A 109000-nucleotide genomic window follows, 5' to 3' on the forward strand; every position below is an offset into this window, starting at 1 on the left:
CGACGTCGACAACGAGTTCTTCCGGCTCTGGCTGGACGAGCGGATGAACTACACGTGTGCCGTCTTCGACGACACCGACGACCTCGAGGCCGCCCAGGTCGCCAAGCTCAAACTGCTGCACCGGTACGGCCGGGTCACGCCCGACTCGCGGGTGCTGGACATCGGCTGCGGCTGGGGCGCCAACCTCGAATACCTGGCCGTCGACCGGGGCGTCCGCGACGTCCACGGCATCACCTTGTCGGAGGCCCAGTACGCCGAGATCCGCCGCCGCGACCTGCCCGGCGTCACCGCGTCCTGCGTGGACTACCACGACTACACGCCGCCGGTCCGCTTCGACACGATCATGTCCATCTGCATGATCGAGCACGTCTGCACCCCAGAGCAGGCCCGCGCGGGGGAGTCGGTCGCCCGCTACCGGGACTACTTCCGGCGGGCTTGGGAGTGGAGCCGTCCGGGCGCCCACTTCGCGCTGCAGTCGATCCTGCGCAACCGCGCGCCGCGCATCCCCGCCGACATCCGCGAGGTCGGCTGGGTCACGTACCAGATCTTCCCCGGCGGCATAACCCCGCGCATGGAGGACATCGTGGCCGCGGTCAACCCGTACTGGGAGATCGCGGAGGTGCGCACCCGGCGGGAGGACTACCGGCGCACCTGTGCGCACTGGCGCGACCGGCTGCGCACCCACGAGCAGCAGATCCGCGACCGCTGGGGCGGGCAAATCTTCGCCGACTACGACCGCTACCTGACTGCGTGCATCCGCGCCTTCGAGATGCACTACCAGTCACTCGCGCAGTGGTCGCTGCGCCGCATCGACGAGATCTAGGAGTACCCGTGTCCACCGATGAGCTGCTGGCCCTGATCGCCGCCGGGATCGCCGACGTGACCGGCCGTCCCGCCCCCGCGCTGACGGTCGACGCCGACCTCGCCACGCTGGGGCTGGACAGCCTGCAGGCCCTGGAACTGGTCGCCTGGGCGGAGGAGCGGCTACGGGTCCGCGTACCGGACGAGGAACTGGCCACCGTCCGCAGCATCGGCGACCTGTCCGGCGTGCTCGCCGCCCGACTGCCGGCCGGTACGCCATGACCGACCGGGCGCTGCGGGAGGCGTTCCACCGCGAGTTCATGACCTTCTTCGAGCAGGCCGAACGGACCCGCCGCTGGAACGTGTTCACCGACATCGACTGGGACCGCCTCGCCGGCCACGACCCCGACCCGCGGCTGACGCTCTCCGCGGAGACGTTCTGCGGCGTGGAGATGTACCTGCCGGACTACCTGCGCGCCCACCTCGACCTGATGCGCAGCGACTACGGCCGCGCCTGGTTCGCGGCGAACTGGGGCTACGAGGAGGCCAGACACTCCCTGGTGCTCCGCGAGTACCTGCGCCGCAGCGGCGCCCGCACCGACGCGCAGCTACACGACTACGCCGACACCGTACTGGCCCGCCGCTGGGAGCCGCCCTACGACGACGGCCGCCGGATGACCATCTACGGCGCCCTGCAGGAGCTGACCACGTTCGTCATCTACCGAAAGCAGCGCCAGTGGGCGACCCGGCACGGCGACCCGGTGCTGCCGGAGATCTACCGCCTGGTGGGGCGCGACGAGATGGCCCACTCCCGCTTCTACCTGAAGATGATCCGCCTACATCTGGCCGACGACCGGTCGGGCACCCTCGCCGACCTCGCGTACGTGCTGCGCACCTTCCGGATGCCCGCCGAGGACCTGCTGCCCGACTACGCCAGCCGCATCGAGGTGATGCGCGCCGCCGGCATCGACCGCGGCGTCTTCCTCGCCGAGGTGGTGCTGCCGCTGCTGCGCGCCCTTCAGCTGACCCGGCACGACCTGCCCCGGGTGCCCGCCCAAGCGGTCACCGAGATCCCCGGGCCACCCGGGCTGCTCACCGCCGCCGGATCCGCCGGATGACCACCGCCGCCCCGATCGCCGTCGTCGGCGCCGCCTGCCGCTTCCCCGGCGCCGCGAACCTCGACGCCTACTGGGACCTGATCCGCACCGGCCGGGTCGCCACCGGCCGGGTGTCGCCGCACCGCTGGCGGCACGGCTGGATGCACGACCCCGACGACGCCCGGGCGGCGGACTTCGCGTACACCGACGTCGTGGCCCACCTGCCCCAGGTGGACACCTTCCCGGCCGCCCGGTACGCCCTCGCGCCCCGCCGCGTCGAGGTGACCGACCCGCAGCACCGGCTGCTGGTCCAGGTCACCGAGGACGCACTGCGCCATGCCGACGTCGACCTGCCCCGCGACCGCACCGGCGTCTACGTGGGCGCATCGGTCAGCGAGTACAAGGACCTGCTGACCAGCCGGATCCGCGCCCGGCAGATGGCCGCCGGCGAATTCGGCACGCCACTGGACCCGCAGGCCGCACAAGCCGCGGTGGCCGGGGTGGCGCCGCCCCGCGCGTACACCATTCCCGGGACCCTGCTGAACATGGCCGCCGCCACCGTCAGCGCGGTGTTCGACCTCGGCGGACCCAGCTTCGTCGTCGACGCCGCCTGCGCGTCGGCGCTCGTCGCGGTGCACGAGGCCGTCGTCCACCTGCGCGCCGGCCAGTGCGACCTCGCCGTCGCCGGCGGCGTCTACCTGAACCTCGTACCCGACAACCTGATCGGCTTCTCCCGCATCGGCGCGGTCTCCCGCACCGGCGTGTGCCGCCCGTTCGACCGGCGCGCCGACGGCTTCGTGCTCGGCGAGGGCGTCGGCGTCGTCGTCCTCAAGCGCCTCGACGACGCCCTCGCCGCCGGTGACCAGGTGTACGCGGTCATCCGCGGCACCGGCTGCGCCAACGACGGCCGCGCCGAGGGACCCATGACCCCGCGCCTGGACGGCCAGGTGACCAGCCTGCGCCGGGCGTACGCCGACGCCGCCGTGGACCCGGCCACCGTGGGATTCGTCGAGTGCCACGGCACCGCCACCCCGGCCGGCGACGCCGTCGAACTGGCCGCCCTGCGCACCGTGCTCGGCGACGGCACTCCAGTGCACGTGTCCTCGGTCAAGGCGAACATCGGCCACACCATGTCCCCCGCGGGCATCGCCGGCCTGCTCAAGGCGGTCCTGGTGCTCCGGCACGCGACCGTGCCACCACAGGTCAACTGCGAGGACCCCGAACCCGCCCTCGGCGCGCTGCGCATCGCCCCCACCGCGCAGCCCTTGCCCACCTGCGGCGACGGTGTGCCACACCGGGCCGCGGTCAGCTCGTTCGGCTTCGGCGGCACGAACGTGCACGTCGTTCTTGAGCAGGCCGCCGGCCTGCCGCGACCGGCGACCATCCCGGCCCCGGCCGGCGACGCGGTGCGCTACTGGGCCGTCCGGCGGGGCCCCACACCGGAACCGCCCACCCGCGCAGCCGCGCCCGTCGCCGTCGACCCCGCTCCGGCCGCCGCGCCGCCGGTACGGTCGGCCCTGCTCGCCGCCGTCGCGAAGGCGGGGTCCTACCCGCCGGACTCGCTGCGTGCCGACCAGGCCCTCGTGGACGACCTCGGCTTCGACTCGCTGATGCTGATCGAGCTGGAGGAACAGCTGATCTCGGCACATCCGGAGCTGGACCAGCTTCCAGAGGATCTGCTGCGGCGCACCACGACGATCGCCGACATCGACGCCTGGCTGACCGCGACCTTCGACCCGGCAACCGACCCGGCCGGAGCGCCCACCGACGCGACCGACCCGGCCGCTGGTCCCGACGTTGCCGCCGCCCGCCAGGCCTCCTCTGCCGTCCGGGGCCCGGTGCCGCCCGAACTCGCCGCATTCCAGGAGCGGCTCTCCCTCCCGGAACGCATCGGCGTGGCCAACCCGTACTTCGTGCCGCACGACGGCGCGCTCGGCGCCACGACCCGCATCCGCGGGACCGAGTTGGTCGATTTCTCCGGCTACGACTACCTCGGCCTCGCCACGCATCCCGCCGTGGTCGCCGCCGCCACCGACGCCCTCGCCCGCTACGGCACCTCCGTCTCGGCCAGCCGGGTCGCCTCCGGGGAACGGCCGCTGCACCGCGACCTGGAGGAGGCCGTGGCGGCCTTTCTCGGTACGGAGGCCGCCCTGGCCATGGTGAGCGGACACGCCACGAACGTGAGCGTGCTCGGACACCTGCTGCGACGCGACGACCTGGCACTGCACGACGCGCTGGCGCACGACAGCATCCTGCAGGGCATCCGGCTGTCCCGGGCGCACCGCCGATCCTTCCCGCACAACGACCTCGACGCGCTCGACCGGCTGCTCACCGAGCTCGCACCGCGCCACCGCCGGGTGCTGGTGGCAGTCGAGGGCGTCTACAGCATGGACGGCGACCTTGCCGACCTGCCCGCCCTCGTGGAGCTGCGCCGCCGGCACGGGTTCCTGCTCTACGTTGACGAGGCGCACAGCCTCGGGGTGCTCGGCGCGACAGGCCGCGGCGCCGGGGAGCACTGGGGGGTGCGCCCGTGCGACGTCGACGTCTGGATGGGGACGCTGTCCAAGGCGCTGGCCAGCTGCGGCGGCTACGTCGCCGGCGATGCGCAGCTCATCGAGTACCTGCGCTACACCTGTCCGGGATTCCTCTACAGCGTCGGTCTTCCGCCGGCGTCCGCGGCGGCGGCGCTGGCCGCACTGCGCCAACTCGGCGACGAACCCGAGCGGGTGGTGCGGTTGCGCGACAACGCCCAACTGTTCCGGCGGCTGACCGTCCGCGCGGGCATCGAGGTAGGCGCCGGGTCGGCGCCGGTCGTACCGGTCATCACCGGCGGGTCGGAGGTCGCATTGGTGCTGGCGGACCGGATGCGGCAGCGCGGCGTCAACGTCCAGCCCATCCTGTATCCCGCGGTCGAGGAGACCGCCGCGCGGCTGCGCTTCTTCATCAACGCGACCCACACCCAGGCGCAGATCGAGTCGACGGTCGAGGCGCTGGCGCAGGAGCACGGGCGGCGGTGACGCCACCCGCAGAACCGAGCTCAGCTGGCACCGGTGAGATAGCCGGTCACGACAGGGCCGACCCGGGCGGCGAGCTCGTCCGACGTCATCGCCGCGACGGGCGGTAGCTGCACGACGTACCGGCACAGGGCGAGGCCGAGGATCTGGCTGGCGATGAGGCCGGCCCGCCGTGCGGCCTCGGCCGGGTCGGGGCAGCCGGCAGCGACGGCCGGGGCGACCTGGGTGGCGAAGATCTGCCGCATCCGCTCCGCGGCGGCGTTGTTCGTCACGGCCGCCCGCAGCAGCGCGGCCAGTGACTCGTCCACCTCCCACCGCTGCAGGAAGTGGCGGACCAGCGCCTCGCCCAGCCGCTCTTGCGGGAGTTGGCGGGCGTCCGGCAGGTGCAGGTCGAACTCGGCCGCCGCAGCGAAGAGCTTCTCCTTGTTGCCTTGACATCCACTCCTGCCTAGGGGCGGGAGATTCCCGCTTCCAGCGCCGGTTGCTTGCAACGCTGGGTGGGTGGGTGGTCGACAGGACGCCTTTCGGTTCCTGTCCCGGACTGCCCGCCCGGTGAGTGGGGGCGTCGCCTCGGCGGCGTCCCTGATGTTGATCGCGGCGTTCACGTCAGCGTTGGCCTGGTGTCCGCAGGATCCGCACCGGAACGTCGCTTGGCTTTCGCGGTTGTTCGGGTGTGTGTTCCCGCAGCGGCTGCACCGCTGGGAGGTGAACGCAGCTGGCACCTTCACGATCCGGGTGCCGGTGGTGCGTCCCTGGTTGGCCAGGGCTGTCTCGAACATGCCCCAGCCTTTGTCGAGGATTGCCCGGTTCAGTCCGGCCTTCTGCCGGACGTTCGTGCCGGGTTCCTCGATGGTGCCTTTCGCGGTGGCGGTCATGGCCTTGGTGTTGAGGTTTTCGAGCTTGACGATCGCATGCTGGGCGCAAATCCGGTTGGCGGCCCACATCACGAAGTCACGGCGGCGGTTGCGGATCTTCGCCTCGGTCCGGCCGATCTCCGCACGGACCTTACGGGCACGGTTCGAGGTCTTCAGGCCGCGCTTACGGCGGGCGGTTTCCTGCCGGCCGGCCTTCGACTTGAGTCGGGCCAGGTCGCGTTCCTGGCCAGCGGTCGTGAAGGCTCTGTTCCACATGCGGCCATCGGACATCGCTAGGGCGACCTTCACTCCACGGTCGACGCCCACGACGGTGCCGGGCTGGGCGTGGGCCTCGGGCGCCTTGACGCCGGCGTGGACGCCGAAACCGATGTGCCAGGCAACGCCGTCGAAGGACACCACCGCGTTGCGGACCGCGCCGCCCAAGGGGCGGGACCAACGGAAGCGGACCTCGCCGACCTTCGGGAGGGTGACGGCGCTCCAGCGGCGGTTGAGGCGGCGGACGTGGACCGCCTGACCGGGGAAGGGAATCGACAGCCGGACAGAGCGACGTTTACGGGTCGGCGCCCCGGCGGGATGCTGCGGATTCCACCAGTTCTGGTACGCCTGGTTTAGTTGGCGCAGTACCTGCTGGCCGGACTGTGCCGGCAGGTCGGCGACCCAGTCGAAGTCCCTACGCGCCTGCGTCAAGGAGGCGCACTGCGCGGCGAGCCCGAGGGTGACCTTGCGCTGCCGCCAGGCGAACTGGCGCTGCTCCCAGGCGGTGTTATACAGCCAGCGGCACGTGTGCCCCCACGAGGCCAGACGCACGGCCTGCTCGTCGCTGGGGTACAGCCGGTACCTGCGGCCCGTATCCGCCTTCACACTGCCAATCCTACACTTGGTGTCATGGTCGACGGGTACCCGATTCGCACTGGCAGGCACTGCACTTTCCTGCTTCACGCTCACTTGGTTTTCGTCACGAAGTACCGGGCGTGCGTCTTCACGGACGAACATCTGCGCTACCTCGAACAGGCGATGCGGCAGGTGTGCGAACAGTTCGAGTGCGAGCTGGTCGAGTTCAACGGCGGAGACAACCACGTCCACCTGCTGGTCAACTTCCCGCCCAAGGTGGCACTGACCCGGCTGGTCAACTCCCTCAAGGGCGTGTCCTCGCGTTACCTACGCCGCGACTTCCCTGACATCCGCCGCTACTATTGGCGCGGCACCCGACTGTGGGCCGGCTCCTACTTCGCTGGCTCCCTCGACGGCGCACCGCTGTCAGTGCTGCAACAGTACATCGACCAGCAGAACCACCCCAACTAGCCGGGGCGCCCCAAGAGCTTTCGCGGCCTTCGGCCGCACGAAATCGGAAAGCCGCTGCACCACCGACCTGAAGTGCGGTGGTGCAGCGGCTTGTCTTGGTAGGCCGCGGAGGTGTCCCCGCCCCGCCATGCGGAGCGGGGGCACCTCAAGCGATCAGCTCAGGCGTACGGAGGCGGTGTCCAGACCGCCACGAACGCTGACCGCCTTCACCGTGATGGAGTCGGTGCCGGTCCTGACCACCCGAAGCCGGACCTTCTGCTTGTCGTCACCGTCCAGGTAGAACTGCGGCGCGGCGCCCACGGCGCGGGCGCCGTCGACCTTGACCGTGTCCGGAGCGACGATCTTGATCTCCTTCGCCTGCTCGAGAGCCGTCGGAATGCGGCCGGTGTTCCTGACCGTCGCCGTGATCTCGTGCGTCGCGCCGTCGCTCTGGGTGCCCGTGAGCTTCTTGGCGGTGACCTCGGTCAGGTCGACCTGCGGCAGTGACTCGAGCAGATAGAGGTTGAACCGGGCCTGGTTGGCAGCCCAGGTGCCGATCAGATCCGCCGACGGGTTCTGCGACCAGAACTTGGGGTTGATCCCGCCGATCTCGACCTTCCCCAGCTTGGGATGTTGCACCTGGGTCCACGGCAGGAAGCAGTTCGTGCGGCCGTTCTCGGCGCACCACCGCGACCGCTCCCAGTCGGCATACCTGCCATCCTTGTCGAAGTCGACGTAGTCCCCACCGTTCCAGATCTCGTCGCCGTACCAGACCGCGCCGTACTGGAAGTAGCCGAAGTCAGGGCCGTGCCCGAACAGCGGCGTCGGCTGGCCACCATTGCGCGTGGCGTAGTCGATGTAGACGCTTCCCGTGTTCCGGTAGCCGGTGAACGAGGCACCCGCCTTGTCGAAGTGCTCGTAGAGCTTGCGGTCGCTCGCGTACATGCACTCGACGGGGTCGCAGGTCGACGGTCCCCGCAGATGCATGGGCACCCGCGTGTCCATGCTGTTCACCGCACCGATGTTGGTATGCGACATCAGCCAGGTGTACACGTGCCGGGTCTCCGGCTCCGACAACGGGTACGCGCCGGCACCACCCTGGGTCAGGTTCCGGCCGGTCGCGTCGTCCGCCGGCATGACATGCCAGTTGTACGGGTAGTTGCGGTGCAGGTCGAGACCGCCGACGCCGTCCTCGTTGTAGCGGCCGTCGCCGTCGTTGTCGACGCCCTCGGAGAACATCAGGTAGTCGCCCTTGCCCGCGCCGACGCTGAGCATGGCGTTCCCGGCCGGATCCCGCTCGTCGACGACGTGGGTTCCCTTGCCCGCGCCGACGTACTGACGCATCTGGCTCAGGTACCCGTCGCCATTGAGGTCCTCACCCGGGTCCTCGTCGCGCTTGCCGTCCCCGTCGTTGTCGTCCGGCCGCACCGTCGACCGGTTCGTCTGGGCCGTGTACAGGTACATGTCGTGGCCGTCGGGATTGTTGACCGGTCGGATGTACACGGTCTTTTCGTCGAGCAGTTTGTCGACTGTCTCGTCCTTGCCGGCCTGGGTGATGAGATGGTGCGCCAGCCACAGCGAACTCTCGGCCGACGAGATCTCGCCCGAGTGGCGATTCCCCTCGAAGTAGGCGGCCGGCTTGTCGGTGTCCGCGCCGGTGGACTTGTTCGTGATGGTCAACTGGTAGATCGGCTGACCGCTGTAGCTCTCGCCGACGATGTGCAGGTCGACGAGGTCGGGACGCTCGTGGGCCCACTTCTTCAGCCACCACTGGATCTCGATGCCCGTGTGGAAGTGCGCGAAGTCCATCTGGCCCGGGGTCTTCGGCTGCACCTGGTCGTATTTGACGACCTCGAACGTGCTGTCTCCGTCCCGCTGGCCGGCGATCGTGATGGTGGCGGAGGTGGGTGTCACGCTGCCCGGGAACGGACCCGGATCCTGCGGCGGCTGTAGACCGACGGTGTAGGCGGGGGCCGCGGACATGGCGGCGCCGTCAAGTCGATGCGCAGCGCCTGGCCCCCACAGGTGGGTGGCGCCCAGGACGAGGGCGCCCGCTGCCAGGGGCACCAATACGGAGGCGGGGCGGATGCGCCGGAGGAAATGCTTCTTCGCCGGCGGGTGCTGGATTGGTACGTCGTGCGAGGAGGCTTGTCGCTGACCGGATGAACTCTGTGCGGGGTCGGAACCCAAGGCAATCTCCCACTGTCACTTTTGGTGCTCTCCCATACGCAACAGGCGCGGGAGTCACACGGTGTAAGGGGGCCGCCACCCAACGGGTACTCGAGTTCCGATCACCGTAGTCGATCATTGCATGGATGTAAATGCCTAAGCGGAACTGACTCCTTACCGCGGGCCAGTGCCGGCGCGGGTGGGTGGTCAGGCGGTTCTGCGGGTGAGCGATGCGACGAAATCGTCGACCAGCCGGGTCTGCGCCGGGGCCGGCAGCCGCTCGGGGTCGAACAGCGCCTGGACCACCAGGCCGTGGGTGAACGCCAGCACGATCGTCGCGAGCCGGCCTGAGTCCCCGTCGGGAAGCTCGCCCAGCCGTTGTGCTTCCTCGATGGAGGTACGCAGGCCTGCGCGGATGCGTTCGTAGCGAAGGCTCTGGGCGGCGAACAGGTCGGGGTCGGACAGGGCGACGTCCCAGGAGCCGACCCAGATCCGGTTCATCGCCGCTGCGTCGGGGGTCAGCGGGAGGATGTTGAGCATCTGGGTGCGCAGCGCCGCCAGTCCGGGTGCGGGCGCGGCCTGCCGGGGGCGCTGCGCGGTGCGTACCTCGAGGATGTCGAGGGCGTGGGCGATCAGTTCGCGCTTGCCCGCGAAGTAGTGGGTGACCAGTCCGGTCGAGGAGCCCAGGGCCGCAGCTACGGCGCGCATGGTGAGGCCGCCGAAGCCGTGCTCGGCCAGGACCTGCCACACCGCCTCCGAGACGTCCTGGCGTCGGGAGTCATGGTCGGTGCGTGCGGGGCTCATGGCCTGCTAGCATACATGCCAAACGTTTGTTATGTACGGAGGTTGTGATGTTCGCGCTGCCGCTCGCCGACTCGGCCGTGCTGCGCCCACTGGAACCGTGGCAGGCCGAGGAGTTCCTCGCCCACCTGGACCGGGCGCGCGAGCACATCACGCCGTGGGTCTCGCCCGCCTTCGTCGCCCGCGATCTCGGCGAGGCCCGCGCCGTACTGCAGCGTTACGCGGACAAGCGGGCTCAGGACGGCGGCGGCATCTGGGGCATCTGGCTGGACGGCCGCCTGGTCGGCGGCGTCATGTTCGTCTCCTTCGACACCGCGCTGGGCGTCTGCGAAGCGGGCTGCTGGCTGGAGCCCGGCGCACAGGGCCGCGGGCTGATCACCCGCGCCGCGGAGCGGATCATCGACTGGGCCGTCGAAGAACGCGGCATTGCTCGCGTCGAATGGCGCACCAACGCCCGCAACGAGCGCAGCGTCGCGGTCGCGCAGAGGCTGGGAATGAGCCGCGACGGAACGCTGCGCCAGCTCTACCCGGACGGCGCGGGCGGACGGATCGACCTCGAGATCTGGTCCGTGCTAGCCGACGAGTGGCGGGCCCGACGCGCCGGCCGACCGGCCCCTCCCACCGACCGGGGCATCATGTCCGCCGAGGTGAAGGCCGAACTCGACGGCCTGATGGCCACCTTCCTGGGTGCCTTCGCCAGTCCCGGCGGCACCAGGCCGAACGTCGAGGCGATCTACGAGGTGTTCATCCCCGAAGGGATGATCATCAGCAACGCCGGCGCGACCCCGGTGGTCTACGACCTGCGCCAGTTCGTCGATCCTCGCGAGAAGATCCTCACCGACGGGACGCTGACCGAGTTCCGGGAATGGGAGACGTCGGAGACCACCGAAATCCATGGCTCGATCGCCCACCGGATCAGCGAGTACCGCAAGTCCGGCTACCTCCACGGCGAGTGGTTCGAGGGCCGGGGCGTGAAGACCACCCAGTTCGTCAAAACCCCATCGGGCTGGAAAATGAGCTCACTGGCCTGGGACGACGAGCCCGCCCTCCGGCCTGCCACAACCGCAGCCGACACAGGCCGGACACGATGAGCACAGACGCCCCGCTCAGGAGCGCGGCGGGGCGATGATGTCGAAGGTCCGGCCCATGATCCGATCCTATTCACGGCCGCCGGACGACACGATCCCGTTTCGCGGGCGCAAGCCTGCCGGCGCTCCTGGGCTCACCTGGACATCACGTCCTATCTATGGCGTGTGCCAGCTTGTGCCGTGTAGTACGGGGATGCTGTCGAGCTGGTCGCGACGGAGGCTTTTCCCGATGATGCCGGGCGGTCGTTCCCGGCTGGGTCGGTACGCGAGTACCTCGATGGGGGTGATTGCGAGATCGACGGTGAAGTCGTGGCTTGCGTGGGGTAGCTCCTCGTCGAGGAGTTGGGTCTGGTGGATGGTGGTGGCGATGGCGGTGTTCGTGGTGACGAGTCCGGCCTCGGTGAGGAGTGCGATCTCCAGGTCGGAGTAGCCGGCGCCCTTGCCGACCCGTACGCCGTCCCGCCGGCTGATCGCGACGCTGCCGCAGACGATCAGGTCCACTGGGCGCATGTCGTCGGGGCCGACTGTGGGGGCGATCTCCGGTGCCCTGGTGCTGGTGGCAGCAGTCTCGAATGGGACCGTAAGCACGGCCGGGTCGAGCAGGTAGAAGGGCTTCGGTGTGGCGAGCCGCGGGACCGCCATGTAGAGCAGCTTGCCCTCTTTCAGGGCGCGTACGCGGACGGGCAGTTGGGCTCGGTCGGGGTTGCACTTGATGACGCGTGCCTGCTTCCAGACATCCAGCTCTGCTAGTCGGGCGGCGGCGTCTTCCTTGCCGGTGAAGTCGGGGATGTGACCGTGGACGCCGGTTGGTGCGGCGCCTTCGCGTTCGAGGAGGTCCCAGACGCGTCGCCGGACGGACTGCTTGGCGTGGTCGATGCTGGTCACGCTGTTGCTCCTATGGGGTCATGAGAGTGAGCAGTCGGTCGTTGACGTCCTGGACTGAGGACTGGTTGCGCCAGGGGCGCAGCTGGCGGGCCGCGGCGAAAGCGAGGTTGAGCCCACCCCCGGCGCGGGTTCGCTCGATGACATCGATGGCCTGGTGCAGGTTGGACGTGGCGGCATCGACGTCACCGTGAAGGATGCTGGCAAGGGCGAGATTCCCGAGGACGACGGCGGTCGACTTGCGGCGTGCGGCGATGAGTTGTCGGGCCTTTTCCAAAGCAGCTATGGCGTCGGCGGGCTTGCTCAGAGACAGCCAGCAAGAGCCCGCGAGCCGCGCGTGGTGGCTGGGACAGAAGAGGGCAGAGGCCGGATCCCGAGGATCTACCGAGGCGAAGTGATCTTCAGCGGCTCCGAGGGCGATGAAGCAGTCCCGGGTCTGGCCGAGCATCGCGTGCGCTTCGGCACGGTGCAGTTGGGCGAGGCCCGCGATCACGTGGCTGTGGGTGCGGCTTACGGCGGCGGCGCGTACGGTCAAGGCAATGCCAGCCGTCGGCTGCTTGGTGCCGTAGAGGGCAAGATAGCTCTTGCGGAGCAGCGCGTTAGCCTCGGTGACCACGTCGCGGGTTTCCTGCGCGGCGCGGATCGCCTGATCGAAGTATGCGGCGCTGGCGGGGTGGTCATGCCGCTGAGAGGCGTCCCACACGAGCTGGCCCATCAGCGTGGCGGACTCGGCGACAGCTGCGGCCAACTCGCGCTGAACCAAGCCGTCGCTGGCGTGCTGACGAAGGAAGGCCGTCTGACCGTGCAGCTGGCCCGCCTCGGCGAGCAGGAGCGTCGACGGTGTCCGGTCGTAGCGCTCATCAAGGTGCTGCACACGCTCCCGCAGGTACGCGACGGTGACCAGGTCGACGCGGCGGGGGTGCCGCAGCACATAGTTGAGACGCTCGTTGGGCGGTGACGGCGGCTGGCCGACATCGGCCAACAGGTCGGCCAGTTCCTCGACCGACAGTTTGAGAGCCGTCGCCAAACGCGGTCGATGCCACGGCTGTGGATCAGTTTCTGCTCGTTCCCACCGCACGACGGTGGAGCGGTCGACGCCAAGAACTTCGGCGAGGCGTTCCTGGCTCAAGCCGACCGCCTTGCGGCGCTCGGCCAGCCGATATCGGCGTTTGCCGGCGCGCCGTCCTCCTCTGCCGCTGACCATCACGGATCAATTCATCCAGCTCACGCGGCGTAGCGCAATGAGGATGCGCCAGTTCTGCGTCATTGCCGCCCTGGGAGCCGCATGCCCTCGGCGGTTGGGTGAAGACACGGGCGGCGATCAAGCCCGACCTACCGAGCGGGGGTGCGAGGAGTTGAGCTCCGAGGAGCTAGATCGAACTGAGGCAGTTGCCGAGCAGGCCAACCTCTGGCATCGGTCGCTGCCGCCGCAGCGCATTCCCGCTCGTGTGTGGGTGATGCCTCGCCTGCGTGCTGCCGTGCGGGCTGCGTGGGTGGGTGACCGGCGGGCTGCTCCCAGCCGCCGTGGTGTGGCGGTGGGCTCGCCTTTCCCCCGACGAGCCCACCGCTCACTAGCCCGGATGGGGGTGCCGGAATGACGGTGTATGTCTCGCGTAACGCGAGGGCCGACCAGTCCGGGCGACCTGAATCCCTTGCGCGCGTTCCTGCGTGGCAGCAGGCGCGGCCCGCTGATCCGCCGCTGCTCACCCACGTGTGGCGTCGGTTGTTCGAGCAGCAGGCCCGAGAAGGCGATCGCCGATGACCGAGGACCAGCGCCGCATCGTGGGGCATCCGATCGCGGGGGAGCCCGTGGAGCATCTGCCGTTGCGCCCGCTGTGGCTGTGCCGCCGGTGCGGGCAGCCGTGGCCCTGCGGGGCGGCGAAACTCGCTCTCCTCGCCGAGTACCAGGGCAGCCCGGTGAGCCTGTTCCTCTACCTGGCCGGCTGCTTGCATGATGCGATCGACGATCTGCACCGGCTCAACCGGAGTGAAACGGGCGACGCCGGTGACATGTTCGATCGGTTCCTCGGCTGGCCCGCCCGGCACACCCGCTCCTACCGGGTCAACGCGATCGGGGCCACGCAGGGCGAGGAGACGGCACGGTGAGCCGCCGTCTTCACAGCCAATCGCGAACAGGATGACACCGCTGGCCGCCCTGCTCCGTCGAATTGTTGAGCCGATCAGAAGCGCACCGCACTATTCCGTGCCGGTGCGGCAACCACGGGCGACCGTGCGCCGTCCAACCACTGGGACCGGCTGTTGGCCGGCGCGGCGGAAGGACGGCGAACGAGATGGGCCAGCGAAGCTGTCTCTTGACGATGGTCGCGGTCGGGGTCCTGATAGCAGGCTGCGGCGGCGGGGCAGGGCTGGACGAGTCTCCGCCGCATGCCCTGCCGCCGGTCACCGCAGGCCTGGGATCAGCGGATCCAGTGGCACTGCTGGGCAACTGGACCCTGGCCGGGGTGGCCGAGGAGCCGCGCGGCATCCTGCGCCTCGCACCTGACCAGATCCAGCTCTTCGGCCGCTGCGGGATCCTGGTCGGTTCCTGGCGGGCCGACGCTGGTGGTTTCTTCGTCGCCGGCATGTTCGGCTCAACCGGGGCGGAGGGCGGTCGCGGCTGCGACAGCGCCCCCGGACAGAACCCGCAATGGCTGAACCGGGTCACGTCGTACCAACTGGAGGGCGAAACGCCGTTGCTCCTCGACGCCGACGGCGCGGTCGTTGCCCGGCTCCTACCGGGGGCGACACCGACGCCCGGGCCGTACCTGGCTGCGTCCGAGGTGGGGCCGCCGGAGATCACCGACGAGGTCCGGCGGCGGTTCGCGCCCGCAGCCGCGCTGCCGGCGACCCTGACTCCCGCCACCCGAGACCGGCTCGTCGGAAAATGGGTGCCCGTGAGCGGGCCGAGGAGGGCGTACGTTGAGTTCAAGGCCGACGGCGAGTGGCGCGGCTCCGACGGCTGCAACGGCCAGGCCGGGCGCTGGGTGGTCGACCCCGCAGGCGCGTTCCTTGCCACCACCGGGCCCAGCACCCTGATCGGCTGCGACGGGGTGCCGGTCGGGGCCTGGCTCTCCTCGTCCTGGCGGGCCGGACTGGACGGCAAGACCCTGGTGCTCCTCGACGCCCAAGCCAAGGAGGCAGGCCGGCTACGCCGCGCCGGCTGACCGTGCCCGGGCGTGCGGCTCCCTGTGACGGGACCACTGCATGGAGGGCTGCCGGTCGCGCGCTGGCCGCGCCCCGGGAAAGTCGCGTGTGAGGAGTCCGCCTCGGTCGGGATCCGCTGCCGGTCTGTCAGGATGTGCGAGGCGATGCCCTCATCTGACGGTGGCTGCAGTTGCCGGAGGTGCCGGCGGTCGCCGAGCAGCGCAGCATCAGCGAGAGCAGCGTCCGGCGATCCCCGAGCACGGCGGCGTTGATGGGACATCCAGAGCGCGGCCGGTCGTGGCACTTCTCAACATGAACGGCAAGCATCTTGGCGAGAGGAACGAACAGGCATGTCGCGGAACATCGAGACCGTCAACACCTACCTGGACGGTTTCCGCAAGAACGATCACGAACAGATCCTGTCCTGCCTTACCGATGACATCGAGTGGACCGTCTTCGGCGCCTTCCGCCTGACCGGCAAGGAGGCCTACGACAAGGCCATCGACGGCGCACCCGCCTTCATCGACCCTCCCGAGTTGGAGGTCGTGCGCATGGTCGAGCAGGGCGACGTCGTCATGGCTGAGCTCACCGGCACGGCGAAGCGTGCCGCGGGCGGGGTGATGCGCATGTCCATGGCGGAGGTGTTCGTCATGCGCGACGGCAAGATCGCTGAGCGCCGCGCCTGGGTGATCGAGCTCAAGGAGAACGAGTACCGCTGAGTCGACATCCCGCTCTGCTGGCGCCCCCGCCTTGTTCGAAGTCCATGACGGCGCCGTGCGGGACATACGGGCAGCGGTCCTGATCAACGCGGGTGCGGCGCCCGTGGGCGAAACGCCTCCGGGTTCGGGTGGGAGACGTTTTTCCGGGTGGCCGTGAATCTGGTCAGGCGCGTGGCGTAGATCGTCGAGCGGCGGGTACTCGGCGGAGCGCCTCTGGTCGCCAGCACGGATCCCGGCAGGCGATGCGGACGAGCAGCCTGATCTGGCTCTGCGGTCCCGATCGAGTGGGAGACGGCGAGAGCCGCGAACAGGTGTGCCTCGATCCCTGACCCTGAACGAGGCGCGCTCCGCAGGCGCCCTTGCCGGCTCACACGGCAGGAAGGGGCACATGTCATTGCCTTCGGGATAGGGGAGGGCCGGATGACCGACGCCCGTGCCGCACTTCGGATCGCCAACCGGCTCGGCCGGCTCCTCGGATTGACCGCCGCCGCGCTGGCGCTGGTGCTGTTCGCCCTGTTGCACGTGCTGGTGAGCCGGCTCAGCCCGGTCACCGACACGATCAGCGACTATGCCCTCTCCTCGGGCGGCTGGATCTTCGACACGGCGGTGCTGGTGCTGGCCGCCAGTTCGGTGTGCCTGCTCGGTCCGTTGCTGTGGCGGCGGCAAACCGCCGTACCCCTGGCCACCGCCTGCTACGCCTGCTGGTGCCTCGGACTGGTGGTGTTGACGGTCTTTCCGCGCGACCCGGTCGACGCGCCGGTCACCGCGACTGGCGAGATCCACAAGTGGGCATCCGTGGCCGCCCTGCTCAGCCTGCCGCTCGGCGCGCTGCTGACGGCCCGTCGGCGGCGCGGGCCGGGGGCCCGGGTGGTGGCGGTGACGGCGGCCGTCTGCCTGGTCGCCCTCGTTCCGTTCGTCACCGCCTACCTGGCGAGTTCGCCGCTGAAGCCGTACCTCGGGCTGGTCGAGCGGGCCGTCGCGTTGGGCGAGGTCATCCTGCTGTTGTTGCTCGGCACGATCCGCCTGGGCCTGCAGGCAACCACGCAGCTGACGGCGGCAGGATCGACCCCGGGCGTGATTCAACCCGGCAGCCGATCACGTCAGCGTGCCGTGGATGGGCGGGGTGGCGGGGCGTACCGGGTGGGAGGTGTCGCGGGAGCGCGGCCACGCGCTCCCGGCCGATGATCTTGACGGCGGACAGGTCGGCGCTGCCCCTTCGACCGCCGGCCGAAGGGACAGCGACCGCCCGGCTCACTCCGTCCCGACGTCGTGCGCGGTGCCATCGGCGACCGCCCGGAGCTTGTCCGGGTTGGCCACGTTGTGGATGGCGGTGATGCGGCCTTCGGCGTCGAAGTCGAAGGTGACGGTCGCGATCACGCGGCCCGGACCGCGGAACACGATGCCCGGGCCGCCGTTGAGCTCAACGACTTCGACCTTCATGTCGGCCGGCTCGACGCCCTGGTAGGTGACGGTGCCGATGGCGGCGAACCAGGAGGCCACCGTGGCTGCGCCGACGACCGGGCGGAGGGCCTGGCGGACCTTGCCGCCGCCGTCGGTCCACAGGGTGACGTCCGGGGACAGCAACTCCATCAGCGCATTGATGTCACCGCCGGTCGCGGCGGCGAAGAACCGCTCGGTGACCTCCCGCTGCCGTGACCGGTCCGCGGTGAAGCGCGGCCGCCGGGCACGCACATGGTTACGGGCACGGTGCGCGGCCTGCCGTACCGCGCTCTCGGAGCGCTCCAGGGCCTCCGCGATCTCGGCATGGCTGAAGTCGAAGACCTCCTTCAGCACGAACACCGCGCGCTCGAGCGGGCTCAGCGTTTCCAGCACCACCAGCATCGCCGTCGACACCGACTCGGCGTCGGTGACGGCGTCGGCGGTGTCGCCGGTGGTGAGGATGGGTTCCGGAAGCCACGGTCCGACATAGGTTTCTCGTTTGTGCCGGGTGGAGCGCAGTCGTTCCAGCGCCAGGTTCGACACGATCCGGGCCAGGTACGCCTTGGGATCGGCCACCTGCGCGCGGTCGGCGGCGGACCATTTGATCCAGGCGTCCTGGACCGCGTCCTCGGCGTCGGCCGCGGTGCCGAGGATGCGGTAGGCCACCGAGAAGAGCAGGTTGCGATGCTGGTGGAAAACCTGCTGGTCGAGGTCGGAAGGCAGGTGGGTCACTGCGCCTCCCTGGTGAAGCGGCCGCCGTGGGGCCAGAACGCGCCCGAGGCGGGCATCTTCTTCATGCGGCCGTAGGTCGGCCAGGGCGAGGCGGTCACCGTCTCCTTGTACCGCGCCGCCACGGGACCGGTCAGGTACATCCGTCGGGGGCTGTCGTCGGGGTGGGTGAACTGTACGACCGCGTCGTGCCGGCCCAGGCTCACCGGTGTGTGGTAGTAGCCGAAGCGGAAGGGCTTGGGCTGCTTACCGGCCAGCGTACGGATGATCGAGATCGCGGCGTGCACCCCGGTCGGCATACCGCCCTGGCAGGTGCCGTGCATGACGCCGTAGCCCTGGCGGATCGCTGCCGCGTCGCCCACGGCGTACACGTGCGGGTGCGACACCGACCGCAGCGCGGCGTCGGTGACGACGCGGCCGCGCTCGTCGACGGTCAGCCCGGCGGCGGCCGCCAGCGGTGACACCCGCGTGCCGCTGGTCCACAGGACCGCATCGGCGGCGATGCTCTCCCCGACGGCCAGCTCGACCGAATCGGGCAGCACCTTCACCACGTCGACCCCGCTGCGCACCTGCACACCCAGCCGCTGGAGCGCGGACTGCAGATACGCCCTGGCCTTCGAGTTCATGGCCGCACCGGGCTCCCCCCGGCCCAGCAGCACGACGTTCAGTTCCGGATGCTGCTCGGCGATCTCCGCGGCCGACTCGATGCCGGTGAGCCCGCTGCCGCCGACCACCACCGTGCCGCTGCCCAGCTGCGCGAGCCGGGCGGCCAGCTGCTCGGCGTCCTGGGCGCTGCTCAAGGTGTACGCGTAGTCGTCGACGCCCGGCACCGCCGCCGTGTCGGCCACGCTGCCCAACCCGTACACGAGCGTGTCGTAGTGCAGGACCCGGTCGTCGTCGATCCGGACGGTCTTCGCGTCCGCGTCCACCGCCGTCACCCAGCCGCGCACGAACCGTGCGCCCGTACCGTCCAGCAGCTCCGGGATGCTCAGCTCGGCGAGCCGCTGCCCGGTCGCCGTCATGTGCAGCCGCAGTCGCTCGGTGAACCGCTCCTGCGCGTTCACCAGAGTCACCTGCACGCCGTTGCGCCGCTTGACCCGGGCCGCGAGCTGGACTGCCGCGGACATGCCCGCGTAACCCGCGCCCAGGATGAGGACGCGGTGGGGGGTCGTGCCGGCTTCGTGCTGAGTGCTCATCGTCGCGCCTTTCTCCAGGTGTTGCTGACGACCAGCAGATGGAAGCTGCCCGCCCGTCCGTGACATGAGGCCCATGTGACGCACAGCACAGCGTTCGCCGCCGCGACGTCCTGCGCTGGCCGCGGGTGACCTGCTCAGGCGCCGCGGGCGAACAGGGCCAGGCGTACCCGGTTGTCGCTGCCGGTCTTCGTCATCAGGCTGGTGATGTGGGTCTTGACCGTGGTGATCCCGATGTGCAGCCGCTCGGCGATCTCGTTGTTCGACAGGCCCTCGGCGACCAGGTTCAGCACGTCCTGCTCGCGGGCGGTCAGCCCCTCGACCGGCCGGGGCGTCTCGGCGCGGGCGTGTACGGCGCGCTGGACCAGGCGCCGCAGCACCTCCTGGCTGAACGGGCTGTCACCGGCGGCGGCCTTGCGGACGCCGTCCAGCAGGTCGGCGGGGGGTGCGTCCTTGAGCAGGAATCCGCAGGCGCCGGCAGTCAGCGCCGGATAGAGGTGGTCGTCGTCGCCGAACGTGGTCAGCACCAGGATGCGGGTGCCGGGACGGTCGGCGAGGATGCGGCTGGTCGCGGTGATCCCGTCCACGCCCGGCATGCGCAGGTCCATGACGACGACGTCGGGGACGAGCCGGGCGGCGAGGGAGACCGCGTCGCGGCCGTTGTCGGCCTCGCCGACTACCTCGATGTCGGGCTGGGCGTCGCAGAGCATGCGCAGGCCCGCGCGGATGAGGTGCTGGTCATCGACCAGCAGGACGCGGATCATGCCGGCTCCGCCGCGTGCGGCCCCATCGGGGCCTGGCGTTCCTGCGCGGACTGGGCCGGCGGGACGGCGGGGGAGGAGAGGGGGGAAGGCGCTGAGGCGGTGGCCGGGAGGACCGTACGCACCCGCCAACCCGCGCCCGCCGGACCGGCCTCCAGGTGCCCGCCGAGGACCTCGACGCGCTCGCGCATGCCGATGATGCCGTGGCCGCCGCCGGACGGCACCGCCGCCGGCACCCAGCCGCCCCCGTCGTCGGACACCGCCCAGTGCACCGCCCCGTCGACCACGCTGACCGACAGGCGAGCGAGGGCGGACGTGCCGGCATGCTTGGCCACGTTGGTCAGCGCCTCCTGGGTGAGCCGCAGCACCGCCATTCCGCGTACCGCGTCGAGCGAACCGATCGCCGGGTCGATCTCGGCCTCGACGGTGACGCCGGCCTGGCGGGCCCGGTCGACCGCGGCGCCGAGAGCCGCCGGGAGCGCGGAGGGCTCGATGGCGGTCAGCGCCGCGTCGCCGCGTACCCCGTCGGGGTTGCGCAGGACCGCGACCAGCCGGCGCAGGTCGGCCAGGGCTGCCGTGCCCGTGCCGTGCACGTCGTCGAACACCTCACCCACCCGCGGGTCCAGATCCGTCAGTACGTGCCGGGCCACGCCGACCCGCAGCACCATCGACGCCACGTGGTGCGCGACCACGTCATGCAACTCCCGCGCGATGGCGCTGCGTTCGTCGGCGCGGGCGGCGCGGCTCTCCGACTCGAGTCTGCGCTGCTCCTCCGCCGCCCGCTCCTGCGCCTGATGGGCCAGTTCCCGGGTGGTTCGGATGACCAGGCCGAGCAGTAGCGGGACGCCGACCTCCACGAGCAGCCCGACGATGCCGGAGAGGAACCGGGGGAACGGGTCGCCGATCGAATCGGTCAGGTCGACCGCGGCCAGCAGCCCGGCGGCCAGCCAGATGGTCCGTGGCCGCCGCGCCCGCATGGCCAGCTCGAGCAACGCCCAGCTGGCCCCCACCTGGTTGATCGTGATGTCGTCGACCAGCCAGATCGCGACCGCCAGCAGCGCGACCTGCGCCAGCAGGTTGACCAGTGGCCGGCGGTGGAACACCAGCGCGACGCCGAACGCGATGCCCGCGAGGACCAGCTGCGTGGCCGTCGGCCCATGACCTTGCATCGGCGCGCCGAAGACCAGGTAGCCGACGCCGCTCAGGTCGAGCAGCACCGTCCGCGCGAGGCCGTCGCGCGCGTCGAACAGTCGTCCTGGCCAGCCCACGCGTTCAGCCTATGCGCTGCGGTTCGGCGGCCGGAATCGCAGCCGGCTGCGGCCACCTGGCCCGGACGGCGAGGTAGGCGCCCAGGCCGAGCGGCCCGAGCAGGATCGTCAGCACCAGCACCGGAGCCATCACCAGCGCCGACACCCCCCGCTCCCGGCTGTCGAGCCACGCCCACCGCCCGACGAACAGATCGAACGCGATCATGTGCGCCCAGGCGGCTGCCGCGCCGTCGGCGGTGCCGAGCAGGTCGCGTACGCCGTCCAGGGTGGGGGACGCCACGGCTGGCAGCACGTCGGCGAGCGCCGGGATCACCAGGATCGCGTAGATCACCAGGACCGGTGTCACGATCAGCGGCGACCTGATGATCCGGGCGGTCCACGACCAGCGCGGCAGCAGGATCATCAGCGCCCAGAACGGTGCGGCCAGCGCGAACGTCAGCGAGAACAGGGTGCCGGTCATGCGGCCAGCACCACCTGCGGGCGACGCCGGCCGGCCACGACCGCGCCGGCGGCGGTCGCGGTGGCGAGCACCAGGGCCGCCACGGCGGCCAGAGTGAGCGCGTCCGGCCGCAGCAGCGGCTGCCCGCGCAGGGCCTGCCAGGTGAACAGCATCGTGAGTGCACCGTACGCGGCGCCTGCGACGACCACCAGCCGCGCCTGGGTGTGCTCGTCCAGCCGCCCGAGGAACCGGCGCAGCAGGATCGCCAGGATCGGCAGGGCCTGCAACGCGTGCATACCCACGAAGTGCCCGATCCGCAGATCCCCGCCGGTGGTGCTCCAGCCGACCAGCGGCAGCCCGGGCCCGCCGTCCGGTACGCCGACGCTGTGCGCCCCGGAGATCCCCTCGAGGCCCGGCTCCTGGCTGGGCAGCACCATCGGGATCGCCACCAGCATGCCGAGCAGGGTCAGGCCGAGGCCCAGCCCGACCGCGTACTTGGCGGCCCGGTCGGCGATCGGCTGACGCACCACCACGATCCCGATGACGAGGTGCGCCATGGACAGCACCATGATCGCCGCACCCATCAGCGCGAACAGGGCGGCGTTCAGCGGGCTGGTCCCGTTGAAGTGGCTGGTGGTACCGCGCAGCACCTGCCCGACGATCACCGTCATCTCCACCACTCCCATGGCGACGATGACGGTGGCCGCCCACTCCGCGACCCGGCTACGCCTCGGCAGCAGGGAGAGCATCCAGGCCAGCGTGGTGCCGTACAGCACGAACGACACGGAGAACTTGAACGGCTTGAGCCAGATCGGCACGCCGGTGAGGACCCGCGAGTCGGCGACGATGCCGACCGCGGAGACGAGGGCGAGCACCGCCATCGCCGCGACGAAGAGCATTAATGGGCGGTGCCAGTGAGCCGCCCGGCGCATCGTGGTTGTCATACCTGCAGATGCTGGTGCGCCGGCATGCGGACTTCGCCCGACCTGAAGCCCCGGCTGCGGCCGGCGGTCGGACCCGCTTCCTCCTACCTGGGTAGGAGACGGATCAGTGAGCCCTGGTCCCCGGCGTGCCTGGCTTCTCGGCGCCGGGATTGTCCGGCCGCTGCATCACCTTGCTGGCGACCGCGCGTCGCCTGACAAGGTCAACAGCGACCGCTGGGCGCACCGATCACCGTTCGTGGTCGATGCCGGCATCGGTGTCGTTGCCCAGTGCGACTGGTCCGGCTGGACGCGTGTGTCTGCTCGGCTGGCTGGTCCGCAGTTCTGGCTTACGGCGACAGCGAGTCCCGTGAGTTCCGCGCTCACCTCGGCGTGGTGTCTGCTACACCAGCAGCCAATCCTCACGCACAAGTCGGGGAGCGCGGAAGTTCGCGCGGCAGCGCAGGCGAGCGCGGCGTTTCTCGATGGGCCTCGTCGGGAGTGGCCGTCTCGCCCATGGCGCACGGGCTGGGCAAGGAGGAAGGCCGGAGACGCCCGCTTCTGCGGCACAAGCTACCCCACACGTTGACCACGTCGGTGTGCGCCCGTCGTCGCGACGGTCTTGTCTGAAGAACATGGCATCGCCGCCCACATGCCCGAGATGCGCGCTTGCGACAGCGGAGGGTCCCGGCGCGTGCCCGCTCATGCCTTTCCTGAACACCAGCTTCTGACGCCCCGTTGGTGCGTTGCCATCTGGAGTTCGCGGACGGATAGGCCACTTGGAGGTTGTGTGAGCTGTTTGGGGTGGGGCAGGGTGTGACGACGCGGTAACGGTCGGCGTCTTGTGGGGTGGGTGCGTTGTTGCGGCTTGAGGTGTTGGATTTTGCCGGGCCGGCGCGATGGCGATGGCGATTGACCGACGCCGACGGGCGGTTCGTAGCCGATCATGAAGTGAATCTGAACGCTGATGAATGGCAGTATGAGGCATTCATCGACCTGAGCGGATATTTGCTGTGGCATGCCGCGCCCGACCGCCGGTTGACGAGTGAGGCGGAGTTAGTCGGCCGGGTCGGCGAGTGGATCGGTCAGCAGGTGCTGGGCCCGATAGGGGAGGCGTTGCTCCGGGCACGTCAGCCAGTCTGTTTGGAGGTGCCCGCCGGAGCCGAGGTGTTGGCGTACCGGCCATGGGAGCTAGCGCACGTCGGGGGCCGAGCTCTGGCACTGCAGCGCGTGAGTTTCGTTGTAAACCGGGCTGGCCGGGCGCCGTGGGAAAAGACGCCCGTGGGGCAGCGGTTGCGGATGCTGGCGGTGTTCAGCCTGCCGGAGGACGCATCGGCGTTGAACCTTCGCCGGGAACGCTACGCGCTGGCTCAGCTGGTGCAGGAGATCGCTGCCGCGAATGGCAAGGCGGTGGAGTTGCGGGTGTTGCAGTACGGGGCCACTCGCGCCCGACTGGAGGATGCGTTGCTGGAGGAAGCCGGCTGGGATGTGGTGCACATCTCCGGGCATGGGCTGCCGGCGGGGCTGCTGTTGGAAGACGAGACTGGTCAGCGGGATCTGGTCTCCAGCCGAGAGTTGGTGGGCCTGCTGGACCTGGCTGGCGAGCAGATCAAGCTGGTGACTCTTTCGACGTGTGAATCGGCTGCGGTTACCGCTGCAGAGCATTTGCGGCTGCTGGGGCTGCGCCCGCCCAACCCGGCTGGCAGTCCATCGGCCAGCGGCGAAACGGCGGACGCTGGCGGGGCGGAGCCAGCCAGCGGCGGCGCCGGGGGCGCCGGTGGCTCGGCGGCTACCGGAGAGAGTTCCTTGCCGGCCGTGGCGAGCGAGTTAGTGGACCGGTTGGATTGTGCGGTTCTGGCGATGCGGTTTGCGGTGGTGGATGATTTCGCGATCGCGTTGGCCGGCTCGTTCTACCAGTTGGTGGTGGGCAAGGGGCAGCCGGTGGCCCGGGCGCTGGCGTTGACGATGCCGCGAGTGGTGGCCGATCCGCCGACGCCGGGAGCACCTGCGTTGTCGGTGGCCACCCCGGCTCTGTTCGGAGCTCGGGCTGGGGAGTTGCGGTTGGAGCCGCCGCCAGGTGCGCCGGTGGTGTTCCAGGCAGAGCAGCAAAAGCTGGCCGCGTTTCCGCCACAGCCGGAGAGGTTTGTCGGGAGGGTGGGTCCGATGACCCGGGCAACCGCCGTACTGGCGCCGCGCAGCGGCCAGGCCGGGGTGGTTTTTCATGGGATGGCCGGAGCCGGCAAAACTGCGTCTGCGTTAGAGCTGGCCTACACCCACGAGGCCAGCTTCGCCCGGTTGGTGTGGCATGCCGCCCCTCCAGAGGGATACGACATCGCTGGCGCGTTGACGAATCTGGCGTTGGATCTGGAGCGCCAGTTGCCTGGGGTGAAGCTTGCCCACCTGGTTGATGACGCCACTGCGTTCCGAGGGTTCTTGCCGGCGTTCGCCGAATTTCTCCGGCGAAACCGCGTGCTGCTGGTGCTAGACAATGTGGAGTCGCTGATTACGGAGGCTGGGCATTGGCGGGACCAGCGCTGGGAGTGGCTGATCACCGCTCTGTGTGGGCATGGGGGGTTGTCGCGGCTGGTGCTGACCTCCCGCCGCCGCCCGGCCCGGCTCCCTTCCACGATGCTGGTGGAGTCGGTGCACGCTCTGTCGTTGTCCGAGGCGGTCCTGCTGGCACGGGAGTGGCGGCACCTGCGGGCCCTGATCGACGCCGCCGTTCCTGGCCTGACCGCCGACCAGGCTCGCGGATTGGCCGCCCGCACCCTGGCCGTGGTGCAAGGGCATCCGAAACTCATCGAACTCGCCGACGGGCAGGCCGCTGATCCCGCCGCCCTGACCAGGCGGCTGGACGAGGCGGACTCAACCTGGCTGGCCACCGGCACCCGGCTGGACACGTTCTTGCGCGAGGGGGAGGCCGCCGCGACGGACGGCGACTATCTGCAGGTGCTCGATGGCTGGACTCGGGGCGCAACCGGCGCACTGCCCGATGATGCCCGCACCTTCTTCGCAGTACTGTGCTGTCTAGAACCAGACGACCGCATTGGTCCCATCCTGGACGCGAACTGGGTGGACGTATGGCGGAGGCTGGGCAAACCCGATCCTGCACCTAGCATGGAAGCCGCGCTGGCCTCGCTGGTCGAGCAGGCCCTAGTCTCGACCGACCGCAACCGGCATACCGGCCGGCTGACCAGGCTGCATCTTCACCCCGGCGTGGCTGAATCCGGCCGGGCTGCCGCCGCCCCCGACTTGGCCACCGCCGTAGACGCGCAAATGGCCGCCTACTGGCTCGACGGCCTGCGGCTCGGCTTGGTCAATGAGCATGAAGAGATGGGTTGGCTCGTCCTGCGCGCCGCCCGTGCAGCCGCCCCCTATCTGCTCCGCCAACAGGACTGGGCGGCTCTGCTAGACGCTCTCGGTACGTTGCTGTACCGGGACCAGTCCCCCGACACCACCGCGGCGCTGCAACCTCTGCTGCGCACCGCCGCCGAGGCCACCGACGGCACCGACCTCGAACTCAAAGCCCGCTCGCTATACGCTCGAGCCTTGGCCGCCACCCGACCCGACCAGGCGGAACCCCTTCTACAGCACGTGCTAACCACCACCGACACCCAACAGAAGCATGAATGGGCGTCGGCTGTCGCTGGCGACCTCGTAAATCTCTACATGAAATCCGGGCGGCTGGACGAGGCCCTCTCCCTCATTGACGTCATGAAGGAGCACACCCGCCAGGCTGGTCACGGGCCATGGACCCAACTCGGCGATGAGGGCCAGCGGGTACAGATCCTCGTCATGCAGGGCCACTACGAGGAGGCGCTCGATGTCATCGAGCAGCTCCGGGCCTCGATGGCCGCCCTCCCCGAGACCCCCGAGCGGCACGAGAGGTCCACGCCGTGGAACGTCCGCGAAGGGATCCTCGACACCGGCGCACAGGCCGCGCGCAGCCTGAACCGGTGGCAAGAGGCGCTGGACTTAAACGCCGAGTTGCTAGATTCCCTGCGCCGGCGCGGTGCCACCGAGTCTGACCAGGCGAGGTCGGAGTTCAACGATTACGCGCCCCTGTTGCGGCTGGGCAGAACCAGCGAAGCTCGGGCCCTGCTGCTGCGGTGCCGCGCGGTCTTCGAAGCCGCACATGATATCGAGCCGCTTGGCAAGGTGCTGGGCGCGTTGGCGGACTTAGAGGACGACCTGGGTCACGGCGACCGGGCCATCGATCTCGAAAAGGATGCCCTCCGACTGGCATACGCGATGGGTCACCCAGACGCCGTTTTGAGTAGTCACCACAACCTGGCCTACTACATGGCCCGCTATAACGGCGACCCGCGTGAAGAGATTGCCAACCGTCTCGCCGCCGCCATGATTGCCTACCAAACCGGCAGCCTGGTACTCCCCGAGATCAAAGCCCTTGCACGACGTCTCGCTCACTACGGGGACGCTGCCGTGCCGGAATCGTTCGATGAGGTGTGCCGGATCGTCGACCAGATGGACGGTGCCCACCTCGCCGGGTTCATCAAACGCCTCCCACTCCGCGCCCCCGACGGTCCGGCCGCCTTGGCCGAGGTCCTCCGCCGCGCCCGCGCCCTCCCCCCGGAAGAGTCCTTCGACCTGGCCCGATACCTAGCCTGGTGGGAGCCGATAATTGCCGGAATGTCCGCCGCCGCCCTTGGCGAAACCACCGCCAGCCACGCCGTCGATCAAGCCCTCACCTACCGTAGCGGGCACCCCGACTGGACGCACCTCGTCACCGTGCTACGCCGAATCCACGCTGGCGATCGCGACCCCGACCTCTCCAACGGACTCGACCCCATCGACACCGCCATCGCCCAACACACCCTCGACGTGCTGGCCGGCACAGCCACCGTCGACCCCGACGCCTGGCACACGCTCACCGCTGTTGACAACGGAAAGGACGGCTTCGCCGTCCTTTCCGTTGTCACAATCGCCGCCGCCAGCGGCGACGCCGGCGCCGCCGATACCCTGCGCGCTGCCCTCGACCAGTTGACCACTCAGCCGGGCGGCGCCGGCCTCGCCACCGCGCTGCGCCGCATCCTCGAAGGCGACCGGGACCTCAGCGTTGCGGACGGTCTCAATCCAAGCGCCGCATCACTGGTCATGGAAATCCTTGCCCAGCTCAACCCGCCCGAGAGCAAGGCTCCACCCACTACCTCCACGACTGTCAGCGGAGAGTCCCCATGACAATCACCGCCGTCCTTAGCCACCAGATTGCCGACCTTCCCGACGACCGGGCTGTGGCCATCCTCGCCCTGGTCCTCAGGCGTCAGGGCCTCACCGTCGACCCGTTCACCTGGCCCGACACCGAATCGCACCTTCGGGAGGCCTTGGCCCAGCCCGAGATCACCCACCTGGCAGCCCCGGCCCCGAACGCGACCGCCGGCAGTCTGGCACGTATGGCGCTGACTCACATCGCCATGACCGATGACAACAACCGTGACCTTGTCGAACACGCCCTGACAATTGCCCCCCGGCCCGACCGGTTCGACCCCGCCACGCTGGTCATCGGCGGACTGGTCCTTCTCGCCTTCCGCGCAGACTTCGACCTCGCCCACAAACCCGGCAAGGGCTGGACCTTCCGCTTCCGCACCAGAGCGTTGCCCGAGTCCACCATCGGCGAACTCCTTCGCCAACTCCTAGGCAACTACCTCAACCCGAAAGGATGATTTCGGTTCTGCTTACTGTCCGCGGCTTACCCGCAAGTTGCATGGCGTGGAGCGGCCGGGCGGCACGGCTGCGGATACGGCTTGAGCGGCCTGCACCGTGCCGGCCCGGCCGGGTGTGCTGGTCAGGACAGTTGCAGCCGGGGCTCCAGGGTCACCTCGAAGAGCCGGTCCCACGGCAGCTCCACCCGCACCGACTCGACTCCCGCCAGCATCGCCGTGAACGTCTTCGCACCCCGCCGGCCCAGCACGATGCGGTGCCCGGCGAAATGGTCGGCGAAGTACCGCTCGGTCAGCGGCACCAGCCGCTCGCGTACCCAGCCGTCGAAGTAGGTCTTTTGCGCAGGCGTGAGCGCGAGCGGGTCCCAGCCCTGCGCCCGGGCATGCGCGTACGCCTCGACCTGCACCACGTTCTTCCACGGGTCGTCCTTGACGAACCGGTAGAGCAGGTACTCGGCGTGCGCCAGGCCCGGCTCGCGCAGGTCCGGCACGCCGTACCCGCTGCCGGAGGAGCGGAGGTGGGCCCAGCGGGCGGTGCCGTGACCGAGCGCCAGCCCGAGCGCGTTGCCGCCGGTGTTCCACCCCGAGTACGACAGCAGCGCGGCGAGGTCCAGCCGGTTCTCCATCCGCGCGACCAGGTCGTGGTCGGCCTTGTTCACGATCAGCGGGTCCACCACGATCACCGGGGTGCCGGCGGCCAGCAGCTCGCCGATCCGCCCGACGAAGGCGTCCAGGTCGGCGGCCCGCTGCCCGGCCGCAGCCGAGGGGGTGTTCACGGCGAGCACGATGTCCGCGTCGCCGTCCACCACCCGGCCACCGACGGCGGCCACGTGCCGGCGGATGTTCTCCGCGAACGGGATGCCCTCCAGCTGGGCGGTCCAGTCCTCGCCCGAGACGCCGGCGTACTCCAACCGGTAGGTGGGCGTCGTGCCGGCGGCGACCACCCGGGCGACCAGCAGCGCGTCGACCTCGTCCGCGCCCGGGAAGATCTCCACCCGGTCGCCGACACCGAGCTGCGCCACCAGCGCCTCCAGCTCGACCCGCTCCGCCCGGGCCAGGCCGACCGGCGCGGTGTCGTCCTCGGAGAGCACCAGGTGGCTGATGGTGCCGTCGGCGACCCATTCGACCATCAGTCGGTTGACCTGGTGGTTGCGGGCCCGCGCGGCGAGGTAGTCCTCGACGACCTGGTCCGGGATCTGCGCCCGGACGGCGTCGAGCCGGGCCCGCAGCTCCTCCTGCCCGAGGTTGACCACCTGGTCGTAGAGCTTCGCCCACTCGACCAGCCGGTCGCGGTACTTGTCCAGATCGGTGCCGGTGCTGGTGATCGCGAGCCGCTGGATCGTGTCGTGCACCTCGATCACCGCCCCCGGCCGGGTCGCCCGCAGCTGTCGGATCGCGGCCAGGTTCGCCAGGGCGGCGGCCAGGGTCGGCGCGGCGGTGCGGGAGGCGATCAGACCGCCGTAGGCGAGCATGCTCACCGAGATCACATACCCGTCGACGCCGTCGGTGGCGCCGAGCCAGCGGGCGATGCCGGCACCGTCGCCGGGGGTGAAGAAGCGGCCCAGCAGATCCCGGGGCGGCAGCAACACCTGCGCGCCCGCGCTCGCCGCGGTCATCTGCGGGCAGTAGGTGTTGACCGGCCGGTCGTCCAACGGCACCAGCGCCACGGTCAGCTGCCGGTCGGCGGCCCCGGCGAACGCCGGCCGGCCGATGGCCACGGTGGCCAACCCGGCCACGCCGGTGGCCAGGAGGGTACGTCTTCTCATCTGTTCTCCCTGTTATCTGAGGGCGCCCGCCGCGCGGGGGGTGGCCGGCACGAGCCGGCGGGTGATCCACAGCGGTGAGGTGACGGCGTTGCCCATCACCACCGCGTGCGCGCCGGCCTGGAAGGCCGCGCCGATCTGCTCCGTGGTGCGGTACCGCCCTTCGGCGATCACCGGCACCGGTAGCTGTGCGACGAGTCGCGCCACGAGCCCGAGGTCGGGCCCGTCGGTCTGCGGGCTGGCCGGGGTGTAGCCGGACAGCGTGGTGGCCACGGCGTCCGCGCCCGCCTCGACGGCGGCGACGCCCTCGGCCGCGGTGGACACGTCGGCCAGGACCAGCGCGTCCGTCTGCTCGCGGATCGCGCGGACCGTGTCGGCGAAGGTGCGCCCGTCCGGTCGGGGGCGGTCGGTGGCGTCGACCGCGACGATGTCCGCCCCGGCCCGCGCCACCTCGAGCGCGTGCGCCGACGTCGGGGTGATGAACACATCCGCCGTGCCGTGCTTGTACAGCCCGATCACCGGCACGTCGACCGCCGCGCGCACCGCCCGGACGTCGTCCGGTCCGTTGACCCGCACCGCCACCGCGCCGCCGCGTACCACCGCGGCGGCCACCCGGGCCTGGACGTACGGGTCCCGCATCGGGTCGTCCGGCTCGTCGGGCAGCGGCTGGCAGGACACCACCAGCCCGCCGGCCAGGTCGTCGAGCACGCTCACTTCTCTGGTCCTTCCACTTATCCGGGTACGGCTCGCGCCGCCACCGTTCACTCCGGTGTGTCCATGGCCAGTCGGGCCGCGCCGACCACCACGGCGTCGGCGCCCAGCGCGGCCGGTAGCAGCGGCACGTCGGCCCAGCCCGCGGGCAGTTCGGCCGGGTAGGCGAGCGACGCGGCGGGCAGCAGCGCGCCGGCCGCGCCGCCGGCCACCAGGACGGCCGCCGGGTCGAGCAGGGCCACCAGACCCGCCAGGGCCGCGCCGAGGACGCGGCCGGCCCGGTCCACGACCTGCCGGGCGGCGCCGTCTCCGGCCGCCGCGCGGTCCGCCACGGCGCGCCCGGTGAGGCGTTCGCCGGTCTCGATGGCGTACGCGGCGGCCAGCCCGGTGCCTGACGCGATCGCCTCCAGGTGCCCGTACCGGCCGCACCCGCACCGCAGCCGGTCGGCGCCCGGGGCCGGCAGATGCGCCACCGCACCGGCGGCGCCGCGGGCACCGGACTCGACGCGGCCGTTGCGGACGATCGCCCCGCCCAGCCCGGTGCCGACGGCCACCAGCAGTACATGAGCCTGGTCCCGGCCGGCGCCGGCCCAGCATTCGCCCAGCGCCGCGGCGTTCACGTCGTTGGTGACCCGCACCTGTCGACCCAGCCGCGCGGCCAGCGCCTCGGCGACGGGGGTGCCGGCCCAGCCGGGCAGGCTGTCGGTGGCGTACCGGATGCTGCCGGTCGTCGGGTCGACCGTGCCGGCGGTGCCCACCCCCACCGGCCCGGGCCCGGCCGCGCCGAGCAGGTCGGCGGCCAACCCCGCGGCGGCGTCCAGCACCGCCTCGGGCCCGCAGCGGGCGGGGGTGGGCACCTCCCGGCGTTCCAGCACCTCCCCGCCCGGGCCGACCAGCGCGGCGACCGTCTTGGTGCCGCCGATGTCGACCCCGACCACCGAGGCCGTCATCCCTTCAGGCCGGTGTGCGCGAGGCCCTCGACGAACTGCTTCTGCGCGATGACGAACACCACCAGCACCGGCAGTGCCGTCATCGACGCCGCGGCGAGCTGGACGTCCCACATCGGACCGCCGTAGGCGTCGGCGAACTGGGTGAGCGCCTGGGGCAGGGTGAACTTCTCCGGCGAGGAGAGGAACACGATCGGCTCCAGGTACAGGTTCCAGCTGTGCAGGAAGGTGAAGATCGCCACCGCGCCCAGCGCGGGCCGGGACAGCGGCAGGGCGATCCGCCAGAACGTGGCGAAGCGGCCCAGCCCGTCGACCCGGGCCGCCTCTTCCAGCTCGCCGGGGAGGCTGATGAAGAACTGCCGCATGATGAACGTCGCCAGCACGCTTGGCGCGCCGAAGATCGGCACCAGGATCAGCGGCCAGTGCGTGTTGATCAGCCCGAGCTTGAAGAACATCTGGAACAGCGGCACGATCGTCACCTCGCTGGGGATCAGCAGACCCGCGAGGACGATCAGGAACAACACGTTCTGGCCGCGGAACCGGATCCGCGCGAAGGCGTACCCGGCCAGCGCCGACACGGCCAGGGTGCCGACGGTGACCACCAGCGCGATGTAGAGGCTGTTGAGGTACTGCTGCCCGAACGGTTGCAACTCGAACACCCGCTGGTAGGCGTCGAGCCGCGGGTTGACCGGCAGCAGTTGCGGCGGGAAGGCGAAGATGTCCGCGACCGGCTTCAGCGACGAGGTGACCATCCACCAGGTCGGGAAGACGAACGGGATCGCCAGGACCAGCAGCACCCCGTAGAGCACGAGCTTGGTCCGCCGGGACAGGTCACGACTCATGGAAGACCCACCTCTTGCGCATCTGCCACTGCAGCACGGTCAGCGCGAGCACGATGGCGAACAGCACGATCGACAGCGTGGCGCCGTAGCCGAAGTGGTGGAACTGGAACGCCTGCTGGTAGAGGTAGTAGACGAGCACGGTCGTCGAGGTGCCGGGACCGCCCTGGGTCAGCACCGCGATCTGCGCGAAGACCTGCAGCGACCCGACCACCGTGATGATCGAGGTGAGCAGGATGGTCGGGCTGATCAGCGGTACGGTGATCCGCCAGAACTGGCGCATCCGGCTCGCCCCGTCCACCTCCGCGGCCTCGTACAGCTCCGCCGGCACGCCCTGCAGGGCGGCCAGGAACAGCACCATGTTCAGGCCGACGTTCTTGAACACCTGCACGACGATGACCGACAGCATCGCGGTGCCCTCACCGCGCAGCCAGTTTGGCCCGTCCACACCCAACGTGTCGAGCAGGCCGTTGATCCCGCCGTTGTCCTGCAACAGGAAGCCCCACACGATGGTCCAGGCCACCAGCGAGACCACCACGGGGGAGAAGAACAGCGTGCGGAACAGGATCGTGCCCCGCAGCTTCTGGTTGAGCAGGACGGCCAGCAGCAACGCCAGCCCGAGGTTCAACACCACCAGCCCGACGGAGAACAGCCCGGTGGCCCGCAGCACCGCGCCGAGGTTGGGATCGTCGGCGAGGGCCGCGTAGTTGTCGGTGCCGACGAAGTCGAACGTCCCGGCCAGCACGTTCCACTCGTGCAGGCTGTACCAGACCACGAGGACCAGCGGCAGGATCACGAAGACGGCGCTGCCGAGCAGTTGCGGGGCGACGAAGAGGTAACCGGTGAGCTGGTCCCGGCGGCGGCTGGTCCAGAACGGCCGGGCCGGGCCCGGGGCGGGCCCGGCAGCGGCCGGGCCCACCCTGGTGTCCGTCTGGGTCATGATCGTTGGCCTTACTTCGCCAGCAGCGGCTGGATCTTGGCGCAGACGCCGTCGAGTACGGCCTTGACGTCCGCGTCCGGCTTCCACAGCGGGTCCAGGCCGGCGCGGACCTGCTGGCTCAGCTCGGCCTGGCCCGCGTGGCTGGGCTTGACCACGCCGTTGGTGATGCCGTCGATGACGACCTTCTGCAGCTGCTCCGGCTTGAGCTTCGGGTTCGTCTTCGCGAGGGTCTCCGCGGTCAGCTGCGACTGCCGCGGCGGCGGGAAGAACTGGGCGAGCTTGGCCGAGTTGGTGGGGTTGGTGAGGAACGCGAGGAAGTCGGCCGCCTGCTTGGCGTGGGGGCTCTTCTTCATCACCCCGATGCCGGCCTGGCCGACCACCGCGTACGGCCCCTTCGGGCCCGCCGGCAGCGGAACCAGGTCCCAGCCGAAGCCGCCGTCCTTCAGCAGCGAGGCGCGGGAGATCTGGGTGACCGTCATGGCCGCGTCACCGGCGAAGAAGTCGGCGGTGGTGCCCGGACCGGGCAGCGCCTTCGTGGTGAAGATGGCCTTGTGCAGGGTGGTCATCGCATCGACCATCTCCGGGCTGGCGAAACCGCAGGTCTTGCCGTCCTCGCTCCACGCCTGGGCGCCCCACCCGGTCCAGAAGGTGGACAGGTTGTCCCAGCCCTTGTAGTCGAAGTCCCGGATCACCAGGCCGGCCTTGCCGGTGGCCTGCTGCGTGGCGCCGGCGGCGGCCAGCGCGTTGTCCCAGGTCCACTGCCCGGCCGAGATCAGCTCGGCCGGCGTCTTCTGGCCGGCCTTCTTGAGCAGGTCGGTGTTGACGAACACGCCGAACGGCGAGGTGGAGAAGGGGTACGCGTAGAGCTTGCCCCCGTTCTGCCAGAGCTTCAGCGTGGCGGGGGAGAGGTCGTCGTACTGGTAACCGTCGGCCTTCTTGAGCGTGTCGTCCAGCGGCAGCAGCGCGCCGGAGGCCACGAAGTCGGGGGCGGAGTTCTCGAACACCCACGCCAGGTCGGGCGCGTTCCCGCCGGCGATCTGGGTGGTCAGGGTGGTGGTGTAGTTCTCGAACGGCAGCGGGTCGAACTTGATCTCGGCGACGTCCTTGTGGCTCTTGCGGTACTCGTCGGCGATCTCGTTGAACAGCTTCAGGTGCGCCTCGTTGGCCGACCAGACGGTCATCCGCAGACTGGCCGGGCCCTCCTCCTTCGCCTCGCCGCCACCGCAGGCGGACAGGGCGAGGACGCCGGCCAGCGCGGCGGCGACAACAGCCAGACCCTTTCCTGGTTTCACTATCTTCTCCTCACCGGGGGTTTCAGTAGCCCGCGATCTGCGGCCAGCGGCGCTCCACGCCGGCAGCCGAGACGCGGTCGGTGAACTCGGCCAGCAGGCGGGGGGTGCCGCGGACCGCACGCGGGGACTCGCCCCGCGTCAGACAGAAGTCGGCGAGCAGGCCGGCGACCTCGCCGACGTTCCACTCGACGGGGTGCAGCCGGTAGCTGCCGTTGGTGATGTGCGTGGTGCCGATGTTCTTGCCGGCCGGCAGCAGGTTCTCCATCCGCTGCGGGATCAGTGCGCCGAGCGGGATCTCGAACGGGCAGGAGCCGACGTCGATGTAGTTGTCGCCGCCGGTCGACGGGTGCAGGTCGATCCGGTACATCCCCACGCCGACCGAGTCGGGGTAGTGCACCACGCCGTGCTCACCCCGCACCGCGAGGGAGAGGTCCTGCTCCACCACCGTGTATTCGGCCCGGATGCGGCGCGACTCCCGGATGTAGGGGGCCTGTGCCAGCCCGTCCGGGCTGCCGGTGACGTCACCGCGCAGCCGCAGGCCGGGAAACCCGGTGCCGCCGTCCGGCCGGGGCGCCTCCGTCTGCAGCCAGTAGAGCACCGCGTACGACAGCTCGCGGGCCTTGGCCAGGTGCCACGACGCGTTCGGCACGTCGATCACCGGGCCCTCGAAGTAGTCGATCATCGGCCAGTTGACCAGCGTGATGTCGCTGCCGTACGCCCCGTCGGTGAAGTTGCGCCGGGCGGCGATCCGCCGGAACGTCCACAGGTTGCCGTCACCGGGGTTGACCCGCTGGTCGGCGTTGACGCTCAACGGGTCGTCGTCCGGGTTCGGGGTGAAACTGCGCTCGACGATCTCCAGCGTGCGCGGGTGCGGCGACCGCCACGACAGCAGCCGGTCACCCCAGAAGTCGGGCTTGTAGTCGCGCCAGAAGTCGTACCCCGCGGGGCGGTCGATGGTGTGATCGCCGTCGACGTGGTCGAGGGCGAAGCACACCGACACGGCCTGCATGTTCATCGGCTGCGCCTCGGCCGGGGCGCTCGGCTCCCCGGTCTCGGCCTGCGACTCGAACCCGGTGACGTACTCGGTGCCGGTCAGCGGCAGCAGCTCACCGGTCTCGGTGGCGTCCAGGACGTACGGTGCGACCACGTCGATCCGCTCGTCCCGGTCCCGGTGCGCCAGGGTGACGCCGGTGACCCGGTCCCCGTCGGTCGCCGCGGCGACCGGCCGGTACGGCTGCAGCACCGTCAGCCGCCCCGACCCCCGGTACGGCGCGAGCATCTCCTCGAGGACGGCGACGGCCACCCGGGGCTCGTGGCAGAGCCGGCTCACCCACCCGGCCCCCGGGTTGAGGTCGGTCCAGGCCCGGGTCCGCTCCGTCAATGGGTAGTGCCGCCGGTAGTAGTCGCGGATGCCGTTGCGCAGCGCCCGGTAGCTGGCGGTCGCGCCGAACTGCTCGATCCAGGAGTGCTCGTCCGGCGGCACGGCCTGGCTGGTGAGCTGCCCGCCGAGCCAGTCGAACTCCTCGGTCAGGATGACGGACCGGCCGGCCCGGGCCGCGGCGAGCGCCGCGGCGACCCCGCCCAGTCCGCCCCCGACGACGAGGACGTCCGCACGCATCTGTACCACTTGCTTCCTTCCAGTTGCGCGGTCGACCGCTCAGCGGCGGTCGACCGCCGGATCAGGGGTGCCGAGGGTGTTGCCCTCGACGAGTTCGCAGGGGAGAAGTCGCTGCTGGAGACCGGCCGCGCTGCCGTCGATGACGCCGGTCAGCACCTCGACCGACTGCCGGCCCATCTCCTCGCGCGGGATGAGGAACCCGGTGAACGCGATGTCGGTGGGGACCGGGACGGTCGGATCGCCGAGGGTCACGATCGACAGGTCGCCGGGCACGGTCAGCCCGCGCCGACGGGCGGCCGACTCCAGCGCCACCGCCGTGGCGAAGTCCTCCACGAACGCCACGGTGGTCCCGTCGGCCAGCAGGTCGTCGAGGCACGCGTCGGCGTCCTCGGCCACCGCGGACACCTGGCGCGCGCTCTCCGCGGTCGTCGCGGCGGCCTGATACCCGCGCCGTCGGTCCTCAGACGACTCGGCGGTGCTGCCCATGCCCACGTACGTCAGGCGCCGGTGGCCGTGCCGTAGCGCCAGCTCGGCGAGCCGGTTCACCGCCGTGGCGTAGTCGGCGCCGACGTAGGGCACCGGTCCGCCGGCGTCGTCGCGGCGCCCCACGGCGACGTACGGGTACCCGTCGCGGTTGAGCCGGTGCAGTTCCGCGCCGTCGACCTCGCGTCCGAGCAGGATGCACCCGTCGGCCAGGCGCAGCCGATTGTCCTGGTGGAAGATGCGTCGCCGGCCGTCGACCACCGGTGCGCTCGTGAACAGCAGCAGATCGCAGCCCACCCGCTCGGCGTACTCCTCGATGCCGAGTAGGAACGGGTGGAAGAAGTCCCGGCTGCCGCTGGGGAAGGCGGGCTCGTACGTGAAGACGCCGATGATCCGGTTGAACCGTGAGGCGAGGCGGCGAGCCACGGGGTCCGCGGCGTACCCGGTCTCGGCGATGACCCGCAACACCCGGTCCCGGGTCTCCGGGGCGATGCGGATCTCGGCGTCTGCCCGGTTGTTCAGCACCAGCGACACGGTCGCCTGACTGACACCAGCCAACCGCGCGATGTCACGTTGGGTGACGCGTCTGGGGGGAGCGGTCACGGCGGGTCCTTCCGGTGCGGCTAATGCGTATTAGCGCTCGGCGTTGGGAAGGAGCCTGGCGGGCCGGCCGGCCCGTGTCAAGAGGGCGAACGGAGATTTCGACGGGATGAACTCCCTGAAGTAATGCGCATTAGCGAGAACCGGTCCCGACGATGCGCCGCCCCGGGCACGGGGGATGCGCTCGGTGCCCGGGGGAGTTGCGGCAACCTCTTGACAGGAGCCCTCCTCGGCGAGCAACATTCGAGAAACATAGATGCTAATACGTATTAGCGCGGTGGCCCCGGGTAGGGCCACCGACCTTCGATGATCCATGTGTTCTTACTGAGAGTTACGCACGCCGCCCGGCATCCTGCCTGGCCGGCGCGGAACGCCACGCCCGCGACAGCGGCCCTCGTGCTCTCGTCGCGGTGCAGCGTGCCCGGCGCGCCCAACGCCCGAACAACCGACAGAAGGGGAAGACGCATGACGAGACCACCCGCCCCATCATCCCGACGTGCTGTCCTGGCGACCGCCAGTGCCGGCCTGCTCGTCGCCGCCATGACCGGCGCCGCGCCGGCCGCCGCCGACCCCGGCCTCGACTTCCCCCAGTTCACCTACGTGGGCACCGCGTTCGACAAGAGCACCCTCGCCTACAACCCGACGAACGAGTTCATCTTCCCGAGCGTCATCCGGGCCGCCGACTACTTCCCGAACCCGCTCGGCACCTACTACCTGTACTACGCGCCGCACGAGCGTCCCGGTGGGATCGCCCTCGCCTACGCCGACTCGATCAACGGCCCGTGGACCGAATACGACGCCAACCCGCTGATCAGCAACACCTGGCTGCCGTACTACTCCACCGTCAGCCACATCTCCTCACCGCACGCGGTCTGGATCGAGGGCGAGCGCAAGCTGTTCCTCTACTTCCACGGCGAGAACTCCATCACCCGGTACGCGACCTCCGACGACGGCATCCACTTCAGCTACGGCGGCACCGCGGTCAGCCGGAACGACACCACCGGCGGGGAAACCTCCTACGCCCGGGTGTTCGAGCAGTCCGTGCCGCGCCTGGGCACCCGGTACCTGATGCTCTTCATGGACAACCCCACCGCGGCGCCGCCCGGACCGACCGGGCCGGTGTCCCGGCGGATCCGCTGGGCGGTCTCCAACGACGCGCGGACCTGGACCATGCAACCCGAACCGATCGTGACCCCGCAGGGCATCGAAGGCCCGAACGCCTCCGGGCCGTTCTTCCTCCGCTGGAACGACCGCAACCTGGTGATCTACCACGCCGCCGACGGCGACATGCACGCGGTGGACGTCGGCGAGAACTTCGACCAGGAGATCCACCTCGGCATCGTGCACGACTCGATGTCCGCCGCGCCCGACCTCGGCCGCTCCGCCGCGCCGACGTTCTACTTCGATGGGCGCACCGCGCACATGTACTACGAGGCCGGCGCCCGGCTCACCGCGACCATCGCACACGCCACCGCCACCCTGGCGCACCCGTTGCCGGTACGGCAGCTGGACTGCACGGTGGACCGACCAGTCCTGTGGCCACCGAACCACGAACTGGTCGACGTCAATGTGACCGTGGACCTGCACGACGGGGTGCTCGGCCCGAACGCGTTCGCCCTGACCGGCGTGACCGGCGGTGACGCCGCCGACATCAGCGGCTTCGCCGTCGGCGCGCCGGACACCAGCGGCCAGCTGCGGGCCGAACGGGCCGGGAACGGCGGGGACCGGGTGTACCACCTGACGTACACCGGCCACGACGAGATCGGACGCCCGGTCGGATGCACCGTCACCGTCACCGTCCCACACGACGAGGGTGTCGAATAGCCCGCGACCGCGGCCGATCGGCACGGTTCGACTTTCTTGACCTCCAACCCGGCCTCGGGTCGACGCGACAACGCGCCGACCCGGGGCCGGGTCGCGGCGGAGCGACTCAGGCCGTGGCATGGGGAAAACTGGCCACATGAGTTCCAGCTCGCCACTTCCCGCGTACGCGGTGCCCGGCGTTCGGCCTTCTCGTACGTCGCAGGACGGTCGCCAGATCTCCTGGCGCGGCGACCAACTCGCCCGCGAGGCGCCGGTCGCCGCGGTGCTCGACCGCGCCCCTCAGGTGCTGCTCCCCATCGCTCGTCCCGACCTCGGTGAGGAGCCGCTGAGCCATAAGGCGCTCTGCGAGGTTCTCTACCTCGGCACGAGCGACGGCCTGCGGTGGGATCTGAGCCTCGGCGACGAGGTGAAGCTCATCGTTGACACGGGCTGCGACCTGGTCGACGAGGACCTGATCGAGGAGGCGCTCGCCGCGCAGCCGGACGTGGCGGAGGCCTACCACGCCGATCGGGAACTCTTCGACGTGAGCCTGACGCGCGTTCTGCGGGCCGACGACGTGTTCGCCAGGTGGCTCGACGCGATCATCACCGCGCACCGGGAACTCGCCCAGCGGCGCGGCGTCGAACTCCCCGACTGACCGCGCGGGACGGGGAGGGGCGGACGAACCAGATCGCGACGCGGCGCCGGTCACCGCCATACCCGCAGACGGCGCAGCCGCGGAGACATGATGCCCCGCGGCTGCTGCCGATCCGTCGGCCGTCAGTCGTTCGTCGTGTCCCAGCCGTAGTCGGGCAGGTCGAAGAAGTCGTCGCCGTCGACCCGGTCGACGGTGCCGTCGGCCAGGCCGCCGATCAGCGACTCCACACCGGTCTGCACGCTCTTCACCAGCATGCCGTGCTGCTTCTGGCCCAGGTCGTCCTGCTGGCCGCGGACCTCGAACAGCACCGTGCCGGTGCCGTTGAGGGCGAGCGCCGAGCGGCCCTGACCCGCGTACTCCCGCGCGTCCGGGTGGAAGTACCGGCCGACGGCCGCGAGCTTGGACTGGCTGCCGTACTGCGCCTGCATGCCGTTGGCAACGGTGAGCGCGTAGCGGCGGGACTTGTCCTGGTCCAGCGCCGGCCACGCCGCCTTGTATTTGGCGCCGTCCTGCACCCCGAGCGGCGGGTAGTCGAGCGAGACGGAGATGAGCTTGCCGTCCTGCTCACCCCCGGTGAGCCGGTCGCACGGTCCCATGTGGTGCAGGTCGACGTACGCGTCGACCGCGCCCTTCTCCGCCCGCAGCCCCACATAGACGTCGCGGATGGCGCGTGACTCGGGGGAGAGGAAGAACCCGGCGTCGGTGTCGCGGCCCGGCAGATCGGCGGCGCGCGGCATGTAGTTGAGGTCGGGGTTGAAGTCCCGGTTCAGGTCGTAGCCGGGCAGGTCGATGCCGTCACCCCTGAGCCCGTGGTACCAGGCGCGCGGCGCCCCGGCCAGCTGCGGGAACTCGGCCACCGTCTCGTCCCAGGACCGCACGTTCATCCGCCGGTTGAGCTCGCCGCCGTCCGGGTTGACCATGGGCATCGCGACGAACGTGATTTCGCTGAGGATCTTCTGGGTCTGGGCGTCGCCGCTGCTGCCCAGGCGCTTGAGGATCGCGAGCAGCGCCTCGGTGCCGGTCCGCTCGTTGCCGTGGATCGCGCTGGTGACCAGCAGCACCTTGTCGCCGGTGCCCACCCGGGCCGCCCACAGCTCCCGGCCCTGCTGGGTGCGCCCGACCACGTCGACGTCCACCCGGCCGCCGCTGGTGCGCTCGATCTGCGCCAACTGCTCGCCCACCTGCTGGTGGTTGCTCCAGCCCGACCAGGACGGGTCATCGGCGATCTTGCAGCTGCCCTGCCCCGGTCCCTTTGGCGCGGCGGCGGAGACGGGTGGGGCGGTGAGGATCGAACCGGCCAGCGCGGCCGTCACGGCGGCGGCCAGCACGCCTCGGGATCGGAGGATCGTCGACATCTTGTGTACCTGCACGCGTGCTCCTCTCGTGGATCCACCCACCGAGCGAGGCGTACGTGAGCACCGGTGATGCTCGGGGGGCGGACCACCTCTGCCTTTTGGCGATCTTGACGTGCCGGCGAAGGAAGAAGCAACAAAAAGCTGCAGCTTTATCAATGAAACTGCCGATTTCCTACAGATGTGGCGGACCCGCCCATCCCTCTTCCTACAGAAGGTGGTAGAAGCCCAGCGCTGGACTCGTCTGGCCTTCGGCATCGGTCATCGACGGGGCAGCGCCGCGGCGTCGCCTGCCTCATCCTGATCCGATGACAGTCGGCATCAGTTCTGACGGGACGCAGGGGCGGGCCCTACGCGTCGCTGCCCTCGGCGGTCTGGGATTCGATGCGCTCTACGTCGCCCACCGCCTGCTGCAGGGCTTCGGGCCCGAGGCATCGACCGCGGACGCCATCGCCGCGTACCAGACCGATCATCGTGGCGCTTTGCTCGGCAGCGAGGTCGCTGTCGGGATCGCGCTACTGGCCGTCGTCGTCTTCCTGGCTCCGCTGGTGCCGGCCATCTGGCGAGCTGGGCAGGAGGCACTGGCCACCGCGGTGCTGATCTCCGGCGTCGCGTTCATCGCGATGGGCTTCCTGTCCCTGGCCGCTGAGACCGCCCTCGTCGGCGTGGCCGACAGCGACCAGCCCGCGGCCGTACTTGTCTTGAATGAGCTGCAGGGACGCACACCGGTGGTGTGGACGATCACCGCGCTCACCGCGACGATCTCGCTGGCCGTGTTGCGCACCCATCTGCTGCCGAAGTGGCTGGGCATAGCCGGTGTGGTCGCGGCCGCCGTGTTCCTGCTCGGATCCATCTTCAGCGTCCTGGGCCGCACGGCCGAAGGGAACTCCTCGCTGTTCGGCATCGGCCTGTTCGTCGTGTGGATGCTCGCGCTGAGCATCGCGCTGTGGCGAGCAGCCTCCTATCGCGACAGGCCACTGTCGTAGACGACGGCGCCGCCGGCGATCGTGTGGGTGACGCGGGCGTCGGCGGGTAGTCCCGCCCCGGTGGCGAACAGGTTACGGTCGAGCACGGCCAGGTCCGCGCGCTTGCCGACGGCGATCGTGCCGCCGTCCGCGTCATGGTTGACATACGCCGAGCCGGCGGTGAACGCGGCGAGGGCGACCGACAGCGGCAGCGCCTGCTCCGGCAGGAACGGCGCGTTGTCGCGGTGCTCCGGGTCGATCCGGGTCACGGCGACCTCGATCTCCTCCAGCGGGTTCGCGGTCGTCACCGACCAATCGCTGCCCATGGCCAGGGTGGCCCCGGAGCGCAGCAGATCCCCGAAGGGGTACTGCAACTGCGCCCGCTCCCGCCCGAGGAACGGTACCGTGAGCTCCTCCATCTGCGGTTCCATCTGCGCCCAGTACGCCTGGCAGTTCGCGGTCACCCCCAACTGCCGGAAGCGCGGCACGTCCTGCGGGTGGACGAGTTGCAGATGGGCGATGTGATGCCGGTTGTCGCGACGCCCGTTCGCCGCACGAGCGGCCGCGACCGCGTCGAGGGCGTTGCGCACGGCGCGGTCACCGATCGCGTGCAGGTGCACCTGGAAGTCGAGCCGGTCCAGTTCGGTCACCGCGGCGGCGAGCAGTTCGGCGTCGACGTAGGTCAGGCCGTGGTTGTCGGTGTGGCCGCCGCAGCCGTCGCAGTACGGTTCGAGCAGCGCGCCGGTGTAGTTCTCCAGCACCCCGTCGGTCATGATCTTGACAGTGGTGGGGTGGAAGCTGCCACCGGCCGCGGACTCCCGCTGGGTGCGGAACTCGGGGATCTGGTCGAGGCCGCGGTGCCGGTCCCACCACAGGGCGCCGACGACCCGGGCCGTGAGCCGGCCGGACGCGGCGAGTGACCGGTACGCCTCCAGGGTGCCCGGGGTCACCCAGGCGTCCTGCCAGCCGGTGATGCCCAACGAGTGCAGATGCGCCTGGGCGTTGAGGATGGCCTCCTCCCACTCGGCGCGCCCCGGCAGGGGCACGTGCCGGTCGTTGAAGCTGTAGGCCGCGCCCTCGTGCAGGGTGCCGGTCGGCTCGCCGGTGTCCGGGTCGCGTTCGATGCGCCCGTCAGCGGGGTCCGGGGTTTCCCTGGTGATGCCCGCGATCTCGAGCGCCCGGGAGTTGACCCACGCGCCGTGGACGTCCCGGTTGAACAGGAAGACGGGGCGGTCCGGCGCGATCGCGTCCAGGTCCTCCTTGCGCGGGGTGCCGCCGGGGAAGTGCTCCATCGCCCAGCCGCCGCCGATGATCCAGGGCTGGTCGGGGTTGTCGGCCGCGTAGCGGGCGATCCGGTCCAGGTACGCCGGCCGGCCGGCGAGGTCGTTGAGCCACACCCGGAGCCGGTTGCGCCCGGCGAAGGGGGCGTGGATGTGCGCGTCCTGGAAGCCCGGCAGCACCATGCCGCCCGCGGCCTCGATCACCCTGGTCCGCGGGCCGATCAGCTCGGACACGGGCTCGGAACCGACCGCGACGATCCGGTCCCCGCGTACGGCGACCGCGTCTGACCAGCTGCGGGCGGCGTCGACGGGGTAGACGTCGGCGCCGGTGATGACCAGGTCGGCGTACTCGGTCAACCTCGCACCCTCTTCCGGCTCAACCGCACGGAGGCCGCCCGCCTCAGCGCGTTGGCTCAGGATCGAAGCACAGACGGAAACGCTTCGGCAATGGTCGGCGCAGCGGCGGCGCGGCCGAGGAGGCCCTCGACCGGCGAGCATCGAATAAGACGATGCTCACCCTGCAAAGCGTTCGGGCTGTTCACGCTGGCTGATCCCGGATAGGGTCCCCGCCAGTCGTCTCAGCCAGGAGGTTTCCGGTGGTCAGCAAGCGTGCGCTTCGCATCGTCGTCGGTCTCGCCACACTCTCGCTCGCCGTCACCGGCTGCGGACGCTCAACCAGCGGGCAGACCCCACAGGGCGCCGGCGCCGCTTCGGTCGCCGCCGACGCCAAGGCCGCCGACCTGGTCCCGGCCGCCGTCAAGGACAAGGGCGTCCTGCGGGTCGCCACCGCCGAGGGCTACCCGCCGATGGAGATGTACAAGGACGGAACCCAGGAGCTCACCGGCGTCGACCCGGATCTGGCGGCGGCGATCGCCGAGCGGCTCGGCCTCAAGCTGGAGATGACCAACGCCAGCTTCCCCGGCCTGATCCCCGGCCTGCAGGCCGACCGCTGGGACCTGGCGATGTCCTCGATGAGCGACACCGAGGAACGCCGCAAGGCCGTCGACTTCGTGGACTACTTCCAGGCCGGCGGCTCGATCATGGTGGCCAAGGGCAACCCTGCCGGCGTGAAGGACCTGGCGGACCTGTGCGGCCGGGCCGTGGTGCTCGCCAAGGGCAGCTCCAACCTCGCCATCGGCGAGAAGCAGAACGCCTCGTGCGCCAAGAAGATGACCATCTCGCAGAGCGAGGACGCCCCGACCGGCCTGCTGCAGATCGACGCCGGGCGCGCGGTGGCCACCATCGTCGACTACCCGGTGGCCAAGATGCTGGCCCAGCAGAGCGGCAAGTACGACGTGCTGGAGGCCCAGTACGAGGCCGGCCCGTGGGGCATCGCGATCGACAAGAAGGACAGCCAACTGCGCGACGCCGTGCGCAAGGCGCTGCAGGAGCTGATCGACTCCGGCGACTACTCCAAGATCATGGAGAAGTGGGGCGTACAGGGCAGCGCCGTAAAGACCGCCACGGTCAACGACCAGAAGTGAGCACACCCGTGGAGGAGACCGTCGCGGGCCCGGGCGAGGCCGGGCCCGCCGGCCCGGAGACGCCCGAGGCGAACCGGATCAGCCACCCGCTGCGACCGGGGCGCTGGCTGGCCGCCGGGGCGACCGCCCTGATCCTGGCCTGGCTGGCCTGGACCATCGCGATCAACCCGAACCTGCACTGGGACATCGTCGTCAAGTACCAGCTCGACCGGGTCATCCTGGACGGACTCTGGGTCACCATCCAGCTCACCGTCGCCTCCATGGCGATCGGCGTGACGCTCGGCGTCATCGTGGCGCTGATGCAGGTCTCCGACAGCCGCATCCTGCGCGCGGGCGCCATGGCCTACGTCTGGTTCTTCCGCGGCACGCCGCTGCTGGTGCAGCTGATCTTCTGGTTCAACATCGCGCTGATCTTCCCGGAGGTCGGCCTGGGCGTGCCGTTCGGCGGTCCGAAGCTGGTGACCTGGGAGACCAACACCCTGGTCACCGGCTTTGTCGCCGCGCTGCTCGGGCTCAGCATCAACGAGGGCGCCTACATGAGCGAGATCGTCCGGGCCGGCCTGCGCGCCGTCGACCCCGGCCAGCAGGAGGCCGCGGCGGCGTTGGGCATGTCCCGTATGAAGATCATGAAGCGGGTGGTGCTGCCCCAGGCGATGCGGATCATCGTCCCGCCGACCGGCAACCAGTTCATCTCCATGCTGAAGACGACCTCGCTCGTCTCGGTCATCGCCGGCGCCGACCTGCTCACCGTCGCCCAGCGGCTCTACCTGACCAACTTCGAGGTGATCGCCCTGCTGATCGTCGCGTCCATCTGGTACCTGGTGCTGACCACCGTCGCCAGCATCGGCCAGTACTTCCTGGAACGCCGGTTCAGCCGCGGCTTCGGCGCCACCACACCCGGCACCCTGCGGGGGCGGATCGCCCGCAACCTGCGGCTCACCGGGAGCGCGCGATGACCCCGCCGATGGTGCAGTGCCGGTCCCTGCGCAAGAGCTTCGGCCGCCTCGAGGTGCTGCGCGGCATCGACCTGACCATCGAACGCGGCCGGGTCGTCTGCGTGGTCGGCCCGTCCGGCTCCGGCAAGTCCACGCTGCTGCGCTGCCTCAACCACCTGGAGGAACCGCAGGCGGGCCGGGTCTACGTCGACGGCGAACTGATCGGCTACTCCGAGCGCGGCGGCCGGCTGCGGCCGCTGCCGGACGCGCGCCTGCGCCGGCAGCGCGAGTCGATCGGCATGGTCTTCCAGCGCTTCCACCTCTTCCCGCACCGCACCGCCCTGGAGAACGTGATGGAGGGCCTGATCGCGGTGAAAGGCGTCCCGACGGGCGACGCGCGACAGCGGGCCGCCGACCTGCTCGACCGGGTCGGGCTGGCCGACCGCGCCCACCACTACCCGGCCCAGCTCTCCGGCGGCCAACAGCAGCGGGTGGCCATCGCCCGGTCCCTGGCCATGTCGCCGAAGCTGATGCTCTTCGACGAGCCGACCTCGGCGCTCGACCCGGAACTGGTCGGCGAGGTGCTGGACGTGATGAAGGACCTCGCCGCCAGCGGCATGACCATGATCGTGGTGACCCACGAGATGGGCTTCGCCCGCGAGGTCGGCGACCACCTCGTCTTCATGGACGAGGGCGTGATCGTCGAACAGGGGCCACCCCGCGAGATCCTCGCCGCGCCGCAGCACGACCGTACCCGCGCCTTCCTGTCGAAGGTGCTGTGATGGCGCGCCTCGACTTGCTGATCACCGACGGGGAGATCATCGACGGCACCGGCTCCCCGGCCCGTCCGGCCGACGTGGGGGTGCGGGACGGGCGGTTGGTCCTGCTGCCGTCCGGCAGCCGCACCCCCGACGTCGAGGTGGTCGACGCGACCGGGCTGGTCGTCACGCCGGGCTTCATCGACGTGCATACCCACTCCGACCTGCTCGCCGGCGACGACGCCCAGCGCGAGGCGTTGCGCCGGGCGCCGCTGCTCCAGGGCGTCACCACGGAGATCTGCGGCAACTGCGGGATCAGCCCCTTCCCGATCCCGCCCGACCGCGACGGGCCGGTGCGGGAGCTGATCGCCGCGACCTTCGGCCCGCCCGCGTCGGCGTACGCGTCGTTCGCCGAGTTCGCCGACGCGCAGGGCGTGGCCCGGCGCAACCACCTCGCCGCCCTCGTCGGGCACGGCACGCTGCGCGCCGCGGTGGTCGGCTTCGCCCAGCGGCGGGCCACGCCAGCGGAGATCCGGCGGATGTGCCAGCTCCTCGACGAGGCGCTCGCCGCGGGCGCCGCCGGCCTGTCCACCGGCCTGATCTACGCACCGGGCGTGAACGCCAGCACCGACGAGGTCATCGCGCTGGCCCGGGTGGCGGCCGCGCACGGCAAGCCCTACGTGACACACCTGCGCGACGAGATGTCCCAGGTCGAGTCGGCCCTGGAGGAGGCGATCGAGATCGCCACCGCGGCCGGGTCGGCGCTACAGGTCTCCCACCACAAGACGGCGGGGCGGCGGGCCTGGGGCAGCACCATCCGCACCCTCGCCCGGCTCGAGCAGGCGCGCGCCGACGGGCTCGACGTCACCTGCGACGTCTACCCGTACACGGCGGGCAGCACGGCCCTGCACGCGATGCTGCCGCCGTGGCTGATCGCCGACGGGGTACCGGCCATGCTCGCCGCCACCGCCGAGCCGGCGGTCCGCGACCGGATCCGCCACGACCTGGTCGCCGGGGTGCCCGGCTGGGAGAACACCGTCGGCAACGGCGGCTGGGACCTGATCCGCGTCGCGTCCGCCCCGAACAACCCGGACACCCAGGGGCACACCATCGCCGACCTGGCCGCCGCGCACGGCGTCGACCCGGTCGACTACGCCTGCAACCTGCTCGCCGCCGAACGCGGCGACGTCACCATCCTCAGCCACTCCATGCACGAGGACGACGTACGCCGGGTGCTGGCCAGCCCGCTGACCATGCTCTGCTCGGACGGCGTACCCAAGGGCGGCCGCCCCCACCCGCGGTGGGCGGGTAGCTTCGCCCGAGTGCTGGGCCACTACGTGCGCGACGTGGGACTGCTGGACCTGGCGGCGGCGGTGCACAAGATGACGTCGATGCCCGCCCGCCGCTTCGGCCTACCGGAACGAGGGCTGCTCGCCGACGGGTACCTCGCCGACCTGGTGGTCCTCGACCCGCAGCGGGTCGCCGACGGCGCCACCTACGACGACCCGCTGGCACCGCCGCGCGGTGTGCGGTGCGTGGTGGTCGGCGGCCAGGTCGTCGTGGACGACGGCGCGGTCACCGACGCCCGGCCCGGGCGGGTGCTCGCCGTACCGGATCGGGCGCCGACCGGGGCGGGACGGCCGTGAGCGCGGCTCGCGGCGGTCGAGGCATGCGGGTCGGGGCGATGGTGCGGCGGCTGGAGGACGGCCACTGCCTCTCGGTGGAACCCGACCTCGTTCTGCCGCTGGCCAGCGTCGGCAAGGTCCTGCTCCTCGGCGAGGTGGCCCAGCGGCTCGCCGACGGCACGCTCGCCGCGGACCAGCCGGTGCAGCTGCGCGACGACGACCGGGACGTCGGCGGCACCGGCCTGCTCGGCCGGCTGTCGCCGCCGTGCTGGACGGTCGCCGACCTGGCCACGGCGGTCGCCGCCGTCAGCGACAACGCCGCCACCAACGCCCTGCTGCGGCTGGTGACGCTGGACGCCGTGCAGCAGGCGGCCCGCCGCGCCGGGCTGCGGGACACCACCGTGCACGACCGCATCCGCGCCGAGCGCGGCCCCGGCGTACCGGAAACCTTCGCCACCGGCACCGCCCGCGAGCTCTGCGCCTTCCTCGCCCAGGTAGCGACGGGGACGTGGCGGAGCCCGCAGGCGTGCCGGCTGCTGCGCGGCTGGCTCGCCGGGAACACCGACCGCGCGATGGTCGCCGACTCGGTCGGCCACGACCAGTGGTCGAGCGACGGCGTCCGGGTGGAGAACAAGACCGGCACCGACACCGGGGTACGGGCCGACGTCGGGATCGTCTCCGGCCGGCACACCGTCGTCTACGCCGTGATCGCCGCGTTCGAACCCGGGGCCGAGCGGGCCGCCGTGGCCGAGTTGCGGCGCTGGGGCACCGTGGTCGACCGGCTCGCCGGCCCCCACCGCCCGGACAACTCCTGACTGAGCTCCACCGCCGCGTCGGTCAGCCGCTCGACGAACCTCCCGACCACCGGATTGGGGTTGCCGGGGCGCAACGCCACGCCGATCTCCCGGTGCAGGCTGGCGTGGGCGAGCTGCCGCACCGCCACCCCGCCAGGGTTGCGCAGACCGAGCGACGGCACCAACGCCACCCCGACACCGGCCCGCACCAGGCCCAGCACCACCTCGTAGTGGTCGCTGCGGCACCGGACCCGCGGCGCGAAGCCCTCGGCCCGCGCCGCCAGCTCCAGCACCGACACCTCGCCCTGCACGCCGAGGGTGGTGATCCACGGCTCGGCGGCAAGGTCACCGAGCTGCAGCCGCCGCCGGCGGGCGAGCGGATGGTCGGCCGGGAGCACCACCAACTGCGGGTCCACCATCAGCGGCTCGACCTTCGCGTACGGCAACTCCTGCGCCGGACTCAGCGGATGGTCGAACACCACCACCAGGTCCAGCTCGCCCTGCTGGAGGCGGGGCAGCAGCTCGTGCGGCTGCCCCAGGATCAGCGCCAGCTCGACCTGCGGATGGTCCCGGGTGAAGCTGGACAGCGCGCGCGGCAGCAGCTCCGTGCCGGCGGTGGCGAAGAACCCGATCCGCAGCAGTCCCCGGCGGCCTGCGCCGTGCGCGGACAGCTCGTCCCGGGCCGCCGACATCAGATCGGCGATCTGCTGCGCGTAGTCCGCCAGGCGCTGGCCCGCGACCGTGAGCCGCAGGCTGCGCGGCCCCCGGTCCACCAGCGCCACCCCGGCCTCCTGCTCCAGGGTGGCGAGCTGGTGGGAGACCGCGGACGGGCTCAGCCCCAGCTGCTCGGCCGCGGCGACGATCGTGCCGTGCCGGGCGATCTCCAGGACGACCTGCAGGCGTGCGGTGTTGAACATCGGCGGGCTGCCTTCCCTGCTCACCGGCGGTGCGGTCAATCGTCGACCGCCGCCGGTCCCACACTCTCGCATGCCGGCCGCGCCCGCTCCAGGCCGAGGACGCGTCGCACGGCCTACGCATAGTCCGCCGTCGGTGCGGGTAGAAGGACGTCACTGCACCGCAGTGGGTATGGGGCGCCGCTGCCTCACCCCGCACGAGTCGATCCGCGCCGGCTGGAAGCCCGGCCCCCGGGTGGTTACCCGCTGGCGAGGCGAGGCGACCCGATCACCGCATTCGAAGGAGGGCGGCCGATCATGATTTTCCAGGGTGGATCCGTTCGTCGACGGCGGGCGCCGGCTGCGTTGCACAGCCGCCGCGCCCAGCACTGGCGGCCGTTCGCGCCGGCCTGTTCCCAGGCGTGGCACGGGCGTGTCGTCCGTCGGGTCGGGTGACCGACATGTCCGCTGTGTCCCCGCGCCGAACGGCGCTCACCGTCCCGTCGATACCTCGCGGGTACGTGCAGTACCTGCAGACCAAGCTGCTGGAGGCCGAAGCCGGCCTGACCGCGATGACCGACAGGTACGAGCGGACGAAGGCGCGTTTCGATCGCTGCTACGCCCGCCGCGGCATCACCCCCGAGGCCGACATCGTCAACTACAGCAACGCCAAGGGGATGAACCCGGAGCTGAAGTTCTGGTACGCCAAGGTCGAGCACTTCCAGCGGGAGGTGGCCGCGTACGGGGCGGCGCTGACCGGGCTCGACGCCGCGCGCCGGATGCTCACCGACGACGGCTACCGCGTCCCCGAGTACGGGCGCTCGCGCAACAACAGACGCGCCCTGAACCGCGTCAGCTGACGTCCGCGAGGCCGCCTCTTCCGGCTGCTGCTGCCTCCCGCGCTCGGGGTGAACTGGCACGTTCCAGCTCGCTCCGCGAGCGTCCCTGCCGTCGAGGGCCGGTAGCCCGAGCCGGCAGGGGAGGAGGCGGGTGTGTGGGCACCCGCCACCTCACCGGCACGCCGAGCACGAGGGTTACCCCAGCGACTCTGTCAGGGGCAGGTCGCCGTACGGCCGTTGGCGACGGACCTGATCCCGGCGGCGTCCCGGACCGTGCGGAAGTTGGTCCGGAACGCGTTGAACACCGTGGTGTCCTCCAGTTGCAGCAGCGTCTCGTCGGACTGGCGCAGCGAGTTGTAGCTGAAGTTGTGACTGCCGACCCAGGTGATCGTCCGATCCGCGCCGCCGTAGTAGTTGCCCTCCACCTGCAGGTACTTGCTGTGCGTCCAGACGCTGTCGCCGACGCAGTAGTACTTGACGACCGGCCCGCCGTAGGCGCTGTTCGTGGCGGCCAGGAGGTTCTTCATCGCGGTGACCTCGGAGCCGCTGCCCGGGTCGTACCGCTCCACCACCTCGACGTAGCAGCCCGCGTTGTCCAGCGCCCACAGCTTCGAGGCGAGGTAGGTGCGGCTGAAGATGGCCTGGTTGACCCGGATGATGGTGCGGTGGGTGCCGTCCTGGGTGCCCACCACCGAGTTGCCGAAGCACGCGACGTTGTCGAGCACGGTCATGATCGTGTCTTCGTTCGGGTCGTTGTACGGCTGTCCGTTGCTCTCCTGCCGCGGGTAGAAGTGGATCTTCGCGTTGCCGGAGGTCACCGCCGGTCGGCCGGTGTCGTAGTAGTTGTTGTTGGCCACGCGAGCCCGGAGGTCGTCGAAGTAGCCGCTGTAGGCGTTGTAGATGGCGGTGTTCCCGACCAGGACGAGCGCGGCGTTCCACCCGCCGAGCCCGTCCCGCCCGGTGTGCAGGTTGGCCGTCGACTGAACCACCACGTTCGAGGCGCCCTGGGTGCTGGAGAAGAGGAAGAACTTGTTGTGGTTGATCGACTCGACGGTGCTCAACACCCGGTTGCCGATGCAACCGCGGCCCGCCGGGCAGAACAGGATCCACGACGCCGCGCTGAGGTTGGTGCCGAGCGCCGTCACGAGGGCGGCGTACGGCGCCTTGGCGGAGTCGTTGTCGTTGAAGATGACCTGGACGTTCACCCCCCGGTTCTTCGCCGCGATCAAGGCGTTGGGCACGGTGGCGTCGGTCGCGTAGAACATCGCCATCCGGATGCGGGAGCCGGCCGGCGCGCCGTCGATCAGTTCCACGAGGCGGGTCTGGATCGCCGCCTTCTCGGCGGCCGTACCGAGCGGGTTGTTGAAGACGGCGGTGGTGGTCGGCACGGCGACCGCGGGCGCCACGTCGACGGACAGTCCCGCGGCCAGGAGGCACGCGGACGCGACGATCGACGCTATGGCTCTGCGTAGGGACATGGACCCTCCCGGAGGACAGACAGGCGGCGCTTGTCGATTAATCGATGCTAAGAAAATCATCGATCCGCCGCTGCCCTCCTGCCGGCCGGCAGCTTGAGAGCGGCAGGCGGGGAGGCGGGTGCGGGGCACCCGCCTCCCCGACATCGGAGATGCCTGGCGGATCAGCGGCTGAGCCGCTGGTAGCGGCGGACCGCCAGCGGCGCGACCAGCACGATGAGCAGCACCGGCCAGCCGACCGCCAGCACCAGCGGATGCTGCGCCGCCCACGACTCGCCGCCGATGCCCGGGTTGCCGAACAGCTCCCGCGCGGCCGCCACGGTGGCGGACAGCGGATTCCACGCGGCTACCGCGCCCAGCCACCGCGGCAGCAGGTCCGGGGCGACGAAGACGTTGGACAGGGCGGTGAGCGGGAAGGCGAGCGGGAACACGATCACCGCGACCGTGTCCGGGTTGGGCACGAGCAGGCCGAACAGGATGCCCACCCAGGTCAGCGCCAGCCGCAGCAGCAGGACCAGGCTCATCGCCGTCAGGGCGTCGCCCAGTCCGTTGCGCCACCGCCAGCCGACGAGCAGGCCGCAGACCACCAGGGTGGCCAGCTCCAGCACAGCCCGGGCGAGGTCCGCGCCAGCCCGCCCGGTCAGCAGCGCGGACCGGGCCATCGGCATGGAACGGAACCGGTCGACCACGCCTCGGCTGGCGTCGACGGCGACCGCCGAGGCGGTGGCGCCGAGGCCGTAGAGCATCGTCATCACGAACACGCCGGGCAGCAGGAACTCCCGGTAGTTGCCGTTGCCGGGCACCGCCATGCCGCTGCCGAACACGTAACCGAAGACGAGCACGAACATGATCGGCAGGGTGAAATAGAGGACGATCTCCTCCGGCGAGCGGACCACGTGCCGCATGTTCCGCCCGGCCATCACCCAACCGTCGGCCACCGCCCAGCCGAGCCGGCCCAACAGGCCGGCCGTCCGGGCCTCTGCCGTGGTTGCGGCCGCGCCGCGCCGGGAGTCGACCGCCGTGCTCACACCGCCACCTCCTCACGGGGACCGGCCGACCGCTGCCCGGTGAGCCGCAGGAACGCCTCGTCCAGCGTCGGCCGGCGCAGCACGACATCCTCGACCGCGATGTCGTGATCCTGCAGCGCCCGCATGACGTCGGCGAGCGCGCCGATCCGGTCCACGACCGGCGCGCTGAGCTGCCGGATCTCCGCATCCGAGGTCACCGGCCCGCCGGTGACCCGCTCGACGATGCCGGCGGCGGCCGGCAGCTGCGCGCCGTGCCGGACCACCAACTCGATCCGGTCCTCGCCGATGCGGGCCTTCAGCTCGGCCGAGGTGCCCTCGGCCACCACCCGGCCGGAGTCCACCACCGAGATCCGGTCGGCCAGCTGGTCCGCCTCCTCCAGGTACTGGGTGGTCAGCAGCACCGTGGTGCCGTCGGCGACCAGCGACCGGACCGCCTCCCACAGGCCGTTGCGGCTACGCGGGTCCAGTCCGGTGGTGGGCTCGTCCAGGAACAGCACCCGCGGCGTGGTGATCAGGCTGGCGGCGAGGTCGAGCCGGCGGCGCATCCCGCCGGAGTACGCCCCGGCCGAGCGGTCCGCCACGTCGGCGAGCCCGAACTGGTCGAGCAGCTCGTCGGCCCGCCGCCGGGCCACCCGCGCCGGCAGGTGCCGCAGCCGGCCGAACAGGATCAGGTTCTGCCGTCCGCTGAGGATCTCGTCGACCGCGGCGTACTGCCCGGTCAGCCCGACCAGCGCGCGGACCCGGTCGGGATGCCGGGTCACGTCGTGCCCGGCCACCCGCGCGTGGCCGGCGTCGAAGCGCAGCAGGGTGGCCAGGATCCGCACCGCGGTGGTCTTGCCCGCGCCGTTCGGGCCGAGCAGCCCGCACACGGTGCCGGTAGGCACGGTCAGGTCGAACCCACCGAGAGCGGGCGTCCCGCCGTACGACTTGCGCAGCCCCTCGGCGACGACGGCCGATGTTTCGTAGGTCATGCCGGCAGCGTCGCCGGGCCCGCTGACCGGCCGCGCACCGTCCGCTGACGGCCGGCCGCGCCGCCGTCAGCGCTCGTCCAGCAGCGCGAGCGCCTGCTCCCGGCCCAGCCCGGCACCCCGGGCGAAGGCCCGCTCGAACGTCGCGTCCCCGATCTCGGCCCGGGCGGCCGCCGCCACCGGCGCGGCCCGCGCCGCTTCGCCGGCACCGGTGCCGTGCAGCAGCGCCGACACCGCCCCGAGCAGCAGCGCCGCCCGCTCGGCCGCACCCCGCCGCAGCACCGGCCCGACCAGACCCTCCACAGCGGCGCCGACCGTCGGCACGTCCCAGACCCCGAGGGTCGCACCCAGCACCTGCCGGTAGTGGGCCCGGGCTGTCGGCGCGTCCCCGACCGCGTCGGCGAGCTGCCCGAGCGAGACCAGCGCCGCGAGCCGCACCACCTCGGCGCCGAACCAGCCGGCCGGGCACTCGGCCACCGCCTGCTCGCACAGCCGCCGCGCCCGGTCCAGGTCACCCCGCCGGCGGGCGATCTCGCCGAGCCCGTAGTGGGCCGCGGCGACCAGCTCCGGCGCCCCCGCCGGCCGGGCCACCTCCACCACCCGCCGGTAGTCGGCGTCCGCCCCGTCCAGGTCACCGGCCCCGAGCCGCCCGTCCGCCCGGGTCCGCAGCAGCTCGGCCATGTCGAGCGCGGAGCCGAGCTCGTGCGCCAGCCGCAGGGCCTCCGCCATCGGTTCGGCGGCCGCCGCCGGGTCGCCGACCCGGTAGGCCCCCTCGGCGAGCGTGCTGAGGACCAGGATCATGCCCCACCGTTCGCCGATGGCGCGGAAGCCGTCGAGGGCGGCCGCCAGCTCCGCGCGGGCCTCGTCGTACCGGCCGTGGAGCAGCCGCACCATCGCCAGCCCGAGCAACCCCAACGCCTGGCTCCACGGGTCGGCGCCGATCAGCCCGTCCCGCCGCTGCAGGAGCAGCGACATCCGCTCCCGCTGCGGGGGACCGGCGGTCATCCCGGACAGGTAGAGCAGGAACGGGTACTCGGGCGGCCGGCCCAGGCTCCAGAGGAGGTCGCTGGCCGGGCCGACGTGCGGCGGGCGGTCTCCGCCGCCCACCGCAGCGAGCAGCAGGCAGAGCGCGTACTCCTCGGTGAGCCCGGACGGCGGGCCGCCGAGCCGGTCGACGAGCCGCTCGGCCAGCGCGGCCCCCTCGCCCCGCAGGCCGCGCAGCCACCAGTAGAACGACAGGGCGGCGACCAGCCGCAACGCGACGACGGTGTCGTCGCCCGCCACCGCCCGGCGCAGCGCGGCGAGCAGGTCGTCGCGGTCGGCGTCCAGCCGCCGCAGCCACTCCAGCTGCGCCGCGCCGCGCAGCCCGACGTCGCCCGCCCGCGCGAGGTCGAGGAAGTACGCCGCGTGCGCCCGGCGCAGCTCGTCGACCTCGCCCGCCTCAACGAGCCGCTCGGCGGCGAACGCGCGCACCGTCTCCAGCATCCGGAAACGCCCGTCTGCGGCGTCCACCAGCGACTTCTCCACCAGGCCGGTCAGCACGTCGAGTACGTCCGCGCCCACCGGCGCGCAGACCCCCTCGACGGCCGCCAGGTCGGCGTGACCGGCGAAGACGCTCAGCCGGCGCGCCAGCCGCCGTTCCGGCTCGTCCAGCAGGTCCCAGCTCCACCGCACCACCGCGCGCAGGGTCTGGTGCCGCGGCTCCGCGACCCGGCTGCCCCGGTTCAGCAGCCGGAACCGGTCGTCCAGCCGGGCCGCCACCTCCGCCACCGGCAGCGCCCGCAACCGGGCGGCGGCCAGCTCGATGGCCAGCGGCAGGCCGTCGAGGGTACGGCAGATCCGCAGCACCGCAGCCGTCGTGGTCTCGTCCACCGTGAACCCCGGCGCCACGTCGGCGCTGCGGTCCGCGAACAGCCGTACCGCGGCGTACTCCCGGGCCAACTCGGGCGCGACGCTGCCGGACGGCATCGGCAGGCCGGCCACCGGGCAGAGCGCCTCCCCGGTCACGCCGAGCGGTTCCCGGCTGGTGGCCAGGACCCGCACCAGCGGGGCGGCCCGGAGCAGCCGGGCGGTGAGCCGGGCCGCGTCGGCCACGACGTGCTCACAGTTGTCGAGCAGGAGCAGCAACCCGCGGTCGGCGAGCGCCGCGACCAGCCGGTCGGTGACGTCACGGGGGCCGCCCGGCACGCGCAGCGCGGCGTCACGCAGGTCGAGCGCGGCCAGCACCGCCGGCGCCACCTCCCCGCCGGCCGGCACCGCCGCCAGCTCGACCAGGCACACCTCGCCGCCGTGCCGGGCGGCGGCCTCGACGGCCAACCGGGTCTTCCCGACGCCGCCCGGGCCGTGCAGCGTGACCAGCCGGGCCTCGCCGAGCAACTTGCCGAGGCGGCGCAACTCCTCCTCCCGGCCCACGAAGCTGCTCAACTGCCCGGGCAGCGGGGGCAGCCGGGACGGCGCCGCCCCGGCGCGCGGCTCGACCTCGTCGCGCAGCAGGGTCGCGTGCAGCGCGACCAGTTCGGCGGACGGGTCCGTGCCCAGCTCGTCGGCGAGCAGGCGGCGCAGGTCCGCGAAGGCGGTGAGCGCCTCGACCCGGCGGCCGTCGGCGTGCAGCGCGCGCATCAGCTGGCCATGCAGCCGCTCCCGCAACGGGTGGGCCGCGACCAGCTCCCGCAGCTCCGCCACCAGCGCCCCGACGGCAGGCGATCCGGGCGCCGCCAGCCGCAGCTCCGCCTCGATCCGGTCCTCCGTCGCGGCCAGCCGGCGATCCCACAGCCGCGCCGCCTGCGCCGCGGCGAACGGCGCCTCCGGCACATCCGCCAGCGGATCCCCGCGCCACAGCGCGAGCGCCTCGCGTAGCACCTCGGCGGCCCGGCGCGGATCACCGGCACCGAGCGCGGCCCGCCCGGTGTCGGCCAGACGAAGGAACCGGTGCGCGTCGACGTCCTCCGGGTCGACGGCGAGCCGGTAGCCCGCCGGATGGAACTCGACCGGACCGGCCGGCAGCACCTGGCGCAGCCGGGACACCTGTGACTGCAGCGCGTTCGCCACGCCGGCCGGCGGTTCGCCGCCGTACAGGCCGTCGATCAGGCGCTCCCGCGCCACCACCCGGCCGGCGTCGAGCAGCAACAGCACCAGCAGCGCACGCAGCCGCGGCCCGCCGACGGCGAGCCGGCGACCGTCGGCGGCGTACACCTCGGTCGCGCCCAGAATGCCGAACCGCACGCTGTCGATTGTCGCTCAGGCGTTCCCGGTCGATGTTCGTCTGGCTCGGTGCACTCGGTCGGTGCGTCGAGCACGGCCGTGATCGACTCCGTCCAATACGATGTGCCGCATGGTCGCAACCCGGTGGCCGCGCCGCCCCTACCGGCGTCCCCGCCGCGACGGCCCGCGCCACCACCGTCCCACCGTCCCGAGAGCCGCTCGATGACGGACCCGGTCGCCGGCTTTTCCCGCCCGGCCGGATGGTGGCTGCGAATCGTGTTCGGAGTCATCGGCCTGGCCGCCCTCGTCCTCGGCTACATCGGCTTCGAGCGCCTGCTCCAGGTACGGCCGGACACCGCCCACGACCCGTACGACGTGCTCTACTACGACCTGCAACTCTTCGTCCTCAGCGCCGAACCCTTCCAGAACGCCGGCCCCTACCCGTGGCAGCTGCAGGTCGCCCGGTTCGCCGCCCCGCTGTTCACCCTGCTCGCCGTGGCCGAGACCGGCCGGCTGCTGCTGGCCGCCGAGATCCGCCGCCTCCGCGCCCGACGAGCCCGCGGTCACGTCCTGGTCTGCGGCGACTCCCAGTTCGCCCACATGCTCGCCGACCGGCTCTTCGCCGACGGCGAACGGGTGGTCGTGGTGCGCTCCGTACCGTTCGGACCGCTGGAGTACCGCCGGCGCCGGTATCTCGGCGTCATCGGCGACCCGACCAGCGCCGAGGTGTTACGCGGCGCCGGCCTGCCCCAGGCCCACACCATCTACGCCTGCACCGATGACGACGACCGCAACCACGCGATCGCCAACACCGCCAGCCAGCTCATTCAGGACCGCCGGCAACCACCTCGGGTCTACGTGCTGGTCCACGACTCCGAGATGTGCCTGTCGCTGCAGGCCCGACGGCTCGGCGCCGCCGGATCCAGCCGACTCCGCCTGGACTACTTCGATGTCGACGACGTCGCCGCCCGCGCGCTGCACCGGCACCACCCGCTGCCACGCGTGGCCGGCCGACCGACCAGGGTCCTCATCGCCGGCACCGGCGCCTTCCGCCGCGCCCTGCTGGTGGAGACCGCTCGGCACTGGCGAGCCCGGCGCGCAGACACCCCTCCCGGCCACATCGGCGCGCCGCTGCGGGTGGACCTCGTGGCCCCGGACGCCACCACCGAACTCGCCCTCGCCGCGTCCCGTTACCCGTTCCTGACCACCGTCTGCCAACTCGCCGGGTACAACGTGGACCTCGCCGGCCTCGTCGAGCTCGACCAGCTCGAACGCGACCGCTACGACCGCATCTACATCTGCGGGCCGGACGAGACCAGCGGCCTGCAGTACGTGCTGGACACACCCGCCCTCTGGCGGGGCGCGGAGAGTTCCGTCTTCGTACCGGTCTACCGGCAGGCGGCGCTCGCCGCGGCCTTCCACGGCGACTCCCGCCACGACCTGCTCGACGAGGTGCACGGCAAGCTCCGCCTCTATCCGGTGCTGACCCACGCCTGCGACGCCCGGCTGATCGCCGAGGACCTCACCGAGCGGCTGGCCCGGCTGATCCACGACCGCTACCTGCAGGCCCAGCAGCGCGCCGGGGTACGCCCCGGCGACTCGCCGGCGATGGTGGACTGGTCGCGACTGCCCGAGTCGCTGCGGCGGGCCAACCGGGCCCACGTCCAGGACATCGCCGCCAAGCTGTTGAAGCTCGGTTGCGTCGTGGCGCCCCGGCACGGCAGCACCGGCGACGCCTCGGCCGCCGGGCTGGCCATCGACGACCGGATCGAGGAACTCGCCCGCCTCGAGCACGAACGGTGGTGCCGGGAACGGCGCGGGGAGGGCTGGACGTACGGGGAACCCCGCGACGACCTGCGGCGGCGGCATCCCGCGCTGCGGCCGTGGGACGAGCTGACCCCCGACGTCCAGGAGCAGAACCGCGAGGAGATCCGGGCGCTGCCCGACGTGCTGTCCGACAACGGGTTCGAGCTGATCCGACTGGCACCCGCGGTGCCCACGCAGCGGAGAGGACCGGGGGATGTCAACTGACCCCGTGCCGGTGCGCGTCGGCATCACCGGGCACATCAATCTTACCCGCGCCACCGAGGCGCTCGTCGCCGACGCGCTCCGCGCTGAGTTGCGCCGGATCAGCGACCGGCCGGTGCACGGCGTCACCTGCCTGGCGGCCGGTGCGGATCAGGTCTTCGCGCGGACGATTCTGGCCACCGGCGGCACGTACGAGGTGATCCTGCCGGCCGAGGACTACCGGACCGCCGTGATCGGCCCGCAGAACCGGGCCGCCTTCGACGAGCTGCTCGCCCGGGCGGTCGAGGTCATCCACACTGGGTACGACCGCTCGGGTACCGCCGCCTACGTGGCCGCCAACCGGGAGCTGGTGCGCCGGGTGCAGCGACTCGTGGCGGTCTGGGACGGCGAACCGGGCTGCCACGCGGCGTCGACGGACCGGACCGTCGAGTGGGCGCGGCGGCGCGGCATCCCCACCACCATCCTCTGGCCCGACGGCGCCGCTCGGCTGCCCCCCGAGGACTGACGGGCCGGCACCGGCGGCTTGCCCGTGCCGCGTCACGGAGCAGGACTGTTGCCCCAGCATTCACCAGTTGCGGCGTTGGCCTGCGCGGCGGGCTGCCCGCGTCCGATGCTTGGCAGCACGGGCACGCGACTACGGGGCGTGTCTCAGCCGAGGGGAGGCGGGGTGGCGACGTACACGTACCGATGTTCCCGGCACGGCGAGTTCGCGGCGTCGTTCCCGATCGGCGAGGCCACCGCCCGGGTCCCCTGTTCCGTGTGCGGCGCCGACGGGGTGAGAGTGTTCTCCGCGCCGTTGCTCGTGCGCACGCCACGCCGATTGGCCACGGCGATCGACCGGGCGGAGCGGAGTGCGGAGCAGCCCGACGTGGTGTCGGCGATTCCTGGCGGGCAGCAGGCGAGGCGGCGCCCGGTCAACCCCCGCCAGGCTCGCCTGCCGCGGCCGTGACCGCAGGAGCCGGAACCGCAGGTCCGCGCGGGCGACGCGGCACCTGGTGAAGAGGAGGCGGCTATGCCCGAACTGTTGTTCCCGCTCGACTCGACCAGGAGCTTCACCGACCAGGAGAAGATCGGCCACAACAGATGGCACCCGGACATCCCGCCCGCGGTCACCGTCCGGCCCGGGCAGTCGTTCCGGGTGCACTGCCGCGAGTGGTTCGACGGCGCCATCCACAACGACGATTCGGCGGTGGACGTGCGGGACGCGCCCCTGTCGAAGGTGCACGCCCTCAGCGGGCCCTTCGCGGTGCAGGGTGCCGAGCCCGGCGATCTGCTCGTGGTCGACATCCTCGACGTCGGCCCCATCCCGCAGGAGGATTCGGGCCCGCTCGCCGGCCAGGGCTGGGGATACACCGGCATCTTCCCCAAGCGCAACGGCGGGGGTTTCCTCACCGACCGGTTCCCGGACGCCTACAAGGCGATCTGGGACTTCAGTGGGCAGAAGGCGACGTCGCGGCATGTTCCGCGGGTCACGTTCACCGGAATGATCCACCCCGGGCTGATGGGCACCGCCCCGTCGGCGAAGCTGTTGGCGAAGTGGAACGAACGGGAAGCGGCGCTGCGGGCCACAGACCCCGACCGCGTGCCGCCCCTGTCGCTGCCGCCCGAGCCGCGCGACGCCATCCTCGGAACGCTCAGCGGCGCCGACTTCGACCGGGTGGCGGCGGAGGCCGCCCGTACGGCGCCTCCCCGCGAGAATGGCGGAAACCAGGACATCAAGAACCTCACCAAGGGTTCCCGGGTCTTCTATCCGGTCTACGTGCCCGGCGCCAACCTGTCCGTCGGCGACCTCCACTTCTCCCAGGGCGACGGGGAGATCACCTTCTGCGGCGCCATCGAGATGGGCGGCTTCGTCGACCTGCACGTCGACCTCATCAAGGGCGGCATGGACACCTACGGCGTCTCCGAGAACGTCATCTTCCTGCCGGGGAACACCAATCCGCAGTACTGCCAGTGGCTGGCCTTCTCCGGCATCTCCGTCACCCTGGACGGCGAACAGCGCTACCTCGACTCCCAGTTGGCGTTCCAGCGTGCCTGCCTCCACGCCGTCGACTACCTGACCACCTTCGGTTACGCGCCCGAGCAGGCCTACCTGCTTCTCGGAGCGGCGCCGATCGAGGGACGGTTCTCCGGGGTGGTGGACATCCCGAACTCCTGCGCCACCGTCTACCTGCCGACCGAGATCTTCGACTTCGACGTACGGCCGTCGGCCGATGGGCCGACCAAGATCGATGCGGGCCCGGGTGCGCCGAAGGCGACCTTCTGACCGCCCGGGACGACGTACCCGGACCGCTGCGGGCACCGTTCTGCCCAGCGGCCCGGGGGTCGCCGACGGCGGGTCGAGGCCCGCCAGGTACCCCTACCGGCTCTTCTTGAGGTTCTGGTGGAGCTTCTCGGGATCGCGGACGAAGTCCATCTTCTTGTCCCGGGCCCGGGAGAAGTCGTCGATCATGTGCTGCACCTCGCCCGGGGTGAACCGTCGGTCCTCGTCACCTTCCTTCTTCAGCCAGTTGATCACGTCGTCGTAGCTCTTCCAGTCCTTCTTGCCCATCAGGCGCTCGATGTCGGTGACGTCGTAGTCCTTCTGCATCGCCTGGCTGGACGGGTCGTGGATCTTCATCGCCTGCTCCTCCCGTGACGTGCTTCCGCGCGCGATTGCCCGTGGTGCGCCCCGGCAAACGGGCCCGGCAACGGACGCGCCTCCGGGCCGCAGGCGACGTTGGCGATCTGCCATTTCGGGTACGCGCGGCGGATGGCCGAGCTGCTGGAGGACGGCGACATCTACTTCCTCTACCGCCCGCGGGTGGAGGAGGAGCACGTGGATTCGCTGGAAGAGGTGCAGCGGCTGCTGGTGGTGATGCACCCGTGGCACGGGAGGCACCTGCGACTGCTGGTGGTCGGGCGGAAACGTCTGCCGGACATCTCCGAGCACGACCGCTTCTGGGCGTTCGTCGAAGAGGTCGTGGACCGGCCGGAGCAGCTGCACGAGGCGTTGCAGGCGCGCGTGTACCGGACGAGCACCCGGGGCCGGCGACGGCAGCCGCCGGCGCGGCCCGCGGCGGAGGGGGCGTACGTGATCGCCCGGCACGACGACCACACCCATCTGGCGTACGAGCTGGAACTGCCGATGCGGCTCGGCGAGGCGCAGCATGAGCTCAGCATCGAGCCGGAGGCGAGCTACATCGTCACGGTGAAGAACCCGCAGGCACCCTCCCCGCCGGGCGTCGGCCTTGCCCGCTCGCAGAAGGTCAAGCTGCCTGCCCCACTGCAGCAGAAGTTCCACGGTCGCCGTTTCGCCCCGCTCGACCCGCCGGGCTTCCTCGATCATCCCGGGACCGAGCTCGTGCTCATCGGCGCCGCCCACGACGCCTCGCAGGAGTTGCGGGTCGATCTGGACGCGGAGGTCGACCGGGCGGAACGAAGCACGATCTTCGGAGATCTGCGGATCAGCCGCCGGGACCGACCGGTCGCCCCGCTCTTCGAGGGCCGGTGGGCCTGACCGGCTGGCTCGCCGGCTCCCGCTTCGGCGGTGACGGTCCGGCTCGCCCGCTGCGCCAACTCATCGGCGGCGCCGCGTCGCCGAGGGTCAGGTGCCGGTGACCTCGGGCCGCTGGTGGCCGGCCAGCCGGAAGCCAACACCGCGTACCGCGACGATGGTGACGCCGGTGCCGAGTTCGGCGAGCTTGCGCCGCAGCCGCTTCACCAGGGACTGCACGTCCGCCTTGCGCTCCCGTCCTTCGTCGCGCCAGACCGACCGGTGCAGCTCGGGGTAGCTCCAGGCCCGCACCGGCTCGGTGGTCAGGCAGGCCAGCAGGTCGTGCTCGAGCCGGGTGAGGCTGATCTCACGGTCCCGCCAACGGGCGGTCGACCGGGCCGAGTCGATCAGCAACGTGTCGTCGGCACCGGCGGGCGCGACGGCAGGCGTCGGCGCGGACGCCGCCCCGGGAAGCCGCTGCGGGGCCGCGATCAGCCGGCGCAACTCGTCGAGGTCGGCGACCAGCAGCAGCGGCGCGACGCCGGCCAGGTGTTCGGCGAGCCGGAGCCGGTCGGCCGGCGACGGCGTCACCGCGATCACCAGAGGAAACAGGCCCTCGGCCGGTTCGGATCCGCCCGACACCTTGTCTTCCTCGGCCACCGCACCCCACCCCGAACGATGGGCAAATTCCGCCCAACTTCGCTATGGCCCTGACAGTAATTGTCAATCCTGCCGACAACCAGGCAACCGTTAGTGAGAAGTTGCTCACGTAGCGTTCTTGATCGCGCTTTCCTCTAGATCATAGTGTCCACTCTGGGCAGCCGGCGTGACCCGCAACGGCGCCTGAGGGGCACGGGGTTCGCTCATGCCGATGTGACCCGGATGGGAGCGTTCCCCTGCACCCTTCGCCATGGCTCGTTCAACTGCGGGTCGTTTTGGAGGAGGCAACACCAATGCTAAGACGTCCACACAGGAGGCGCATCGCCAGATGTCTGGTGAGCGCCGGGGCGGCGATCGCTCTCGCCGCGACAGGACTGGCCACCAGCGGTTCAGGTGCCCAGGCGGCACCGAACGGGGCCGACAAGATCCGCCCGGAGCTGGCGAAGCAGCTGCAGGGCAAGACCGAGGGCGACTTCTGGATCCACTTCAAGGACAAGGCGGACCTCAGCAAGGCCAGCAAGATCAAGGACTGGGCCGAGCGGGGCACCGCAGTCGCGGAGGCGTTGCAGAAGACCGCCGCCGAGAGCCAGGCCAAGATCCGGGCTGAGCTCGCGAGCTCGGGCGTGAAGTACCAGACCTTCTGGGCGACCAACGCCATCAAGGTCACCGGCGGCACGTCCACGATGGCCCAGAACTTCGCCGCCCATGCCGAGGTCGACGGCCTGTACGCGCCGACGGAGATCAAGGTTCCCGAGGTCACCAAGGGCACCGACGAGAAGACCGTCAACGCCCTCGAGTGGGGCATCGCCAACATCAACGCCGACGACGTCTGGTCCCAGTACGGTGTCAAGGGCGCGGGCATCACGATCGCCAACATCGACACCGGCGTCCAGTTCGACCACCCGGCGCTGGTGAACTCCTACCGCGGCAACAACGGCGACGGCACCTTCGACCACAACTACAACTGGTTCAACGCCGCCGGCACCTGCGCCGCCGCGCCCTGTGACAACAACGGCCACGGCACGCATACCATGGGCACCATGGCCGGCTTGGACGGCGCGAACCAGATCGGTGTCGCCCCCGAGGTCAAGTGGATCGCCGCGAACGGCTGCTGCCCCAGCGACGCCGCGCTGATCTCCTCCGGCCAGTGGATGCTCCAGCCCCGGGACCTCAACGGTCAGAACCCGGACGCGAGCAAGCGGCCGAACATCATCAACAACTCGTGGGGTACCACCCTGCCCTCCAACGAACCGTTCATGGAGGACGTGACCGACGCGTGGACCGCGTCGGGCATCTTCGGGGCCTGGTCCAACGGCAACAACGGCCCGGGCTGCCAGACCAGCGGCTCGCCGGGCAGCCGGACCAACAACTACTCCGCCGGTGCCTACGACATCAACAACAACATCGCCAGCTTCTCCTCCCGCGGTGCCGGGCAGGACGGCCAGATCAAGCCGAACATCTCGGCCCCCGGCGTGAACGTCCGGTCGAGCGTTCCGGGCAACAGCTACGCCAGCTACAACGGCACCTCCATGGCCGCTCCGCACCTCGCGGGCGCGGTCGCGCTGCTGTGGTCGGCGGCGCCGTCGCTGGTCGGTGACGTCAACGCGACCCGTGCGCTGCTGGACAACACGGCGGTCGACAAGGAAGACCTCCAGTGCGGTGGCACCGCGGACGACAACAACGTCTACGGTGAGGGCCGGCTGGACGCGCTCGCGCTGCTCAACGCGGCCCCGATCGGCGACACCGGCACCCTGGCCGGCACGATCACGGACGCGGGCACCGGTTCCCCGATCGCGGGTGCGGCCGTGGCCCTGACCGGCGCCGCCACCCGCCAGCTGACCACCGGGAGCGACGGCAAGTACTCGTCGCTGCTTCCGGCCGGCGAGTACCAGGTCGCCGTGTCGGCGTTCGGCTACGAGACCAAGACGGTGCCGGCGACGATCACGAAGGACACGACGACCACGACCAACGTCGCGCTGGCGGCGATGCCGAGCGTCACGGTCAGCGGGTCGGTCACCGACGGATCCGGACACGGCTGGCCGCTCTACGCGAAGGTCACCGTCGAGGGCCCGTCGGGGGTGTCCGACTACACCACTCCCGCCGACGGTCACTACAGCTTCAAGCTCCCGAGCGGGGCGACCTACAGCGTGAAGGTCCAGCCGCAGTACCCGGGCTACCAGACGGTCACCAAGGACGTCGTGGTCGGCTCGAGCAACGTCACCCACAACGTGGCCGTGCCGGTGGACGCCAAGGCCTGCACCACGGCGCCCGGCTACCGTAACGGCTCCGACGGGGTGTACGAGACCTTCGACGGCACCACCGTGCCGGCCGGCTGGTCGGTGGTGGACCACCTCGGCAACGGCCAGGTCTGGCAGTTCAACGATCCGGGCAACCGTGGCAACCTGACCGGTGGCAGCGGCAACTTCGCGGCCATCGACAGCGACAAGTACGGCAGCAGCGGGCGTCAGGACACGTCGCTGGTCAGCCCGATCGTCGACCTGACCAACGTCGCCGCTCCGGTGGTCCGGTTCAACCAGGACTTCCGGTGGCTGAGCTCCGACCGCGCCGACGTCGACCTCAGCCTCGACGGCGGCACGACCTGGACCAACGTGCTCCGGCAGGCGGCCAACTTCCGCGGGCCGCGAGTGACCGAGGTTCCGATCCCGCAGGCTGCGGGCCAAAACCAGGTCCGGGTCCGGTTCCACTACTACGACGCCTCGTGGGAGTGGTGGTGGCTGGTCGACAACGTGCTGATCGGCAGCCAGGTCAGCTGCCAGCCGATCGACGGTGGCCTGGTGCTCGGCCACGTGCAGGACAAGAACGACGACAGCTACCTCAACGGCGCCACCGTCACCAGCGACGACCGGACGGCCGAGAAGGCCACCACCGCCGCGACTCCGGACGACACCGACCTGCCGGACGGCTTCTTCTGGATGTTCTCGTCGTTGACCGGATCGCACAAGTTCACCGCGAAGGCCGGCAGCTACGTCAGCCAGAGCAAGGACGTCAACGTCCAGAAGAACGGGGCGACGGCCGCCGCCTTCCAGCTCGGCGCCGGCCGGCTGTCCATCCAGCCGACCGAGGTGAGCGGGACGGTCCAGATGCCCGCCGGCAAGGTCAACAAGACCTTTATGGTGACCAACACCGGCGCCGCCCCGGTCGACGTCCAGTTCAGCGAGCGGGACGGCGACTTCCAGCTCCTCCGCGCCGACGGGTCCACGATGAGCAAGCAGCAGCTGCTCGCCTCCCCCGGCGCGCCGGTGCAGCGGCTCAACGCCCCGACGTCGTTCGCCGCACAGGCGTCCGGCAAGGACAACAAGGAGACCACCGCCGCGACCGGCCCGCAGGCCGCGCCGTGGACGGACATCGCGGGCTACCCGGCCAACGTGATGGACAACCGGGTGGTCAACCTCGACGGCAAGGTGTACTCGATCGCGGGTGGCAACGGATCGGCGTCCTCGGCGAAGAACTACGTCTACGACCCGATCGCGCAGACCTGGACGGCGATCGCCGACCTTCCCGGTGCCCGTAACGCCATGACCGTGGGCGTCGTGGACGGGAAGATCATCGCGACCGGCGGCTGGGGGGCGTCCGGCCCCGACGGCACCACCTGGTCGTACGACCCGGCGGCCAACACCTGGACGAAGGTGGCCAACAACCCCGCGCCGCGCGCCGCGGCCGGGCAGGCGGTCGTCGACGGCAAGCTGTACGCCATCGGCGGTTGCACCACCTCGTCCTGCACCCCGATGTCCAACTCGGTTGTCCGGTACGACGCGGGCAGCGACACCTGGGAGACGTTGCCCAACTACCCGAAGTCGGTGGCGTTCGCCTCCTGCGGCGGGATCGACGGCGTCGTCTACTGCACCGGTGGTAACGACGGGTCCGCCGCGCTGAAGGCCGGCTACGCCTTCGACGCGGGTGCCAACGCCTGGACCGCCATCGCCGACGCGCCGGCCGACACCTGGGCCAGCTCGTTCGCCGTCGCCAACGGCAAGCTGCTGGTCGTCGGTGGCGTGCAGGGTGGTGCCATCACCAACGCCGGCTTCGCCTACGACCCGGGCAGCAACGCCTGGTCCAACCTGCCGAACGCCAACACGGCCCGCTACCGCGGTGGCGCGGCGTGCGGCTTCTACAAGATCGGCGGCTCCTCGGGCAGCTTCAACGCCACGCCGGACAGCGAGGCGCTGCCCGGGTTCGAGGAGTGTGCCGAAGGCCCGGCGGACGTCAGCTGGATGACGATCGACAAGACGTCGGCCACGCTGGCGCCGGGCGAGAAGGTCACGGTCACCGTCGGGATGACGGCGAACGTCGACCAGCCGGGCACCTACACCGGTTCGATCGCGATCAAGGAGAACACCCCGTACACGGTGCAGCCGGTGCCGGTGACGATGAAGGCGACGCCTCCGGGGACCTGGGGCAAGCTGATGGGTACGGTCACCGGGACGAACTGTCAGGGTGTCAGCTCGCCGCTCAAGGACGCGACCGTCCAGGTCAGCGCCAAGACGACCTCGTGGACGTTCAGCACCGACGCCCAGGGCAAGTACGCCTACTGGCTGGACCGCAAGCACAACCCGTTGAAGATCATCGTCGCCAAGGACGGCTGGAAGCCCCAGAACCGTCAGACGACGGTCAGCAGCACCCCGACGGTGGAGGACTTCGTGCTCTCCCCGACCCGTTGCTGACAACTGAAAGGTGACAAGATCCGGCCCGCCTGGTCGCGACCAGGCGGGCCGGACCCGTTCGGCATGCCGCGGCCCCACGTGTCGCTCCCAGCCAGGGCGCTTCGGCTCGGCATCCTGTTCTGCCCGGGGGAGTAGGAGGGGAGCCGCCAGGAGGAGAAGACCGGCGACGCGGCAGCTCGGCGGCGTCGCCGGGTGCCCGTGGGACGGCCAGGAGATCAGGCCAACGCGAGGCGGAAGCCGACCCCTCGGACCGCGTGGATCGCCGCCGAGGCGTCCAGCCGCGCCAGCTTGCGCCGTACCCGCCGCACCACGGAGTGCATGTCGGAGCCACGGCCGAGGTGCTCATTGCCCCAGACCTTCAGGTGCAGCTGCTCGTAGGTCCACACCTGTCCGGGCGTGCCGACCAGGCACACCAGAAAGTCGTGCTCCAGCGGAGTGAGGTCGATCTCACGGTCCAGCCAGCGCAGCACCCGCCGGTCGGAGTCGACGATCAGCTCGGGCGGTGGCGGCGGACCCATCTCCTCTGTGGCGTCCACGATCGCCGGCTGGCCAGCCGCTGCTGCCGCGGGCGCCCCGGCCGCGTCGAGGAACTCCCGTGCCTGCTGAACGGTCGAGACGATCAGGAACGCCTCCGTTCCGCCGAGCAGCCGCGCCAGTTGCCGACGTTCGGCCGGCGACGACGCGATGCCGATGACCAAGGACTCACTCGGGATCGCCCTCATCCCCCCACCCCTTCCGGTACCCCACACCCGTTCTGGGATGTATCCCCGTAACGCCGATTCGATCGGCGCCGCATACCCCGGTAATGACCGTTTGACCAAAAATATCCGTTGATTAGCTACTGATTAGTTGGTTAACGGGCAGCAATTTCGAAAGTGACTGTCATATTTGCTGAGCGGAAACTGCTCGCGGCGCGCGTGGCGGCTCGTCTCCCTGTTCGCCTGGCCCGCGACCCTAGGTGGCCGCCCTCCGAGGCGGTCGCTGATTCGGTCTCCTGTGCTGGCGAGTGGTAACTCTCGGTGTTCGCAATGGCTCTCTTCAGGTCTTGCGGTGCTGCGTTCTGGATCATTACACGGTTGGTATAGTAATGCACTTCGATGTAATGGACAACGCCCGATCTGGGCCTTGTATTTGTGATAACCGATGCCAGTTTGGGCGACCGAATGCCGAATGTACGGGTCATTCCGCGCCGGGCCGAGACCGCTGACGGCCCACGCTGGGAGGGCCGTCCTTCCCGCGAACCCACGCCGACGCGCGCTCGTCGTCCCCAACTGCTCCTGCCCGGCTCCCGTCCGGCTCCCGTCCCCGAGGGGTCGTCCACTGGCGAGGGAATTTCGACAGCGAACGCTATTGAAATTCCGCCTCGAGCGCGCCAGGATTGCGGAGAGAAGCGACCATCCCTGATGGAGACGGAGGTTGCGGCGTGGCACCTGCACACCGCGCTCGGAGGGGGCTGATGTGAGCATCGCACCGGCCCAACGTCGCGTGGACCAGCGACCAGTGCTTGACCTGGTCGCGGCCGAACAGGCCGCGGCCCAGTTCCTGACCGCACTCGACATCGACCTCGACTCCGAGAGCCTGCGCGACACCCCCCGCCGGATGGCCCACGCGTACGCCGAACTGCTCACCGCACGCCCGTTCGACCTGACCACGTTCCCCAACGACGAGGGCTACGACGAACTGGTCCTGGCCCGAGCCATCCCGATCCGGTCGGTCTGCGAGCACCACCTGCTGCCCTTCATCGGTGTCGCACACGTCGGCTACCTCCCCGGCGAGCGGATCCTCGGACTGTCCAAGCTCGCCCGGGTGGTGGAACTCTTCGCCCATCGCCCCCAGGTGCAGGAGCGGTTGACCAAGCAGGTCGCCGACTGGCTGGCCCTCGAACTGGCGCCCAAGGGAGTTGGTGTCGTCATCGAGGCGGAGCATCTGTGCATGAGCCTGCGGGGCGTCCGGGCGACCGGCGCCACCACCGTGACATCCACCCTGCTCGGCACCCTGCGGGACGACCCCCGCTCCCGAGCCGAGTTCTTCTCCCTCACCGGAGCCCACTGACCGAACTGGAGAGCGGCATGGGAAGCAGCGACACCTTCGTCATCGTCGGCGCCGGCCTCGCCGGCGCCAAGGCCGCCCAGACACTCCGCGAGGAGGGCTTCGACGGCCGTGTGATCCTGCTCGGCGCCGAGCCCGAACGACCCTACGAACGGCCCCCGCTGTCCAAGGGCCTGCTGCTGGGCACCACGCCACGGCCCGACGTGTACGTGCACGAGGCCGACTGGTACACCGCGCACGACGTCCAGTTGCGGACCGCGACCCGCGTCACCGCCATCGACCGCGACCTGCGCCAGGTCGTCCTCGACGACGGCGACCGGCTCGGCTACGACAAGCTGCTGCTGACCACCGGCTCCACGCCCCGTCGCCTGGACGTGCCCGGCGCCGACCTGGACGGCGTGCGCTACCTGCGCACCCTGGCGGACTCCGACCGGATCGCCGAGGCCCTCTCCGACCGCGCTCACCTCGTGGTGGTCGGCGCCGGCTGGATCGGTCTGGAGATCGCGGCGGCCGCCCGCCAGCGCGGCGCCACCGTCACCGTGGTGGAAATCGCCGACCTGCCGTTGCAGCGGGTCCTCGGCGACGAGGTCGCCCGGGTCTTCGCCGACCTGCACCGGGGCCACGACGTCACCTTCCACTTCGGCGCCGGCATCCGACAGCTGCGGGGCACCGGGCAGGTCTCCTCGGTGCTGCTGACCGACGGCACCGAACTGCCCGCCGACGCCGTCGTCGTCGGCGTGGGCATCCAGCCCGACACGCAACTGGCCGAGGCGGCGGGTCTGAAGGTGGACAACGGGATCGTCACCGACGCCCGGCTGCGTACCTCCGACCCGCACATCTACGCCGCCGGCGACGTGGCCAACGCCCACCATCCGCTGCTCGACCGGCACCTCCGGGTGGAGCACTGGGCGAACGCGCTGAACGGCGGCCCCGCCGCGGCCCGGTCCATGCTGGGCCAGCAGGTCGAGTACGACAGGCTGCCCTACTTCTTCTCCGACCAGTACGACCTGGGCATGGAGTACTCGGGATGGGTGGACCCGCACGGCTACGACCGGGTGGTGTTCCGCGGCGACCCGGCCGTGGTGGACGGCAGGGCACCGGAGTTCCTGGCGTTCTGGGTCTCCGACGGCCGCGTGCTGGCCGGGATGAACGCCAACGTCTGGGACGTGACCGGCCAGATCCAGGCGTTGGTGCGCGCCGGCCACCGGGGCAGGGCGGTCGACCTGGACCGGCTCGCCGACCCCCAGGTGCCGCTGGGCGACCTCCTGCCCTGACAGCAGGCAACCGCGAGCCCGGCGGGTCAGGCCGGATGGACCTGCACGCAGCAGGCGTCGGGCGCGGGGGCCAGCCGCGCGCGCAGGTCCGCCCGGCCGAGCCCGCTGAGCAGGCCGGCGATGAAGGCCTCGTTCAGCCGGCACACCAGCTCGGTCTGCCCGGCGGCGAGTGCGTGGAAGGGACAGTTCCGTAGCCGGATCAGCCCCTGCTCGTCGGCCGGCTCGAAGCCGAGGTCGGCCAGGACCGCCGCGACCGGCCGGCCGCCGCCGAGCTGACGACCGATGGCCGCGCCCCGCTGTGCGGACACGCGGAGCGCAGCCGCCCGGGCATCAGTGGGTTCCTCGGCGACGGCCTGGGCCAGGATCTCGCCGATCAGCTCGTAGCGACGCTCCGGGATGCTCAGGGCGATGCAGCCCGGTGCCGCCTCGTACACCTTCGGTGTACGACCACGGCCCCGCGGCTGGTCGGCCGGCGCCTCGTACCGGGCGTGCAGCAGCCCGGCGCCGACCAGCTTGTCGAGGTGGAACGCCGCCAGATTGCGCGAGATCCCCTGGGCCTCCGCGGCCTCGTCCCGGGTCACCGGGTGGCGCTGGCTCCGGACGTAGTCGTACAACGCCCGTCGTACCTGGTCGGTGAGGACAGTCACCGCCTGCCAGGGGCCTGTCGCCATGCCGAGAGCTTATCACCAACAGCTGTTGTTGAAATTTCCCGAGAAAACCCTCGGCCGGCGGCACCGAGATCATCTATTCTTTCCGCACTCAACGTCAGGGAGGTTCAATTTCGTGAAGCTGGGCGAGGCGCTGGCAGACCGCGCCGAGACGACCCGCCGCGTGGAACAGCTCCGATCGCGCATCATCGGCAGCGCCCGGTACCAGGAGGGCGAGCTGCCTGCGGAAGACGCCCAGCAGCTCCTGGCCGAGCTGCAGGCCGTCCTCGACCATCTCGAGGAGCTGATCCGTCGGATCAACCGCACCAACGCGTCCGTGACGGTCGGTGACCTCGGCACCCTGACCGACGCGCTGGCCCGCCGCGACGTGCTCCGGTTGCGCCACGCGGCGCTCACCGCCGCCGCCGACGCCGCGGCGGGGAGCGGACGCGGTCATCTGGTGCGGCAGCTCCGTTCGGAGCTGAAGATGCTGGCCGCGCTTCCGGTCGGGGAATTGCGCGGCCAGGCCGACGCGATCGCCCAGGAGCTCCGGGAGTTGGACGTGCTGGTCCAGCGCACCAACTGGGAGGCCGATCTCCTGGAGTAGCTCGGGCGAGGCGATGTGGAGCAGGTAGTCGTCATGGAAGCGTGCACAGACAGGGCCGGCTGTAACCCGGCTCCCTTCTCCCGGCGCGCGATGGGCAGCGCGGGCGTTCGACTCGCCGAGGTGACAACGCAGCCCAGCACCGAGGACAGGTGACCGCGCACCGCGCACCATTCACCACCACGTGCAGGTCCATGACGGCGAGGGCGGGTTCGGGGTCCTCCACATCGCTGGCGCCATCCCACTTCCACCCCCACGGTTGCGCCGTTCACAGTCGGAAGATCCGAACCACCAGCCCGGTGTCGTGCATGGTGTGCGGCGCGACGGCGTGGTACGCCCAGGCATGCACCCACGCGTTGCCGGTCCGTGCCGTCAACCAGGTCTTGAACGCACCGGGCAGGGCGTAGATCAGCAGCACGAACAGGACCGTCAGCACGAACTCGCGTGGTGATCCCCACCGCCCCCAACCCTCGAACACGTGTAGGGCCGCGTAGGTCAGACCGCCGAGGACCAGCGTGCCGGTCGTGGAGCCGGTGAGCCGCGCGTACCGGGGTACAAGGAGGCCCTGGACGAAGATGACGGTGGGCAGTACGGTGCCGGCCAGGTATCGCAGCAACGTCAACGGTGCGCCGAGCGCGATCTGCCCGGCCGTCAGCCCGGCGAACGCGTGGCCCAGCGTCGCCCACTGGGCGAGCGACTCGAGAACCAGCACGACCACGATGAGCATCGTGTCTCCACGGCGATCCGCCGAGCGGAGGCAGAGCTGGTGGGCGGTGTACCGCCGCCGGAACCACAGGGACGGCAGCAGCGTGTAGACCAGGCTGTTGTACCCGGCCCAGCCGATTGCCTCGGCCGGACGGACCGGATCTGTAGTGCCCACCAGGGTGCCCGCAAGGTGGAAGCCGATCGGATGCCAGTCGAGTGCTCGGCCGAGGAGCAAGCCGCCGAGTTGGGCGAGGATGCCGTACGCCACGAGCAGCCAGGTTTCGCGGTGGGCGGTGGGGCGTGGGGGGACGCGCTCCGCGATCGCCGGGTCCGGCCGTCGGCGGGTGAGTGCGTACGCGACGAGTCCCAGCAGCAGCAGTTCGACCAGGGTGAGCTGGGCGGCGATCACCTGGCCGGGCCCGGACGGCGGGTCATGCTGCGCCGGCCAGTCGAACGGCGCGTGGCTGGGCGCGAGGAGCAGCACGGCTACGTTGACGGCGATCCAGCCGGTGACCGCGACTGCCAGCCAGCCCTGTTCTCGACGTGGCATCCGTCCTCCCCGTTTTGTAGCACAATCGTGTTGGAACGGCACGGTAGCACGACTGTGCTATAAAGACGAGGTGCCGAAGGTGGTGGATGCGGAGGCCCGCCGCACGGAACTCGCGGAAGCGGTGTGGCGGATCATCATGCGCGACGGGCTGGAGCAGGCGTCCGTGCGTAACGTGGCGCGCGAGGCTGGTCTCTCCATGGGCTCGCTACGGCACTACTTTGCCACCCAGTCCGAGCTGCTCGGCTTCGCGCTGCGCCTAGTCGGCGACCGGATCGAGGCGCGGCTCCGGGCCGTGGACATCACGGGCGACCAGCGACACGTGGTGCTCGCGATGATCGACGAGATGCTGCCGCTGGACCGGCAGCGGCGCGGCGAGTGTGAGGTGTGGTTGGCGTTCACCGCTCGGGCGGCCGTCGAACCGAGCCTGGCCAGCCTCCGTGAGGAGATCGACGCGCGCCTCGCCGAGGCGTTCCAGATGATGATCAGGCGGTTGGCCGACAGCGGCGCGCTACGACCCGAACTGGATCACACGGTCGAGGCTGAGCGGCTGTACGCGCTCGTCGACGGGGTGATCCTGCACGCCGTCCTGCAACCCAGCCGGATGTCGGGCGCGGCCGGAAGGGCGGTCATCGCCGCGCATCTGGCACAGATCGCGCCCAGAGACCCGGGCGCCGCCTGAGCGTCATCCGCCCTGATGATGAGTCGTTCACGTCGCTGCCGGCGGCGTTGTCACCGGGGCGGGCCCACCTCCACGAGTACCGCTCCCGGCTGCGGCAGGTCCAGCTCCAGCACCGTGTTCCCGTCCCGGTTGACGGCGTCCACCGGCTCGGCGCGCAGGGTGTCGACCGCGCGCAGCGCCGCCCACTGCTCCTCGTCGGGCCACTCGGCCACCCCGAGCCGGGCGGCGAGGGTGGTGACGTCCCCGTGCTCGCGGTCGAGCCGGGTGACCCGCACCTGCCCGGCGACGCCGTCGATGGTGAGCGCGACCCGGCGGGCCAGCGCCGGGTCGCCGTCGCGCTTCGACTGGTCCAGCGTGGACGCCCACACCAGCACCGCGAGCGAGCCGTCGTCGCGCCGGCTGGCCCAGGTCTGCACGAGCCCGTCGGCGCCGTCACCGCTCGCCCGCACCGGCAGTTCCGTCTCGCCGAGACGGGAGAGCAGCCACAGCGCGTGGTAGCGGGGTTTGGCGATGCCGCCGACGGTGATCAGGCCGAACCCGCCGTGCAGCAGCCGCGGCGGCCGGCCCAGTTCCTCGAAGTGGTCGCTGGCGACCCAGTACGACAGCGCGTCGACCCGGCCCGCTGCCGAGCGCATGCCGGTGAGCAGGAACGTCGCCGCGAACACGCCGTCGTTGACCGGGTGGAAGTGGGTGGGGGTGACGCCCCACTCGGTCCACAGGATGCGCGCGTCGGGGCGGCCGAACCGGCGCAGCGTGGGCCGCAGGTCCAGCGGCGGGCTGCCGTACGTGTGGGTGGAGACGAAGTCGACCGGCACGCCGCTGATGCTGGCGTGCTCGAGCAGGGTGTCCACCCAGCCGGCGGCGGCCGACGACGGCCCGCCCACCGGGATGCGCGGGTCGACGTCCTTGACCGCCTGGGCGGTGACGTCGTAGAGCCGCATCCACTCCGCCCGGGTGCCGGACCAGAACACCTCCAGGTTGGCCTCGTTCCAGACCTCGAAGTCCCAGCCGAGTACCTCCTCGCCGTACCGGTCGAGCAGGTGGCGCACCAGCGCCCGGACCAGGTCCGCCCACCGGTCCCAGTCCTTCGGCGGCGAGATGATGCCGCGGTACTCGAAGACCGTCCGCTCCGGGTCGCGGGCCAGGTCGCGGGGCATGAAGCCGATCTCCACCACCGGTCGCAGCCCGGTGGACAGCAGCAGGTCGTACGTCTCGTCGACGCGGGAGAAGTCGTGCCGGGGTTCGCCGTCCACCTCGCGGTAGACGCCGAGGTCGTCGTGCAGGATCGAGTGCGCGCGTACCGTCTCGACGCCGATCTCGTCGCGGACCCGGCGCAGCGCCGCGAGCAGTTCGGTGCCGATCTCCCGGCCGCCGGTCAGGTCCGGGCACAGCAGTTGGGACAGCCGCTCGCTGCCGATCATCGGCTGCCACGGGCAATGCAGCGGTACGCCCGCGGCGCCGGCATCCACCCGCACGCGCACGGTCGGGGGTGCGCCGACCGCCGGGAGCGCGGCGGCGGTGACCGGCGCAGACAGCGCACCGGTGACCGTCACCTCCGGCACGGCGGCGACCGCGTAGGCGTACTCGTGCCCGGGCTCGCCGGTGGTGTCCACGTACCACGGGTCGGGGACGGCGAGTACGTCGCCGCCCAGGTGGTCCACGGGAGCGAACGCGGACGCGTCCCCGGCCGGTGCGCGGTGGACGAGGTAGCCGACCGCGCCGTCGACCGGCTGCCAGGACAGGCGTACGTGGCCGACGCCGGGCTCGGCGCGCAGCCCGGCGGGCGGGGGGAGGTCGGGTGTCCCCGGGCGTCGGCTCTCGTCGCTGCGGCGGGAGATGCGTGCCGCCCAGTCGGAGCGGGCGTCGTTGCCGGGGGGTGTGCCGGTTGCGCGGGTCACCGAGGTTACCTCCGGGTGTCTCTGCGGATCCGTGTCGCGACTGTAACCGGTTACCCCGCCCGCCGCAGGCGCGGACGGGGCGACCGGGGCGGGCCGCGCCCGGCCCTGCGGCGCAGGTGGTCGCCTGCGCCGCAGGACCGTCGGCGGCCTCGGGTTCAGCCGTTCTTCGCGCCGGGCAGGGAGAACTGCTCCATCCGCATCAGCGGCGCCAGGCGCTGCTTCATGGCGCCCATGCTGAACGGCTTGCGGAGCACGTCGTCGGCGAGCGCGTTGCCCAGCGCCGCCATGACCATGCCCTGGTCCAGCGCCAGGTACCGCTCGGACACCTGCCCGCTGGTCACGTTGACGGCGTCGTAGAAGCCGCCCTCACGGCGCCGGACCGTGGCGCCCTGGTTGCCGCCGGTGCGCGCAGGTCGTTGCGCGGTGGCGGAGGTCACGTCAGCTCCCGGTGCCGATCGAGGAGGCCTTGGACTGCATCTCCTTCGCGGCGGTGGCGGGATCGGTGACGCCGCGGACCACCCGCTCGATGCCGTCGTCGATGACGTCGGCGACCTGCTCCCAGGTGGCGATCGCCGGTGCCGACTTCGCGTCCTTGAGCTGCTCACCGAACGCCTGCAGGAAGGGGTCGTCGGCCAGCTTGCCGGACTGCCAGGTCTCCTGCAGCGCCGGGAGGCTGCCGACCAGGTCGTACAGCTTCTGCTGAGCGGCCGGGGTGGTGAGGAACTGGACGAACTTCCAGGCCGTGTCGCGGTTCCGGGAGTCCTTGAAGACCGCCAGGTCGGAGCCGCCGATGAAGGAGGTGCCGGCCTGCTCGCGCGGCATCTGCGCGACGTCCCATTTGCCCTCGAACGCCGGGCCCCCCTCCCCACGCAGGATCCCCATGTGCCATGGACCGGAGACGAAGGCACCGACCTCACCCTTGATGAAGCCCGATCCCACGGCCTCGGGGGCGAGATTCGTCGGCGCCAGGCCCTGCTTGAAGAATGAGGCGTAGTACTCCAACGCCTTGCGCATCTCCGGAGTGTCTAGGGTGAACTTGCCGTCCTTCATGATGTCGGCGCCGGCCTGCCAGGCGAACGGCATGAAGGTCTGCCACGAGGCGGTTCCGCCCGGCTGCAGGTAGATGCCCCACTTGGCGCCGCCCTTGTCCTTCATCGCGGTGGCGAAGTCGGTGAGCCCTTGCCAGTTGGTCGGCTTCTGCTGGCCCGCCGTGGCGGCCAGGTCGCTGCGGTGGTAGATCAGCCGCGTCTCCACGTACCACGGGACCCCGTAGGCGGTGCCGTCGACGACGGCGCTGTTCCACGCGCCCGCGAAGAACTTGCTCTTGTCGAACAGGCCGGTGGGTGCGGGGTCGAACGCGCCCGTCTTGGCGAACTCGCCCATCCAGGTCGTGCCCACCATGCTGATGTCCGGCGTCTGCCGACCCGCGATGGCCGTGGCGATCTTGTCGTGCGCCGCGTCGAACGGGAACGACGTGACGTTGACCTTGGCTTCCGGATTCTCCTTCGTGAAGTCGGCGGCGAGGGCGTTGAGCTTCTCACTCTCGGCGCCCATGGCCCAGACCGTGATCTGGCCCGTGGCCTTGCCGGCCGCGATCTCCTTGCCGGCGGGCTGACCGTCGGAACCCGAGCCGCCCTCGTCCCCGCCGCAGCCGGTCACCCCCAGCGCGAGGGTGACCACCAGGGCTGTCGCATACCGCAGATGCTTCATGGCGTCTCCTTCTCGGAGTGGTCGCCGCCGCCCGCCCGGCTCGCGCCACCGCGGCGCGATCCGGTCGTAGGGCGGCGTCCGGTGGTGGTTGTGGTACCGAGTTTTCCGACGACGAGGAGCTGTCCTCGATGGCCAGAGTCGCGTTGCACCGCCGCCGCATCCTGCTCAACGACCGACCGCACCTGCTGCTCGCCGGAGAGGTGCACTACTTCCGGCTCGACCCCGGCGACTGGGCCGACCGGCTGCACCCCCTCCGTGACGCCGGCCGGGTGAGCGTCACGGTGTCGCGCCGGACCGCCGAGGACCCGCCGATCCGGCTCACTCTGACCTGACCGGTCGCCGGTTGCTTCCGACGGACCGGCGGGACCGGCGAACCCTGGTCAGCGGGAACCGCGCTTCGGCAGGAGCAGCTCCTCGTGATCGAGTTCGCGTTCCAGGATGCGGAGCCCCGCATCGGGCAGCCGGCCGGCGTCGCGCCAACGCAGGAGTTCCTCCCGCTGGGCCTCGATCGCGGCCCGCCGGATGCGCAGCGCCGCCTCGTACCCCGGTGAGGTGGGCACCTCGGCTGACTCGACGCTCTGCAGCAGATCGAGGCGGCCGCGGTAGCGGGCCAGGCGGGTCAGCAGCTGCCCACGGGTGACGTTGACGGCCTCGGCGTGGTCCGGCTCGTCGGCGGCGACCTCGTCGAGGCGGGCCAGGGCCGCCTCGACGGCCGCCGAGCGGGCCTCGTTGCGTACCCGGGCCTGGTCGTTCTCGTTGGCGCGCAGGCCCAGCGCCCGGACGAGCGGCGCGAACGTCAGGCCCTGCCCGACGAGGGTCACGAGAACGACCACGAACGTGCAGAACAGCAGCAGGTTACGGTCGGGGAAGGGCGCGCCGCTGTCGGTGGTCAGCGGCAGCGTGAAGATCGCGGCGAGGCTGATGACGCCGCGGGTTCCGGACCAGCTCAGCGCCGCGACTTCACGACCGGCGAGTCGACGGGCGTTGCGGTCCGCCCGCGCGGCCTGCCGGGCGCTGCTCGGCTCGTCGGGCTCCTCCTCGTCAGAGGTGCCGCCCAGCCGGGTGTGCAGCGACCCGGGTAGCACCTGGGTCAGTACCAGCCACGCAGGGCGCAGGAGCAGCACCACGCCGACCGACACCGCGACCGCGATGACGACCGTGGAGGTGTCGTACTGGTGCAGGCCCCTCACGACCGTGGGCAGTTGCTGGCCGATCAGCAGGAAGACGAAGCCCTCGAGGAGGAAGTCGACCAGCCGCCACACCGCGCTGGTCTGCAGCCGGGTGGCGCCAGAGACGAGCCGGGGCGTGTGGTGGCCGACGATCAGCCCGGCGATCACCACGGCGAGCACGCCGGAGACGTGCAGTTCCTCGCCCAACAGGTAGGCCACGAACGGCGTCGCGAGCGAGATGGCGTTGGACAGCAGCGGATCCGCGGTGAGCGGTCGAGCCAGACGAACTCCCCATGCGACGACCGCGCCCACGGCGACGCCGCCCACCGCCGCCACGATGAACTGGCCGACCGCGGACGGGAACGAGAAGCCGCCGCCCACGGCGGCGGCGACGGCGACCTTGAGGATCGTCAGCGCGGTGGCGTCGTTCAGCAGTCCCTCGCCCTGGATGATCGTGACCAGCTTCGGCGGCAGGTTGACCCGGCGGCCCACCGCCAGTGCGGCCACCGGGTCGGGCGGCGCGATCGCGGCGCCGATCGCGATCCCGGCGGCCAGCGTCGCCCCGGCGACGAACAGGTGGAACCCGACTCCCACCAGCAGGGCGGTGAGCAGCACCAGGACGACCGACAGACTGACCACGATGCGGAGGTTCCGGCGGATGCCCAACAGTGAGGAGTCCAGTGCTGCGCTGTAGAGCAGCGGCGGCAGCACGACCGTCAGCACGAGGCCCGGATCAAGGCTGATGTTGGGGCCCGGGAGCAGCGCGTACGCGATGCCGATGAGCGGCAGCAGCGCCGCCGCAGGCAGACCGGTGTGCGAGGCCACCCACCGCACGACGACGATGACCGCGACGGCGGCGAGCACGAACAACAACAGCGTCTGAGGGCTCAACCCGGTTACGTCTCCCTGGCCGGCGGATGGTCCGAGCTGACGGCGTGCTCGACCGCTCCGGCTCGGGCCTCGATCGGCCGGGCGAAGTCGCTCGCCGACCACATCGGCGCCGGCGTGAGGGCAGCACAGCCTGCAGCAACTCCAGAAGCCTACCCGCTGCAGGTTCGGGGGCGACTTCCGCCGCAGCCCACGGAGAGCGCCGCCACGACCCCGTCGGTCAACCGACTGTCGCCGCGGGCGCGCTCACCGGCCGGCCGTCGGGTGCCCGGTGAGCAGGTCGGCGAGCGCGGCCACCCGGCGCCGGTCGGCGACCGCGACGAGCGTGTCGTCGTGGCACAGGACGAAGTCCGGGGCCGGCGCGACGATGACCCGGTCGCCGCGCACCACGGCGACGATGGACGCACCGGTGCGGCTACGCGCCCGCGTGTCGCCGAGCGGCCGGCCGGCGTACGGGGAGTTGGCCGGCAGCCGCAGGCGGACCGCCGCGACGCCGTCGACCTGCCGTTCGAGCTCGGTCAGGTGGTCGACCGTGACGGTCGGGTCCAGCACGTCGGCGACCCAGCGCGCCTCGTCCTGGTCGAGGACGACCGTGCTGAGCGCCCGCTCGGCGTCGTCGGGGTCGTAGACCACGAGGTCACGCCGGCCGGTGAGATGGCAGACGACGCCGAGGCGTCGTCCGGCGCGGGTGGTGGTGGCCCACCCGATGCCGACTCCGGGAAGCGCGATTCGTTCGATGGTCATCGCGGCATCTCACCTCCACTCGACTGGTCCGCCGTGCTCCGGCGGGCCACTCCAGCATGGTTCGGCGGCCCGGCCGCCCGCATCGGTGCCGACCCCCATTTCGCCGGTCCGGCCTGCCTGGCGGGGATCGGCCCGGCCGGCGCGCAAACATGGGTGCCCGCCCCGATGCCGTCTGCCGGACGGCGCGCGAGCTTGGACGGACGCGGCCCGACCGACCGTCCGTATCTTCGGACGCTGTTATGAAGGACGCGGGGGAGCGCACCGGAGAGGAGACGGCCAACGTGTCACTGTCGCTGTTCTGGCGGATCTTCCTGCTCAACGCGGCGGTGCTCGTGGTCGCCACGGTCCTGCTGCTGCTCGGCCCGATCACCGTCTCGACCCCCATCGTGCTCGCCGAGGCGGCGGTGCTGGCCGGCGGCCTCGCCGCCATGCTGGTGGCCAACGCGCTGCTGCTGCGGGTCGGGCTGGCACCGCTGGAGCGGCTCGCCCGCACCATGCGGACGATCGACCTGCTGCGCCCCGGGCGTCGCCTGCCGGTCACCGGCCAGGCCGGGATCGCGGACCTCATCCGCACCTTCAACGCCATGCTCGACCGGCTGGAGGCCGAACGCGCCACCAGCACGGCACGCGCGCTCTCCGCACAGGAGGCGGAACGGCGGCGCGTCGCCCGGGAACTGCACGACGAGATCGGCCAGACGCTGACCGCCGTGCTGCTGGACCTCAGGCGCGTCGCCGACCGCGCACCTCCACCGGTCCGCGACGAGCTGCACCAGGTGCAGGAGAGCACCCGCAACAGCCTCGACGAGATCCGTCGCATCGCCCGCCGGCTGCGCCCGGGCGTCCTGGACGAACTCGGCCTGGCCAGCGCGCTCAAGGCGCTCACCACGGAATACACCAGCGCCGCGCTGACCGTGCACCGCCACCTCGCCGGGGACCTGCCGGATCTCGACAGCCAGGTCGAACTGGTCCTCTACCGGACCGCCCAGGAGGGGCTCACCAACGTCGTCCGGCATTCGGGGGCCCGCACCGCGCACCTGGTCCTGCGGCGTGTCCCCGGCGGTATCGAGCTGCGGATCCGCGACGATGGCCGCGGGATAGCGACCGCCCACGAGGGCGCCGGCATCCGCGGCATGCGGGAACGGGCGCTGCTCATCGGCGCCGATCTCACGATCGGCCCGGACCCGACCGGCGGCACCGACGTGTGTCTCCGGGCACCCCTGCGGAGCGAGACCAGCTGAGCATGCCCGAGCCCACCCGCATCCTGCTCGCCGACGACCACGCGCTGGTGCGCCGCGGCGTGCGACTGATCCTCGACAACGAGCCCGATCTCACCGTCGTCGCCGAAGCCGCCGACGGCGCCGAGGCCGTCGAGCTGGCCCGCGCCGCGGCCCCCGACCTGGCCGTCCTCGACATCGCCATGCCCCGGATGACCGGCCTGCAGGCCGCCCGGCAGATGTCCCGGGCGCTGCCCGACCTGCGCATCCTGATGCTGACGATGTACGACAACGAGCAGTACTTCTTCGAGGCCCTGCGCGTCGGTGCCGCTGGCTACGTGCTCAAGTCGGCGGCCGACCGCGACCTCATCGACGCCTGCCGGGCGGCCATGCGGGACGAGCCGTTCCTCTATCCGGGCACCGTCACCACGCTCATCCGCGACTATCTCGGACGGGGCGTCCGCCCGGACGCCGTCCCCGCACGGCGAATCACCGATCGCGAGGAGGAGGTCCTCAAGCTCGTCGCCGAGGGACACAGCAGCAAGCAGATCGCGGACCTGCTGTTCCTCAGCGTCAAGACCGTCGAACGGCACCGGTCCAACATCCTGCAGAAGCTCGGGCTGCGCGACCGGCTCGAACTCACCCGCTACGCCATCCGGGCCGGCCTTATCGAACCGTGACGTTCAGCCCCGGACGACGGTCGGCTGTGGGGAGTCGTGCTCCTCGACTGCGGCGAAGGCCAGCAGGTCGGCCACCTCCTCGACGTGCTCGTGGAGTCGGCTGGTCGCGACGCGGAGGAAAGGCGTGTGCGGGCCGGCGAAGTAGCGTCCGCCCGGGACGACGGCCACGCCGTGCGCGGCGAGCGTGACCAGGGCGGACCGTTCGTCCTCGACGGGCACCCACAGGCTCAGTCCTTCGGTGCCGCCGGTGCGTACGCCGCGGGCGGCCAGCGCCTCGGCCAGTGCCCGTCGTCGGTTCCGGTACGTCTCGCCGGCCGCCGCGACAAGCGTGCGGGTGGGTGGATCGGTGAGCAGATGGGCGAGGCAGTTCTGCAGGATCCGGCTCGTCCAGCCGCTGCCGAAGGTGCGGTAGACGCGAGCGCGCTCGATCGGCGGTGCCGCGCCGCCCAGCACGGCGAGGCGTAGGTCGGGGCCGTGTGACTTCGAGTACGAGCGGAGGAACACCACCCGATCGGGAAGGGCCGTACCGAGGGTCTGCACCGGCCCGGGGACGAGGTCGGCCATGCCGTCGTCCTCGATCACCAGGGCCTCCGCACCCCGCAGTACGGCGGCGAGCTCGGCGCTGCGCGCCGCGTCGACGCTGTGGCCGGTGGGGGAGTGGGCGTGCGGTTGGTAGATGAAGAGCACCGGCTTGCGGCGTACCGCGTCGGCCAGGGCGTCGGGCCGGGGTCCGCGCTCGTCGCGGGGGACCGGGATCACCTCGGCGCCGACCGCGTCGAGGATGTCGAGCAGTCGTGGCGCGGTCGGCTCCTCGACCGCCACCTTGTCGCCGGTGACGACCAGGGTCTGGCAAAGCAGCAGCAGACCGTCGAAGCCACCGTTGACGGCCAGCAGGTCCGCGGGCGGAAACGGCCACGTGGGACGGACCGCGTCGGCGAGTCGCTCGGTGATCGGCACCCGGTGGTATTCGTTCAGGTCTTCGACGCGCAGCGCCGCCGTGAGGGCGGCCTCCAGCGGCGGTAGCAGCGCGGTGTCCGGTACGGCGAGGCGGAGATCGTGCCGAAGGCGGCTGCCGTGCCGGCCGACCTCCTCGAAGCGGCGGGGGTGCGGCACGTCGGGTGGACCGATGACGACGGTGCCGGCGCGACCGCGGCCGGCGACCGAGCGGCGCCGGCGCAGGAGGGACCAGGCTTCGGACACGGTGGCGGGGCTGACGCCCAGCTGTAGCGCGAGGCTGCGCACGGTGGGCAACCGGGTGCCGGAGGGGATCGTGCCGGCGCGGATCAGCGCGGCGACCGTCGCCGCGATGCCGCGGGCGCTGGGCTCCTCGATGAGCGCGGCCAGCCACTGGACATCGACGTCGCCGGTGGGGGTGCCCGGTTGCGGGGAAGTCATGGCAGCTAGTTCACCACATGCTGGGAAGAATGAACAGTAACAAAACTTCTATTGTCGGACAGGGGTCTGAACTTTATCGTTGCCGGCGATGGCTACCTCACTGCACACCCCGCTTCACCTCGGTGTTCGACCCTGGTCGCACCTGGTGCCGCTCGCGCTGGGCGAGGTCGGAGCGCCCCCGCTCGACGTGCGCGTCGCACGCCTCGCCGCGACCCCGCACCTGCTCGACGAGAGCGATCTCGACGCCGGCGAAACCTCCTTCAGCCGGTACACCCTGGCCCGCGCGGCCGGCGACGACCGGCTCGTGGGCATCCCCGCCTTCGTCATGCGCGGCTTCCGGCACCGCTGCATCCTGGTCCGCAAGGACAGCCCCGCCGCCGACGCCGCCGACCTCGCGGGCGCCCGGATCGGCCTGACCGGGTGGCCGGACTCCGGCAACACCTGGACCCGAGCCGTGTTGCGCCGCGCCGGCCTCGACCTCACCGCCGTCGAGTGGATGGTCGGGCCGCTCACCCCCGACGCGGCGGGCGGCGACCGCATGGGCGGGATGACGCCACCGCCGTGGGTGCGGCTCGCCGGACCGGGGGAGTCCCTCGTCGGCGGCCTCCTCGACGGCACGCTCGACGCGATCATGACGCCGTTCATGCCGCCCGGATTCCATCGCGACGACGCGCCCCTGCGCCCGCTGTACCGTGACTACCGCGCGGCCGAAGTCCGCTACGGCGAAGAGGTCGGATTCATCCCCGGCATCCACCTCATCGCCGTGAAACGCGAGCGCGTCGAGGCACGGCCGGAGATCCTCACCGACCTGATGACGGCGCTGCGGGCCTCGCAGCAGGCGTGGTGGGTCGACTACCGCAAACACGCCGACACCACGCCGTGGGCGCTCGCCGAGATCGACGACACGGAACGGCGCTACGGCGCGGACTGGATGCCGTACGGCCTGGCGGCCAACCGCTCGATGATCAGCGCCTTCTGCACGGAACTGCACGCCCAGGGCATCGCCGAATCGCTGATCGACCCGGACGTGCTGTTCCCCGAGTACACCAAGATCGCCACCGAGACGGGAGTGGAGTAGATGCGCCTCGCCCTGGGCCAGCTCGCCGCCAGCGAGGACTGGCAGGTCAATCTCCAGCAGTGCACGACCCTCGTGGAGCGGGCCGCGGCCGGCGGGGCCGACCTCCTGGTCCTGCCCGAGGGGGTGTTGGCGCGGTTCACCGACGACTTCACCCGGCTGCGCAGCGCCGCCCAGCCGCTGGACGGGCCCTTCGTCACCGGACTCGCCGCCGCCACCGCCGGCACCCGGGTCACCGTGGTGGCGGGAGTGCACGAGCCGGGACCGGACGGCAGGGCGTACAACACCCTCGTCGTGCTGCGTGACGGCCAGATGCTCACCAACTACCGAAAACTGCACCTGTACGACGCGTTCGGCGCCAGGGAGTCCGACAACGTCATCCCCGCCGACGGCCCGGTGGTGACCTTCCCCTGCGCCGGGCACACCGTCGGCCTGATGACCTGCTACGACGTACGCTTCCCCGAGATGGCGCGACTGCTCGTGACCGACGGCGGCGCCGACCTCCTCGTCCTGCCCGCGGCGTGGGTCCGAGGACCGCTCAAGGAGCGGCACTGGGAGCTGATGGTCTCCGCGCGCGCCCTGGAGAACACCGTCTACGTCGCGGCCTGCGGCGAATGCGGCCCGCGCAACATCGGGCACTCCATGGTCGTCGACCCGCTCGGGGTGGTGGTCGGGCGCCTCGCCGAGGACCCGGACCTGCTCTGGGCCGAGGTGTCGGCCGACCGACTGGCCCAGGCCCGGCAGCGGCTCCCCGTGCTGGCCAACCGACGGTTCTCCGTCGACCCCACCCCGACCCGACCACTTGCCACCACGACCGGCTGACCAACAGCAACCTTGGATTGAAGGAATAGTCATGCGCCGTACCCCCATCGCAGTGACCGCCGTGTCCGTGCTGCTCTCGCTGTCGCTCGTCGGCTGCGCCAAGGACCCCTCCGAAGCCCAGCAGGGCGGCGGTGGGGGCGAGACCACCACGCAGCAGCAGAACACGGCGCTGCACGACAAGCTGCCTGACAAGATCAAGCAGTCCGGCAAGCTGGTGTCGGTCAACAGCGGCTCCTTCCCGCCCTACGAGATCGTCGGCAGCAACCGGGACCTCAGCGGCGCCGCCGCGGATCTCTCCGACGCGCTCGGCCAGGTGCTCGGCATCAAGGTCGAACACGTGACCGTCGAGGGTCTCTCCGGCGTGCTGACCGGCATCAAGGCCGGCCGGTACGACTTCGCCCTCGGCCCGATCGGCGACTTCCCCGAGCGCGAGACCGACAACGACTTCGTCGACTGGGTGCAGGAGTTCGTCGTCTTCGCGGTGCCGAAGGGCAACCCGAAGCAGATCAAGGACCTCGACAGCACCTGCGGCCTGCGCGTCGCCGTGATGGCCGCCGGCTCGGCGGAGAAGGTGATCAAGGAGCAGGCGCAGAAGTGCACCGCCGCGGGCAAGCCGGCGCTCGAGGTGCAGTCGTACAAGGACCAGCCCTCGTCGATCCTGGCGGTCAAGTCCGGCCGCGCTGACGCCTTCTTCTCCTCGCAGGCGCCGCTGACCTACTTCGTCAAGCAGTCGAACGGTGAGCTGGAACTGGCCGCCACCGGACAGAAGAACGGCTTCGACGACCTCTTCCAGGGCGCGGTCGTGCCGAAGGACTCGGCGCTGCGCGACGTGCTGCTGGCCGCGCTGCAGGAGCTCTACGACAACGGCACCTACGCCAAGATCATGGCGAAGTGGGGTCTCGACGGCAACAAGCTCGACAAGCCGGGCATCAACCTGGCCGGCGGCAAGGGGTGAGCACCGTGGCCCAGAAAGCTCCGGCAACCCGGGCCGCCGACGATCGCGTCGCCGGCGTCGCCGAGCCGGTCGACGTCGCACATGCCGTGCCCCAGCGGCATCCGCTGCAGTGGGTGGCGACCGTCGTGGTCGCGGTCCTCGCCGCGCAGCTGATCCACATGCTGGTGACCAACCCCAACTTCGAATGGGACGTGGTCCTCCGCTACTTCAACACGGAGTCGATCGGCCGTGGCCTGTGGACCACCCTGAAGCTCACCGTCATCGCGATGGCCGTCGGCATCGTGCTCGGTGTGCTCCTGGCGGTCTGCCGGCTCTCCACGAACTGGCTGCTGCGGTCCCTCGCCGCGCTCTACATCTGGTTCTTCCGCGGAGTGCCGGCGCTGGTGCAACTCATCTTCTGGTTCAACCTGTCGGCGCTGATGCCGCGGGTGTCGATCGGCATCCCGTTCGGCCCCGAGTTCACGCACTGGGAGACCAACGCGCTCATCACGCCGCTGCTCGCCGCGATCCTCGGCCTCGGGCTGAACGAGGGCGCCTACATGGCCGAGATTGTTCGGGGTGGTCTGATGTCGGTCGACCAGGGCCAGACCGAGGCGGCGCAGGCGCTGGGCATGAGCCGGACGCGGACGCTCTTCCGCGTCGTCCTGCCGCAGGCGATGCGGTTCATCGTGCCGCCCACCGGCAGCCAGGTGATCAACATGCTCAAGGCGACCTCACTGGTGAGTGTGATCGCGCTGAGCGACCTGCTCTACACCGTGCAGTCCATCTACAACCGGACCTTCCAGACGATCCCGCTCCTGCTCGTGGCGTGCGTCTGGTATCTGGTGATCACGTCGATCCTCTACGTCGGGCAGTCGTTCATCGAACGGCACTACGCCCGAGGGAGCAACCGCAACGCACCGACCCGGTACCGCGACGTCCTCAAGATCCGTCGTAAGCCGGCTGTGGCGAGGGTGGAGGTGCCGTCATGACCGCTGCCGACCAGCCGCTGATGTCGGCTCGTGGCGTCCGCAAGCACTTCGGGCCGCTGGAGGTGCTCAAGGGGGTCGACCTGGACGTGCACCCCGGCGAGGTGGTGGTGATCCTGGGCCCGTCCGGCTCCGGAAAGTCCACCTTCCTCCGCTGCGTCAACCACCTCGAGCGCATCGACGGCGGCTCCGTCACCGTCGACGGGGAACTCGTCGGGTACGAGCAGCGCGGCGGCCGCATCCACCGTCTGCCGGAACGTCGCATCGCCCGGACCCGGCGCCAGATCGGCATGGTGTTCCAGCACTTCAACCTCTTCCCGCACCTCACGGTGCTGGGCAACATCATCGAGGCGCCCGTCGGGGTGCTCCGGGAGCCCAGGGCGAAGGTCACCGAACGGGCACGGGTCCTGCTCGACAAGGTCGGCCTGGCGGACAAGGCGGACTCGTTCCCCCGGCAGCTCTCCGGCGGCCAGCAGCAGCGCGTGGCCATCGCCCGGGCCCTCGCCATGCGCCCCAAGCTGATGCTCTTCGACGAGCCGACCAGCGCGCTGGACCCGGAACTGGTCGGTGAGGTGCTCGCCACCATGCGGGACCTCGCCGCGGACGGGCTGACCATGATCGTGGTGACCCACGAGATCTCGTTCGCCCGCGAGGTCGCCGACCGGGTCGTCTTCATGGACGGCGGCACGATCGTCGAGAGCGGCACCCCCGCCGAGGTGCTCGATCGGCCGACCAACCCGCGTACCCGGGCCTTCCTCTCCCGGTTCCTGCCGGCCGGACAGCCGGCCGCCTGACCGGAAGCTCAGGGTTTGGCCCCGCCGGCCGCACGATCGCGGCCGGCGGGGCCAGGTCTTGTGCCGCCACTCGTTGCCTGCTGCATCAGCTCGCCGTCTCTCACAGTTGCCGTCGACGTTCCGCCGTCGACGGAGCGCGGGTCAGCCCGCGACGACCCGGTTGGTGAAGGCGGCCAGGTTGGCCACCGCCCGGTCGATCCGCTCCTGCAGGGTCAGCGTCTCCTCCCGGCGGACCAGCCGCATCTTCGGCTGCCGCTTGCCCCGTAGGTAGAGCGAGCAGGCCAGATCGGCGCAGAGGTACTCGCCGACGGTGTTGCCGTTGCGCCCGGCCGCCCCGGCCAGGGGCGCGACGAACAACGCCACCCCCGACGCGGTGTGGTCGGTGAGGCAGATCCGGCACATGCTCGACCGCATCGTGCTCGGCTTGTACGCCTCGGGCCGCCGCAGCACCACGCCCGTCGGTCCGTCCTCGCCGGGCAGGACCAGCAGCGCCCGCAGCGGGGCACCCGGGTCGGTCCAGCCGAGGAAGTCGAGGTCGGCCCAGGGGATGGTGCCCTCGGCGAAGGCGGCGGGCAGCCGGATCCGGCTCGCCTCGCCCTTGCTGCAGTTGACGAAGGACTTGCGGATGTCCTTCTCATCGAGTGGTTGCATTCCGGGGAAGCTAACCGGGCCTACGTTCGCGGTCAGCCGATTTTCCGCGCCGGGAACGAGGGCGTGTTGTGTGCCTCACGTCAGGGCGGCGCGGGCGGAGCCCACGCCTGCCCGTCCGACACCTCCACGGTCCGCCACGTCGGCTCCTCCTCGGTGGGTGAGGTGTCCGGAGCCCGGGCATCTTCGTCCGTCATCGCGTCGTCCGGCTCGGCCGAGAGGTCCCGGCGCCCGGCGCGCTCCGGGCGGCTCCCGGCCTCCGGCTCCCGGTCCTCGAAGTGGTGCTGCACGTCGGGCTTCCCCTCCCCGTAGACGTGAACCGCGTGAACCCGTCAACCCCTGCCCCCACCCGGGCTCGATCCTCACGGCATACCCGGCCGCGCCGCATGGACACGACAGGGCGTGCACGAGATGCCCCTCACGGCAGCCCGGACGTCCGGCGCCGTCCTCGGAATTTCCGACAAGCAGCGGCAAAGGGGGCAGGCTGACGACGGGGTCAGCCCACTCGAAAGGTCGAAGCCGCACCGGCCCGGCGCGTCTCCAGCGGCCGGCAGCGGGTCAGAACAGCGTCGACGGCCCGACCGGCGCCTGCTCGGGCAGCGGCTCCACCTCGGGCAGGCGTGCCCGGATCTGGTCGTGGAACCTGCGCGCGAGGTCGGGCGCGTCGGCGTTGTCCGGAGTGTGCACGAACACCGTCGGCGACCGGCCCTCGCGCAGCCAACCGGTCACCACGTCGAGCCACGGTTGCCAGCCCTCGACCGTCCGCGCCGGGTCGTCCCGGCCGAGGTAGCGGACGATCGGCCGGTCGGTCAGCGCGCGGGTGCGCAGCGGCGTACGCGGCTTGCGGGTCCACGCCTCCCGTTCCGCGTCACTGGTCGGCCGGGTGCGGAAGAAGGCGGTGGTGTCGAAGGGGATCCACTCCGCGCCGACCCGGTCCAGCGTCTCCTCGAGCGCGCGCACGGCCCGGGGGTCGTCGAAGAAGGCCGGGTGGCGGACCTCCACGGCGTACCGGTGGGCGGTGGGCAGCCCGCGCAGGAAGCGGGCGAGGGAGGGTACGTCGGCAGGGCCGAACGAGCCCGGCAACTGGATCCAGAGGGCGTGGGCCCGTGGGCCGAGGGGCTCGATCGCGGTCAGGAAGCCGCGCAGCTCGTCCTCGGCGCCCATGAGCCGGCGTTCGTGCGTGACCGCCTTCGGCAGCTTGAGCACGAACCGGAAGTCGGGGTCGGTCTGCCGTGCCCACGTTGCCACCGTCTCTGGTGGCGGGGTGGCGTAGAAGGTGGTGTTGCCCTCGACCGCGGTGCACCAGCCGGCGTAGGCGCGCAGCCGCTCGCCGGCTGGCAGCGGGTGGGCCAGGAACCGTCCCTGCCAGGACCGGTGCGTCCACATCGCACACCCCACGTGCAGGCGCATCCGGTCCTCCTCGCGGCTCGACGGCTGGGTCGCCACATTCCGCCGCCGCCCGTGACGAGCCCGGTCTGTCACGGGACGACGGCGGTACCGGGACGGCCGGCGTGCGGACCGGTCACCATTTGTCCCACGGGATGGTCCAGTCGCCGACGCCGTCGGTGAGCGTCATCGCTCGCGGGGTGTTGCGTACGTCGACCACGTCGCCGAGCCGGAACGTGTCGTAGAACCACCGGGCGTGGGCCGGCCCGACGTTGATGCAGCCGTGCGAGGTGTTCTGGTTGCCCTGGGCGCCGATGTTCCAGTCCGCCATGTGGACGAACTCGCCGGAGTACGAGATCCGCAGGCAGAGCTGGATGACCTCGTCGTAGTAGTTGGGGTCCTTGGGGTCGGTGACCCCGTAGCTGGCCGAGGTCATCCGGTGCGAGGGCTCGCGGGTCATCACCACGTGCGGGCCGGACCGCGTCCAGTAGCTGACAGTCTCCCCGTTCGCGCCCGTGGTGGTGCCGCCCTTGCCCATGCTGATCGGGATGTCCCGCACCACCTTGCCGTCGATGTACACCTTCATCCGGTGGGTACGGGCATCGGCGATGGCGATGCGGGACGGGCCGATGGTGAAGTCCGTGCTGGCGTTGGAGCCGCCGTAGACACCCTGGCCGAGGTTCTGGCCGAAGAGGTTGACCTTCACCGAGATCTTCGTGCCGGGAGTCCAGTACTTCGCGGGCCGCCAGTGCGCGTTGCGGCTGTCGATCCAGCGCCACCGTCCCTCCACGGCCGGCGTGGTCTGCACCAGCATCGCCTTCTCGGCCTCGGCGCGGTTCTTGACCGGCTTGCTGAAGTTGACCATCACCGGCTGACCGACCCCGTACGTGCCGCCGGCCCGGAGCGCGGTCAGCGCGTTGGCCTGGAACGTGACGCCGGCGACCCCGGACGGTTTGACGGTGCTGAAGGTGCACCGGTGCTCGGTCACGGTGCCGGCGGAGTCGGCCGCCGTCACGGTGACCGTGTACGTCTTGCCGTAGGCCAGCTTGCCGGTCGACCGCCAGATCTGGTCGTCGCCGAGCTTGCCGGCGACGGACTTGCCGCCCGTGGCCACCGAGACGCCCTTGATCGTGCCGCCCTCGGCCGCCACGACGACGTGCTCCAGCGGTGACACCTTGGTGGCGTCGGCGGCCGGGGTCACGGTCACCCGCACCTTCGGCGCCGGGGCGTTCGCCGCGGCCGGACCGGGCTGCGACCACGCCGCGCTGGACGGCGACTTCTGGCTGCAACCTGCCGTCACCAGGCCGGCCGTGACGCCCAGACCGGTGGCGATCAACTTTCGACGACTGATCATCGCGTTCCTCTCCGCCGGGAGAGTACTTGCCGGCGGCCCGCCGCGCGAGGGTCGGGCGGGTGTATCCGCCTCGGCGTTTCGCCGACCTCACGGCGGGCCCGCCCGAGCCTGCTGAACGGTGCGGCTACCCGGTCACGTCGACGCGTCAGCCGGCACCGGTGAGCCGCAGCGCGGTGGGCGCGGCGGCCACCGGCGCGGGCAGGCGCAGCGGGCCGGCGCCGGGGACGATGGCGCCGAGCACCCGGGCGCCGGTCGCGCCGGTGCACGACGGCACCGTGGCGGGCAGGCCGTGCGCGGTGTGCCAGCCGATCAGCGCGAAGGCGATCGCCTCCTTGGTGTCGGCCGGCGCGCCGAACTCGTCGGCGGTGGTGACCCGCACCCCGGGCAGCTGCTCCCGCAGCATGTCCATCAGCGCCGGGTTGGCGCAGCCGCCGCCGGAGGCGACGAGGGTGTCGGCCCGGTGGCGGCGTACCTGATCGGCGACGGTCTGCGCGGTGAGCGCGGTGAGCGTGGCGGCGACGTCCGCGTCCGACAGGCCGGGGCGCCCCGCCAGCGCCGACTCCAGGTATGCGGCGTGGAACAGCTCCTTGCCGGTGGTCTTCGGCGGGTCGAGCCGGTAGTACGGCTCGGCGAGCAGTTCCGCCAGCAGGCCGTCGTGCACCCGGCCGGCGGCGGCGAGGCGGCCGTCCTCGTCGTAGCGCAGCCGGCCGCCGCTGGCGCGTACGACGGCGGCGTCGATCAGCGCGTTCGCCGGCCCGGTGTCGTAGGCCACCGGGCCGCCGCCACTCGGCCGCAGCACGGTCAGGTTGGCGATGCCGCCCAGGTTGAGCGCGGCCGGCCGGCCCGGCAGGCCGGACAGCAGCAGGACGTCCATCAGGGAAACCAGCGGTGCGCCCTGGCCGCCGGCGACCACGTCCCGTACCCGTACGTCGGCGACCACCGGAACGCCGGTGCGCTCGGCGATCCAGGCCGGCTGCCCGATCTGCAGGGTGCCCCGCACCTCGCGTCCCTGCACCCAGTGGAAGACGGTCTGCCCGTGTGAGCAGATCAGGTCGACCCCGCCGGCCCGCCCGGCCGCGCCGGCCGCCACCTCGGCGAACGCCTGACCGATCAGCGTGTCCAGCTCGCACGCCTCGGCGAAGGTCAGCGCCGCCGGGGGCAGCGCGCGCATCAGCCGGACCCGCAGCTCCTCCGGGTAGGGCGCACTGTCGGCGTATGCGACGGTGCCGTGCAGCACCCCGTCGCGCAGGGTGAAGTCGACGGCGGCGACGTCGATGCCGTCGTGGGAGGTGCCGGAGATCATGCCCAGCACCCTCACGGGCTCGCCTCCAGGGCCTTGCGCAGCCGGCCGCCGCTGGCCGCCAGCCGCTGGCGGGGATCCGCCCCGTCGACCGGGCCGTCGAGCATCAGGATCGCGGTCTTGACATCCAGGTCGGCGCGGTCGAGCGCCGCCTCCGCCTCGGCGCGGGGCGCCCCGGTGACCCGCCGGATGATGCGCACCGCACGGTCGCGCAGCTTGGCGTTGGTCACCCGCAGGTCGACCATCAGGTTGTCGTACGTCTTGCCCAGCCTGATCATCGAGATCGTCGAGATCATGTTGAGGACGAGCTTCTGCGCAGTGCCGGCCTTCAGCCGGGTTGAGCCGGCCAGCACCTCGGGGCCGACGGGCACCTCGATCGCCTGGTCCGCGGCGGCGCTCAGCGGGGTGTCGGCGTTGCACGACAGGCCGACGGTCAGCGCGCCCCGCTGCCGGGCGGCCCGCACCGCCGCCAGGACGTACGGGGTGCGGCCGCTCGCCGAGATCCCGACGACCGCGTCGGCGGCCGTGATCGCGCAGTCGGCGATCGCCTGCGCGCCGGCCGCCTCGTCGTCCTCGACCCCCTCCTGCGCCGCGAACAGCGCCGCGGGGCCACCGGCGATGACGGCGCGCACCAGCTCCGGAGGGGTGCTGAACGTCGGTGGGCACTCCGACGCGTCGAGCACCCCCAGCCGGCCGGCGGTGCCGGCCCCGACGTAGAGCAGCCGCCCGCCGGCCGCCAGCCGGTCGGCGATCCCTTCGATGGCCGGCACGATCTGCGGCAGCGCGGCCCGCACGGCGCCGGGCACGGTGGCGTCCGCGTCGTTCATGACCGCCGCCAACTCCGCGACCGAGGCGGTGTCGAGGCCGGCGTACCGATCGTCGACCTGTTCGGTCAGCAGGTCACCCAGGCGATCCGTCATGCGTTGCGTCCACTTCTCGGGTCGAGGGCGTTGCGGAGCCCGTCGCCGAGCAGGTTGAGCCCGGCCCGGGCGCTGGCCGTACGCCCGGCGACCGAGTATCACGGGGGCCGCGGAGTGCTGTCAACAGTTTCCAACCCGTGGCGATGAGATGAAGAAAGTTGCCAGGCGTGGGAACGCCCCGCCACGGACCGCTCAGCGGGTACGCGCGAGTGCCTCGACCTCGGCGAGGGTGGCGATCTGATCGCACTCCTCCGGCGTCAACTTGTTGATCAACGCTTTGGCCGCCTGGGCCTGGGCCGTGGTGGGCAGCTCACCGGCGACGAGGCCGGGCAGGAGCAGTTCGTAGCCGACCCGGGCCCGCGGCGTGTACCGCGCGCGGTTGCGGGCGACGGCGAAGGACACGCGGATGGCGTGCTCGTTGCCGGGCGGCACGTTCGGCCGGTCCGTCTCCCGCGCGGCGAAGCGCATGCCGTGGTAGAGGGCGCACCGGTGACAGGTGGCCGGGCCGCGGGTGAGCGTGGCTGCGCAGAACGGGCAGGTCAGCCGGTCGAGGGCGGCGTCGACCACCCGCCAGTCGTGCTCGTCGGGGCTGTCCGCCACGAGCCAGCCCAGCGCCGTCTCCTCCGACGAACCCGGGGCGACGTCCAGCTCAGCCAGCAGGCGCGCCCAGGCCAGCTCGAGTTCCGCCTCCAGCGCACCGATGGCCCGGGCCAGGGCCGGGCTGCGCCACGTCCACCGATGGTCGATCATGCCGCCCAGCATGCGCCCGCGCCGGACGCCGCGACACCGGGTTTCGCCCCGCCCGCCGCTCAGGAGAAGTGCGTCCTGGGCCGGGCCAGTCGCTCCCCGTCGACGACCAGGTCGACCTTCTCGTTGTAGAAGGCGACCAGACCGGCGATCGGCAGCAGCGCCGCGGTGGGAAAGCTGTACGACCAGGCCAGGTCCGAGTGCACCGTGCCGTCGACCCGGACCGACCAGTAGTCGCTGGTCCGGCCCTTGTAGGGGCAGGCGGTCGTGGTCTCCGACGGGACCATGTGGCGGAAGTGCACGTCGGTGCGGTTCAGGTAGTAGCGAGTCGGCAGGCCGGTCTCGAAGACCAGCACCGGGCACGTCGACTCGGCCAGCACCGTACCGTCCAGCTCCACCCGTACGCGGCGCGCGGACCGCAGCGCGTCCACCCGCGCGTACGGGTTGCGGGGATGCACGAACACCTCCTCGTCCTCCTCGAACCAGCCGTCGAGGGCGGCCCAGTCGAACCGGATCGTGTCCGCCAGCCCGGGCAGCGCGTCGTCCCCGTACCAGCGCGCGCACGCGGCACGGGTGGTCTCGCCGACCCGCAACCCGTGCAGCCGCGCGGTGCCGCGCCGCGACGGATCCGTACGCTGCTCATCGACGAGCAGGTCACGGTTCACGTCCGCGCTCGGAATGTAGAACTGCGGGTAGAACGGCCACTCCCACACGTACCGGGCCCGGGTGGTGTCCAGCACCGGCTCGGCGGCGAGGAACGCGCGGACCCGGCGCGGCACGGGCTCGATGTGGTCCACCGGGGTGATGGCCTTCGGATAGTCCGCCACAGGTCCTCCACTGCTGGCTCGCGTCGGGCACCGGTTCAACGATTGACGTGCTGCGCGTGGCGTGTGACCTGAGGCACCTTCCAGCCGACCGGGAATGAGATCAGCGGTCCGGTGATTTGGTGGCAGGTGTGACCGCCGCACAAGTTCTCCGCCCAGGTCCGGACGGACGTGGCCCCGCGACCGCGACCGTCGACACCATCCAGACACCCACCCCGCCCCAGCTTTCCGGTGACCTGATGAGCACCCGGCAACGGCTGCGCCTCGTCCTCGTCCTCGGCTCGCTCATCGCCATCGGGCCGCTGACCATCGACATGTACCTGCCCGCGCTGCCGGCCATCACCACCGACCTGCAGACCACCTCGGCGGCCGTCCAGCTCACCCTGACCGGCACCCTCGCCGGCCTCGCCCTCGGCCAGCTGCTCATCGGCCCGCTCTCCGACGCGGTGGGCCGGCGCAAGCCGCTGCTCGCCGGCATCGGGCTGCACATCGTGGCGTCCGTGCTCTGCGCGATCGCCCCGAACATCGGGATCGTCGGCACCCTGCGCGTGCTGCAGGGGCTCGGCGTCGCCGCCAGCTCCGTGGTGGCGATGGCCGTCGTCCGCGACCTGTTCAGCGGTGCCGCCTTCGCCCGGCTCTTCTCCCGCCTGATGCTGGTCATGGGCGTGGCGCCGATCCTGGCCCCCACCCTCGGCAGCGGGCTGCTGCGCTGGTCGGACTGGCGGGGCGTGTTCATTGCCCTCGCCGTCTTCGGCGCCTTGCTGGTCACCGTCGCGGCGTTCGGGCTCGCTGAAACCCTGCCGCCCGAGCGCCGCCGCCGCGGCGGCGTGGCCGCCACCGTGCGGGACTACGGCGCGCTGCTGCGCGACCGGACGTTCGTCGGCCTCGTGCTGGTCGCCGGGCTCGCCATGGCGGCGCTCTTCGCCTACGTGGCCGGGTCGTCGTTCGTCTTCCAGCAGCAGTACGGGCTCGACGAGCAGCAGTTCGGGATCGCCTTCGGCGCCGGCGCCGTCGGCCTGATCACCGCCACCCAGCTCAACGTGCGTCTGCTGCGCCGGTACTCGCCGCAGCGGATCCTCGTCACCGCGCTCGCCGTGGGCACGGCGGCCGGACTGGTGCTGCTCGCCGTCGCCGCCACCGGCTTCGGCGGTCTCGCCGCCATCCTCGCCTCGCTGTGGGTGGTGCTCGCCGCGGCCGGGCTCGCCATGCCGAACGCGCCCGCCCTGGCGCTGTCCCGCCACGGCGAGGCCGCCGGCACCGCGGCGGCCCTGCTCGGCGCGGTGCAGTTCGGCGTCGGTGCGCTGGCCGCGCCGCTGGTCGGCGTGCTCGGCACCGGCAGCGTGGCGATGGCCGCGGTGGTCGCCGGCGGCATGGTCGCGGCGATGGCCGTCCTGCTCGTGGTGGTCCGGCCCGCCCGGCTGGCCGAGGTCGAACCCGCCGCGGTCGCCGTGGCCGCGCACTGATCGGACGCCGGCTGTTCACCACCTGACCGGCGCCCGCCGGATAGGGTCGGGCGTCATGCGAACCAAGCAGGAGCTGGGGGCGGCCATCCGGCGGGAGCGGCGCGCGGCGCTCGTCGTCAACGCCCACTCCCGCCGGGGCCGCCAGCTCTACGAGGGCGCCCGGTCGCGGCTGCTGGCGGCCGGGTTTTCCCTGCTCGGCGCGGACCCGGTCGACCGGCCCGGCGAACTCGAACAGCGCCTCGCCGCGGCCGCCGACCTCCGACCGGACCTGCTGGTCGCCGGTGGCGGCGACGGCACCATCGGCACCGCCGCCCGGCTGCTCGCCCACCGTGACATCGCGCTCGGCCTGCTGCCGCTGGGCACCACCAACAATTTCGCCCGCACGGTCGGCATCCCGCTCGACCTCGACGCCGCCGTCGGGATCCTCACCGGCGGCAAGGTAATCGACGTCGACCTCGGCCTCGTCGGGAACATGCGGTTCACCAACCACATCGGCGTCGGCCTGTCCGCCGACGTGATGCTCCGGACGCCGCCGCGGCTCAAGCGGGCCGCCGGCCGGCTCGCGTACCCGCTCACCGCCCTGGCGCTGCTCACCCGGCACCGGCCGCTGCGCGTGACCGTGCGCGCCGAGGCGCGCACGCACGAGTTCGTCACCCACCAGTTGTACGTGGCCAACGGCGGCCACCAGGCCGGCCGGCCGATCACCGCCGACGCCAACGCCGACGACCGGCTGCTGGTGGCGTACCCCGTCGGCGGGCCGGCCCGCCGCGGACTGCTGCGCGACACCGCCCGCAACGCCGCCACCGGGCACCGCCGCACGCTCGGCGACCACCCGTTCCTCGCCGTCCGCCAACTGTGGTTGGAGACCGACCGGCCCGCGCCGGTCGAGGTCGACGGCGAACTGTACGGCGAGACACCGATCCGGATCGGCCTGGACCCGAACGCGCTGCGCATCATGGCCGCCGCGGACAGCCCGGACCGCTGAGTGCCGCCGCCGGCCGGTCGGCCACCGGCCTGCCTGCCGTCCGCGCGCTGCGCCCGCGGCGCGGTTTCCGGACGCTCAGTCCCGGCGGTCCTCGTCGGGTACGGGAATCTCCTGGTTCTGCTCCACGGCGTCCGCCGGGTTGACGCCGCCGTGCACGGCGCCGGCCAGGTCGGTCCGGTCACTCGGCGGCCGCAGGACGCCCTGCTCCGCCAGGTCCGCCTCGGACGCCTCCGGCACGGCCTCGGAGACCGTGTCCGGCGGGCCGACCACGGTCTCGTCCTGCCGCTGCTCCTGCGCGTCGGCGTCGGGCGGTCGGCGCAGCGAGTCAGCCTGCTCGTCCCAGTTGGCGGTCATCGTGGCCTCCGACCCGAGCGCCCCGGTCAGCGCGTGCGCTGCACGAAGGGCGCGGTCTGGTCGGCGATCTCGCCGAACTCCGCCGGAAGCTGGGACACCACGTCGTCGTACGCCCCGGGCGGGAGCGCCTGACGGAGGGCGTCGAACACGGCGGTCGCCCCGTCCTTCGCCCGCTCCGGGTCGACCTCGGCGCGCCCGCTGACCCGCTGCAGGAAGACGTCGAGCCCGAAACGCTCGGCCGTCTCACTCGGGCCGAACGCGTACGGTCGCAGGCCCTCGGGCAGTTGGCCCGCCAGATCACGCGCCTCGCCGCCGTCGATCCGCTCCGCCAGCGTCGTCAGCGTGGCCCGGACGAGGGCGGTCGCCTGCCGCGACGACGTCCCGGTGCGCTTCGCCACCAGGCCGATGAACTGGTTGTCGTCCATCATCAGGGCCCTTCTCTCGGACGGATGCCCGCGTCTTCCCCGCCGTCGCCGGCTCAAACGGCAGCAGCCGGTGCAGCACGACCAGCGGCACCACGCCGACGGGATACCAGAGCAGATCGACCGGATCGAACTGGACGCCCAGCACCAGCCGGGCCAGCAGGCTGCGCGCGGACAACGCGGCCGGTACGCCGGTGAGCTGGAAGCACTCCATCGCCCAGCAGAAGCCGGCCGCGACGACCCCGGCCGGCAGCGGGCGCAGGCGCGGCCACAGGAAGAGCGCCCCGGCGTACACCAGGGACGCGTAGAGGGCGGTGCCCGAGTATTGCTCGAGGCGGCCGTCGGCGAGGGCGCGGATGGTCAGCGCCACCGCCAGGAACAGCGTCGCCGACAGCAGCATGAGCAGCCGGAAGACGGCCGGCCGGATCGACATTCCGGCGATGCTATCGGCGCAGGTCGGTTCATGCCGTCCCGGGCCGGCGGCCCGCGCAAGGATCGGCGGGCCGCCGGCCCGGGTGGCGCGTCAGCGGTAGATGTGCACGGGGACGCCGACCCCGATGACCGACCAGAGCCGGTTCATGGCGGGGATGGGCACCCGGACGCAGCCGTGGCTCGCCGGATAGGTCGGCACGGAGGTGGCGCCGTGCACCGCGTAGCCGCGGTAGAAGTAGTTCGGCCGCCACAGCAGGCCCAGGTCGCTCTGTCGCCAGCCGTCGATGCGCCGTTGGATCGTGTAGTTGCCGGTGGGGGTGGGGGTGCTGGCCTTGCCGCTGGAGGCGTCCAGGATCCGTACCACTGACCCCCCGCGCGCCAGGTACAGCACCTGCGTGGTCAGGTTGGCCTCGAGCGAATAGCCGGAGTGCGTGTACCTCGGCTTGGGGACGACCGGGCGGTCGAGCGCCGCCCAGGTGCGCGGGCCGACGATGCCGTCCCGGGTCAGCCCGTTCACCTTCTGGAAGGCGACGACGGCGTGGTGCGTCGACGGTCCGAAGATGCCGTCGACCCCGCCGACGTCGTAGTGCAGCGCGGTGAGCCGGCGTTGCAGGGTGCTGACCGCGGTGCCCCGGGAGCCCTGTCGCAGCACCGGCTTGCTCGTGGCGGCGAGCGTGACGGTGGCGACGGTGGAGGTGGTGGGAGCGGCGGCCGACGCCGAGGTGGCCGGAACGGCCAGGCCGGCGACGAGGAGGGCCATCCCGAGCGCGGCGCGCGAGGCGGGGTGGCGAAGGCGGGTGGTGTGTGGTGAGACGGGAAGCATCGTCCCTCCCTTCCGAATTCCTGAGCATGACGGTAGCCCGCGGAAGCGAGGACCGCTGCCCCGTTTCGTACCAGTTCCGCACGTTCGAGATCAGAACACGCGCGGCGTCAGGCCACCCGCGGCACGGGCTGGATCGGCACGGCCGCCCGGTGCGCGGAGACGTCGCCGGTAATCTCCACCGACGGTGCCGAGGCGAGCTCACCGACCTCGGTGGCGGCCGGGCCCGACCCGGTCACGTCACCGCCGGCCGAATCATCGGGAGCGGCGACACGCTGCATGTCGGTGAGCAGCGTCAGGAGTCGCCCGAGGTCGTCGACGGGCATCCGGAACGAGCCACGGCAGAGCGTGCTCCACAGGGACAACACCACCGCACCGCGGTCCGGGTGGTAGCTGACCCGCAGGGTCCGGTCCTCGCCGCGCAGGTCGGTGAACAGGTCACCGAAGCTGGGCATCGGTCGCACCTCTCCCATCGATCCAGGATGCCGCAGACACCCGGGCACGGAAAGACCTACGACGCCGCGGGTGCACCGAGCTCCGGCCAGGGCTGAGGTGGGGCAGTCGCACGGTTCTCCCGCGCTGACCGGTCACCGCGCGCGCCGCGCCCTCGACGGGCGGCCCCGCGACGCGGCGAGTAGCGTGCACCCGAACGATCAACGCGAGGAGGCTCCCACCGTGCACACGACGACCGTGGACGTGCCGACCGGCGACGGGATGGCCGACGCGTACCTCGTCCGGCCCGACGGGGACGGCCCCTTCCCGGCAGTCCTGGTGTTCATGGACGCGTTCGGGCTGCGCCCGCAGATGGCGGAGATGGCCGAGACGATTGCCGCCCGCGGCCACGTCGTGCTGGTGCCGAATCTCTTCCACCGCTTCGGCCGCGCGCCGCTGGTCGACCTGTCCGGGCTCCGCGACCCGTCCCAGCGCGGTGCGCTGTTCGAGCAGCTCGGCCCGATGATCCGCTCCCTGACCCCGGCGGTGATCGCCCGGGACACCGCCGCCTACCTGGACTTCCTGGCCGCGCAGCCCGACGTCGCGCCCGGCCCGGTCGCCATCACCGGCTACTGCATGGGCGGCAGGAACGCGCTGCGCGCCATCGAGGCGCACCCGGACCGGATCGCCGCCGCGGCCGCCTTCCACGCCGGGCGGCTGGCCACCGACGCCCCGGACAGCCCCCACCTCGCCGTCGGCTCCGTCACCGGAGAGCTGTACTTCGGCCACGCCGACCACGACCCGTCGATGCCGGCCGAGCAGATCGCCGTCCTGGAGAAGGCCCTGGACAGCGCGGGCGTCACCTACCGCTCCGAGGTCTACCCCGGCGCCCGCCACGGCTACACCCAGGCCGACACCTCCGAGTACGACGAGCAGGCCACCGAACGGCACTGGGCAGCCCTGTTCGACCTGCTCGACCGCACGTTCCGCCGCTGACCCGGACGCCGAGCGGGCGGCCGCCACAACCACCACCAACGGGACGATTCACCCGCGTCGCGCCGGGTAACCGCCGCCATGGCCGACGAGCGCCGCACCGCCGACAGCGTCCGCTCACCACTGGACCGGGTGACCGAGCGGGGCGAACGAGCGGTGGGCCGGGCCCGCGCCCAGGGTGGACAGGCCGGCCGGCTGCGGTTGCGCCAGCTGGAGATCACCACCGTGATCTCCGTGCAGGCCGGGCTCGCCGCCGCACTTGCCGCCCTGCTCGCCCAGTACCTCCTCGGTCCCGGCGCGCACGTCTTCGCCCCGGCCGCCGCGGTCGGCACCATCGCCACCGCCATCGGACAGCGAGCCCGCCGGACAGCCGAGCTGCTGATCGGGGTGGGACTCGGCATCGTCGTCGGAGACCTGCTGCGCTTCCTGCTCGGCTCCGGGACCTGGCAGCTCGGGCTGGTGGTGGCCCTGGCGATCGCGACGGCGCTGCTGGTAGCCGGCCGGGGCGGCGCCCTGGTTGCCCAGGCGGGCGGTACCGCCGTCCTGATCTCCGCCCTGGCCCCGGTCCGGTCCGGCCTCGAGCTGCCCCGGATCTTCGACGCGCTCGTCGGCGGCGCGGTCGGCCTCGCGGTGGTCGCTCTGCTGCTGCCGGTCAACCCGATCCGGGTGCTGGACCGGGCGGCCAAGCCGATCTTCACCCTCCTCACCGCGCAGCTCGACGCGGTGGCGCACGCCCTGACCACCCGGGACGCCGACGCGGCCGTCCGCGCCTTGGAGGGACTGCGCGGGCTGGACGCCGACGTCGGGCGGCTCAACGAGGCGCTCACCGGCGCCGGGGAGGTGGTCACGCTCGCGCCGGCCCGTTGGCACCGCCGCGCGCTGTACCACCGCTACGCCAACGGCGCCGCACACCTGGAACGGCTGATCCTCTACGCCCGGTCGGTGGCCCGCCGATCCGCCACCGCCCTGCAGTACGGCGAGCCCATCCCCGCTGAACTCCCCGACGCCGTCACCCGGCTCGCCGACGCCGCACGGGCGCTGCGCCACGCGGGCCGCTCCGGCGGGGAACTGGACCGCACCCACCAGCTGACCCAGGAGAGCGCCCAACTGGCCGGCCGGGCGTGGGCCCAGGGCGTCCGCTCGTACGGTGACGGGGTGATCACCGACCTGCGCACGGCGGCCAGCGAGCTGCTGCGGGCCACCGGTTGCGACCCGGACGACGCCAACCGGATCGTGCGGAGCGCGGCCGGCGCGGGTGAGGCGGAGCTGCGTCCGCCGATCCGGGCGCGGATGCTCCGGCCACAGCGGGACACCCCGCGTGCCCGACGCCGCCTTCGGCTGCGGCGGCGTACCCGCGGACGGCGGGGCGGGGCTCCGCGCGTCACCGCGCCGGCCCGAGGCGGGGCGCGAGCCGGTGCGGCGGCAGGCCACGGACCGGAAACTGGCCCCTCCCACGACCGCCGCGGCTGACTACCGTCGGGTCATGGCCATGGACCCGGATGAATTGCGCGGCCGCTTCGCGAGTCTGACCACCGCCCACGTCGCCGACGCCTGCCTGCGGGCCGGCGTGCCGGTCCGCTGCGCCCCGCCGGGCGTGGGACCGGTGGTGGCCGGTGGGCGGGCGGCCGGGCGGGTGCTGCCGGCCCGGCACGTCGGCAGCGTCGACATGTTCCTCGAGGCGATCGACCGGGCCGCGCCCGGCGACGTGCTGGTGGTGGACAACGGCGGGCGCACCGACGAGGCGTGCGTCGGCGACCTGGTGGTGCTGGAGGCGCAGACCGCCGGGCTGGCCGGCCTGGTGGTCTGGGGCCTGCACCGCGACACCGGGGACATCCGGGCCGTCGGGCTGCCGGTGTTCAGCCTCGGCGCCACCCCCACCGGGCCGCAGCGGCTCGACCCCCGGCCGCCGGAGGCGTTGACCTCGGCGCGGGTGGGGGAGTGGACCATCGGCCCCGACGACGTCGCGCTGGCCGACGACGATGGGGTGCTCTTCATCCCGGCCACCCGGGCCCGGGAACTGTTCGACCTTGCGGAGTCCATCAGGGACACCGAGCGGCGGCAGGCCGACCGGATCCGCGCCGGTGAACCGCTGCGGGCGCAGGTGGGCTTCGGCGGCTACCTGGCCGCCCGGGCGGATAACCCGACGCTGACCTTCCGGGACCATCTGCGCGCGGTCGGCGGCGCCATCGAGGAGTGAGCTCAGCGGGGGTCGTGCCCTGGTGCGGGGGTGAGGCGCCGTAGCCGGCGGTTCCACCACGCGGGGCGGGTGTGCGCCTGCCGCCGCAACCGCCGGTGCTCCCAGTGCTGGTAGGCGACGAGCGCCGGCACGAGTCCGAGCATCGCCACCGGCACGCGCCGGCGGGCGGTGGGGTTCTCCCCGGCGACGGCGAGCAGGCCCGCGACGGCCGAGGTGTAGAGGATCGGGTTGTAGAAGCGCATCAACTCGGGTCCCAGCCCCTCGCAGTCCACCAGCCACGGCACGCCTGCCCTGCTGCGCCGGGTCGGCCAACCGAGCAGATGGGCCGAGACGGCGGCGAGCCCGAAGCCGTTCGCCGCCGCCAACAACGTGTCCACGGACTCGTCGCGAGCGGTGGCAGTCAGGACCCCGCCGGTGACGAGGGTCCAGAAACCCGCGGCGGCGTACGGCCCGATCACCGAGGCGAGCGGCATGCCGACGCCGGCGCCCAGCTCGAAGGCCACGTGTGCCGCCAGGCTGACCACGGTCAGCCGGGTCAACGGGCGACGACCGACGCGGGGCGCCCGGACGGGACGGGCGCGCGGCGCCCAAATCTGTCCGACACCACGGGCTGTGTGCCGGAAAGGGTTCATTCGGCTCCGCCCTTCACGAGGCCCCCGTGGCCGTTGCCCGAATGGCGATCGCCGGCCCGGTGTACCCCGTTTTTCGGCGGGCATTCGCCGAGCCGGGATCAGCGGCGGGAGCGACCGTCGGTTGATCACGGGCTGGGCGTCGCGGAAGGTGGACAGCGGGCCGTGGCCGGCCCGGACGGCGCGGGAGCCGTCCGGGCCGGCGACGTACCTCAGAAGCCGAGCGCCTCGCGGCCGCCGACGATTGGCAGGGTGAGGCGGCTGGAGCCGGGCTGGACGGTCAGTCGGGTGCCGCCGAGCGGCAGCAGGGTGTATTCCTGGTCGCTGGAGAAGACGACCACCCCGATTCGGTGCCCCGCCGCGAAGACGTAGTCCTTCGGCTGCAGGGTCCACTGGTAGTCGTACATGATCCCCTGCTGGACGGCGGTCGTGTGCGACCAGCCGGTCCGGTTCTGCGGATCCATCCAGCCCCGGGTCACCACGACCGGGCGCGCCGTCGAGCCGGGCGCGCCGTAGTCGACCAGGTAGACCGACAGGTTGGCGTCGGCGCGGTTGTCGATGGACATCCGCAACCGCATCTCGGGCCGTCCGGACAGGCGCACGTCACGGGTCAGCACCGGGGAGCGGTAGACGAGCCGGTTGGCGCTGGCCGTGTCGGGACCGGCCACCAGGGTGCTCGGGCTGATCGTGCGGCCCTCGTCCACGAAGGACTGCTCGGCGCGCTGGTTCAGCGGCCCCGTGGTGATCAGGCTGCCGGGCTCGGTCGGGCTGTCGGCGGCGAGGTGCAGCGCCACGTCCCGGGCAGCCGGGTCCGGCCAGTTGGCGTACGTGGTGTAGGACCGATCCTCGCGCTGCAGCACCGCCGTGGGCTCGTCCATGATGCCGTTCGGTACCCCCCACAGCCAGTAGTCGAACCAGCGGTTCTCGGTCTGCTTGTAGGTCCACGCCTGGCCACCCGGCAGGGTCACCGTCGCGGAGCTGCCCGGCCCGCCGTGGCCGCCCTGGTGCAGCCAGATCTTGCGCGGCACACCGGCCGCGGCGAGACGGTCCCACCAGCCGGCGAAGTTCTCCGTCTTCACGTTCCAGTCGTTGAGCCCGTGCACGACGAAGACGCTGGCGGTGACCTTCCTGGCGTCCGGCAGGTAGTCGCGTGCCCGCCAGAACTCGCTGTAGTCCCCGGTGACCCGGTCCTGTTCGGCCGTCAGCTGGGCGATCTCGTCGGCGCACCGGCCCTCGGCGCGCGCCCGGCCCGCGGTGTACTGGGCGAGGATGTCCAGGTCCTCACCCTGGAAGGTGCCCGGCGCCACCACCAGTCCGTTGGCCCGGTAGTAGTCGTACCAGTTGCTGATCGCGGAGACCGGGATGATGGTCTTGAGGTTCTCGACACCGGTCGTGGCCACCATGTTGGGCAGCGTCCCGTTGTACGACACGCCGGTCATGCCGACCGCGCCGGTGGTCCAGTCGGCGGTGACCGGCTCGCCGGCGGCGTTGTACGCCTTCGCCCGGCCACCCAGCCAGTCGATGATGGCCTTCGTACCCAGCGTCTCCGCCATGTCCCCACTGGTCGGACACCCGTCGGAGTCCGCGGTGCCGATGCTCTGCCCGAGCACCACCGCGTATCCGCGCGGGACGTAGTAGTCGTCGAGGGAGCCGGGCAGGTTGGCCTTGGCCCGCTGGATCCCGACCGCCTGCGCCTGGCTGCGCAGCTGCTGGGTGAGCCCCGTCTGCGGCAGCTCGTCGACCAGCACGCTCGGGTACGGCACGTCGCCCCAGGTGCCCTTGCGGTACGGGCTGTGCTCGAAGACGACGGGGACCTTGAAGCCCTCGGTGGCGGTCTCCCGAGGGCGGGAGATGTCGGCGACGACCCGGTCGAGCCGGCCGTCATGGTCGGTGTCGAGCGGCGTCTCCACCCACACCCGTTCCTCGATGGCGTCGGTGAACGAGAACACCGGTTGCGTCATTCCGTCGCGGACGACGATGCCGGGTGACGGCGTCGGCGCGGCGCCGGCCGGTGCCGCGGGCACGGCCAGGATCGATGTGGTGGCTAAGGCGGCGGCAAGCAGAATGCGGTGGCGCGGTTGGCGCACAGGTACCTCCCGTGGTGGGGGCTTTCACGGCGGGATCATGGTAGTTGCGCCAGTGGCCAGGGTCGATGGCCGCTGGGGGCGGACATGCCCCGAATGCTGCTGCCGTTCCGTCGCGGTAGGCCGTAGGTTGAGCGGGTGACGGGAGAGCTGATGCCAAGGCCCGAGATGCGGGTGTCCGATGCCGAGCGGAACCAGGTCGTCGAGCAGCTGAACCAGGCGGTGGGCGAGGGACGGCTCACGCTCGCCGAGTTCGAGGACCGGATCGGAGGCGTACTCGCCGCTCGTACCCACGCTGACCTGGCGCCCTTCACCGCGGACCTGCCGGCGGCCGCCGCGCCGCAGGTGCTCGAGCTGCGGTCGCGCGCCTCGTCGCTCAAGCGGGCCGGCCGGTGGGTCGTGCCGAGGCAGGTGGTGGTCGAGGCCCGCTCGTCGAAGGTACGGCTGGACCTGACCGACGCCGTGATCACGTCGCCGACGGTGCAGGTGTCGCTCAACGTTCGCTCCAGCTCGCTCACGCTGGTGTTGCCGCCCGGGGCCTCCGCCTCAATCGACCAGGTGGAGATGTCCTCCAGCACGGCCAAGCAGCGGGTGCCGGACTCAGGCGGCCTGCACATTCACGTGAGCGGCAAACTTCAGTCGTCGAGCTTGAAGGTGCGGCGCCAACGCCGCTTCCTGCGCTGGCGGTGGTGATCGGCGGACCCCGAGGGCTTCTCGGTCGCCCGGCCGGCGCGGCTTCCTGCCCCGTCGCGGTGACCGGAACCGGCCACGCCTGGGCGTTCCCTGTGGACGGACGGAGGGTACCTTCTCGACCTATAACCAGTCGCTTGAAACGATTAGGCACCGACCTTCTCCTAGCGGATCACCGGCACGGCGCGGGGCATCGTGCAGTCCGCAAGGCAGATCCAGGTCGCGACCGCCGCCGACCGCTTCGACGAGCCGGATGTCTGGGACAGCGGGCGCGTGACGAGCCGCGACTCGGTCAACGTCCGCTACCCAGGGCCGGACCTGCGGGCCCGGACCCGGTACTTCTGGCGCGTACGGGTCTGGGACGGCGCCGGCATGCTCAGCGACTGGAGCAAACCGGCCTGGTTCGAGACGGCGCTGCCGGCGGGAGACCTACGGCAACCTGACCGGGGGTACGGCTTCGGTCCGGATCACGTCGGCCTTGCGGTCGTGGCTCTTTGACACGGACGGCGATGCGGAGGGCTGGCAGCCGGCGAACCAGCTGACCCCGTTCGTGGTCGCGGAGGGGCCCCTCCGGTCGACCTCGACCGGCGGCGACCCGTACTTGGTCTACGGCAGCCCGCTGTCCATCGACGTGAGCGAGGGCGCCAGCGCCGAGATCACGATGTCGAGTTCCACGGACAGCGACGCGCAGATCTTCTGGGGCACGGCGGACGAGCCCTTCTTCGCGGAGAGCAGGAGCACCCGCTTCTCGGTCAAGGCGGGCGGGCTCCACTCCTACACGGTGCCGATTCCGCCACAGGGCGCTCGACTGACCATGCTTCGCGTCGATCCGCTCACCGTCCAAGGTGACGTTCGGATCGACAGCATCCGGATCGTTCGATGAGGGGCGCCAGCCGCGCTCGGTAGCGGCACCTGTGGGGCCGGTGGGCGGCCGGAACATTCGCCGCCCACCGGCCCCACGACGCGCTGCATGTCGGCGGCCTGCGGATCACACCTGCGTGATCACGTCCTTGCCGTACGCGGACAGGGTCTTCTCCTTGTCGTCGTGCATCAGGTAGAGGGCGAACTGCTGCACCCCGATCTCCCGGAGCTCCTGCAGCCGGTC

Annotated in this window: 99 protein-coding genes and 1 pseudogene; 47 read left to right on the plus strand and 53 right to left on the minus strand. The window is 71.4% G+C overall.

The window, feature by feature from the left end; all coding sequences use genetic code 11:
* The 4 genes from FXF52_RS14395 to FXF52_RS14410 all read left to right on the plus strand — a co-directional run.
* Positions 1–823: class I SAM-dependent methyltransferase (locus FXF52_RS14395; protein ID WP_148797394.1), on the plus strand; the 823-nt coding region annotated here is incomplete at its 5' end.
* An 8-nt stretch (positions 824–831) separates the two neighbouring features.
* Entirely contained in the window at positions 832–1083 is a 252-nt protein-coding gene (locus FXF52_RS14400) for an acyl carrier protein (RefSeq protein ID WP_187413499.1), read from the plus strand.
* A complete protein-coding gene (locus FXF52_RS14405; RefSeq protein ID WP_148797395.1) occupies positions 1080–1919 on the plus strand; it encodes an acyl-ACP desaturase in 840 nt (279 codons plus the stop codon). Before FXF52_RS14400 ends, FXF52_RS14405 begins: the two co-directional genes overlap by 4 nt.
* Positions 1916–4915 (plus strand): aminotransferase class I/II-fold pyridoxal phosphate-dependent enzyme, encoded by a 3000-nt coding sequence (locus tag FXF52_RS14410; protein ID WP_148797396.1) that lies wholly within the window; start codon positions 1916–1918, stop codon positions 4913–4915. Before FXF52_RS14405 ends, FXF52_RS14410 begins: the two co-directional genes overlap by 4 nt.
* Positions 4916–4935: 20 nt before the next feature.
* On the opposite strand, the gene FXF52_RS14415 is transcribed toward FXF52_RS14410, so the two are convergent.
* Positions 4936–6780: an RNA-guided endonuclease TnpB family protein gene (locus FXF52_RS14415; protein WP_148797397.1), complete on the minus strand. Its 1845-nt coding sequence runs from the start codon at positions 6778–6780 to the stop codon at positions 4936–4938.
* Here FXF52_RS14415 and tnpA point away from each other — a divergent pair.
* The gene (gene tnpA / locus FXF52_RS14420; protein WP_148797398.1) at positions 6673–7089 is read left to right on the plus strand and encodes an IS200/IS605 family transposase; all 417 of its coding nucleotides are present in this window, start codon (positions 6673–6675) and stop codon (positions 7087–7089) included. The genes FXF52_RS14415 and tnpA overlap by 108 nt on opposite strands.
* Positions 7090–7242: 153 nt before the next feature.
* Here the strand turns inward: tnpA and FXF52_RS14425 are convergent, their stop codons facing one another.
* Positions 7243–9051 (minus strand): M14 family metallopeptidase, encoded by a 1809-nt coding sequence (locus FXF52_RS14425; RefSeq protein ID WP_222870515.1) that lies wholly within the window; start codon positions 9049–9051, stop codon positions 7243–7245.
* 393 nt (positions 9052–9444) lie between these two features.
* Positions 9445–10041 (minus strand): TetR/AcrR family transcriptional regulator, encoded by a 597-nt coding sequence (locus FXF52_RS14430; RefSeq protein ID WP_148797399.1) that lies wholly within the window; start codon positions 10039–10041, stop codon positions 9445–9447.
* 47 nt (positions 10042–10088) lie between these two features.
* Here FXF52_RS14430 and FXF52_RS43055 point away from each other — a divergent pair.
* Positions 10089–10637, plus strand: a pseudogene (locus FXF52_RS43055) (GNAT family N-acetyltransferase); the annotation flags it as partial.
* Positions 10638–11282: 645 nt separating this feature from the next.
* Here the strand turns inward: FXF52_RS43055 and FXF52_RS14440 are convergent.
* Positions 11283–12011 carry a 5-formyltetrahydrofolate cyclo-ligase gene (locus FXF52_RS14440; RefSeq protein WP_148797400.1) on the minus strand — a complete coding sequence of 243 codons (729 nt, stop codon included), beginning with the start codon at positions 12009–12011 and terminating at the stop codon, positions 11283–11285.
* Between the two features lie 10 nt (positions 12012–12021).
* Entirely contained in the window at positions 12022–13212 is a 1191-nt protein-coding gene (locus FXF52_RS14445; protein ID WP_148797480.1) for a helix-turn-helix transcriptional regulator, read from the minus strand.
* A 390-nt stretch (positions 13213–13602) separates the two neighbouring features.
* Between FXF52_RS14445 and amcA the strand changes: the two genes are divergently transcribed.
* The 5 genes from amcA (at position 13603) to FXF52_RS14470 (ending at position 17056) form a co-directional block, all read left to right on the plus strand.
* Entirely contained in the window at positions 13603–13770 is a 168-nt protein-coding gene (gene amcA, locus FXF52_RS43860; RefSeq protein ID WP_305069346.1) for a multiple cyclophane-containing RiPP AmcA, read from the plus strand.
* Positions 13767–14114 carry a hypothetical protein gene (locus FXF52_RS14455; RefSeq protein ID WP_148797402.1) on the plus strand — a complete coding sequence of 116 codons (348 nt, stop codon included), beginning with the start codon at positions 13767–13769 and terminating at the stop codon, positions 14112–14114. Before amcA ends, FXF52_RS14455 begins: the two co-directional genes overlap by 4 nt.
* A gap of 323 nt (positions 14115–14437) precedes the next feature.
* Entirely contained in the window at positions 14438–15172 is a 735-nt protein-coding gene (locus FXF52_RS14460; RefSeq protein WP_148797403.1) for a hypothetical protein, read from the plus strand.
* A 330-nt stretch (positions 15173–15502) separates the two neighbouring features.
* Positions 15503–15871 (plus strand): nuclear transport factor 2 family protein, encoded by a 369-nt coding sequence (locus tag FXF52_RS14465; protein WP_148797404.1) that lies wholly within the window; start codon positions 15503–15505, stop codon positions 15869–15871.
* A gap of 420 nt (positions 15872–16291) precedes the next feature.
* Entirely contained in the window at positions 16292–17056 is a 765-nt protein-coding gene (locus FXF52_RS14470) for a DUF998 domain-containing protein (RefSeq protein ID WP_148797405.1), read from the plus strand.
* Between the two features lie 66 nt (positions 17057–17122).
* Here FXF52_RS14470 and FXF52_RS14475 read toward each other — a convergent pair whose 3' ends face one another.
* The 6 genes from FXF52_RS14475 to FXF52_RS14500 all read right to left on the minus strand — a co-directional run bounded on the left by FXF52_RS14475 (position 17123) and on the right by FXF52_RS14500 (position 22645).
* The gene (locus tag FXF52_RS14475; protein ID WP_148797406.1) at positions 17123–18043 is read right to left on the minus strand and encodes an RNA polymerase sigma-70 factor; all 921 of its coding nucleotides are present in this window, start codon (positions 18041–18043) and stop codon (positions 17123–17125) included.
* Entirely contained in the window at positions 18040–19236 is a 1197-nt protein-coding gene (locus tag FXF52_RS14480) for an NAD(P)/FAD-dependent oxidoreductase (protein WP_148797407.1), read from the minus strand. The genes FXF52_RS14475 and FXF52_RS14480 overlap by 4 nt, the downstream gene beginning before the upstream one ends.
* 134 nt (positions 19237–19370) lie before the next feature.
* Positions 19371–19997: a response regulator transcription factor gene (locus FXF52_RS14485; RefSeq protein WP_148797408.1), complete on the minus strand. Its 627-nt coding sequence runs from the start codon at positions 19995–19997 to the stop codon at positions 19371–19373.
* Positions 19994–21262 (minus strand): sensor histidine kinase, encoded by a 1269-nt coding sequence (locus FXF52_RS14490; RefSeq protein ID WP_148797409.1) that lies wholly within the window; start codon positions 21260–21262, stop codon positions 19994–19996. The genes FXF52_RS14485 and FXF52_RS14490 overlap by 4 nt, the downstream gene beginning before the upstream one ends.
* A gap of 4 nt (positions 21263–21266) precedes the next feature.
* Complete coding sequence (locus tag FXF52_RS14495) at positions 21267–21722, minus strand: ABA4-like family protein (protein WP_148797410.1); 456 nt, start codon at positions 21720–21722, stop codon at positions 21267–21269.
* A complete protein-coding gene (locus FXF52_RS14500) occupies positions 21719–22645 on the minus strand; it encodes a hypothetical protein (RefSeq protein WP_148797411.1) in 927 nt (308 codons plus the stop codon). Before FXF52_RS14500 ends, FXF52_RS14495 begins: the two co-directional genes overlap by 4 nt.
* An 837-nt stretch (positions 22646–23482) precedes the next feature.
* On the opposite strand from FXF52_RS14500, the gene FXF52_RS14505 reads away from it, so the two are divergent.
* Both FXF52_RS14505 and FXF52_RS14510 read left to right on the plus strand, forming a co-directional pair.
* Complete coding sequence (locus tag FXF52_RS14505) at positions 23483–27820, plus strand: CHAT domain-containing protein (protein ID WP_187413501.1); 4338 nt, start codon at positions 23483–23485, stop codon at positions 27818–27820.
* Entirely contained in the window at positions 27817–28302 is a 486-nt protein-coding gene (locus FXF52_RS14510; RefSeq protein WP_148797413.1) for a hypothetical protein, read from the plus strand. Before FXF52_RS14505 ends, FXF52_RS14510 begins: the two co-directional genes overlap by 4 nt.
* 122 nt (positions 28303–28424) lie before the next feature.
* Here FXF52_RS14510 and FXF52_RS14515 read toward each other — a convergent pair whose 3' ends face one another.
* From FXF52_RS14515 to FXF52_RS14550, 8 genes are read right to left on the minus strand one after another with little or no spacing between them, the layout of a single operon-like run.
* The gene (locus FXF52_RS14515) at positions 28425–30065 is read right to left on the minus strand and encodes a DUF4127 family protein (RefSeq protein ID WP_148797414.1); all 1641 of its coding nucleotides are present in this window, start codon (positions 30063–30065) and stop codon (positions 28425–28427) included.
* 12 nt (positions 30066–30077) lie between these two features.
* Complete coding sequence (locus FXF52_RS14520) at positions 30078–30776, minus strand: N-acetylmannosamine-6-phosphate 2-epimerase (protein WP_148797415.1); 699 nt, start codon at positions 30774–30776, stop codon at positions 30078–30080.
* Between the two features lie 47 nt (positions 30777–30823).
* Positions 30824–31723: an ROK family protein gene (locus FXF52_RS14525; RefSeq protein WP_148797416.1), complete on the minus strand. Its 900-nt coding sequence runs from the start codon at positions 31721–31723 to the stop codon at positions 30824–30826.
* Positions 31720–32562, minus strand: a complete 843-nt coding sequence (locus FXF52_RS14530) for a carbohydrate ABC transporter permease (RefSeq protein WP_148797417.1) — start codon at positions 32560–32562, stop codon at positions 31720–31722. Before FXF52_RS14530 ends, FXF52_RS14525 begins: the two co-directional genes overlap by 4 nt.
* Positions 32552–33499, minus strand: coding sequence for a carbohydrate ABC transporter permease (locus FXF52_RS14535; RefSeq protein WP_148797418.1), 948 nt, complete (start codon positions 33497–33499; stop codon positions 32552–32554). The genes FXF52_RS14530 and FXF52_RS14535 overlap by 11 nt, the downstream gene beginning before the upstream one ends.
* Before the next feature lie 11 nt (positions 33500–33510).
* Positions 33511–34791 carry an ABC transporter substrate-binding protein gene (locus FXF52_RS14540; protein WP_148797419.1) on the minus strand — a complete coding sequence of 427 codons (1281 nt, stop codon included), beginning with the start codon at positions 34789–34791 and terminating at the stop codon, positions 33511–33513.
* Positions 34792–34813: 22 nt separating this feature from the next.
* A complete protein-coding gene (locus FXF52_RS14545; RefSeq protein WP_148797420.1) occupies positions 34814–36409 on the minus strand; it encodes an FAD-dependent oxidoreductase in 1596 nt (531 codons plus the stop codon).
* Between the two features lie 39 nt (positions 36410–36448).
* Positions 36449–37495 (minus strand): LacI family DNA-binding transcriptional regulator, encoded by a 1047-nt coding sequence (locus tag FXF52_RS14550; protein WP_148797421.1) that lies wholly within the window; start codon positions 37493–37495, stop codon positions 36449–36451.
* A gap of 462 nt (positions 37496–37957) precedes the next feature.
* Between FXF52_RS14550 and FXF52_RS14555 the strand changes: the two genes are divergently transcribed.
* Together FXF52_RS14555 and FXF52_RS14560 are read left to right on the plus strand one after the other, a co-directional pair.
* The gene (locus tag FXF52_RS14555) at positions 37958–39316 is read left to right on the plus strand and encodes a hypothetical protein (RefSeq protein WP_187413502.1); all 1359 of its coding nucleotides are present in this window, start codon (positions 37958–37960) and stop codon (positions 39314–39316) included.
* A gap of 136 nt (positions 39317–39452) precedes the next feature.
* Positions 39453–39953: a hypothetical protein gene (locus tag FXF52_RS14560; protein WP_148797422.1), complete on the plus strand. Its 501-nt coding sequence runs from the start codon at positions 39453–39455 to the stop codon at positions 39951–39953.
* Between the two features lie 122 nt (positions 39954–40075).
* On the opposite strand, the gene FXF52_RS14565 is transcribed toward FXF52_RS14560, so the two are convergent.
* Entirely contained in the window at positions 40076–41323 is a 1248-nt protein-coding gene (locus FXF52_RS14565; protein WP_222870516.1) for a M14 family zinc carboxypeptidase, read from the minus strand.
* A 290-nt stretch (positions 41324–41613) separates the two neighbouring features.
* On the opposite strand from FXF52_RS14565, the gene FXF52_RS14570 reads away from it, so the two are divergent.
* Entirely contained in the window at positions 41614–42291 is a 678-nt protein-coding gene (locus FXF52_RS14570; protein WP_148797423.1) for a DUF4386 family protein, read from the plus strand.
* On the opposite strand, the gene FXF52_RS14575 is transcribed toward FXF52_RS14570, so the two are convergent.
* Positions 42267–43907, minus strand: coding sequence for an amidohydrolase (locus FXF52_RS14575; RefSeq protein ID WP_148797424.1), 1641 nt, complete (start codon positions 43905–43907; stop codon positions 42267–42269). The genes FXF52_RS14570 and FXF52_RS14575 overlap by 25 nt on opposite strands.
* A gap of 239 nt (positions 43908–44146) precedes the next feature.
* Here FXF52_RS14575 and FXF52_RS14580 point away from each other — a divergent pair, with 239 nt between their 5' ends.
* From FXF52_RS14580 to FXF52_RS14600, 5 genes are read left to right on the plus strand one after another with little or no spacing between them, the layout of a single operon-like run.
* Entirely contained in the window at positions 44147–45034 is an 888-nt protein-coding gene (locus FXF52_RS14580; RefSeq protein WP_187413503.1) for an ABC transporter substrate-binding protein, read from the plus strand.
* Positions 45031–45990 carry an amino acid ABC transporter permease gene (locus tag FXF52_RS14585; RefSeq protein ID WP_222870517.1) on the plus strand — a complete coding sequence of 320 codons (960 nt, stop codon included), beginning with the start codon at positions 45031–45033 and terminating at the stop codon, positions 45988–45990. The genes FXF52_RS14580 and FXF52_RS14585 overlap by 4 nt, the downstream gene beginning before the upstream one ends.
* The gene (locus FXF52_RS14590; RefSeq protein WP_305069347.1) at positions 45987–46751 is read left to right on the plus strand and encodes an amino acid ABC transporter ATP-binding protein; all 765 of its coding nucleotides are present in this window, start codon (positions 45987–45989) and stop codon (positions 46749–46751) included. The genes FXF52_RS14585 and FXF52_RS14590 overlap by 4 nt, the downstream gene beginning before the upstream one ends.
* Positions 46751–48373: an amidohydrolase family protein gene (locus FXF52_RS14595; RefSeq protein WP_148797425.1), complete on the plus strand. Its 1623-nt coding sequence runs from the start codon at positions 46751–46753 to the stop codon at positions 48371–48373. The genes FXF52_RS14590 and FXF52_RS14595 overlap by 1 nt, the downstream gene beginning before the upstream one ends.
* A gap of 23 nt (positions 48374–48396) precedes the next feature.
* Positions 48397–49167 carry a serine hydrolase gene (locus tag FXF52_RS14600; protein ID WP_148797426.1) on the plus strand — a complete coding sequence of 257 codons (771 nt, stop codon included), beginning with the start codon at positions 48397–48399 and terminating at the stop codon, positions 49165–49167.
* Here the strand turns inward: FXF52_RS14600 and FXF52_RS14605 are convergent.
* Complete coding sequence (locus FXF52_RS14605) at positions 49050–50087, minus strand: LysR family transcriptional regulator (protein WP_222870518.1); 1038 nt, start codon at positions 50085–50087, stop codon at positions 49050–49052. The two genes, FXF52_RS14600 and FXF52_RS14605, sit on opposite strands and share 118 nt — an antisense overlap.
* Before the next feature lie 413 nt (positions 50088–50500).
* On the opposite strand from FXF52_RS14605, the gene FXF52_RS14610 reads away from it, so the two are divergent.
* The gene (locus tag FXF52_RS14610; protein WP_148797427.1) at positions 50501–50899 is read left to right on the plus strand and encodes a hypothetical protein; all 399 of its coding nucleotides are present in this window, start codon (positions 50501–50503) and stop codon (positions 50897–50899) included.
* A 191-nt stretch (positions 50900–51090) separates the two neighbouring features.
* On the opposite strand, the gene FXF52_RS14615 is transcribed toward FXF52_RS14610, so the two are convergent.
* The 4 genes from FXF52_RS14615 to FXF52_RS14630 form a co-directional block, all read right to left on the minus strand.
* The gene (locus FXF52_RS14615; protein WP_187413504.1) at positions 51091–52356 is read right to left on the minus strand and encodes a phospholipase D-like domain-containing protein; all 1266 of its coding nucleotides are present in this window, start codon (positions 52354–52356) and stop codon (positions 51091–51093) included.
* 161 nt (positions 52357–52517) lie between these two features.
* Positions 52518–53273 (minus strand): ABC transporter permease, encoded by a 756-nt coding sequence (locus FXF52_RS14620; protein WP_148797486.1) that lies wholly within the window; start codon positions 53271–53273, stop codon positions 52518–52520.
* Positions 53274–53377: 104 nt separating this feature from the next.
* A complete protein-coding gene (locus tag FXF52_RS14625; RefSeq protein WP_148797429.1) occupies positions 53378–54352 on the minus strand; it encodes an ATP-binding cassette domain-containing protein in 975 nt (324 codons plus the stop codon).
* A gap of 66 nt (positions 54353–54418) precedes the next feature.
* The gene (locus FXF52_RS14630; RefSeq protein ID WP_148797430.1) at positions 54419–57571 is read right to left on the minus strand and encodes a BTAD domain-containing putative transcriptional regulator; all 3153 of its coding nucleotides are present in this window, start codon (positions 57569–57571) and stop codon (positions 54419–54421) included.
* 201 nt (positions 57572–57772) lie between these two features.
* Between FXF52_RS14630 and FXF52_RS14635 the strand changes: the two genes are divergently transcribed.
* The 4 genes from FXF52_RS14635 (at position 57773) to fmdA (ending at position 61844) form a co-directional block, all read left to right on the plus strand.
* The gene (locus FXF52_RS14635; RefSeq protein WP_148797431.1) at positions 57773–59581 is read left to right on the plus strand and encodes a RyR domain-containing protein; all 1809 of its coding nucleotides are present in this window, start codon (positions 57773–57775) and stop codon (positions 59579–59581) included.
* On the plus strand, positions 59571–60083 hold the full coding sequence (locus tag FXF52_RS14640) for a hypothetical protein (protein ID WP_148797432.1): 513 nt from the start codon (positions 59571–59573) through the stop codon (positions 60081–60083). The genes FXF52_RS14635 and FXF52_RS14640 overlap by 11 nt, the downstream gene beginning before the upstream one ends.
* Before the next feature lie 162 nt (positions 60084–60245).
* The gene (locus FXF52_RS14645) at positions 60246–60527 is read left to right on the plus strand and encodes a zinc ribbon domain-containing protein (protein ID WP_148797433.1); all 282 of its coding nucleotides are present in this window, start codon (positions 60246–60248) and stop codon (positions 60525–60527) included.
* Positions 60528–60590: 63 nt separating this feature from the next.
* The gene (gene fmdA, locus FXF52_RS14650) at positions 60591–61844 is read left to right on the plus strand and encodes a formamidase (protein ID WP_148797434.1); all 1254 of its coding nucleotides are present in this window, start codon (positions 60591–60593) and stop codon (positions 61842–61844) included.
* Between the two features lie 93 nt (positions 61845–61937).
* Here the strand turns inward: fmdA and FXF52_RS14655 are convergent, their stop codons facing one another.
* On the minus strand, positions 61938–62198 hold the full coding sequence (locus FXF52_RS14655; RefSeq protein WP_148797435.1) for a hypothetical protein: 261 nt from the start codon (positions 62196–62198) through the stop codon (positions 61938–61940).
* Positions 62199–62330: 132 nt separating this feature from the next.
* On the opposite strand from FXF52_RS14655, the gene FXF52_RS14660 reads away from it, so the two are divergent.
* Positions 62331–63077: a hypothetical protein gene (locus tag FXF52_RS14660; RefSeq protein ID WP_148797436.1), complete on the plus strand. Its 747-nt coding sequence runs from the start codon at positions 62331–62333 to the stop codon at positions 63075–63077.
* An 87-nt stretch (positions 63078–63164) separates the two neighbouring features.
* Here FXF52_RS14660 and FXF52_RS14665 read toward each other — a convergent pair whose 3' ends face one another.
* Positions 63165–63713: a winged helix-turn-helix domain-containing protein gene (locus tag FXF52_RS14665; protein WP_148797437.1), complete on the minus strand. Its 549-nt coding sequence runs from the start codon at positions 63711–63713 to the stop codon at positions 63165–63167.
* A 335-nt stretch (positions 63714–64048) separates the two neighbouring features.
* Between FXF52_RS14665 and FXF52_RS14670 the strand changes: the two genes are divergently transcribed.
* On the plus strand, positions 64049–68395 hold the full coding sequence (locus FXF52_RS14670; RefSeq protein WP_255471961.1) for a S8 family serine peptidase: 4347 nt from the start codon (positions 64049–64051) through the stop codon (positions 68393–68395).
* A gap of 215 nt (positions 68396–68610) precedes the next feature.
* Here the strand turns inward: FXF52_RS14670 and FXF52_RS14675 are convergent, their stop codons facing one another.
* Positions 68611–69117: a winged helix-turn-helix domain-containing protein gene (locus tag FXF52_RS14675; protein ID WP_148797439.1), complete on the minus strand. Its 507-nt coding sequence runs from the start codon at positions 69115–69117 to the stop codon at positions 68611–68613.
* Between the two features lie 736 nt (positions 69118–69853).
* Between FXF52_RS14675 and folE the strand changes: the two genes are divergently transcribed.
* Entirely contained in the window at positions 69854–70447 is a 594-nt protein-coding gene (folE, locus tag FXF52_RS14680) for a GTP cyclohydrolase I FolE (protein ID WP_148797440.1), read from the plus strand.
* A 17-nt stretch (positions 70448–70464) separates the two neighbouring features.
* Positions 70465–71718, plus strand: a complete 1254-nt coding sequence (locus FXF52_RS14685) for an NAD(P)/FAD-dependent oxidoreductase (RefSeq protein WP_148797441.1) — start codon at positions 70465–70467, stop codon at positions 71716–71718.
* Between the two features lie 26 nt (positions 71719–71744).
* On the opposite strand, the gene FXF52_RS14690 is transcribed toward FXF52_RS14685, so the two are convergent.
* Positions 71745–72389 carry a metalloregulator ArsR/SmtB family transcription factor gene (locus FXF52_RS14690; RefSeq protein ID WP_148797442.1) on the minus strand — a complete coding sequence of 215 codons (645 nt, stop codon included), beginning with the start codon at positions 72387–72389 and terminating at the stop codon, positions 71745–71747.
* Between the two features lie 112 nt (positions 72390–72501).
* Between FXF52_RS14690 and FXF52_RS14695 the strand changes: the two genes are divergently transcribed.
* Entirely contained in the window at positions 72502–72972 is a 471-nt protein-coding gene (locus FXF52_RS14695) for a DIP1984 family protein (RefSeq protein WP_148797443.1), read from the plus strand.
* Positions 72973–73237: 265 nt separating this feature from the next.
* Here FXF52_RS14695 and FXF52_RS14700 read toward each other — a convergent pair whose 3' ends face one another.
* A complete protein-coding gene (locus tag FXF52_RS14700; RefSeq protein ID WP_148797444.1) occupies positions 73238–74224 on the minus strand; it encodes a hypothetical protein in 987 nt (328 codons plus the stop codon).
* A 79-nt stretch (positions 74225–74303) separates the two neighbouring features.
* On the opposite strand from FXF52_RS14700, the gene FXF52_RS14705 reads away from it, so the two are divergent.
* Complete coding sequence (locus FXF52_RS14705) at positions 74304–74903, plus strand: TetR/AcrR family transcriptional regulator (protein WP_148797445.1); 600 nt, start codon at positions 74304–74306, stop codon at positions 74901–74903.
* A 50-nt stretch (positions 74904–74953) separates the two neighbouring features.
* On the opposite strand, the gene FXF52_RS14710 is transcribed toward FXF52_RS14705, so the two are convergent.
* The 3 genes from FXF52_RS14710 to FXF52_RS14720 all read right to left on the minus strand — a co-directional run bounded on the left by FXF52_RS14710 (position 74954) and on the right by FXF52_RS14720 (position 78511).
* The gene (locus FXF52_RS14710; RefSeq protein ID WP_148797446.1) at positions 74954–76801 is read right to left on the minus strand and encodes a xylan 1,4-beta-xylosidase; all 1848 of its coding nucleotides are present in this window, start codon (positions 76799–76801) and stop codon (positions 74954–74956) included.
* A gap of 155 nt (positions 76802–76956) precedes the next feature.
* Positions 76957–77238, minus strand: coding sequence for a glucoamylase family protein (locus FXF52_RS14715; RefSeq protein WP_148797447.1), 282 nt, complete (start codon positions 77236–77238; stop codon positions 76957–76959).
* Between the two features lies 1 nt (position 77239).
* Entirely contained in the window at positions 77240–78511 is a 1272-nt protein-coding gene (locus FXF52_RS14720; protein WP_148797448.1) for a sugar ABC transporter substrate-binding protein, read from the minus strand.
* A gap of 128 nt (positions 78512–78639) precedes the next feature.
* Between FXF52_RS14720 and FXF52_RS14725 the strand changes: the two genes are divergently transcribed.
* Positions 78640–78843: a beta-galactosidase gene (locus tag FXF52_RS14725; protein WP_148797449.1), complete on the plus strand. Its 204-nt coding sequence runs from the start codon at positions 78640–78642 to the stop codon at positions 78841–78843.
* 48 nt (positions 78844–78891) lie between these two features.
* On the opposite strand, the gene FXF52_RS14730 is transcribed toward FXF52_RS14725, so the two are convergent.
* Positions 78892–80571 carry a Na+/H+ antiporter gene (locus FXF52_RS14730; RefSeq protein ID WP_148797450.1) on the minus strand — a complete coding sequence of 560 codons (1680 nt, stop codon included), beginning with the start codon at positions 80569–80571 and terminating at the stop codon, positions 78892–78894.
* 243 nt (positions 80572–80814) lie between these two features.
* Entirely contained in the window at positions 80815–81312 is a 498-nt protein-coding gene (locus FXF52_RS14735) for a cation:proton antiporter regulatory subunit (protein ID WP_148797451.1), read from the minus strand.
* A gap of 239 nt (positions 81313–81551) precedes the next feature.
* Between FXF52_RS14735 and FXF52_RS14740 the strand changes: the two genes are divergently transcribed.
* Together FXF52_RS14740 and FXF52_RS14745 are read left to right on the plus strand one after the other, a co-directional pair.
* A complete protein-coding gene (locus FXF52_RS14740) occupies positions 81552–82550 on the plus strand; it encodes a HAMP domain-containing sensor histidine kinase (protein WP_222870519.1) in 999 nt (332 codons plus the stop codon).
* A 2-nt stretch (positions 82551–82552) separates the two neighbouring features.
* On the plus strand, positions 82553–83206 hold the full coding sequence (locus FXF52_RS14745; RefSeq protein ID WP_148797452.1) for a response regulator transcription factor: 654 nt from the start codon (positions 82553–82555) through the stop codon (positions 83204–83206).
* Between the two features lie 3 nt (positions 83207–83209).
* On the opposite strand, the gene FXF52_RS14750 is transcribed toward FXF52_RS14745, so the two are convergent.
* Positions 83210–84601, minus strand: coding sequence for a PLP-dependent aminotransferase family protein (locus tag FXF52_RS14750; protein ID WP_148797453.1), 1392 nt, complete (start codon positions 84599–84601; stop codon positions 83210–83212).
* Positions 84602–84689: 88 nt separating this feature from the next.
* Here FXF52_RS14750 and FXF52_RS14755 point away from each other — a divergent pair, with 88 nt between their 5' ends.
* The 5 genes from FXF52_RS14755 to FXF52_RS14775 are packed head-to-tail and all read left to right on the plus strand — an operon-like array spanning position 84690 to position 89215.
* On the plus strand, positions 84690–85679 hold the full coding sequence (locus FXF52_RS14755; protein WP_187413505.1) for a hypothetical protein: 990 nt from the start codon (positions 84690–84692) through the stop codon (positions 85677–85679).
* A complete protein-coding gene (locus tag FXF52_RS14760) occupies positions 85680–86498 on the plus strand; it encodes a nitrilase-related carbon-nitrogen hydrolase (protein ID WP_148797454.1) in 819 nt (272 codons plus the stop codon).
* Positions 86499–86529: 31 nt separating this feature from the next.
* A complete protein-coding gene (locus FXF52_RS14765; RefSeq protein WP_148797455.1) occupies positions 86530–87453 on the plus strand; it encodes an ABC transporter substrate-binding protein in 924 nt (307 codons plus the stop codon).
* 5 nt (positions 87454–87458) lie between these two features.
* Positions 87459–88424 carry an amino acid ABC transporter permease gene (locus FXF52_RS14770; protein ID WP_255471964.1) on the plus strand — a complete coding sequence of 322 codons (966 nt, stop codon included), beginning with the start codon at positions 87459–87461 and terminating at the stop codon, positions 88422–88424.
* A complete protein-coding gene (locus tag FXF52_RS14775; protein WP_148797456.1) occupies positions 88421–89215 on the plus strand; it encodes an amino acid ABC transporter ATP-binding protein in 795 nt (264 codons plus the stop codon). The genes FXF52_RS14770 and FXF52_RS14775 overlap by 4 nt, the downstream gene beginning before the upstream one ends.
* Positions 89216–89356: 141 nt before the next feature.
* Here FXF52_RS14775 and FXF52_RS14780 read toward each other — a convergent pair whose 3' ends face one another.
* The 8 genes from FXF52_RS14780 to FXF52_RS14815 all read right to left on the minus strand — a co-directional run bounded on the left by FXF52_RS14780 (position 89357) and on the right by FXF52_RS14815 (position 96397).
* Positions 89357–89866 carry an FBP domain-containing protein gene (locus tag FXF52_RS14780; RefSeq protein WP_148797457.1) on the minus strand — a complete coding sequence of 170 codons (510 nt, stop codon included), beginning with the start codon at positions 89864–89866 and terminating at the stop codon, positions 89357–89359.
* Positions 89867–89946: 80 nt separating this feature from the next.
* Positions 89947–90153 carry a hypothetical protein gene (locus FXF52_RS14785; protein ID WP_148797458.1) on the minus strand — a complete coding sequence of 69 codons (207 nt, stop codon included), beginning with the start codon at positions 90151–90153 and terminating at the stop codon, positions 89947–89949.
* Positions 90154–90421: 268 nt separating this feature from the next.
* Positions 90422–91249 (minus strand): DUF72 domain-containing protein, encoded by an 828-nt coding sequence (locus tag FXF52_RS14790; RefSeq protein ID WP_222870521.1) that lies wholly within the window; start codon positions 91247–91249, stop codon positions 90422–90424.
* Between the two features lie 136 nt (positions 91250–91385).
* Complete coding sequence (locus FXF52_RS14795) at positions 91386–92603, minus strand: Ig-like domain-containing protein (protein ID WP_148797460.1); 1218 nt, start codon at positions 92601–92603, stop codon at positions 91386–91388.
* A 145-nt stretch (positions 92604–92748) separates the two neighbouring features.
* A complete protein-coding gene (locus FXF52_RS14800) occupies positions 92749–93906 on the minus strand; it encodes an anhydro-N-acetylmuramic acid kinase (protein WP_255471968.1) in 1158 nt (385 codons plus the stop codon).
* An 11-nt stretch (positions 93907–93917) separates the two neighbouring features.
* Positions 93918–94823: an N-acetylmuramic acid 6-phosphate etherase gene (gene murQ, locus FXF52_RS14805; RefSeq protein ID WP_148797462.1), complete on the minus strand. Its 906-nt coding sequence runs from the start codon at positions 94821–94823 to the stop codon at positions 93918–93920.
* A gap of 192 nt (positions 94824–95015) precedes the next feature.
* Positions 95016–95573 carry a hypothetical protein gene (locus FXF52_RS43865; RefSeq protein ID WP_148797463.1) on the minus strand — a complete coding sequence of 186 codons (558 nt, stop codon included), beginning with the start codon at positions 95571–95573 and terminating at the stop codon, positions 95016–95018.
* 59 nt (positions 95574–95632) lie between these two features.
* The gene (locus tag FXF52_RS14815) at positions 95633–96397 is read right to left on the minus strand and encodes a DUF427 domain-containing protein (RefSeq protein WP_148797464.1); all 765 of its coding nucleotides are present in this window, start codon (positions 96395–96397) and stop codon (positions 95633–95635) included.
* A 236-nt stretch (positions 96398–96633) separates the two neighbouring features.
* On the opposite strand from FXF52_RS14815, the gene FXF52_RS14820 reads away from it, so the two are divergent.
* Entirely contained in the window at positions 96634–97857 is a 1224-nt protein-coding gene (locus FXF52_RS14820) for a multidrug effflux MFS transporter (RefSeq protein ID WP_148797465.1), read from the plus strand.
* A gap of 55 nt (positions 97858–97912) precedes the next feature.
* The gene (locus FXF52_RS14825; protein WP_148797466.1) at positions 97913–98842 is read left to right on the plus strand and encodes a diacylglycerol kinase family protein; all 930 of its coding nucleotides are present in this window, start codon (positions 97913–97915) and stop codon (positions 98840–98842) included.
* A gap of 75 nt (positions 98843–98917) precedes the next feature.
* On the opposite strand, the gene FXF52_RS14830 is transcribed toward FXF52_RS14825, so the two are convergent.
* From FXF52_RS14830 to FXF52_RS14850, 5 genes are all read right to left on the minus strand, one after another.
* Positions 98918–99196: a hypothetical protein gene (locus tag FXF52_RS14830; protein WP_148797467.1), complete on the minus strand. Its 279-nt coding sequence runs from the start codon at positions 99194–99196 to the stop codon at positions 98918–98920.
* Between the two features lie 26 nt (positions 99197–99222).
* On the minus strand, positions 99223–99594 hold the full coding sequence (locus tag FXF52_RS14835; protein ID WP_255471969.1) for a DUF2267 domain-containing protein: 372 nt from the start codon (positions 99592–99594) through the stop codon (positions 99223–99225).
* The gene (locus FXF52_RS43065; RefSeq protein WP_148797468.1) at positions 99494–100051 is read right to left on the minus strand and encodes a DUF2809 domain-containing protein; all 558 of its coding nucleotides are present in this window, start codon (positions 100049–100051) and stop codon (positions 99494–99496) included. The genes FXF52_RS14835 and FXF52_RS43065 overlap by 101 nt, the downstream gene beginning before the upstream one ends.
* Positions 100052–100141: 90 nt before the next feature.
* Complete coding sequence (locus FXF52_RS14845) at positions 100142–100873, minus strand: L,D-transpeptidase family protein (RefSeq protein ID WP_148797469.1); 732 nt, start codon at positions 100871–100873, stop codon at positions 100142–100144.
* 107 nt (positions 100874–100980) lie between these two features.
* Positions 100981–101325: a hypothetical protein gene (locus tag FXF52_RS14850; RefSeq protein WP_148797470.1), complete on the minus strand. Its 345-nt coding sequence runs from the start codon at positions 101323–101325 to the stop codon at positions 100981–100983.
* A gap of 220 nt (positions 101326–101545) precedes the next feature.
* Between FXF52_RS14850 and FXF52_RS14855 the strand changes: the two genes are divergently transcribed.
* The 3 genes from FXF52_RS14855 to FXF52_RS14865 all read left to right on the plus strand — a co-directional run bounded on the left by FXF52_RS14855 (position 101546) and on the right by FXF52_RS14865 (position 104492).
* On the plus strand, positions 101546–102298 hold the full coding sequence (locus FXF52_RS14855; protein WP_148797471.1) for a dienelactone hydrolase family protein: 753 nt from the start codon (positions 101546–101548) through the stop codon (positions 102296–102298).
* A gap of 78 nt (positions 102299–102376) precedes the next feature.
* Positions 102377–103765, plus strand: a complete 1389-nt coding sequence (locus tag FXF52_RS14860; protein ID WP_148797472.1) for an aromatic acid exporter family protein — start codon at positions 102377–102379, stop codon at positions 103763–103765.
* 13 nt (positions 103766–103778) lie between these two features.
* Positions 103779–104492, plus strand: coding sequence for an RraA family protein (locus tag FXF52_RS14865; protein WP_222870520.1), 714 nt, complete (start codon positions 103779–103781; stop codon positions 104490–104492).
* Positions 104493–104494: 2 nt separating this feature from the next.
* Here FXF52_RS14865 and FXF52_RS14870 read toward each other — a convergent pair whose 3' ends face one another.
* Both FXF52_RS14870 and FXF52_RS14875 read right to left on the minus strand, forming a co-directional pair.
* Entirely contained in the window at positions 104495–105031 is a 537-nt protein-coding gene (locus FXF52_RS14870; protein ID WP_148797473.1) for a hypothetical protein, read from the minus strand.
* Positions 105032–105333: 302 nt separating this feature from the next.
* Complete coding sequence (locus FXF52_RS14875) at positions 105334–107208, minus strand: Xaa-Pro dipeptidyl-peptidase (protein WP_148797474.1); 1875 nt, start codon at positions 107206–107208, stop codon at positions 105334–105336.
* A 150-nt stretch (positions 107209–107358) separates the two neighbouring features.
* Between FXF52_RS14875 and FXF52_RS14880 the strand changes: the two genes are divergently transcribed.
* Together FXF52_RS14880 and FXF52_RS14885 are read left to right on the plus strand one after the other, a co-directional pair.
* Complete coding sequence (locus tag FXF52_RS14880) at positions 107359–107898, plus strand: DUF1707 domain-containing protein (RefSeq protein WP_148797475.1); 540 nt, start codon at positions 107359–107361, stop codon at positions 107896–107898.
* Between the two features lie 192 nt (positions 107899–108090).
* Positions 108091–108393 carry a hypothetical protein gene (locus FXF52_RS14885; protein WP_148797476.1) on the plus strand — a complete coding sequence of 101 codons (303 nt, stop codon included), beginning with the start codon at positions 108091–108093 and terminating at the stop codon, positions 108391–108393.
* Between the two features lie 108 nt (positions 108394–108501).
* On the opposite strand, the gene FXF52_RS41635 is transcribed toward FXF52_RS14885, so the two are convergent.
* Positions 108502–108651, minus strand: a complete 150-nt coding sequence (locus tag FXF52_RS41635) for a hypothetical protein (protein WP_187413506.1) — start codon at positions 108649–108651, stop codon at positions 108502–108504.
* Positions 108652–109000 lie beyond the last annotated feature (349 nt).

The organism is Micromonospora sp. MP36 (assembly GCF_008119785.1).
Classification (GTDB): domain Bacteria; phylum Actinomycetota; class Actinomycetes; order Mycobacteriales; family Micromonosporaceae; genus Micromonospora.

Excerpts from the sequence above, each read along its gene's own strand:
- FXF52_RS14405 (WP_148797395.1), top strand. The coding sequence starts at position 1,080 with ATGACCGACCGGGCGCTGCGGGAGGCGTTCCACCGCGAGTTCATGACC.
- FXF52_RS14410 (WP_148797396.1), top strand. The coding sequence starts at position 1,916 with ATGACCACCGCCGCCCCGATCGCCGTCGTCGGCGCCGCCTGCCGCTTC.
- tnpA (WP_148797398.1), top strand. The coding sequence starts at position 6,673 with ATGGTCGACGGGTACCCGATTCGCACTGGCAGGCACTGCACTTTCCTG.
- FXF52_RS14415 (WP_148797397.1), bottom strand. The coding sequence starts at position 6,780 with ATGTTCGTCCGTGAAGACGCACGCCCGGTACTTCGTGACGAAAACCAA.
- FXF52_RS14425 (WP_222870515.1), bottom strand. The coding sequence starts at position 9,051 with ATGTCCGCGGCCCCCGCCTACACCGTCGGTCTACAGCCGCCGCAGGAT.
- FXF52_RS14430 (WP_148797399.1), bottom strand. The coding sequence starts at position 10,041 with ATGAGCCCCGCACGCACCGACCATGACTCCCGACGCCAGGACGTCTCG.
- FXF52_RS14445 (WP_148797480.1), bottom strand. The coding sequence starts at position 13,212 with ATGGTCAGCGGCAGAGGAGGACGGCGCGCCGGCAAACGCCGATATCGG.
- amcA (WP_305069346.1), top strand. The coding sequence starts at position 13,603 with ATGACGGTGTATGTCTCGCGTAACGCGAGGGCCGACCAGTCCGGGCGA.
- FXF52_RS14455 (WP_148797402.1), top strand. The coding sequence starts at position 13,767 with ATGACCGAGGACCAGCGCCGCATCGTGGGGCATCCGATCGCGGGGGAG.
- FXF52_RS14465 (WP_148797404.1), top strand. The coding sequence starts at position 15,503 with ATGTCGCGGAACATCGAGACCGTCAACACCTACCTGGACGGTTTCCGC.
- FXF52_RS14470 (WP_148797405.1), top strand. The coding sequence starts at position 16,292 with ATGACCGACGCCCGTGCCGCACTTCGGATCGCCAACCGGCTCGGCCGG.
- FXF52_RS14480 (WP_148797407.1), bottom strand. The coding sequence starts at position 19,236 with ATGAGCACTCAGCACGAAGCCGGCACGACCCCCCACCGCGTCCTCATC.
- FXF52_RS14485 (WP_148797408.1), bottom strand. The coding sequence starts at position 19,997 with ATGATCCGCGTCCTGCTGGTCGATGACCAGCACCTCATCCGCGCGGGC.
- FXF52_RS14495 (WP_148797410.1), bottom strand. The coding sequence starts at position 21,722 with ATGACCGGCACCCTGTTCTCGCTGACGTTCGCGCTGGCCGCACCGTTC.
- FXF52_RS14500 (WP_148797411.1), bottom strand. The coding sequence starts at position 22,645 with ATGACAACCACGATGCGCCGGGCGGCTCACTGGCACCGCCCATTAATG.
- FXF52_RS14510 (WP_148797413.1), top strand. The coding sequence starts at position 27,817 with ATGACAATCACCGCCGTCCTTAGCCACCAGATTGCCGACCTTCCCGAC.
- FXF52_RS14515 (WP_148797414.1), bottom strand. The coding sequence starts at position 30,065 with ATGAGAAGACGTACCCTCCTGGCCACCGGCGTGGCCGGGTTGGCCACC.
- FXF52_RS14525 (WP_148797416.1), bottom strand. The coding sequence starts at position 31,723 with ATGACGGCCTCGGTGGTCGGGGTCGACATCGGCGGCACCAAGACGGTC.
- FXF52_RS14530 (WP_148797417.1), bottom strand. The coding sequence starts at position 32,562 with ATGAGTCGTGACCTGTCCCGGCGGACCAAGCTCGTGCTCTACGGGGTG.
- FXF52_RS14535 (WP_148797418.1), bottom strand. The coding sequence starts at position 33,499 with ATGACCCAGACGGACACCAGGGTGGGCCCGGCCGCTGCCGGGCCCGCC.
- FXF52_RS14545 (WP_148797420.1), bottom strand. The coding sequence starts at position 36,409 with ATGCGTGCGGACGTCCTCGTCGTCGGGGGCGGACTGGGCGGGGTCGCC.
- FXF52_RS14555 (WP_187413502.1), top strand. The coding sequence starts at position 37,958 with ATGACGAGACCACCCGCCCCATCATCCCGACGTGCTGTCCTGGCGACC.
- FXF52_RS14560 (WP_148797422.1), top strand. The coding sequence starts at position 39,453 with ATGAGTTCCAGCTCGCCACTTCCCGCGTACGCGGTGCCCGGCGTTCGG.
- FXF52_RS14570 (WP_148797423.1), top strand. The coding sequence starts at position 41,614 with ATGACAGTCGGCATCAGTTCTGACGGGACGCAGGGGCGGGCCCTACGC.
- FXF52_RS14590 (WP_305069347.1), top strand. The coding sequence starts at position 45,987 with ATGACCCCGCCGATGGTGCAGTGCCGGTCCCTGCGCAAGAGCTTCGGC.
- FXF52_RS14595 (WP_148797425.1), top strand. The coding sequence starts at position 46,751 with ATGGCGCGCCTCGACTTGCTGATCACCGACGGGGAGATCATCGACGGC.
- FXF52_RS14600 (WP_148797426.1), top strand. The coding sequence starts at position 48,397 with ATGCGGGTCGGGGCGATGGTGCGGCGGCTGGAGGACGGCCACTGCCTC.
- FXF52_RS14610 (WP_148797427.1), top strand. The coding sequence starts at position 50,501 with ATGTCCGCTGTGTCCCCGCGCCGAACGGCGCTCACCGTCCCGTCGATA.
- FXF52_RS14615 (WP_187413504.1), bottom strand. The coding sequence starts at position 52,356 with ATGTCCCTACGCAGAGCCATAGCGTCGATCGTCGCGTCCGCGTGCCTC.
- FXF52_RS14620 (WP_148797486.1), bottom strand. The coding sequence starts at position 53,273 with ATGGCCGGGCGGAACATGCGGCACGTGGTCCGCTCGCCGGAGGAGATC.
- FXF52_RS14625 (WP_148797429.1), bottom strand. The coding sequence starts at position 54,352 with ATGACCTACGAAACATCGGCCGTCGTCGCCGAGGGGCTGCGCAAGTCG.
- FXF52_RS14635 (WP_148797431.1), top strand. The coding sequence starts at position 57,773 with ATGACGGACCCGGTCGCCGGCTTTTCCCGCCCGGCCGGATGGTGGCTG.
- FXF52_RS14640 (WP_148797432.1), top strand. The coding sequence starts at position 59,571 with ATGTCAACTGACCCCGTGCCGGTGCGCGTCGGCATCACCGGGCACATC.
- fmdA (WP_148797434.1), top strand. The coding sequence starts at position 60,591 with ATGCCCGAACTGTTGTTCCCGCTCGACTCGACCAGGAGCTTCACCGAC.
- FXF52_RS14655 (WP_148797435.1), bottom strand. The coding sequence starts at position 62,198 with ATGAAGATCCACGACCCGTCCAGCCAGGCGATGCAGAAGGACTACGAC.
- FXF52_RS14660 (WP_148797436.1), top strand. The coding sequence starts at position 62,331 with ATGGCCGAGCTGCTGGAGGACGGCGACATCTACTTCCTCTACCGCCCG.
- FXF52_RS14675 (WP_148797439.1), bottom strand. The coding sequence starts at position 69,117 with ATGAGGGCGATCCCGAGTGAGTCCTTGGTCATCGGCATCGCGTCGTCG.
- FXF52_RS14685 (WP_148797441.1), top strand. The coding sequence starts at position 70,465 with ATGGGAAGCAGCGACACCTTCGTCATCGTCGGCGCCGGCCTCGCCGGC.
- FXF52_RS14690 (WP_148797442.1), bottom strand. The coding sequence starts at position 72,389 with ATGGCGACAGGCCCCTGGCAGGCGGTGACTGTCCTCACCGACCAGGTA.
- FXF52_RS14700 (WP_148797444.1), bottom strand. The coding sequence starts at position 74,224 with ATGCCACGTCGAGAACAGGGCTGGCTGGCAGTCGCGGTCACCGGCTGG.
- FXF52_RS14720 (WP_148797448.1), bottom strand. The coding sequence starts at position 78,511 with ATGAAGCATCTGCGGTATGCGACAGCCCTGGTGGTCACCCTCGCGCTG.
- FXF52_RS14725 (WP_148797449.1), top strand. The coding sequence starts at position 78,640 with ATGGCCAGAGTCGCGTTGCACCGCCGCCGCATCCTGCTCAACGACCGA.
- FXF52_RS14735 (WP_148797451.1), bottom strand. The coding sequence starts at position 81,312 with ATGACCATCGAACGAATCGCGCTTCCCGGAGTCGGCATCGGGTGGGCC.
- FXF52_RS14740 (WP_222870519.1), top strand. The coding sequence starts at position 81,552 with ATGAAGGACGCGGGGGAGCGCACCGGAGAGGAGACGGCCAACGTGTCA.
- FXF52_RS14745 (WP_148797452.1), top strand. The coding sequence starts at position 82,553 with ATGCCCGAGCCCACCCGCATCCTGCTCGCCGACGACCACGCGCTGGTG.
- FXF52_RS14750 (WP_148797453.1), bottom strand. The coding sequence starts at position 84,601 with ATGACTTCCCCGCAACCGGGCACCCCCACCGGCGACGTCGATGTCCAG.
- FXF52_RS14755 (WP_187413505.1), top strand. The coding sequence starts at position 84,690 with ATGGCTACCTCACTGCACACCCCGCTTCACCTCGGTGTTCGACCCTGG.
- FXF52_RS14760 (WP_148797454.1), top strand. The coding sequence starts at position 85,680 with ATGCGCCTCGCCCTGGGCCAGCTCGCCGCCAGCGAGGACTGGCAGGTC.
- FXF52_RS14765 (WP_148797455.1), top strand. The coding sequence starts at position 86,530 with ATGCGCCGTACCCCCATCGCAGTGACCGCCGTGTCCGTGCTGCTCTCG.
- FXF52_RS14775 (WP_148797456.1), top strand. The coding sequence starts at position 88,421 with ATGACCGCTGCCGACCAGCCGCTGATGTCGGCTCGTGGCGTCCGCAAG.
- FXF52_RS14780 (WP_148797457.1), bottom strand. The coding sequence starts at position 89,866 with ATGCAACCACTCGATGAGAAGGACATCCGCAAGTCCTTCGTCAACTGC.
- FXF52_RS14790 (WP_222870521.1), bottom strand. The coding sequence starts at position 91,249 with ATGTGGACGCACCGGTCCTGGCAGGGACGGTTCCTGGCCCACCCGCTG.
- FXF52_RS14795 (WP_148797460.1), bottom strand. The coding sequence starts at position 92,603 with ATGATCAGTCGTCGAAAGTTGATCGCCACCGGTCTGGGCGTCACGGCC.
- FXF52_RS14800 (WP_255471968.1), bottom strand. The coding sequence starts at position 93,906 with ATGATCTCCGGCACCTCCCACGACGGCATCGACGTCGCCGCCGTCGAC.
- murQ (WP_148797462.1), bottom strand. The coding sequence starts at position 94,823 with ATGACGGATCGCCTGGGTGACCTGCTGACCGAACAGGTCGACGATCGG.
- FXF52_RS43865 (WP_148797463.1), bottom strand. The coding sequence starts at position 95,573 with ATGATCGACCATCGGTGGACGTGGCGCAGCCCGGCCCTGGCCCGGGCC.
- FXF52_RS14820 (WP_148797465.1), top strand. The coding sequence starts at position 96,634 with ATGAGCACCCGGCAACGGCTGCGCCTCGTCCTCGTCCTCGGCTCGCTC.
- FXF52_RS14825 (WP_148797466.1), top strand. The coding sequence starts at position 97,913 with ATGCGAACCAAGCAGGAGCTGGGGGCGGCCATCCGGCGGGAGCGGCGC.
- FXF52_RS14830 (WP_148797467.1), bottom strand. The coding sequence starts at position 99,196 with ATGACCGCCAACTGGGACGAGCAGGCTGACTCGCTGCGCCGACCGCCC.
- FXF52_RS43065 (WP_148797468.1), bottom strand. The coding sequence starts at position 100,051 with ATGTCGATCCGGCCGGCCGTCTTCCGGCTGCTCATGCTGCTGTCGGCG.
- FXF52_RS14845 (WP_148797469.1), bottom strand. The coding sequence starts at position 100,873 with ATGCTTCCCGTCTCACCACACACCACCCGCCTTCGCCACCCCGCCTCG.
- FXF52_RS14850 (WP_148797470.1), bottom strand. The coding sequence starts at position 101,325 with ATGCCCAGCTTCGGTGACCTGTTCACCGACCTGCGCGGCGAGGACCGG.
- FXF52_RS14860 (WP_148797472.1), top strand. The coding sequence starts at position 102,377 with ATGGCCGACGAGCGCCGCACCGCCGACAGCGTCCGCTCACCACTGGAC.
- FXF52_RS14865 (WP_222870520.1), top strand. The coding sequence starts at position 103,779 with ATGGCCATGGACCCGGATGAATTGCGCGGCCGCTTCGCGAGTCTGACC.
- FXF52_RS14880 (WP_148797475.1), top strand. The coding sequence starts at position 107,359 with ATGCCAAGGCCCGAGATGCGGGTGTCCGATGCCGAGCGGAACCAGGTC.